Source organism: Desulfovibrio sp. JC022 (assembly GCF_010470665.1).
Lineage (GTDB): Bacteria > Desulfobacterota > Desulfovibrionia > Desulfovibrionales > Desulfovibrionaceae > Maridesulfovibrio.
Map to the genome: position 1 here is coordinate 230,686 of NZ_VOPZ01000005.1, position 115,343 is coordinate 346,028.

Sequence of the window (115,343 nt, forward strand, 5' to 3'; positions counted from 1 at the left end):
CGCAGGCTGTTCACGTATTTGGGACTATAGAATCCACTCCCTTCGTGAAGATGGATAAAGCCTTCAGCCCCGCCGATGAGAAACCGTATCGCCCGAGCAAGGCGGTCTTCGTAAAAACTGTTGTATTCCTTATCAAAACGGCGATTCAAATCGACATTTATCTGCCGGGTACGGCGTAAAATCGAAGGTTCATTAGCTCGTGGAACAATTATCAGGCTTCCCTTGCGCACCTTGCAGCGGGTCAAAAGCTGGGCGGTAAAAAAACCGGAAAGCTCATCACCCTGAATGCCTCCCTGCACCATAATCACCGGTCCCGGTTCATCACCGAAAACCCAGGTAACCCTGAGCGGGTACTGCGTGCCTTCGAAAAAGGTATAGTTCCGCACCTGCTGCGCCTTAGCCGGGAAGGCCAGGAACAGAGTGAAAAGACTAATTAAGAACGCGCGACAAAGGATATACTTCACTGAAAATCAACTCACCCTTTTTAGTAGTGATCATTAACCTGATGCCGTAAATATCTTTCAAGGATGCTCCGGCAGGTAAACCGAACCGAGTCCGCACAACCTTAAAACGCTGGATGTGGAAAGACAGATCATTGCGGTTTACTCTGATCTTAACGCCCTTGCCGTTATTCTCGATAAGCTCAATCTTGGCTAGACCACTCAGAGCTGAAGATGTCTGAAGATTATTCAAATCAAAGCTCACTGCCAGACTACTTCCAGACTTACGCACCTTAACATTCTCAACTCCGGCCCGCATCAAATTCTTATAGAAAAGCAGCTTATTCAAATCCACAACAGGGGTGGATTCAACCTTCTTTTCTTCCACCGGGACAGCGGCGAGCAGGGATTGCAACTCATTAGGATCATAAGAATCGAGGATCTTATTAACGTTCTCCAGCCGCTCCAGCTGTACAGAAGCATCATTGAGAGTCTTTTGCAGCTCAATTTTTTCCTGCTTAAGCTGTCCGTTCTCGTTCCAGAAAGTATATCCGGCCCATGCCCCGGCACCGGCACAGACAGCGAGCATGAATACAATCCAGAAAAGGACCTTCAGCCAGAAGGGGCTGAGGCGATAGCGTTTGACAGTGTCATCGTCACGCATGAAAAGAACATTGTACTTGGTATTGCCCATCAGAGCTTTCTCCATTGTTCGTCAACAATCCGCCAGCCGTTCTTTTCCGGACGGATAACCAGTTTTTTAAATCCCTTGTCACTGTAGCCGGAAGAATCAGAATACTCCTGCCTGAAAGCCGCCACCAATCCTTGCGGATGCTCCCGCAGGGTGATTTTGCCGAACTCAACAGATGAAGGTTTGCGCTCTTTCCAAATGGAAAGCTTGTTTTTCCTGATGGACTCAGATCCCCTCCGGCGTCCTTGCCGGGCACGGGAATCATACAGGGAAATATATTTATCCATATCAGCTGCAAGCCAGCTTTTCTTCCATGTATCGAGAAAACCTTCCACGCCCGCCAGCTTGGTAGCGAGATATTTATCTTTAAGTGAATGAATCGAAGGCCCGTATTCACGACCTACAATTTTCCACTTTCCATCCACCTTCTGCCAGTAGAGCCTTTTGGAAGAGGATGAGGACAGTTTACCGGAACGATAATACTGATCAAACCAGGTTACCCAGTAATCAGGACCGCGCAGGGCATGCAGATTGTACAACTCTATGTCAATCCATCCGGCACGGGAAAAGATCCTTTTCTTCCTGTTTTCAAAAGCCTTGAAGGAACGTCTCTCAGACTTTCCAAACAACTCCGGGGAATAAGCAGCAAAAAAGGAATCATCACGGGATTCCCAGTCCGCAGCCCATTTGCGGACCAGCTTTTCAAGCTCGGCGGACTCGTCGGACTGTCCGTCATTTGCGTTGTTCCAGCCGACTTTTTCCCCGATGACTACAGGGGTTCCGGGTTTTATCTTTTTATCAAGGTAATCCATATCGGGATTGACCAATGCCACGCACCCTTTAGTATCCATGGGTACAAGTTCTTTGCCACGCCCATGAATCCAGATTCCATACCCGGTCTTACCTCTGATACGGTCCACAGGATTGGGAAAATCCAAAGGAAACGCCATTTCCCCGTAGAGTGTAAAGTCTTTCAGGCCGGTTCTTTTCCCGGTGGTGAAATAGACGCCTTCAGGAGTCTTGAGATCGCCTTCAACAATCTTATCTCCCGCAACCTGTCCGGTAGCACAAGTAAAGCTTGCATCGGCATGCAAAGGGCTTTTATGGATCAGAAGATGCAGAGTCTGGGATTTTTTCTCCACAGCGACAACATATTCAGGAACCAACGGAGTCGGATCAATAACAGGTTCCCACCCCTGAGCAAAACAAAGGGATGTAAAGCCTGACAGCAGAAAAAAGACTGCCGTAAAAATTCTCAATAAATGCATCATTCCGAACCCGATACTCCATCGCCCTGCACTACAAAATGACAATATAAAAAACATAAAAAAGAATTAAGGATATACACTAAACATTTGATTCACTAATCAACAACGGACACTGCACCAGAGCCGTATAAGACGTCTTTCCAATCAGCTTCCTTACAACACTTTTCCATTATTAAAAAGCAGCTTTTTAAGACCCTAACATGAATGTATAAGTACTGCAAAAAAGAAGACCCGGCACAGCTGAAACAACTGCGCCGGGATTAAAAATCAGTTCAAAGTATAAGTTTTCAAGCTATTCACCGAACACTCTTTTGAAAATCATCTCTTCATAACGGGTGTAATAGTCCATATCAAAAGCTTCATCCAAAGCACCGCTGTCAAGATGGGAATTGATGGTTTCATCCTTGCGGACTTCATCAGGAAAGGAAACCTTGTTTTCCCAGCAATGCATGGCCACTTTCTGAACCATCTCATAAGCTTTCTGACGCTCAAGCCCGGTTTCAACAAGAGCAATAAGCACCCGCTGAGAATAGAAAAGACCGTAGGAGGCCATGAGATTGCGATCCATGTTGTCGCCGTTGATCTTCAGCCTTTTGATAACTCCGGTCATGCGGGCGAGAATGTAGTCGGCAAGGATGGTGGAGTCAGGCATAATGACCCTTTCCACGGAAGAGTGACTGATGTCACGCTCGTGCCAGAGAGGCATGTTCTCCATAGTAACAAGCCCGTTGGTACGCAGCAGACGGGAAAGTCCGCAGAGGTTTTCTGCGGAAATGGGATTCTTCTTGTGCGGCATAGCGGAAGAACCTTTCTGACCTTTACTAAAACCTTCTTCAACTTCAAGAACCTCGGTACGCTGAAGATGTCTCAGTTCAACGCCCAGACGTTCAATTCCGCCGCCAAGCATGCCCAGTGCTGTGAAAAAGTCCGCATGGCGGTCACGCTGTACGATCTGGGTGGAGATGGGGTCCACACCGATTCCGAGAAGCTCACAGGTAATGCGCTCTACTTCGGGATCCAGCAGGGCGTAAGTTCCTACCGCACCGGAAATTTTACCCACGCTGACGCTCTTCAAGGCATCGGCGATACGCTCACGATGGCGGGAGAACTCGGCGTAGAAACCGGCCATTTTCAAACCGAAGCTGGTAGGTTCAGCGTGAATACCGTGAGTACGGCCCATGCACATGCGGCCCATGTTGGCGTGAGCCATTTCTTTAAGGGCTTCAAGAAATTCATCAAGATCGTCCAGAATCATCTTCCCGGCACGGCTGAGCATTACGCCGTTAGCGGTGTCGACAATATCTGAAGAAGTGCAGCCAAGGTGGATGAAGCGGGAAGAAGGACCGACTTTCTCTTCCACGGCGGTCAGGAAAGCGATGACGTCATGTTTGGTCTTTTCCTCAATTTCGAGGATACGGTCCAATTCGAAATCCGCTTTTTCACGGATGATCTCCATGTCTTCAGCCGGGATGCGACCAAGCTTATGCCATGCTTCACAGACAGCGACTTCAACTTCAAGCCACACTCTGAAGCGGTTCTCCAGAGTCCACAGTTCACCCATTGCGGGACGGGTATATCTTTCAATCATTTTACCAATTCCGGTTAGTTGTTGAGAAAATGAGGTAATGTTCAATACGATCAGGGCCTACCATATTATAAACAGCAGGCCGGGACAAGACACAGGGAATTTTATCGGATGAGTTTACCGCGCAAAAAAACAGACGGCCCGGAATACACCGGGCCGTCTGGCCTTATATCAGCTAACTTGATGCGCTGCCGGAACTCTTTGCGGAAGAATCCGATGAAGTGGATGCACTGGTACCGCTTCCCGCCGGACTAGAGTTACCGGTTTTCCCGGCCGCCGAGTCGGTTTTACAGTACCCTGAAGAATACCAGCCTCCGCCTTTCAGTACAAAGCTGGAATTAGACAGAACCTTAGTGGCTAAGCCACCGCAGACCGGACACTCCAGTTCCTTGTCTTTAAAACTTGTCTGCCATTCTTCAAATATCTGCTGACATTCATGACATTGGTATTCATAAATCGGCATAATACCCTCCAATAAAAAAGGCACGCCAGACCTCATAAAAGAGGTTGGCGGACCTGTCCCTGAATATGAGGGGGCTGAACCGGATCAGTCCCGCTTATTACCGGGCAAGGCCCGTGCGGGAACTGAAACAGATCAGTAAAATAACTTAGCTGGCTGCGGCAGCCTTAGCTTCTGCGATACGAGCCTTAATTCTTTTAGCTCTGCGGTGACGTTTACGCTGAAGTTCTTTCTTTCTTTCGATCTTTTTGTGCCTACCCATCTGGAGGACCTCCTGAATATTTTTTTCGTACTTGCTGCACGATTATATGCTGCAAAGAAGGAGTCATTACCCTAAAAAAGGATCAATTGTAAAGAACTTAAGCTAACACAATTCGCCAGACTTCACGCATTTTTTCGCAAAATATTTTTTTCACAAGCTAATACACTAAAATTTCTGAACAAATCAACAGACACCTGATTTTAACCCTTGACTATAAGCCGCATCGTGAACATATAAAACTTTCCCTGCCGGAAGCGGAGTAAAAAACTCCCCGGCAAAAAGCCTGTGAGGAGAAAACCATGAAGAAAGCCAAGACAAACAAAGCATTTGATAGAGCCGTTGAAGATATAACCGAAGTATTCATGTTCGACCATTGGACAAGATTCTACTTCATCTTTGAAGAAGGCAAAAAATTAATGGTCAAAGTTCCTGACGAGGTATCGACCCAAGTCGAAAAAGAATACCCCGGACTCAAAGGACTGCTCGACCTCATGAACAACGAGGAAATCGACCAGCAGAAATCTATGAACACCGTCTGTTCATTCATCGGCGCACGCTTTGACGGCACCAAGTACAGCGACAAAATAGTTCCCAAGGTTTTTGATTCCAAAGCTTTCAAAATGGAAATGTACCTGTTTAACCTCTGGATCAAGGGACACGAATCCTATCTTGAGTCTGAAGTAATGACTTTTGACGACTGGAAAGAACTTTATTCCGGCTGGAGAGATCAGGATGAAGTAAAAACTTACGTGGAAAGACTGGGCAATGCCGGAAGCGGAGCCCACATTCAGCCCCCGACTTGCTCCACCGTACAGTAAAGACCAATATACATTTAAGCATAAACGGGAAGTCGCACTTAGCGGCTTCCCGTTTTTTTTATTTTATGACCCTGCGCGCGCCGATGTAATATTTGCGCCAATAATTCTTCTCCATGGACTCTTCTCGTACCGTATGCCCGCTTTTGGGGCTATGAATGAAAGAATAGCCGTTCCCGGAATATATTCCGGTATGCAGGCTTTTGCCCTGCCCCGGAATTTTAAAAAGCACGATATCTCCGGCCTGAATCTCACTTCTACGTACCGCTTTGCCCGCATTCTTCTGCTGCCAGGAGACCCGCGGGATATTTATTCCGTGTCGCCGGTAAACCCACCAGACCAGACCGGAACAATCAAACCCTTCACCGGGCGACGCCCCTCCCCATTTATACGGCTTGCCAATCTGAGTCCGGGCACTATTGACCACAGAATATCTTAAAGAATGATGCACAACCGGACCGCCACCGCCTGATCCGGGCACTCCGATAATCTTCTTGCCGCACCCGGAAATCAAAATGACCAGACAGCAAAAAATCACCCGCCAGAAAATTTTATTACTCTTAGCTCCCCATTTGCTCATAACATAGTTTCTATCCCGAAAAATCGGCATTAACAATAGATTTAACCACTACTACCGCCAGTGCTGGTTCAATTTTTCACAAAATATTTTCCAATTATCAGCAATCTCTATAGGTAGATAAACCCATTTCATCTCAATTAGCTGTTGACTTTTCTTCAAATTTTGAAGACTAATTTGTACAGTTTAGGTGATTATTGTGAAACATTTTCAAGAGTTACACAAAACCTAAAAAGATAACACGGCTGAGGCGTTTTTTTTAAAATCTGGTACAACATCGCGTTACAGTGAGGTCCGTATGTTGCCCATGATGTTAGTTCTGGCCATCTTGTTGCCCTTGGTGGCTGCTGTCGGCTGCTACTTTTTGCGTGTCAGCGCGATCAGGTCTCTGATCGTTCTCTGCACAGGAGTAGTTCTTGCCGCGGTCTCCCTTGCTCTTCTCGGACAAGGGACTTTTACCTATTCTCCAGGTACAATTGTTGGAATCAGCTGGGATTCCCTTATAACCCTGGCGGATTTTGCCCTGCTTTTCGTAATGCTCTATTACGCTTTCAAACTCAAAAATCAGATGATCAAGATCTTCGTGATCTTACAGATTATCCCGCTTGCTGTGTTTGAAATGTTCTTCGTCGACCATGCGGTTGAGACTCCTGCTATCTTTGCAGACAGTCTTTCCCTGATTATGGTTGCCGTCATCTCCGTCATCGGATCGCTGATCTGTTTCTTCGCGATTCCGTACATGAAGGAGCATGAGGAGCATCTGCACTTGGTAAAATCCCGCCAGCCGCAATTCTTCTTCTTTCTCGTTCTGTTCCTCGGAGCAATGAACGGGCTGGTCCTTTCCAACAACATTCTCTGGCTCTACTTCTTCTTTGAAGTGACCACCTTCTGCTCTTTCATGCTCATCGGGCATGACCAGACCCAGATTGCGGTCAAGAATGCCACCCGCGCCCTGATGCTTAACGCACTTGGCGGTGTTGCTTTCGTCTTCGGTATGATCTGGGCCTACGCTGAAACCGGTTCCCTTGACCTTCAGGTCATCATTCAGGCCGGTCCCATGGGCGGCCTTATGCTTGCTCCTCTGGGTCTGCTCTGTCTCGCCGGATTCACCAAAGCCGCTCAGGTTCCGTTCCAGAGCTGGCTGCTTGGAGCGATGGTTGCGCCGACTCCGGTCTCCGCACTGCTTCACTCCTCCACTATGGTTAAGGCCGGTGTATACATCGTACTGAGACTTGCTCCCGCTTACGCAGGAACCTTCCTCAGTCAGGGTATAGCACTCTGTGGCGCCTTTACCTTCCTTGCCTGTGCTGCCATTGCGATCAGCCAGAGCAACGGTAAAAAGATCCTTGCCTACTCAACTATCAGTAACCTTGGATTGATCATCTGTTGTGCCGGTCTTAATACCAGTTGGGCCATCACCGCAGCAATCATCCTGATCATCTTCCACGCAGCCTCCAAGGCCCTGCTCTTTCTGTGCGTCGGCACAATTGAGCATGGTATCGGCAGCCGCGACATCGAAGATATGCACGGCCTGTACCTCAAGATGCCCCGCACTGCGGTTATCACCATCGTGGGCGTCATGACCATGCTGCTGCCTCCCTTCGGCGTTCTGCTCGGTAAGTGGATGGCCATTGAATCCGCATCCGGTGACATGTTCGTCATCACCATGCTTGCACTTGGTAGTGCGCTTTCTCTGGTATTCTGGGCCAGATGGGCAGGTATCCTGCTCACAGCTCCCCTGCGCGACAAAGTTCCCGCAGAATCCCAGTCCGCGCTGACAAGACTCACCCTTACCGCTCTTGCCGGTATCGCTGTGGTGCTGTCTTTCTTCTCGCCTGTGATCTACACCAAGCTCATCGAGCCTATGGTCGGCAAGTCCTTTGAAATTACTGCTGGCGTATTCACATCACCCATGGGTGTTTTTGCTGTATACCCCATCTTTATCATCCTTGCTGCCGCGTTCATCTACTCATGGATTGAGACCAAGAAGTCTGCAAGCGATAAGACTTCCCAGACTTACATGTGTGGTGCCAACGTTCCTGAAGCCGGTGTTCAGTCCTTTATCGGACCCATGAACGGCCCGGTAGAACTCAAGGCAAGTAACTACTACATGAAAGAGTTCTTCGGTGAAGAAAAACTCACCCTCTGGGTCAACTTCGTTGCTCTTGCTCTCATCGTTCTTATGCTGGGAGGGGCTCTGTAATGAAAACAATCATTCTTATAATACTCGGCATCGTTATTGCGCCTGTTCTGGGCGGCCTTATTGCCGGACTTGACAGACGGGTTACTGCCCGTCTGCAATCCCGCTTCGGTCCTCCGCTCTTGCAGCCTTTTTATGATGTTGCCAAACTGTTCGGTAAAGACAAAGTCGTCAGTAACTTCTGGCAGGTATTCTGCTCATGGGTTTACCTCATTGCAGCTGCCCTGTCTGTCGGTCTTCTCTTTGCCGGAAGCGACCTGCTCCTGATCTTCTTTGTTCAGGCAATCGGTGCTGTCTTCCTGGTAATGGGCGGTCTTTCTACTCCGTCCCCTTACAGTCAGGTAGGTTCCCAGCGCGAACTGATTCAGGTCCTGACTTATGAACCTCTGCTCATCCTTGTTTTCGCATCCATTTTTATGGTTACCGGAAGCTTCAGGATCGATGAGATTCTGGCCTACGAACAGCCGCTGCTGATCCAGCTGCCGCTCATGTTTGTAGTCCTTGGTTATGCTCTGACCATCAAGCTGAGAAAATCACCTTTTGACTTCTCCACTTCCCACCACGGGCACCAGGAGCTGGTCAAAGGTATGCTTACCGAGTTCTCCGGTCCCTACCTTGGCATTATTGAAATAGGCCACTGGTACGAGACCATCTTCATCCTCGGTATTTGTGCCCTCTTCTGGCACACCAGCCTGGTAGGTTGCGTACTCTTGATCGCCTCCACCTACTTTGCAGAGCTGATCATTGATAACACAATGGCGCGCATGACCTGGCGCTGGATGCTCAAATACGTTTGGAGCATCGGTCTGGCCATGTCTTTCGTCAACCTCATCTGGCTGTACGCAGGTTAAGCTTATGTTCAAGAAATTCATTGAAAATTCACGCGCCAAGTCTCCGTGGATCATGCATTTTGACTGCGGAAGCTGCAACGGCTGCGATATCGAAGTTCTGGCATGCCTGACACCGCTGTACGACGTTGAACGTTTCGGTGTTGTCAACGTGGGTAACCCCAAACATGCCGACGTCCTTCTGGTGACCGGAACCGTCAACCACAGAAACGCAAAGGTACTGCGTAACATCTACGATCAGATGCCTGATCCTAAAGGTGTTATCGCCATCGGTGCCTGCGGTCTGTCCGGCGGTATTTTCCGCGAGTGCTACAACGTTCTTGGCGGGATCGACAAGGTTATCCCGGTTGATGTTTACGTCCCCGGTTGCCCTGCGAAACCCGAAGCCATCATCGACGGCGTGGTCACAGCCCTTGCCAAGTTTGAAGGCCTCAAAGGCTAAACATTACGAGGGATAAGATCATGATTGAAAATCAGATAGATATAACTCTGGAAAGCCTGGTAGGCGAAGTCTCCAAGATGAAGAGTGACGGACAGCGCATGGTCACCTTCTCCTGCACCGACATCGGTGACGGACAGGCTGATATCATCTACCACTTTGATAAAAACGAAGTACTCACCAACTTGCGCCTGACCGTGGACATGGATAAACCCGTGCCCTCCATCAGCGGCGTGTACTTCGCAGCACTGCTCATCGAAAACGAATTACAGGACCAGTTCGACATCAAGTTCGACGGCCTTGTGCTCGATTTCGGCCGCAAGCTGTACCTTGACGACGAAGTGACCATCATCCCCATGTGTAACAACACTAAGGCGATGAAACCTAAAAAATAACTCGTCTTCCCGGATGAACCCAAGACGAAAACAACTATAGGGTAAATTATGGCACGTACCATCATACCTTTCGGTCCGCAGCATCCGGTTCTCCCGGAGCCGCTGCATGTGAAGCTTGTCGTGGAAGACGAGATCGTACTGGAGGCCATTCCCGCACTCGGATACGTTCACAGGGGTCTGGAAAAACTCGCTGAAATCCGCGATTACCACCAGATGATCCAGGTCGTTGAACGCGTCTGCGGTATCTGCTCCAACATCCACTCAATGTGCTATTGTCAAGGCATTGAGGAGATCATGGGAATTGAGGTTCCCAGAAGAGCCGAATACCTCCGCACCATATGGTCCGAACTTCACCGTATGCACAGCCACCTGCTCTGGCTGGGTCTCTTTGCCGATGCTTTCGGTTTTGAAGCCCTGTTCATGCAGTTCTGGCGCATCCGTGAACGCATCATGGACATCAACGAAGCAACCACAGGCAGCCGTGTAATCACATCTGTCAATATTGTGGGTGGTGTCCGTCAGGACCTGACTCCCGAGATGTGCTCCTGGATTCTTTCCGAAGTTGATACTGCGGTTAAAGAAATCAAAGAAATCCAGAACACCATTCTCAACGACTACACAGTCTGTGCCCGTACCAAGGGTGTTGGCGTTCTTACCAAAGAACAGGCCTACGACCTCGGTGCAGCAGGCCCGACCCTGCGTGGTAGCGGCGTTGCTTCTGATATGCGCCTGCTCAAATACGCAGCATTTGATAAACTCGACTTCGAACCTATCGTCGAACAGGACGGAGACTGCTATGCTCGTTCCACCGTCCGTTTCCGCGAAACCCTGCAGTCCGCTGAGCTTGTAAAACAGGCCATTGCAGGACTCCCGCAAGGTGACCTTGCAGCTCCCTGCAAAGGTAACCCCGAAGGCGAAATCATAACCCGCGTGGAACAGCCCCGCGGTGAATGCCTCTACTACATGAAAGGTAGCGGCAAGAAGTTCCTTGACAGGGTCCGCATCAGAACACCCACGTTCGCCAACGTACCGCCTCTCCTGGCGATGCTTCCGAACTGCGAACTGGCTGATGTTCCGGTTATCATTCTGTCAATCGACCCGTGCATCAGCTGCACGGAACGCTAGGAGGCCGAGACATGCTTAACATGACTCCCACTGTACTGAAGAACCTCCTTCAAAAAAGCTCCACTCGCATGTACCCCATCGAGAAACGCGAGCCTTTTGAACGCTACAGAGGTGAACTGTTCAATAACATTGACGAGTGCATTTTCTGCAAAAAATGCCAGATTAAATGCCCTTCACAGTGCATTACCGTCACCAAAGATAAAGAAAGCGGCACCGGAACATGGATCTGCGATCCTTTCGCATGTGTCTACTGCTCAATCTGCGTTGATGCCTGCCCGACACAGAGCCTGTACATGAAACCTGTACACCGCGCCCCGTCCGCAGAACGCGACATGATGGAACAGACCGGTAAAATCAAGCTGCCCAAGAAAAAAGCCAAGAAGTAATTCTAAGCTTAGTTCGAACTATAAAAACCCCCGCGATTTTAGAATTGCGGGGGTTTTTGCTATTGTCTGCAAAAAAGACTGTTTATCGTGCCGGAAATTCCACGCACAACAGATGAAAAGTCCTCGGTCCACTGAAAAAACGTATCGAAATAAGAATTGTTGATTCTTCATAAAACGGAGAATACATGGGTGGAGTCACAAAATTATCATACCCAAGCAAAAGGTGCATAAAATAATCATGTAGCGAATGGTCGCTCCCTTTGGTCAATATTGCCCGGTGCTGCGCAGGATCGTCCTTCGAAACATCTCGGGCAAATCTCTGTGTTGCCTGCTCCCCATGCTCATCGAGCACAAAAACAGAAACCACGTCATCATACTTTTCCAGCACGCGTTTTAAAAGCACCCCAAACTGTTCTTCAGACGCATTCGAAAAAAGACTGGCGATCTTATTAACATTGGATTTAATTTTCTGGAAATGCTCTTTCCGGGATTTGATCCGCTCAGAATGAAGTTTCTTGAATTTTGCATAAATACGCTCGACTGTTTCAAGAAAGCCAGCCACGGAATCTCCGTTTTCCGCACCAGCTCCAGGACTTTTGGTATAGAAAAAACCTTGGTGGCAGAAAATATTGGCCTGCAACAGATAGAGAACCTCATCTTCACTCTCCACACCCATTGCTATGGGCATACAGCCCACATGAGCACAACTTTTTACAATATGCTCAATGTTGGCAACATTAAATGTCGGGTCAGACGGATCGCTCCAGACGGAACGCTGCAATTTGATATAATCCGGCTTTCCTTTCAGCAGAATAGCAAGCAACCCTGAATCATGTTCCACCTTATCAAAACAAATTTGAAACCCTTTGTTGCGGCAGAATTCAATAAATTTTAAGCCGTTTTCTTCATTAAGACACTCTGAAGAAATTTCAACAACAATATTTCGAACCGGGACATCTACGTCACTTACAATATCAACAAAAAAATGCTTATCGCAGCAGGCCTTGCTCAGAGCCCTGGCATCAAGATTTATAAAAAGACAAAAATCAGATCGTTGTTTCAAAAATTTGCTGAATCTTTGCAATGCCTGCGAACAACAAATTTTGTCCAGTTCATACAATTGAGCAGGATCAACTTCACTATCAAAGAGATCAACAAGCGAAGAGTCCCCGCCTTCCTCCTTACCACGGGAAAAAGCCTCAAAACCAACCACCTGCTTTGTATTTATCGCTACAACAGGCTGAAAAAGAGTTCGCACTTCATGTGAAGCTAGCAGTGACTCTAATTGTCGGGTATCTGGCACGGAAAGCTGTCTCATATCTACCCCAAAAATTATTTCAGCTAATACGAAACTCCATTCTATGCGATTTACACCCTTATGTCTTTCAAAAGATCACTTATACGATTGCTTAACCATTTCAGGAAATATCATACACAACAACATCACTCATGCCGCAAGGCATCAATGGGATTCATTCTGGCGGCGCGGCGAGCGGGAAAATAGCCGAACACAATACCGACCAGTCCGGAAAAAGCAAAACTTATCAGGATAATGCGCATATCAATGACAAAAGGAATCTTCATGTAACTGGTAACGACCATGGGAATAAGTAAGCCAAGGGATATCCCCAGTAAACCGCCGAACAGGGAAAGTACGACAGCTTCCACAAGAAACTGAATCAAAATATCGTTTTCCTGTGCGCCCACTGCCATACGGATGCCGATTTCACGGGTTCTTTCAGTTACGGAGACAAGCATGATATTCATGATTCCTATCCCCCCCACCAGCAGACTGATGGCGGCAATGGCACTGATAAAAGTTGTGAAGGTCCCGGTCTGTTTCTTTACCGTCTTGATAATTTCCTTCATATCCTCAATGGCAAAATTATTCCCGTGTCCGGGGGGAACCGGACGCCGTTCAATCATGACCTGCTTAAGCTGCCGCTTGAGGGTGGTTGAATCCTGACCGGGACCGCAACCAACCAGAATCATATCGACATCCTTGGTTCCTGAAATCCTGCGCTGCAAAACCTTAAGCGGCACAAGGACTACATCATCCTGCTCCTTGCCGACCATGGAGCCACCCTTGGACTTAAGCACGCCGATCACCTGATAGGCAAAACGGTCGATACGGATGGAAAAACCGATGGGGTTCATTCCCTTAAAAAGATTTTTACTGACCTTTTCTCCAATAATGCAGACGGATTTCCCCACCCTTTCCTCACTGGAACTAAAAATCCTGCCGGATTTAATCTTCCAATTTCTGATGGAAAAATAGCTGCTTTCAGTCCCGGTTACCGAAGTCCGGCAATTATTACTCCCGAAAACCGCCACTGCCCCGGATTCAGCAACAGGCGCAACCCCGCCACAATCAGGAAACTCCCGCTTAATGGCCTCTACATCGGAATTTTTGAATGGAATAAGATTCGATGTTTCCCCGGCGAATCCGACCCCGTTTTCCTCATCAGGATAAATCATGATCATTTTGCTGCCGAGGCTGGAAATTTCACTGGTCAATTTCCGGCTGGCCCCCTGCCCGATAACCACAACGGCAATTACCGACCCCACGCCGATGACAATACCAAGCACAGTCAGGCAGGAACGGAGTTTGTTACGCCGCAGGGTCCGGAAAGAGAGCAGCACAGCTTGTAGAAACATCAGTGACCTTCCTTGATTATCTTGCCGTCCCGGAATTCTATGGTCCGGGATGCCCAAAGAGCCATCTCCGGTTCATGGGTAACCATGACCACGGTTATGCCGTGCTCAGCCTGCAATGAAGTCAGCAATTGCATGATCTCGGTACTGCGCGCAGAGTCAAGGTTACCAGTAGGTTCGTCAGCGAGAAGCAGAAATGGATTACAGACGATGGCACGGGCAATAGCCACCCGCTGCTGCTGACCGCCGGACATTTCCGTGGTGGTATGCATGGCCCGGTCAGCAAGGCCGACTTTATCCAGAGCGTTATAAGCCATCCTGCGCCGTTCCTTCTTGGCAAGGCCCCGGTACACAAGAGGTAATTCAACATTTTCAAGGGCGGTTGTCCGGCTGAGCAGATTGAAGCCCTGAAAGACGAACCCGAGATATCTCCTGCGCAACCGGGCTTTCTGACTTCTATCCAGCGAGGTAACATCAAGCCCCTCAAAGAGATAACTGCCGGAGGAGGGGGCATCCAGACAACCGAGAATATTCATTGTTGTGGACTTACCTGAACCGGAACTGCCCATGACCGCCACGAATTCACCATTCTCAATGGTCATGTCTATGCCGTCCAAAGCCCGAACTTCAGCTCCACCGGTATTGTAGACACGGGTTATATTTTTAAGCTCAATCATTTCCTGCCCGCCTATTCAAATGTGAATGCCATGCTGTTCTCAGCAACTTTTTCCACACGGGATAGAATGATCTCATCTCCTGTGGAGAGCTGTCCTTCAACAATCGCGGTGAACCGACCATTGGTACTGCCTTTGCGTACAGCCATCTTATGCGGAGCACCGTCCCTGAGAACCCAGATAAGGGCATTTTCTGAGGAAGGAGTGTATCGAGGATTCTCAGGAACGATATCCGCAGGAGAAAAACGTAACGCACCGTTGGGAATGATTAATTTGTTCCGAACCTGTTCAATTTCAATCTTTGCAGCAGCGGTCATTCCCGGACGCAAGAGCAGATCTCCGTTGTTCACAGAAAAAATACCCACGTAAGTTACTACACCCTGAACCCGCTGCGGAGCATAACGCAGCTTGATAAGCTTGGCAGGAAACTTTTTCCCGGCATAGGCATCAACTGTAAATACGGCTGTTTGCCCGGCTCTGATCTTGCCCACGTCGGCCTCATCTATATTGAGCTCAAGACGCATATCCTTGAGGCTGGTCGCCAGCGTATAGAGTTGCGGGGTATTCATGCCTGACGAAACGGCCTGCCCGGCCTCCACATGGCGGGTCAGCACAAGGCCGTCAATGGGCGAAGTAATGGAGGCTTTTTTCAAATTAGCGGCGGCTTCATTAAGGTTGGCTTCCGCCCGGCGGACCATGGCTTTGGCTTCTGCCAGATGAGCGTCAGCCATATCGCGGGCGGTCACAGCACTATCAAACTTTTTCTGGGAGACCGCATTTTTATTACGCAGCTTGCCCATGCGCAGGCATTCATTCTTTTTATCTTTCAGATCGACCTGAGATTTACGAACATTTGCGCGGGAAGATTCAAGAGCAGCGCGAAGCTGATTCACGCGGGCCTGCAACTCATCAGTACGCATGCGAGCCAGCAGTTCACCCTTAACAACTTTATCGTTGTAGTCTTTGTAAATTTTATCAATTGTCCCTGAAATTTCACAACCCACGATAACTTTATTGCGCGGCTGCAAGGTCCCGCTGGCAGCAACATCAACAGTGAAATTGCCGAACCGCGCAACAGCGGTCTTATATTCGACCACATCCTCACTGCCATCAAGAAAAGTCACAAAAACTCCCCCTGCAAGCACCAACAATCCCAAAAGAATGAACAATCTTTTCCATCGTCCTTTCTTGTTTTCTGTAAGGGAAGCTACATCAATTTCTCTTTTTTCAGGATGATCAGACATATATATTCCTTCCCGAAACCCGGGAATAAAATGGCAGAACCGGGGGAGGCCGGTTCTGCCGCAGGACGAGCCAACCATAACCCGGCCCGAATAAGGGGAGTCCTTAAATATTTACGTTTCCTTCTTCATCCCGGAACTCAAGAATATCACCGGGCTGACACTCCAAAAACTTGCAGATAGCATCAAGAGTGCTGAACCTGATAGCCTTGGCCTTCCCGGTCTTGAGCACGGACAAATTCTGAGGAGTAATCCCTACAGCCTCAGCCAGATCTTTAGATGAGACCTTCCGCTTTGCCAACATTACGTCGAGGTTAATAAGTATCGCCATATCAACCCCTTAAATTGTAAGTTCCGCTTCGTCCTGAAGCTTGCGTCCTTCATCCATAACCCACGAAATAGCCAGAATCACGCAAGCCACCACAATGTTTCCTATATTGGCATCATCAAAAGTAACTGAAATCAACCGCTCCCCTACGGCATTATTCATGGTCGCAATGTACGAAACAGCAGTCTCAGTAACCGGGAACACAATCTCACCAATCAACAAGGCCCAAGCAGCTCTCCTGTAGCAGGCAGAGTTATCCGCAGTGAAGATCAACCCCTGCGAGTATAGCTCAAAAAGTCTGGCCAATTGCCAGCAGCAATACATTCCAAGGCCAGCGTAAGGAGCTGAGACCAACAGGCCCAGAGCTTTCTGGGTGTCAGTCAGGGGACCTAAATATTCAGGATCGAAGCTCAGCAAAAATTCTGAAACAAAATATGCTTCCGGATCGCCGTCGAACAGAATCCATCCTCCAAATTCAAAAGCAGGAATTGCCAGCAGCATCAGCAAAAAGGCGTATTTCAAAAAAATGCTCATTCTCTTAATCTTGTCCATTTGTCTCTCCGTGCAAAAGTCTTAACCCGTTTTCTGATTCACGACTTACGGCAATGAATTATCGTTTGTCAATAACTTTTCATCTCAAAACATGAACACAAGTTTTCATAAGGCACAAAAAAAGACAGCTGAACCAAGTTCAACTGTCTCAATTTACAAAAATATTTTCCTGATTTTCTTAAACGCGATCAGCTAAAAAAATGATCTAAAATGTCAGGTTGTCTTTGCCAGTCCGCGGGACAGGAAGCCGTAAACCAGGGAGTTTCAATGCGCAAACAATGGAGTTTCATTTTCCCTTTTCTACCACCGTACTTAGCATCCCCTACTATCGGAAAACCGCGCGAGGAAAGCTGCACCCTGATCTGATGGGTACGGCCTGTATGAAGCCTTACGATAAGCAACGATGTTTTCTCGCTCACCTTTACAGGACAAACAGAACTGACGGCCTCTTTACCCGTGCCGACCACAACTTTTTCCTGCCCTTTGGGACCGCGCTTTTCCATTTTGTCACGCAGCTCGGTCCAGCCTTCTTGATCCCAGCCACCTTGCACCTGCGCGAGGTAATATTTCCCACCTTCACCGTGTTCTGCGAAAAAACCGGACAGAGTCTTCTGCCCCTGATGGGATTTCCCAGCCAGAATAACGCCGGAAGTATCACGGTCCAGCCGATGGGCCGGGGCAGGCTTATAAGGAGCATCCGCAAACATGGAAAGAAGGCGGTCAGCAACCGAATCATCATACCCGGTTCCACCCTGCGTAGGCAGTCCTGCTGGCTTGCACACGGCCAGATAATTCTCATCCTCGTAAATGATGGAAAGTGCGGGGAGCTTTTTCTGCTGCGCTTCATCCGCCTTATATGGTGGGATACGCACGATCTGACCTTCACGCACCAGATCGAAAGGTTTGCAGCGGCCTTTATCCACCCGCACATTACCTTTGCGAATCCAACGCATAATGGCCGAACGCGGCACGTCGCTGCCCACCCGTCTCTCAAGAAAACGGACCAGCTTCTGACCTGCTTCAGCTTTAGTAACTTTTACAAATTCTGCGGACATTAAAGTAAACTAGGCAAAAAAGTAACAGTTGCCGGAAAGGCGAGCATCAGCGCGACCAGTGCAACGTAGGCGATCAAGAAATAACTCACGCCCAGAAAAACCCGATCAATGGACACATCCTCAGCCATGGAAGCAACGATAAACGTAGTTACCCCCACTGGCGGGGTGATGGCCCCCAGAGTGGTCACAATGGTAATCAAAACACCGAACCAGACCGGATCGTAACCCATGGCACTGACAATGGGGAAAAAGATGGGGATGGTTATCAGCAGCAGAGCCAACGCATCCATTACCATGCCGCCGATGACGTAGATCACACAGATAAGCAGAATGATAACCGTAGGCGGAATCGGCAATGCTGCCACGAAATTAGCGGCCTCAAACGGGATACGGGTAACAGCCAGAAAACGCCCGAAGATCACAGCCCCAAGCATTACCGTCATGATCATGCAGGAAACTTTTAGGGTATCGCTGACAGCGGCAGTAAATCGTTTAAAAGTCATCTCGCGGGAAACAATGCTGATCAAAAGAGCAAATGCCGCCCCTGCGGCTCCAGCCTCGGTAGGAGTAAACCAACCTGCAAAAAGCCCGCCCATGACCAGCACAAAAAGGATAATCATCTCAATTGAACCGGGCAGAGAGGCCAGCTTTTCCTTGAAGGAAACTTCCGGACCCGCCGGCCCCCAATCCGGGTGGGCAACACACATCATGTATACGGTGAACAGAAAAAGAGCGCAAAGCAGAATTCCGGGAATTACCCCGCCCAGAAACAATCTACTGATGGATTCCCCGGTCTGAAGGCCGATGATGATCAGCACTACACTGGGAGGAATGACCACACCAAGAGTCGCCCCGGCAGCCACAGAGCCGGTGGAAAGAATGGGATTGTACTTGAATTTCTTCATTTCCGGCAGAGCCACGGTGGACATGGTGGCGGCGGTGGCGGTGTTGGACCCGCAGATAGCTGCAAACCCGGCACAGGCCATGACCGTTGCCATGGCAATTCCGCCTCGAATATGCCCCATCCATGCATAGGCGGACTTGTAAAGCCGCTCATTGACCCCGGAATAAAAACAGATCTGGCCCATGAGAATAAACAGGGGGATGACTGTCAGCCCGTAAGATGAAAAAACATTCCAGATTTCAGTCCCCAGCATTCCGTAAGCGGCTTTGAGATTCAAAACCTTGGCAAAGCCGATAAACCCGATAATGCCCATGGCAAAGCCCACGGGTACACGCAGCACAAGAATAACCAGCAGCAGACAGAGAACGCCTACAATTCCAATAGTAATCGGTTCCATAATATTATGCGGGTTTAAGCGGTTCCTTGCCGCGCAGGATACGAAGAATATCAAGCATGATTACAAAAGCCATAGCCAGACAGCCAAAAGCCACGGCAAACACAAAGGGATAAAAATGGATGCCCAAGGTCTCTGAAACCTCTTCAAGGTCATAAAGAAACATGCCCCATTTAAAAGTCTCATTGGCGCAAAAAAAGAAGAACACACAAGAAACCGCACTGGACAATGCATCAAGCACAACCTGTACCGGTCCGGGAAAATGGCGGAATAAAAGTCCCACCGCAATATGGCTGCGATGCAGCTGTGAAAAGCCCAAAGAAAACCCGGCTGTCACCGCACCCAGAAATCCCATCAGCTCAAAGGTCCCCTTGACCGGAACCCAGACAGCACGCGAAACCATGTTCGCGCAGGCCAGCAGAATCATCAGCGTCAGTGCAGTTCCGGCAATTACCGCCAGAGCGCGGCAAATCCAGATGGCAATTTTTTCAAGATAATCAATCATAATATTTATCAAAATCTCCCCGCCAGTATTGGCGGGGAGTTCACAAACCTATTTTTCATATTTAATGCGGGAAACTTCGATATCGGACAAGACAGCTGCACCGTCAATGCCCTTTTCGGCAGCTTTCTTCTTCCAGTCATCAATCAGCGGCAGGGTCTTATCCTTGATGGCTTTCATGTCAGCGTCAGACAACTTGATCATCTCAATGGAATATTTGTCCTTAGCCCATGCAAGAGAACGGGTCACGTGCTCATCCATGTACTTTCCGGTCCATTCAGCCTGCTCACGACCGAGATCGTTGAGAACTTTCTTGACGTCTTCAGGCAGGGAATTCCATGAATTCTTGTTCATGATGATGGCAAAAGGATACACCGCTGTGTTGGTTTCGGTTTCATAACGGCAAATCTCGGCAAAATTCAAGTCCTTAAGCACCTCAAAAGAGGAAAAAAGACCTTTGACCACACCTTTCTGCAAGGCTTCGGGAGTCGCGGACATAGGCATGGAAACCGGGGTCGCACCAAGCGATTCAAGAATTTTGGACAGAATACCGGAAGCACGCACTTCCAGACCTTTCAGGTCGGCAAGAGTACGAACAGGAACCTTGGTCATAATATTGGAAGGTGCGGAAGCGAACATGGTCAGCACCTTGAACTTCTTAAATTCCTTGGGCTGGTATTTGGTATAAAGATCCCAAAGGGCAAGGCTGGCGGAAGTTGAAGTGGTAAATCCAAGCGGAAGCTCAAAGACGGAACTGAGCGGAAATACACCCGGATGATAAGCAAGGCTCACACACCCGATATCGGCCTGCCCCTGCATGACACCGCGCAGGGTATTTTTTGCACCCAGCAGGGTTGATCCGGGATAGGTCTGAACCTGAACTTTACCACCGGTTCTTTTTTCCACTTCCTGTTTCCAGCGTTCCATCTGTACACAGGGAAAAGTTTTAGCAGGTGGAAAGTTTGCATAACTAAGGCTGACTTCCGCCGCAGAAACAACAGAAACAGAACTTAAAAGGACAGCACACAACATGAACACAGCAAGCATCCCGGCTTTTTTTCCGGTTCTCATCACACTTCCTCCATTGTAAGGACTTACTTTTTTGATTGGGCAGCGAAGCAGGGCAAGGCAGCTCCGACTGAAAGAATGGCAGATTATATCATAAAAAAGGCCTCCCGCAAAGAAGCGGGAGGCCCGGTCAAACTGACTTATTGGCCCATATTGAGTTCGTAGGCCATGATGAGAGTTTTGCGGTACTTAACTCCCAGCGATCCGGGATAAGTATTCAGGATGCAATAAAGTTCGTCTGCTCCGTCATTATCAATGTCGGCTACTCCGTAGCTGGTCACTGTTCCTTTGATCCGACGGGTCTTCCAGGCAAGGTTAAGGCCGACTCCATCCCAGTACTCGGCATGAATTTCCCCCTGCGAGAAGTTCTTGTAGTTGGAGAAGACCTGTCCGGCCACAGAAAGGTCTTTATTCAACAAGACTTCTTTTTTATTGGGATCGGAAATAGAAGCAACAGCAATGGGCATGGGAATAAAGTAATTATGCTCCATGCGTTCCTTCTTGTTTTCCTCGTTAAATCCGCGTGACTTTGAAACAGTATCAATAGCTACTGCCGCAGAGTTATAAGTATTGGCACTCTCATAAGTAGGTTCAAGTTTATCATCAAAAAGATTGATCCGCCCATACTTGTTTAAAACAATGATTTTGTAATCGCCACCTTTGATCGGCAGATAAGTCAGGTTAAAAACATTGGTGTTGGCGGGAACTTTCAACTTACGAACCGGAATCAAATCACCGTTGGAATATGTGTATTCAACAAGATCTTTGGAATAAAAAGTTCTGTGCGGGTCAAAACGCTGTCCCACCAGAGCTTCAGTAAAGTTCGGGGGGGTTCTGATAACAGAAAGAAAGTTCTTGCTACGGTCGAGCAGGACCTTGGGAGTCTTACCCTTAAATGAAATGATATATGAGTAAGGCTTCCTGCTCATTTCTGTACACAGGACAACTTCGTAAACTCCGTCCCTGTCCAGATCAATACCGCTTATACGCAATCCGGAAGCACGCTTACCGTAGCTATAGGTAGCGATTTCCTTCAGGTGCTGCCCGTCGATAGCCATAACCTTCACGTCGGTTTCAGACAAAACAACCAGATCTTTTTTGCCGTCACCGGTCACATCCTGCACAAATCCGCCACGGTTAACGAATTTCATGGTCTGGCTGCGCCAGCGTCCGGGAGTTTCTGTTCCGCCCTGATACCTGAACTGGGGGTTAATCTTACTTTCCATAACCTTTCCAGCTCCAGCCGCAGTGACGAACTCAGGGTTCAAGGGGCTGTCCGGACGGGATTCCTCACGTTGTTTCTCTTCTTCGCTGGCTTTTTGGCTACCCGGTTTCTTGAAAAGCTCACCCTTAATATCCTTAGCTATGCCATCAATTGCAGGAATCAGCTCGGAAATTGTAGTCTGGGCACTTTTAGTCCATGAATGCCCATCAGCATTGATCATGCGTACATCCACGGAAGCCTGTTTTCCAACAATCACCACAGAGCCAATAGCAATATAATCAACTTCTAGGGATTGAACTTTCTTGACTTCATCCACTTGATTTTTAGGTGTGTCAGCTTCCTTCAAATCGGCAGAACCGGCCATGGGCTCGAAATGCCCGGTCCAGTTCAAACGTGAAGTCAGCATGGTTTGGACACCACGGCTCAGATACTTGTATTGGGACGGCCCATTAATCTCAAAAGGGTAAACCGCATAGGTACGGGCATCTTTTGCAAAAGCTGCACTGGCAGCCAGCATGGTAACGGCGACAATGAAAAAAATCATCAAACGTCGAAACGACATTGTTAATCCTCCAGACTAAATTTACAGTCAATATATGTTATGATTACAGCATGGTATCCAACAAAAAAATCCTACCGGCAAAGCAAACTGGCGGCAGCCGGCTCTGCCTATTTATTAAAAACGGGTAAAAAGCTTGTAGCAGCTAATGCAGTAGGACGCAAAGTCAAAGAAATGTGCAGACAAACGATTCCCTTGTCAAACAGGCATTGCTGTTTTATCTCTCTGGCTCCTGTTTACAAGGGATTTGAGACTTTTTTATATCCCGGCCTGTCTTTCTTAAGTTATATCAGGCCAGAATTTTACATTATTTTACTTTTTTGCGGCTTCCTGCTCCATTAGCACCCCTCAACCGAAAACTCTTCGACCGCATCACTATATATATGAACACAGATTTAAGAACATTCAGGCTGATCTGCGGACCAAAGGACGTGGAAACAGTGGAAGAGCTGCTCCGCGCGCAGGGTTTTGAATTCAGACCGGAACCATTCTATTCCATGGCCCGCATTCTGGAAAAGGAACCTTTCCCGCTGGGCGAATCCGTAGCCGCCAGATTCGGACGCATTTACATACAGGACCGTTCATCCATGCTGCCGCCGCTCATGCTGGGCCCGGACGAAGGCGATGTGGTGCTGGACATGTGCGCCGCCCCCGGCAGCAAAACCGGACTGTTGGCCCGTCTGGTAGGCCGTGACGGATTCGTGCTGGCCAGCGAACCTTCCAGTGACCGTCTGGCCCTGCTGCGCCAGAATCTGCGCAAAGTGCAGGCTGTGAACACCGCAACGGTTCATTATGAATCCCAAAAACTGCCTCTTCCCCCATCAAGTTGGAAAATCATCCAGCTCGACCCGCCATGCAGCGGCTGGGGCACTCTGAATAAAAACCCAAAGGCTATGGAAGTCTGGAAGGGTGAAAAAACTATCCCGCTGGTCAAGCTGCAACGCAAGCTGCTGAGCAAGGCATACGAACTGCTCGCCCCCGGAGGACGGCTAGTCTACTCCACCTGCACCACCAACGTGCAGGAAAATGAAGAGCAAACCCGTTTCGCCACTGAAGAACTGGGCTTTGAGCTTTTCGATCTCCCGCACCCCGAGGGATTCACCATTGCCGATCCGCTTCTGCCAAACATGGATGGAGTGCTGCGCGTGGATGGTTCCGGCGGAGGACAGGGATTTTATCTTTGCGGGCTGCGCAAGCCGGGTAACGAAGAAAAACAAATCCCGGATACCTGCAATCCTCCGGGTAAAAAAATTAATTTCAAGAGAACCGAAATCCCCGATTCAGTAGATCTCACAGCTCTTCCCGAAGGGGAAATATATGAATTCAAGGGCAAAGCTATGTTTCTGAACAAACATGCCCTAGAAATCCTGCCCAAGGAACTGCGCTGGCAGGGATTCCACATCGGAAAACTGAACCGGGACAAATTCAAGCCAGACCCTTTCGGACGCTGTTTGCTGCCGGAAAAGCCGGACAGTTCGGCACTGGTGATCGAAAATCCGCAGGACATTACCAACCTGCTGGCGGGGCAGAGTCTCTCCGCCCCTGCCAAGGGCAAAGGCCCGGTAGGACTCTATTATAAAGATATGCTGCTCGGATTTACCGGAAAAAAAGGACCCCGGTACATCTGGACGGACAAATAAGAATATAAGGACCAATAAGATAATGAACGGAACAAACCGCCGCCTGCAAAGGCTTTTTGACAAGGAAAGCGGAAACACGCTGATTCTGGCCCTCGACCACGGAGCCAACGAAGGCATGATTGAGGGACTCGGCTCCATCCAGTCCATCCTCGAATCCCTGCCTGCATCCGGAGTTCAAGGTGTCATCCTTAACAAAGGACTGGCCAGACACTACGGGCACCTCGTGCCCACTGATGTAAATCTCATCATCCAGCTCAATGCCGGAACAAGGCACGGCTCCCCTTCCTACAATAAAAACATCGTCTGCTCCATTTCAGAAGCCCTGCGCCTCGGTGCGGACGCGGTCTCCATGCACGTTAACATCGGTAACGAACTGGAAGACCGCATGCTGGTGGACCTCGGCGAAATCACTGATGAAGCTCACCAGTTTGGAATCCCGGTACTGGCAACCGTCCTCGCAAGAGGCGGTCAGATTGTAAATGAGCACGATTCCAGCCTTGTTGCCCACTGCATTCGCATCGGCGCAGAACTGGGACCGGATATCGTAGCCGTACCCTACCCCAACAACGGGGACACTTTCATGAAAGCAGTTGCCGCCAGCCCGATTCCGGTACTGGTCACTGGAGGACCGCTGGGACAGAACTTGGAAGGAGCCCTGAACAACACCGCAGAAGGTTTAAAATCGGGCTGCAAGGGTTGCTGCATCGGGCGGAACATTTTTCAGACCGAAGCCCCCATGGAGAGCATGGAAAAATTCGCGGAAATTGCACACAAAAAACAAGTAATTTCAAGTGATTAAAACTTATTTTAAATATATTTAAAAAATCGTTTGACAAAACAGGCCGACATCGGCAGTATCCCTCTTCGTGGCAGTGAGCAACACCGAATGGAGACAGACATTCAAGGGGCTTACGTTAAACCACACTGACGTGGGCGGATAGCTCAGTTGGGAGAGCATCGGCCTTACAAGCCGAGGGTCACAGGTTCGAGCCCTGTTCCGCCTACCATCGTCAACAAGCGCTGCTTAACGCGCTTTATAAATATATGCGGAGCCGTAGTTAAGCTGGTTATAACGCCGGCCTGTCACGCCGGAGGCCGCGAGTTCGAGTCTCGTCGGCTCCGCCACTTTTCGCGGAGAAGCCATCAATCGTAAGATTGGTGGCTTTTTCTATTTTTAGCATTCCATCAAACGTTTAGAAATCAACCCCGATCCATCACGCCCTCTCAACTAAATAAAACCACTTTATTTCTACCCTTTTCCTTGGCTTCATAAAGAGCGGTATCAGCTTTTTCAACAAGCATCCCAAACTCATCTCCTGCTTTCGGGATTGCAGTAGAAACTCCAAGACTTGCTGAGACAACATCCTCACTATCGGAACTCACATGTTCAATGCCCAAGGATAAAATCTTCTGCCTGACGCTTTCTGCGACTGCCATAGCTCCTGAAGAATCTGTAGAAGGAAGGATAATGGCAAACTCTTCACCCCCATACCGGGCCACCAGATCGGAAGGCCGGCTGACAATCTCAGAAGCTGCCTTGGCAACAGCCGCCAGACAACTGTCCCCTTGCTGATGACCATAGCTGTCATTGTACTTTTTGAAGTAGTCTATATCCATCAGGATGAGTGAAATTGGTTTGTTTTCCCTGATCATCTTTTTCCACTCAGTTTGTATTACCGCATCAAAATGTCTACGGTTTGCTATCCCCGTCAATGCATCCTGTATAGAGAGCAATGCCAGCCTGCGATTGGCTTTTTCCAATTCGGCGGTTCGCTGGGCCACGGTGTCTTCCAAGGTCTGGGAATATTTCTTAAGTTCCTCGTAAAGCCGGACATTTTCAAGCGAAACAACAGCCTGCCCCGCCAAAATTTCCAAAACATCCAACCTCTCCCTGCTGAAGAGGCCTGTTACAACTCCATGTTCAAGGTAAATCACAGCGGCAAGCTCACCCTTGTTCAAAACCGGATAGGCCATCACTGATAAAGGTCTGTTTTCAGCAAAATACGGTTCCTTGCCATAAGTGCCATGCAGGTGCGGCTCCTCAATGATAAGCGGAGCTTTTTCGCGAGCCGCACTTAAAATAAGACCACGGGGAATACTTTCATATTCAGTAAGCTGAACCGGAAACTCAGTTCCAATCACTCTATTAGTGAATGCATCAATCTGCACCATTAATTGGTCATTGTTTGTTTCGACCATAGCGACCCTTTCAGCGCCCATATTTTCCATGATCACAGTCATTATCATTTCCAACAGTTTTGAATAATCCATTTCTGTGGAAAGGGCTTTTACCGACTTGAACAGGCTCCCAACATCCAATGTCTGTATACTGCTCCCGGTAACGGACAGGCTGTGGGCATGCACAGTTGAAAATTTGCTATGCATTTCCTGTGCGGATGATTCCCGGTTGCTCAGCAGATTATGGGCTAGACCATGAGCTTCCCATTTCCTGCAATCAGATATCGCTTCTTCAAAATAGAATCCGGATAATTTGGGATGACCAGCTGATTCGTAAAAACGGCTTGCATTTAAACAGGCAATAATCCGATCGTTTATAAAATCATGCTCTTTTGCAAGGTCAATGGCGGCATCGTAAACTTCACGGGCCAACGCCGAATCACCACGGACTTGAGCCAATTCTGCTTCAAGTAACCTGATCCGGTGAAAATGGTTAACTGGAGAAGCTTCTGCCATTGGTCGCAAAATATCCAGACACTGTTCTGCTACGGCAATGGATTCCGCCTGTTTACTTTTTTCAACTTCATTGAAATTTCGTAGAAAGATTAGTCCCTTGAACTGATAATGCAGAGGGACAAGAAAAAGACCGGTAACACTCTGGATATACTTTTCCGCCAACAGAATATCTTCACGAGCTTCTGCAAGGTGGTCAAACAAATATCCGAGAACAGCCCGGTTAAAATAGAACACAAAAAGTCCGGTATGGTTTCCTGTCGCCTGAAGCTCCTCAAGGACCGGCTCTTCATCCATGATACTGCCGGACAGCTTCCATGGTGAATCCGTTATCTCAAAAAGATTCTCCATATGCTGTCCATAGCACCCGAGAAATACCTGTTGCGGCTTTTGATGGATGGCACGCATGGCTGCCATTGTTTCATTGAGACTGCTATGCAATTCCTTGAGCGGGTAGCCGACTAAAAACTCGAGAAACCATGCACAATGAAGTGAAGATGCCGCAAATGTATGATCCCCTTTTTTCAAGCCCCAGAAATAAGAATCGCGCAGGGGGGCTATGCAGTCACGGATATCCTCTTTCCAATGATATACACCGTTATAAACTCCTGAGAGGGTAATACTTCGGTATTCATCAGCTTCTAAGCGGTCCAGCAGTTTCAGGGAAAGAAGCCCCAGCCGGAAGCCTGTATCCACCTGACCGCAGGAACACAGGATAAGCCCCATAAAAGAGAATGCGACACAAGACTCCTTGCAAACACCGAACTCAATGGAAAGCCGTGTCTGTTCCATTATCATCAGGGGCATGAGCATTGGTGCCGCAATGTACAATGCGTCAAGCACCTGAGTAATAACCTTCATTTCATCCAACATGTCCCTGTCCGTTGCTTCAGGAAGATTCGCAAGGGATTCAATGCCCTGACGATCAATTCTTTTAAGCAAAGCGGTCATGGCCTGCTGGATATGGTCCGGACTGGGATTCTTGGGAAATGTAAGCCCGTAGTCAGCGAGAATAGTTCGGGCCAGCTCTACAGCCTGAACAGAATTGCCCCCGGCATGCATGGTATAAATTTCTTCAAGCCGGATATCAAAAGTATCCCTGAAGTCATGGGCGTGTTCAAGCACAAGGCCGCCGAAGTGGTCAAATTTTGAAAAATTCCCGGACAGACTGGCTGCCTTGGCTGTTTGCGTAAAAAGAGACAAGGCTGTCTCATATTCCAGATTCCAGATGTCCCTCGAAGCAAGTTTGATGGCAATCTCATAAAATTCAAGTGCCTTATCATAAGCAGAAGATGCAACCGCCCTGCGCCCGGCATTTATGTTGAGGGCCATAAGCTGCTTTTTTTCCTCAGCATTCATGATGTCCTGACAGAAGTTGAGATGATGCGCTGCATAAAACACTTTTTCAGCAGAACTGGTTGCTCCCAAATCTTTGGCTATTTCCGTGCCTGCCAACTTGTGAAGGGTCAGGCGGTCCTGCTCGGCAAGGGATGAATACAAGGCTTCCTGAATACGGTCATGTGCAAAACCCAGAACTGTTTCCCCCAAGGGAATGACTATGCCTTCTGAAAAAGCCGGCTTGAGTATTGCCTCAATATCCTGTTGGTCCTGCCCGGTAATTAAAGACAGAATCCCCGTGTCAAATCTATACCCAAGGCAAGAAGCTGTGCTCAACAACTTATAGATGGAGCCTGAAAGTTGAGTCAGGCGGTATTGCATGAATTCCACCATATTCTCAGTTACGTTTTCAGATTGAATCTTTTCGAGGTCCCATACCCAACCTCCTGTGGCAGGCACAAACTCAAGGTACTTATCGGCGTAAATTCCCAGCAGAAACTGCATACTGAAAAACGGATTCCCTCCGGTCTTGGCGTGGATGACATCAGCAAGGGGATCAGTTCCGGCACTATTGGGGAGTACATCCCGCACCAATGCCCGCACATCTTGTCCATCAAGCCCCTCAAGAGGTATCTCGGTCAGCACAGGAAGCTGTTTGAGCTGGCTGTAAACGTGCCTGAAAGGTATATCTCCCTGCAATTCAAGATCACGGAAGGCACAAATCAGCAAAAGATTGGGACATGCGTCACTATCGGCAAGGAGGGTAAAAATATCTTTTGAACCAATATCCATCCATTGGCAGTCGTCGATAAAAATGACCAACGGATGAATATGCTTTTCAACAGCCTCAATAAATTTGCGAATACCGAAAAGGAATCTGTTGCGAGCCTCTTCGCCGACCATTTCCGGGGAAGCTGGCTGCGGACCAATGATATGCTCCAGCTCCGGCAAAGCCTCAACCAGAGCATCGCCGACCCCACCCAAAGCTTCTACCAAATGCTCTTGCCATTGTTTCAGAGAGTCTTCATCTTCAGCCAAAATCCACTTAATGATTTTTCCAAAAGCCTCCATAAAGGCCTGATACGGTCGATCACTCTGGTATTGGTCAAACTTCCCAGCACAAAAAAGACCTTTACTCCGGGTTATCGAATCAAACAATTCACCCACAAGAGCAGTTTTACCTGTACCGGACAAACCGGACACCGTGACAATCTGCTTTTCCCCTGACTCTACAATCTTATAAGCCTGAATCAGCTTTTCCTTTTCTTTTTTCCTGCCGTAGAGTGAACGAGGAGCATGCAGCACGGCGGAAAAATCCGTCCGCCCTAAGAGAAAAGAATGAATATCTGCATGCTGAACCCATTCTTGCCTGCAAATACTGAGATCATCCAGAAGGCCTTTGGCGGTCTGGTACCGATCATCAGGATTTTTAGCCATAAGCTTCTCAATGATGTCTGAAATTGCCCGGGGGATGTCTCTTCTGTATTCTGCGACCGAAGCAGGCTCTTTTGCAATATGGGCATGGACCAATGCCAGTGCATCCTTACCTTGAAATGGCCGGTGCCCCGTAAGTAACTCGTAAAAGGTCACACCGAGAGCATAAAAATCGGCCCGGTTGTCAAGGGCAAGATTCAACCGTCCGGTCTGTTCCGGGGCGATATAATAGAGACTTCCTTCCAGTGTATTGTAGTGGCTGAAAAACTGTCCTCCTCCCAGCCCGAAAGGAACGGATAGCCCGAAGTCAATAATCCGGACGGACACTCCGTCCTCCAGCACAATAATATTTGATGGATTGATATCTTTATGGACATATCCGGCAGCATGGATGTCCCCCAGACATCCGGTCACATTGATGGCTAAATCAAGAAATTTAGCTATGCCCACACTGCCGAAATCGCAGCTCTGGTTAAGGGCCGTTGCACCATTGTCCTCCATGACTATAACAGGATCATGACCAGACGAATCCAGAGCGATTGCCTTGGGCACACTTTGTTCCGGCAGACTGGAAAGAATACTGAATTCGCGGGATAACCTATGAGATTGCTTTGGAATGGCAATAGTATTGCCAAGAGACTTAAGAACAACGGGAAGTCCTTCCGCGGAAACTGCCCGAGCAATGCGAGTGCTTACACTTTCGTAAAAACATTCCTCATTATGGTAGGTTTGCTCGTATCCCATATATAAACTCTCCCGCACATTATCTAATCAATGCATTCAGCCATTTAACAATAAAGCTGTGATCTTAAGACGTTGAAGACATACTATGCTATCATATTACACACGGTGGTACAATATATAGGACAAATTATACGGCAGCCTGCAATGCGAAAAGAGCCCTCATCCACTAAGTAACTTTACCTCTTCCCGTCCTCCCCACACTGGACAATTGACCTCCTGTATAATAGATCTTTTTTATAGGGGAGGAATATTTATGTATGGTTTAGTGAATCAAGGAATACGGAAAATGGTCACCCAGAGCTTTGGAGAGGAAACTTGGGAAGCCATTTGTGACAAGTCCGGGGTTGAAGATGTTTTTGTTGCCATGGAACCTTATCCGGACGAAGTAACACTCAGTCTGGTGGTTGCCGCCAGTGAAGTTCTGGGTTTACCGCCGGAACAAGTTCTGCATGCATTCGGTAAATGGTGGATCGGCAACGCAGCCCGTGAATACAAAGGAATTTTCAATATGACCGGGGATTCTTTTCAGGAATTCCTCGGGAATTTAAACAGCATTCACAGCAGGGTATCGCATATGCTGCCCAAGCTGACGCCGCCATCGTTTAAAATCACAGACCAGACAGATTCATCTCTTGTTGTTCACTATTATTCACAACGACAGGGCTTATCCCCCATGGTCGAAGGAATGATCGAAGGGATCAGCGAATGGTTCAACACTCCTGTAAAAATTGAGCTCATTGATTCTGCGGAGTCAGCTGATCATGCGATTTTCCACGTTTCCTTCGGTTAGTGGACAAAGAGAAAACTGAGCATGATATCCAGAAAACAAATCTTCGAGTCAGCTTTTCCGTTCCATATACTACTTGATCATGACTTGAAAATTACAAGCATAGGCAAGTCACTGCTCAAACTCGGATATGAATTTGAAAATACGACCGTTTTGAATGATCTTTTTCAAATCAAGACTCCGCCGACTGAATTGAATTTCGAAAAAATAGTGGAACAATCATCCACAACTTTCATCCTTGAAGCCCACGATGGAAATCTTATGCTCAAGGGACAGGTGCTCGAAGTAGGCTATCACGGTAAAACCGAGTTGCTTTTTTCGGATCACCTATCTTACGGGATTTAAGCGAAATAGAAAAACTGGGCTTAAAGTTGAACGACTTTGCCCAGCACGACAACACGCTGGACTATCTAGTTCTCATGCAGGTTCAGGAAAGCATCCACAACGATACTCAAAGACTTGCCGATAAACTCCTTGAAGAGACCAAAGCCCGGCGCAAGACTCAGGAGATCCTCGAACAAACCAATCTATCCCTTGAGGACAAGGTTCAGGAAAGGACAAAAGAACTATCCAAAGCAAATAACAGGCTGGAACATTTTGTAGAACGCCTGCGTGCCTCCAACAATGATTTGCGTATTTTGAATGAGACAGGGGAAGAACTCCACCGCTGCCAGACAATATCCGAAGCACTCCCAACTGTCGTCAGAGCGGTTCAAACCCTATTCCCTGACAGCTTCGGCCGTATATCATGTTTTGATGAAGAACTTGGATATTTCAAGATCAGTGCCGAATGGGGCGGACAAAATCATCGCCTTGGAAAAACATTCACACACGAAGACTGTCCGGCAATCGTAGGAAAAACTTCATTTTCCGGACACGGTCCCCATATGGAAAGTGGGTGCCCGGAATTGGAAAACATGGGCGATGAATATTACTTTTGCCGCCCTCTGAGATTTGGCGAAAAGACGTTGGGGCTGATCCATTTTCACTATGGCATGGAAACTTCGTATGAAGACCAAGAAGAATGGCTGCAAAGCAAACAGACCCTTGCTGCAACCCTCGCAGAACATATCGCCCTTGCCCTCTCAAACATCAGGCTGCGTCAGCGTCTTGAGGAAAAATCCATTCGCGACCCGCTTACCCGCTTATTCAATAGACGCTACATGGAACACGTTCTTGAGCAGGAGCTGGCAAAGGCTAAAAGAGACGCCAGTGACACCTTCGGGATTATATTACTTGATGTGGACCACTTCAAAATTTTCAATGATACGCACGGACATCAGGCCGGCGATCAGGCCTTAATCCAGCTATCCGCCATGCTCTCAACACAGGTACGAAAAAGCGATGTTGTATGCCGCTATGGAGGAGAAGAGTTTCTGCTTATACTTGCTAAATCGTCGTCTGAAAACACAGTCAAACGAGCTGAAAATATTCGCGTTGCCGCAAATAAACTTTGTATCGAGTATGAAGGAAAGAGCCTGGGTCCTATAACGGTCTCAGCCGGGGTGACTGGATTCAGCAAAGATGATCAAAAGTTTGAAAACATAATCCGCCGGGCAGATGACGCTCTTTACAAAGCCAAAGAACAAGGACGCAATAAGGTGATCCGCAATTATCCAGATGAGCAATAAAACTCCTGCCAGCACTTGCAACCCAAAAGCTATCAACCTTAGCTTAACCAGTCAGCTGGCTTTTTTTAACTACGCGCGCGATATCGAAATTGTAGATTAAGTTCACTATTTGCAGTATAGGGGCAATCTGCAATGACAAAATCCAATTCAAGCAATTAGTGCGAGCAACAGTAATCATGCTAGGGGCTGGCCGGAATGCCGGCTATTTCTTCATTGCAAAACAGTAATACTATTGCCTACGACTTGATTGATTCGTCATGCTGCTTTTGAATTCCATCAAATAAAATATACAGATAAGAGGTCTCAACATGCTGGATATGAATAACGAAGAGAAACATATTGCCAACTATCTCAAAGGCAAATACCCCAACAAGGTCAAATCCCTCTTCAATGCCATTTTAAAAAATGAAAAAACCAAAACCCTTGAAGTTGGTTGCGGTTTCGGATCTTCAGCCGTATTTTTCGCCCTGAAAGGGAAGAAAGTGACAGCCACCGACCTGTCGGAAACCAACGTCAGCCAGACCAAAGCCCTCTCAGACAGGCACAATGCCGGGGTCCGCAGCCTTCCTCTTGATGCAACCAAGCCGCTGAATGAAAAATTCGATATCGTATATTCATTCGATATGTATGAGCACCTGCCCTACGATTTGCAGGAAGCCCACCTCAAGGCAGTATATGAAATGCTGGAAAGCGGCGGAACATTTTACGTTCGCGCTCCTCATCTTCACAACATCCGCCAGCATATTCCGGAACACATTGGCCTGCCCACCTACTCCAGCATTTCCGAGCTGGGATCTAAAGTCGGATTCAAGGTAGCACCCTTTTTCGGGCATACCAGATTCACCACCTCAATGGTTCCTTATGTCGCCGTTGAAAAAGCCATTGAAAAAATCAGCACCCCGGAAACAAGGTACCAGATGCTGAAAAAAGTCGGCATGGCCAACGTGGTTGTGAAACTATCCAAAGGATAAAAAACAAGCTTTTATTGCGTTGCAAACCATTGTTATCGCTGATGGTTAACAATAATTTGAAGCAAGAATAGACGATTATAATTATTTTTATCTTTATAATTGCGAGCGAATGCAGTTTTGCATAGAAACTTCTTCACACAACGCAATCAAGTGCTGCTTAACGCCTTGATTCTGTATGCGGAGCCGTAGTTAAGCTGGTTATAACGCCGGCCTGTCACGCCGGAGGCCGCGAGTTCGAGTCTCGTCGGCTCCGCCACTTTTCGCGGAGAAGCCATCAATCGTAAGATTGGTGGCTTTTTCTGTTTTGATGTATCGAACACAAAAGATCAGGGCCTGCTCTTGGACACAAGTTTGATAAAACATAACGACTAAGGAAGAACCATGTCGAGCAACATAGAAATTAAAGCCCATGTTAGTGCCCCAGAAAACTTAATGCAAAAAGTAAAGCAGCTATGCGGTCATCACGATGATCTGCTATTACAAAAAGACATCTTTTACAGACTACAATCTTATCGCATTAAGCTTAGAAATGTTAACGGAACCTCCGAACTGATCATATACAAGAGAGACAATTCAACAGAGCCAAAACAATCCAGCTATCTACGTATCCCAATAGCTTTTCCCGAATATACACACAAAATACTAAACGCTATCTTGGGGACAAGAGGAATCATCGAAAAGAAAAGAACCCTTTTCTTTTACGAAAACACAAGAATACATGTGGATGAAGTCCAAAAGCTTGGGAATTTTTTAGAATTCGAAGTAGTCTTGAATAACAACGAAACAGCGTCAGAAGGTATTGCGATTGCTAACGAGTTAATGAGGTGCCTCGAAATAAAACACGAAGACCTCGTTGCAGAGTCCTACATAGACCTTTTGGAAAGCATTTCTTGAAAAGCAGCGTAATCGCTGTACACATTTATATTGCCTCCGCCTCCTCTCTACGATACTTTTACCCCCGGTCAGCAGTTCACCAAGGCGCCGTCGCCCCATTCGGGGAGCTAAACCTGCTACTCATTTATCCCGTTCGACACTTATCCCGTGCCGAGTCGGAAGGACGGCCACTGACAATCCCTTTTTCATGCGATGGGCACGAAAGTAAGGATAAACCATGTCTCGAACACAACTCCCCCTTGTCATCAATGATGTGTCCGCATTGTCGCGCAACCTCCGCAGACAGCTGGAAAATGCAGAGCGCATACCCAGCCATGTGGAGATGCTCAATCTGCTGGCAAAAGCCGGAGGTTACAAAAACTTCCAGCACCTCAAAGCCGAGCAGGAAACACCTCAAAAAAATGATACTGTCACAATCGACCTTAAACGGGTTCAGAAGGCAACCCGTTACTTTGACCTGAACGGACAACTCTCCCGCTGGCCCAAAAAGTACAATCAGCGCGTTCTCTGCCTATGGGTTCTCTGGTCCCGGTTGCCGGCTCGCCAAACTATGACGGAGCTTGAAATTGACGAACAGTTGATTCTGGCGCACTCATTTTGCGATCATGCCATGCTCCGACGTTGGCTGGTGGATGAAAATCTGGTTTCGCGCACTGCTGACGGATGCGAATATAAACGGTTTGAATCCCGCCCCCCGCTTGAAGCTGTGGAGCTGATCAAACAGATCAACCAATAAAAAAAGGGTGCCGACTTAAGTCCGGCACCCTTTCTTTATTTGAAGCAGAGATAATGACTGTTGAAACCATCTTCGGGGATATCATTCACCTCAACCCTGCTGAATCCGGCATCATAGCACATGGAGACCGCCTTTTCCCGTCCCCACATCATGCCCAAACCGGTGCCGCCGCCCATCAGCCCCACAGGCATGCAGTGCATCAGGCTTACCGTATAAAGGAACGATCCCATAGGGTGCTCAATATTTTCGCTGACTGAAGAACCGGCCTTGATATCGATCATGGAAAAGACTCCACCGGACCTTAGCATCTTGTGTATATTTCGTAGAGCCTCAAAAGGACGGGTCTGGTCATGGATGGAATCAAAGGCGGTGATGTAGTCGAACTGCTGTGGCTCAACCTTATCCCCGGCAGCATCCTGAAGCTGGAAAGAAAGATTATTCAGTCCCAGTTCAGCAACCCGCTTGCGAGCATTATTCAGGGATTCTTCAGAAATATCTGTGCCCGTAAATTGTGAATTAGGGAAAGCCTGCGCCATGACCTCAAGAGCCACACCTTCAGCGCAACCTATGTCGCAGACAGAAATTCCTTCTTCCAAACGACGGACCATCTCACCGTCCATGACTGAGGGCAGGAAAGTCTGCACCAGCACATCACGATGCTTGGCATCTGCCAGTTGCTCCATGAAAGAATAAAATTTTGGGTAGCGTTCATAAGAAATTCCTGCACCGCTCTGCATACCCTCAAGCACACCTTCCCTTGCACAATCAGTAAGCAGGGGTATTTCCTGCGTGTATACGCCAAGATTTGAATTACCTCCCGAACGGCAGAGAAAGGAAACATACTCTCCGGGTAATTCAAAAAGCTCCTGCCCCTGCTTATCAACGCGGACCTCTACAATTTCCCCACAGACCATGACTCCCAGCCATTCACGCAGATAACGTTCACTGACTCCGGCCTCAGCGGCAATATCCGCACAGCAGGCAGGGGCACCCATACCTGACAAAGCCTCGAAAAGACCTGACTCATAGCCAATTCCCATGGCCAGATTTAGGGCACCGTAATTCAGGATATCGCACATTTTTTTACTAAAAATTTCAGTTTTATTACTCATATGGAATTCTCCGCAGGAATTTATAATTGTATTTTTTTTATGATCTTTGGAATAAAAAACAACTTCTTGCAACAGCGTTCACCCAACAGGAATTACCTCCACTCGCGGCGAGGGTTCTTGTTTGCATATTATGCAAAATAAGTTACTAATATAGATTGAACCCTAATATACGAAAAAATTGTTTAACGAGGTCATGAATGAACATGCCTACAGATTTTGCCCCTGCCGAAAGAGCTCCATTGTCGGAGATTCGTGAACTGGCAGAAAATATACAAAAAAATCCCATAATCGCAGCCTTCCATGCCCTGCCGACCCCGCTTCTTGTGATCAACTCATGCCGTCAGGCTGTATTCTGCAACTCTGTATTCCAATCAATGGCCAAAAGCGAAAATGCACACGAGACCGTAGGTCTCCGTCCGGGAGAAGCACTGGGCTGCATTCACGCCCACACCAATGACGGAGGCTGCGGAACAAGCAAATTCTGTAGGGATTGCGGAGCTGCTGCCGCCATAATTAAATCTCTTGAAGGAACAGCACACACAGAAGAATGCCGTATATTAGTACATACTCCGGATTTTAATGAGTCACTGGATCTTCAGGTCTTCACCTCGCCTTTTAAATACGAGGATAATGATCTTGTAATCTTTACGGTACTGGATATCAGCCACGAAAAAAGAAGAAAGAACCTTGAACACTTGTTCTTCCATGATGTCTTGAATCTTGCCACTGGGCTGCGTTACGCCTCGCAAATGCTTTGCCGAAGCTCAACGTCAGACTACATCCACAAGCAATGTGTCAAAATGGATAACACCATCTCCCAACTGACGGAAGAGATCCAAGCCCAAAGAGACGTTACCAGAGCAGAAGAAGGCAGCTTGAAAATTTCCCTTAAACCCACATCAAGCAAAGGGACGCTGAGAAAAGTATGGGGAATGTACAGCAGCCATCCACTCTGTGTTGACCGCCAGATATCCATATCTGAAGATTTTGATGACTTCTATTTTAATACGGATTCAACCATTCTGGTCAGAACTTTGGGTAATATGGTCAAAAATGCCCTTGAAGCCTCGGAACCTGGAGAAACGATTACTATCGGCTGTCAGAAACAGGATGATTATGTTCGGTTCTGGGGCCATAACATTCTTTTCATTCCAGAAAAAAACCAAAGACAAATTTTCAAACGTTCCTTTTCTACAAAAGGAGACGGAAGAGGTCTGGGAACCTACAGCATGAAACTGCTGGTGGAAAAATATCTCAAGGGAAAAGTATGGTTTGAATCCACGCCGGAAACAGGCACCATTTTTTCCATCTCACTTCCTGATAATCAGGAACAAAAATCGGAGCAGCCATGATTGAAATTTTGGAAATTGCACCCAAGGTACTGGCCCTTAAAATCAACGGCAAAATCCACGAAGAAGACATGCAGCGGATGATTGCAGTATGCGAGAAAAAAATGGAGAGCGAGGAAAGGATCGCCGTCTATGTAGAAGTAGTTGAAATGGGGGGAATTTCTTTCAATGCCCTTGTGGAGGACCTCAAATTCGCCCTGCCAAACCTGAAACGATTCTCCAAAAAAGCAGTCGTATCGGAAAGCAAGTGGCATGAACCGCTGATCAAGATCGGAGACAAGCTGTTTCCCTCAATCGAAGTCCGTCATTATACCCCAAAACAAAAAGAAGAAGCGATCGAATGGGTAAAAGAATAACTTTTTGCAACTTTTTTTAAAAATTTTGTTGACAACTGAACCGAGTCTCTTTAGTACTGTTCTCTCACTGAGGGCGGATAGCTCAGTTGGGAGAGCATCGGCCTTACAAGCCGAGGGTCACAGGTTCGAGCCCTGTTCCGCCTACCACCTCAGATATTTAAACGTTGCTTAACACGTTTAATATATAGCGGAGCCGTAGTTAAGCTGGTTATAACGCCGGCCTGTCACGCCGGAGGCCGCGAGTTCGAGTCTCGTCGGCTCCGCCACTTTTCGCGGAGAAGCCATCAATCGTAAGATTGGTGGCTTTTTCTTTTTTTGACAACTTGAAAAATAAACCAATAATAGCTACTCATCCCCTGAAACGATTAATCATAATGCTGGCAACATGCCTGCATCAAAGAAAACGCCCTGCTTAAAGGGAATAAAAAAGAGTTGAAAAACAATGGAAACATTACCAAATTGCCCGCAGTGTAATTCTGAATACGTATACTCCGACGGCACTTCCCTTATCTGTCCGGAATGCAGTCATGAATTTCAGCCTGAAGATGTTGCGGAAAAAGTTTATAAAGACTCAAACGGCAACGTCCTTGTTGACGGCGACACCGTCATCGTTATTCAGGACCTGAAAGTTAAAGGATCATCTTCTTCCATCAAGAAAGGAACCAAGGTCAAAAACATCAGATTAGTGGAACCTGAAGACGGAGTGCATGACATCTCCTGCAAGATTCCCGGATTCGGTGCAATGATGCTCAAAACATCAATTGTAAAAAAAGGCTGATCAGCAGTCTTAAGTATACTGTTTCATACCCCACGACTTTTCTGCAAAGGCTGTATCATTTGATGCAGCCTTTTTTCGTCTCCCTGAACACATATTCAATCCCTATTTGTCACTTTCCCTTTACATCACCATCAAGTTTATTGTTATATAATCCGATAGATAACTAACATAGGTTGTCGCACTGCAACTTATAATTATTCTATGTCGTTTTTGAATTTTATTCTGTCATCATCAGCACGGGAGGACTTCCATATGAACTTCAGAGACTGGAGCCTGAAAAACAAAATTATCATACCCACTTTCTGTGTGGTGGCCTTGATTCTTGCCACCAGTACGTGGATCATGACCGATCAGGCCAGAAGCCTTGCTGTTGAGCAGGCAAGTAAAGCCGCAGACACAGAAGCCAAAGGATATGGTAATGAAATTTCAGAAACACTTGGTAAAGCCCTGACTGTTACCAGAACCCTTGCCTCTATGTTTGAAGAGGGAGCTAACTACAAGATTATCCCTGACCGCGAATTCCTTGATTCCGTACTCATTCATACCCTGAAAAAGCATCCCGGACTTTCCGGGGCGTGGTGCACCTTTCCCGGCAAAAGCAGCTATGATGACCGGGAACAGGAATATATGGACAAATACAAAGGTGCATACCGCAACTGGTATTACCGGGACGGTGGGTCCATAGCTGCATCCTATGTCGGTGATGAAGACCTTTCCGGACAGGCATGGTTTGAGAAACCTATGTCCGGCAATGTGGAAACCCTCTCTGAACCTTATCCCTGGGAAGTGGACGGCAAAACATTCTGGCTCTGCTCCACCGGATATCCGGTAAAGAAAAAAGGACGCAACATCGGTATCGTTGGTGTTGATTTCTACCTTAATGATCTGCTGGAAACGGTCCTCCAAATCAAACCCTTCGAAACCGGTTACGCATACCTTGTCACCAACAAAGGAACCATCGTTGCCCATCCAGATTCCGAACTGCAAACCAAAAACATTCTTGAAAGGGTAAATAATAAACATAAGAACAACGTTGAGAATGCCATTACTAACGGCAGAGCATATTCTTACGTAGCTGAATCTGCCGCTGGCAACATGGAATACATAACCTATGCCCCCATCAAAGTAGGCAAGACATCCTTCCCATGGTCCATCGCACTGGTTATTCCCATGGATAAGGTAGAAGCACAGGCTAACGCCATTGCCCATAACAGCCTCATCGTCAGCGTGGTTGCAATTCTCATCCTGTTGGGAATTCTCTTCATTCTGGCCGGAGTAATCAGCAAGCCAATTCTTAAGACTGCCGACTACACTACCCATGTAGCTGAAGGAAATTTGGATGCCCCCCTGGATATCAACCAGAAAGATGAAATTGGACGCATGGCTGATTCTTTGCGGGATATGGTCGGAGAGCTCAAAAAGACCATTCTCAAGGCCGAAGATGAAACCCGCAAGGCGGAAGATGAATCTGCAAAGGCCCGCGAAGCAACAGCCGAGGCTGAAAAGGCCCGCGCCAAAGCGGACATGGCCAGAAGCGAAGGGCTGCACCACGCCGCAGATCGAGTCGAGCAGGTTCTGGAACGGGTTGTTTCTGCATCTGAACAGATGTCAGTACAATCCAATGAAATGCTGCAAGGCTCTGAAATCCAGAGTGACCGTATCGCTTCCACTGCAACAGCCATGGAAGAAATGAATGCCACCGTGCTGGAAATCGCCCGTAACGCCAGTGACGCAGCAGAAGCAAGCACTGAAGCGCAGGACAAAGCCAAAGACGGGGCATCTGTAGTTGATAAATCAAAAACTTCCCTGAACCAAACTGTAGCCGAGGTCAACAGCCTCAAAAACAACATGGAAGAACTGGGCAAGCAGGCTAAGGGCACTGAAACCATTGTCGGTGTAATTACCGATATTGCTGACCAGACCAACCTGCTGGCCCTTAACGCAGCTATTGAAGCTGCCCGTGCAGGCGAGGCAGGACGAGGTTTTGCGGTTGTTGCGGATGAAGTGCGCAAGCTGGCTGAAAAAACCATGACCGCCACCGGAGAGGTTTCCAATTCTATCAATGCCATTCAACGTGTTGCCGGAGAAAACATTCGCTCCATGGAAACGGTATACAAACGTATTGAAGAAGCAAATGAATTCTCAGAAAGCTCAGGTGGAGTGTTGAAGGAAATTGTAGGAGGAGCCGAGGAAAGCGCGATCCAGATTCAAAGCATTGCCACCGCTGCCGAGGAACAATCCGCGACTTCCGAGGAGATCAACAACTCTGTTGAGGAAATCAGCCGCATCACTGCTGAGACAGCCAATGGAGCACGTGAATTTGCTTTAGCCCTTGAGTCCCTTGCCGAACAGGTCTCTGAAATGAAAAATATTGTGGATGACCTTAAAGACGAATAAATAATAGCTGACATAAACAGACTAAAGGGCCGCATCGAATGATGCGGCCCTTTTTTTTAATTTTTATCCCTCCTCCCCTTTACTTTTCCATCAAGATTGACGAAGGGAGTTAAGCACTCTCTAAACAACTGTAATACCAAACAAAAACACGACAAACATGTCCGAAGTGCGCCTATTTTGTCGCAGCCAAAAGGGGATTTTATGAATTTCAAAAATTGGAGCTTAAAGACAAAAATTATACTACCCACTTTTTGTATTGTGGCCCTGATTCTGTCCGCAAGTACGTGGGTAATGACCAATCAAGCCAAAGAACTGGCCGTCAAGCAAGCCAGCAAAGCTGCCGACCATGTTGCCAGAGGATACGGTAATGAAATTGCCGAAACCATGAGTAAAGCCCTGACTGTTACCAGAACACTGGGCATCATGTTTGACGAAGGTGCCAACTATGAAGTTATACCGGACCGTGAGTACCTTGATTCAGTTCTGGTAGGAGTTCTCGACCGCCATCCCGGCCTTGCTGGATCTTGGTGCGCTTTTCCTCCCGACATTTATGACGGACGGGAAGATCAATACATGGACAAATACAACGGGGCTTACCGCAACTGGTATCACCGAGATGGCGGTCGCGTTGCCGAAGTTTTTGTAGGTGATAAAGACGTCTCCAATGTGGGCTGGTTCAAAAATCCCATGTCCGGAAATGTAGAAACAATTACCGAACCCTACCCATGGAAAATTGAAGGTAAAACATTCTGGCTCTGCTCTACCGGGATTCCGGTCAAAAAAAAGGGCAGAAACATCGGAGTTGTTGGAGTAGACTTTTACCTGAATGATCTTCAGGATACCGTCCTTGAAATCCGGCCCTTTGAGACCGGATATGCCTATCTGGTAACCAACAAAGGCAACATAGTGGCCCATCCGGATTCCGAGTTACAAGCAAAAAACCTCAGTGATATAATTGAAGGCAAAAACAGGCGCGAAATCGTGAATGCCATTGAAAACGGCAGGAATTATTCATACGTGTCTGAATCAGAAGCAGGGGAAAGACAATACATAACCTACGCCCCCATCAAAGTCGGGAAGACTTCTTATCCGTGGTCCATCGCACTGGTGATTCCCATGGACAAAGTGGAAGCACAGGCCAATGCCATTGCCCAAAACAGCCTGATCGTCAGCGGGATTTCCATTGTCATTCTGCTGGTAATCCTCTTTGTGCTGGCCGGACTGATCAGCAACCCCATCCTCAAGACCGCCGCCTACACCGGCAAAGTTGCCGAAGGTGAACTCGATGCCCCCCTCGACATCAGCCAGAAAGATGAAATCGGGCACATGGCCGATTCCCTGCGGGCCATGGTCGGGGAACTCAAAAAGACCATCCACAAAGCCGAAGATGAAACGCGCAAGGCCGAGGAAGAATCCGCAAAAGCACGCAAGGCAACTGCCGGAGCTGAAAAAGCCCGCGCCAAAGCGGACATGGCCAGAAGCGAAGGGTTGCACCACGCTGCTGACCGGGTAGAAATGGTCCTTGAAAAGGTTGTGTCCGCCTCTGAGCAGATGTCCGTGCAATCAAATGAACTGCTGGGAGGGGCTGAAATCCAGAGCGACCGTATCACTTCCACTGCTACTGCCATGGAAGAAATGAATGCCACCGTGTTGGAAATTGCCCGCAACGCAGCAGATGCAGCAGCAGAAAGTACCGAAGCTCAGGATCAAGCCAAAGACGGAGCCGAGGTTGTAGATAAATCTAAAAACGCATTGGACCAGACAGTATCCGAAGTCAACAACCTCAAGGGCAATATGGAAGAACTGGGTAAGCAGGCCAAAGGAACCGAAGCCATTGTCGGGGTAATCACCGACATTGCCGACCAGACCAACCTGCTGGCCCTAAACGCCGCCATTGAAGCTGCCCGCGCAGGTGAAGCCGGACGCGGATTCGCAGTTGTTGCGGACGAAGTGCGCAAGCTGGCTGAAAAAACCATGACCGCCACCGGGGAAGTCTCTAATTCCATCGGTGCCATCCAGCGCGTTGCCGGAGAAAATATCCGCTCCATGGAAACGGTTTACAAACATATTGAAGAAGCCAACAATTTCTCAGAAAACTCCGGTACTGTGTTACAGGAAATCGTAACCGGGGCTGAAGAAAGCGCGGTCCAGATTCAAAGCATTGCCACTGCCGCCGAAGAACAATCAGCCACTTCCGAAGAGATTAACAGTTCAATCGAAGAAATAAGCCGCATTACTTCAGAAACAACTAACAGTGCCCGTGAATTCGCCCTCGCACTGGAGTCTCTCGCCGAGCAGGTATCAGAAATGCAGAGCATTGTGGAAGACCTGAAAGCGGAATAAACAAATAAATACAATTATTAAACAAAACACCCGGAACAATTCTGTTCCGGGTGTTTTGTTTAATCCGATCAGGGAGTTCAAAGGAAATTATCCCCAGCAAATCAGCGCGCCTAATACTCTTCGTAATAAGCGGGATGCTGATCTTTGCGCCTGCCGTCCGGTCTATCCAGCCCGTTGAGGACGTCCATTTCCTCAGCAGTCAATTCAAAATCAAAGACGCTGATATTTTCCAGCTGCCGCGCCGGGGAGGTTGCCTTGGGAATGGGAACCGCTCCCAATTGTACGTGCCAACGCAGGATGACCTGAGCCACGCTTTTTCCGTGACTCTCGGCAATAGCCTTGATTACCGGTTCCTGCATGGCGGAATTATCTCGGCCCAGTGGACTCCATGACTGAGTGATAATCCCATGTTCATCATGCCAAGCGCGCTGCTCCTGCTGCGTAAAATATGGATGCAGCTCAATTTGATTCACTGCCGGAGCCACCCCGGTTTCATCAATTAACCGCTGCATGTGCTCAGGCAGGAAATTACTGCACCCGATGGAACGGACCAATCCCCTTTTACGGGCTTCGATCAAGGCCTGCCAAGCTTCCACATAAAGATCCTGACTGGGATTAGGCCAATGAACCAAATAGAAATCATAATAATCCAGCCCGGCCCGATAGAGCGACTCTTCCACGGAATAAAGGGCTTCGTTGTAGCGATGGCGCAATCCGGGAACCTTGGAGGTAACCAGCAGCTTTTCCCGGTCCACTCCGCTACGGCGGACAGCCTCCCCCATCGCTCCTTCGTTCTCATATTTAAAAGCGGAATCCAACAGACGGTATCCGGCCTGTATGGCATTAACCATGGTCTCAACGCCGGAGGAACCGTTCAGCTTGTAAGTTCCGAATCCCAAGGCGGGAATGCTCTTCCCGTCATTCATTTTCAGTTCGGGTATGGATATATCACTCATGGAATTCTCCCTCTATTATTCATTCAGACAAATTACGGACTCGGGCATCCAAAGGTAAATTTCAAGATCAATCCGCTTATCAAGACCGAAATCAACCCCTTCGCGCTCAAGCAGTTCACGCTGCCTTTCATACCCCTGTCCGGGTTTGAGGGAAATCAGCCCCTCACGATTGACCACCCGGTGCCATGGCAATCCTTCTTTTTGTGAGCAGGTATGCAGAATTCGCACAACCTGCCGCGCCGCACGGGAATTCCCTGCCAGAGCAGCGACCTTGCCGTAAGAGCAGACCTTACCTTTTGGAATGGCCCTGATGACTTCGATCACCTTTTCAGTAAAAATATGCTTACCCATTTTACCAGTTACCAGCCTTTTGAGATCAACGATCCATCCAATTAAAAACAAAATTTCTTTCTACGCAAGTTGTCATGTTATTATTTTCAGCTGAAATTTTTAAGAAAATCAAACAGCAATGAATAGCAATTTTTTACAAGACCGCCGGAAACAGGCAGGCTAACTTGTCTTTCACTTATGTTTATGCAACTCTTCCGGTCAAGCGGTACTACTTATGAATAAAGGGATAATCAGATACCTGCGCCCCGAAGCCATCGAGGGCCTTGAAATTCAGGAAGTCATCAATTCCAATCATTCCTTCCCGAACCATACCCACGGATTTCATTCCGTAGGGGTCATGGAGGCGGGCGGCTGTTATTGCCGTCAGCCCGGATCGGGCAGCTCCTTTGTGCGCGGCGGAGAAATAGCATTATTTAATCCCGGCCTTGTCCACTCCGGGGTAATTACGGACTCCGACACCCGCCTCACCTACCGAGTCTTCAGCTTTGAAAATACCTTATTTAAAAAGGCCCTGCGTGATTTAAACGAAACGGAAAATCTGCCGGAATTCAGCTCAGTGGTAACCGAAGACAAGCTGACTACCGGAACACTGACGGAACTCAATTATGCCGCGTCATCCATTAAAAGCAGATTGTCCATTGATACGGCCCTTGCCCGTGCAGCAGCGGCTCTTTTGACCCGTCACTGCGAAACACAATCCAGAGTCCCGCGCACCGAAGAACCCACAGCAGTAAAAAAAGCCCGCGAATACCTCAACGAAAACCTCTCTGAAAAGGTATCCCTTGATGAACTTTCGCAGGCCACCGGACTCTCACGTTATCATTTACTGCGGGTATTTCGAAAAGCAACCGGACTTCCACCGCACAGCTATCATCTGCAATTGCGCATTGAACACGCCAAAAAACTGCTTCGCTCCGGCATGCCCTTTGCCGAGACCGCCCTGCAAAGCGGATTCTCAGACCAGAGCCACTTCAGCAACACCTTCCGACGCTACACCGGGGCCACTCCTTCACAATATACCTGTATTTAATTACTGCTGATGTAATCCATATATTTCTGATCACTGTTAAGAATATGACCCACAAGCCAGTTATTCAAATATTCCAGCATATCCTGAAAGGGCACATAGGTATTATAAACAGCTTCCGCATAATCCTCGACCTGACCGATAAACCCCTCATGCTCTTTGATATGATCAGCAAGGCCGGGATAGCCATTATCGCGCATAAATTTTTCCTCATCCCGAAAATGTTCCTGCGCGTATTTTAACATCCGGCTCAGGCAGGTATAAGCGGCACCTTCTTTTTCTCCCGGTCCTGCTTCTGCTAATTCATTAAGCATAACAAAGAGAGACTTGTGCTGTTCATCAATCAACTCGTTCCCAATACTGTATTCATCTTTCCATTCTACTAACGCCATAAGGAACCTCCTCTTTATATAAAGATAAACATCTATAGGCAAAAAAGTACTGCTTTCCCGAAATTTCCACCAATTAAACAAAAAGCAATATTCTCCAAGACCGTAATTAAACAAGCAGTTACCTTTCTATTTAAGGAGAGAACGTATGAACGCTACCAGATCGAATAAAAACATAATTCCCGTAATTGCCATACTGGGCGCGGTACTGCTCTGGGGCAGTTCCTTTGCAGCCATGAAACATCTTGTGGGCAGCATGAATCCATGGGCGGTAATGTGGATACGCACAGGCATAGCCACTCTTGTGCTCACCCCTTTCACCTCACGGCTGGCCGGTCCGATCAAAAAAGGGAAGGACAAATTCGCGCTGGCCCTGATGGCCCTGTTCATGCCCTGCCTCTACTTCCTTTCCGAATCCTATGCTCTGACCTTCACCACCGCCACACAGGCCGGACTCATATCCGCTTCCCTGCCGCTGATGGTCTCGGCTGGAGCCGGATTTTTTTTCAAAGAAAAAACAACTCCCGCCGGATGGATCGGACTGGCTCTTTCCATGCTCGGAGTGACCGTGCTGACCTTGAGCGGCACCCCTTCGAGTAACGGCTCAAACCCTGCTCTGGGTAATATACTGGAACTTCTCGCCATGATCTGCGCCGCCGGATACATGCTGCTGGTCAAAAGGCTTTCAGCCCACTACGGCCCATGGACATTGACTGCTGTGCAGAACTGTGCCGGTTGCATTTTCTTCCTGCCCGGACTGTACCTGCTCCTGCGGGACGGACTTGGTTCCGATCCGCTGCATGTTCTTATGATAGCCGGATATCTGGGGGCTTTTGTCACCCTCGGAGCCTTCGGACTGTATAACGTAGGAATGAGTTGTCTTCCCGCAGGCAAGGCTTCGGCATTCATCAATCTTGTTCCGGCCATTGCCGCCTTCTTCGGCTGGCTCCTGCTGGATGAAACCTTGAATTTCACCCAGCTCATGGCCTCGGCTATCATTTTTGCCGGAGTGGGGCTGGCCCAGAGCGGAGGTAAGCTCAGCTGGAAACCATCCCCCCTTTCACCACGCAAAAACATATTGAAGCAATAAAACTGATTTTTCCTCGAAATACCCCCTGCAATCCCGGCAAAAGATTCATTTTGCCGGGATTTTTTGCTGAAAAGACACACCCAAACGTACGCAAAACAACCTTTTATAAATTAGACTTTTATAGTAAGTTACACAGTATAGGCGATACATGGATCAGCATAGACCTTTATTGAAGGAACAAGCTTTGCTTCCCTGCACAGATTTCATTAATCCGGGGTAATTATGAAAAGGATATTTGCCGCAGTTTTATTTTTATTTTTCGCAATGGGAACCGCATGGGCGGACCAACCAGTTGTAGGTTTTGTTACCGGAGTATCAGGACTGGGCGATCTGTCTTATAATGACATGTCCTATGGCGGAATCCGTAAAGCCCAGCAGGAATTCAATTTCAAACTGATTATTCTGGAACCGGAAGCAGACGGCAAATCAACAGAGCAAGCCTTTGTAAAGCTTATCCAACAGTCTGACATTCTTATCCTTGTAGGCGCCCAGCATGCGGATATGGTCAAAAAAATCGCACCGAAATTCCCGGACAAAAAATTCATTCTCAGCGAAGTTCCCGTGGGCGGAATGAAGAACACTTCCTCGGTCTTTTTCGCACAGGGCGAAGGCTCTTTTCTGGCCGGTGCATTGGCGGCAATGACCAGCAAAACCGGCAAGATAGGTTTTATCGGGGGAACCCCGGTGCCGCAGGTTCGGCAGTTTGAACAAGGCTATGTAGACGGGGCCAGATATGCTGTACCGGAAATAAAAGTAGAGATAGCCTACGTTACCCCGCTGGGAGATTTTTCAGGCTTCAATGCTCCTGCCAAAGGATACAATATGGCTATGGGGCAATACAAGGATGGAGTGGATGTTGTATTCACCGTAGCCGGGCTTACCGGAAACGGAGTAATTGAGGCAGCGCGACGCAGCGACAAATATGCCATCGGGGTTGATTCGGATCAGGACTCACTGGCTAAAGGCTTTGTGCTGACCAGCATGATCAAAAAACTGGATGTGGCAGCTTATAATGAACTGAAAGCCGTCATGCAGGGTAATTTTAAAGCAGGCCCCACCAGCTACGGTTTAAAGCAGGACGGGGTGGGCCTTAGTGAAATGAAATATACCCGTGACAAAATACCCGCTGCTGCGCTTAAAAAAATTGATGAAATCAGAAACAAAATAATAAACGGTGAAATCAAGGTTCAGTTCAGGGATGATTCAAAATAAAAGAACCCGGATCAGCCTTTAATAAATATGGTTATCGTACTGGAATGAAAGACAGCTTAAGATTTAAAATATCCATAGGCACAGGCCTCATCTTGTTGCTGTTCTTTTTTCTGCTGGGCTACTACATTGTAGATTCCCAGAAAAGACAGCTTGAGGACAGCCTCTATGAACATGGCAACCGCATTGCCTCTCTGACAGCCCGTTCTTGCGCGGAATACCTGCCAAGATTCAGTTTTTTTCTGGTGGAAGACCTTGCTTTATCCATTGAACAGTCTCCACAGGTGGCCTTCTGCGAAATATTCAACCGCGAAGGCAACGCCATCCTGCAATCAGGCAATATTGTCTCTAAATCCCATACCTCCAAAAACAAACCTTCCTACGGAGCCGATGTACTGATTGTCTCCAAACCGATTATCAGCGGAAACGAGAATATTGGAAGAGTCGAAATCGGCATGAAGCTGGATCAGGTCAGGAATAAAATTAATGAAAACACGATCAGCCTGATTGTCTTGTTCAGTGCCTGCATGCTCTGCACCATTATTGCGCTGGATGCTTTTTTCCAACGCATACTGATATCCCCGCTGCGCATGCTGGCCAACAACACCAGAAAAATTGCCCGCCGCAAATTCGTTACCGTGGATGTCGGTTCACGTATGGATGAAATCGGGATTCTAGCCCTAAATTTCAACCACATGAGTCGCAATCTGGAAAGCCTCTATAAAAATCTTGAGGTTAATGTACAGGAGCGGACCCATGAGCTGGAATCCGCAAACCGCAAGCTGGTTAAAGCCATTGCCAAATCAGAGGCCATGGCTGTTGAAGCGGCCAAAGGAACCCGCGCCAAATCACAATTTCTGGCCGCCATGAGCCACGAAATACGCACCCCCATGAACGCCATTCTCGGCATGGCTGAAATCCTTGCTGATTCACATCTGGACGACGGACAAAAAAGGTTTGTGGAGATTCTACAGGAATCCGGTGAATCTCTGCTCCACCTGATCAATGAAATTCTCGACCTGAGTAAAATTGAGGCCGGGGAAATAGCCTTTGAGAAAAAGAACCTCAACCTTGACCGCATCATCGGCAAGGCCTTCAAGGTCACCGCCCACGCCGGGCACGGAAAAGGTCTGGAACTTGCCTACAACATAAAACGCGATGTGCCGGAACAACTTCTGGGTGACCCCTCAAGGCTGCAGCAAATTTTCGTCAACCTTATCGGCAATGCCATCAAGTTTACGGAGCGGGGCTATGTTGTTGTGGAAGCATCCCTTGCCCAGAACCATATGAGCGATGCTGCCAGCTCTCTGGCAATTCATTTGGAAGTCAAAGACAGCGGGATAGGCATTGAAGAAGATAAACTGGAATCTATTTTCGACCGATTCACGCAGGCCGACTCCTCCACTACCCGCAAGTATGGCGGAACCGGGCTCGGACTTTCCATTTGCAAATCCTTGTGCGAAGCCATGGGCGGCAGAATCTGGCTTGAAAGCCGCAAAGGATTCGGCACCACCATCCATCTGGAAATGCCTTTTGAAAAGGACCCGCGCATTTCCATTGAAAACTCCCCTCTGCGCGGAAAATCCATCCTGATTATAAATGATCAGGACTATTCCCGTCAGGCTCTTGCCATACGCATGAGCACAAGGACAAAAAGAATAAGCAAAGCCCTGAACATGGAGGAAGGACGCAGTTACATTGAAAACAGCCTGAAATCGAACTCCCCCTATGATCTGGTTATTGTCCGGGGAGGCATCCACGGCTGGAAACGCCAGCGGACTTTGGATGAATTAAGGAGTATGGAGGTAGATGAAAATAAGATTATCATGAGCTCCACCGTAGGGCAGGATGACATTGAGGATTTCACCGGCAGTGTCCTGCTGGCTCCTCTCGATATGTATTCCCTTGAGAAGGCAGCCCAAAAAGCTCTGAGCGAAAAGCCGGAACTTCACCCTATTGCAACCCAGTCGCAGGGCAAAATGCGCCCTCTGGATATCCTTCTGATAGAGGACAATAAGGCGAACTGTATGCTGATCCAGCTTTTTTTCAAAGATTTGCCCCATAACCTTAGAATAGCCCATAATGGAGAAGAAGGATTCGGAGAGGCCAGTGCGCACTCATTCGACCTGATTTTTATGGATATTGAAATGCCCATTATGGACGGTTACGAGTGCACCAAAAGAATCAGGGATTGGGAGATTCGTGCAGAAAGGAAGCCGAGCATAATTGTTGCGCTTACCGCCCATGCCCTGACCGAGGCTAAAGAAAGAATTCTCAGAGCCGGGTGCGATTCATTTTTGACCAAACCCATATCCAAAGACAAAATCATCAGCACCATCAACGAATTCTGCAACCCGTATTTCAGTTAAGACTGAGTCCATTGTATACATAAGCCTACTTCGCATATTTTCTATAAAAGTCTTTTTTAAAATTAACCTTATGAACAATATGCTCATTATATAGTTGTCGAAAATCATCGTACAGAAACTGCATTTGTTCATTATTTCCTTCCAGTAAAACAAAAGCCTCTTTCGCCATGCCTAAAGCGTAATAAACAACCCCTGTAAAAAGTGTGATGAACAACAAAAACATCAAACTATGCTGCCCCATTTCATAATTTGGATTAAACCCAGAAAAGACTAAAAACAAAAAAGCAGACATAGCATTAAAAGAAGAAAACAATAATGCCTTCTTGTATATTGACATAGCCTCAGAAAGCATAATCTCATAATCTCTTCTGCACATATTAATCTCATTAACAACTTCATCGATGACTTCTTCAATTTCAATATCTAGCCTAGTAATACTATCTACTAGATCGTCAGACATATTACAAAGCTTCACATGATTATTTGACATGACTTGTTTTTCACTTATTAACACCGCATAAACAAAATTAACTGCGAATAACACTTCAAAAATACTATTAAAATCAGAAATAGTTGTTGTCATAGTTCCTCGTTATAAACATGCATTCCACACGAAGTACAATTCTTCCCGTACCGAGTGACTCTAACACCAATAATTATGAGACACAAAATTAAGGCCCCGGAACCAGTATTAATATTGGTTCCGGGGCCTTAAAAACAGAAAGGCCGCGTCCTCGGACGCGGCTTTGAAAACTGCTGACAATTCAGATTCAAGAGAGTCGGATTAGCGACCTTTCTGGTTCGGAATAATTATTCCTGTGAGGTCCGTTTAGTTGATAACGGATATTTTCTGGGCTTCGATTCCGGCGAAGACGAGGTCCTGCTCGACCCTGCCTTCAATCTCTACCTCAGCGGTGCTATCAATGGGGAGGGATCCCGCCTTGGGGCTGAGGTCGATGATGATTTCACCGGTCTTGTCCTGAAATACATATTTATTGTCATTGATCTTTCTGACGATATGTCCTTTTACAACAGCTTTGGTATCTGCACCGGACACACGCGCTTCAGCAACAGTGGTTACGTCTTTGGATTTGAAATCCAGAGTTTCGGAAGTTGCTGCCGCTGCCACGATCACCAGAAGTAAAAGAAAAAGTACGCTCATTTTTTTCATCTCTTATTACCCGTCCCACCTTCGAGGTGGAAGTTAAAGATTTGAAACCTTATTTATGAAAATTTTTATTTATCCTTTCTGAAAACGTCCAAACTTTTGTCGGCCATTTTTTCTAAGAGGACCTGTTGTTGATCCGTTGATCAAGTAATAGACCCCTCTTTTTGATTATGCAATCAAAAAAATAAGGATATTGTGAAATTTTGTACAAAACACCCCTTAACCCCTCATATTGCTTATAGATATTTTTTTCACAACCGCGTTTTTGACGCATGCATAACATTTACCATTTCGTGCTACCTCATATTGCGTCTCAAACAGCACTGAATCCGGGTTCAATAGCCGCCATTTCATACTTCAATGGTATAGTTAATGATTATTTTCCGCCCCAAACCATATAAACATGACATTTATTGGTCTTTTTCCGAATAATCAGCCAAATAAATCTTAAATACCCACAATTTTAAAGCTACAATACTGAAACATTAAATTTAAGCACCGCTTTAGACAATCAGCATCCTTAAACCGCATCAATCCTACTTATCACAAAAACTGATAGTTGATTTTTTGCTCTAAAAAACTGATTAAGAGCCATGAGCAACTCAGAACTTCTCGATATTGTCTATGCAGATAGAAAAATAGTTGTGGTCAACAAACCCAGCGGCCTGCTCTCCGTCCCCGGACGCGGCCCGGAAAATCAGGATTGTGTTGTCACTCGGGTCCAGAAGATGTTTCCTGAATGCCGTAAGTTCCCCACCGTACACAGGCTGGACATGGATACTTCCGGCCTGCTGGTGTTGGGCTTGACTGCACGGGCAGTGCGCGAACTGGTGGAGCAGTTTCAGAAAAGGCAGGTAAAGAAACGCTACATCGCCCTGCTGGACGGCATAGTAAAGGAAGATAGCGGTGTAATAGAAATGGCTTTCCGCCTAGATCCATACAACCGCCCCTATCAGGTCTACGACCCGATCCATGGCAAACTGGGCATAACCCACTGGCGCAAGCTCGGCATTGAAGACGGCAAGACCCGCGTGGAATTCACCCCGCACACCGGACGTACCCATCAATTAAGGGTCCATTCCGCCCATCCGCAAGGTCTGGGCTGTCCCATAGTAGGTGACCGCCTCTATGGTTCCGGCACAGCACCGGGACAACTCAAGCTGCACGCCGGCTATCTCTGCTTTGAACATCCCAAGACCAAAGAAAAAATGGAATTCGAAATCGAACCATTATTTTAGACAGTTTATGCTGTTAAGAAAGTGCCAGATGCTAGGCGCAAACAAAAAGGCTGGAACGACGCGTATCAACATACGCGAGTTTCAGCCTTTTTTGCAGCAACAATGCAGATGGTGCTTTATCAACAGCATAAAAGCCCTGCTGAATCACTTCAGCAGGGCTTTCATCTTAGAATCCATACAGGATCACCGGACCGCCCGGATCTCCATTCTTTAAGACTTTATATTAACCCATGGGGCTGTTCTCTACGAGATTCCAGATACCGCAGGGGCATACATTGGCGCAGAAACCGCAACCAATACATTTTTCAGCATCGCAAGCCATTTCGAAATCCTTGCCTTCAAGACCCTTGCGGGAAATCGCAGCCTGCGGACAGACTGTTTCGCACAGACCGCAATCACGACAGGAACCGCAGGAAGAACATTCCTGAGCACATTCCTGAAAATCCTTGAATTCGGTCAGACGCGGGTCGAAGTACTCGAGAGTCATGCGTTTGTAATCAATGACGTCTTTGGGTTCAGCGTGAGGACGCTTGCCGGTGAAGACTTCATCAAGAGTCTCGGCAGTCTCGCGACCATGCCCGATGGCGTGGGTCAGCAGACCGGGACGCACAGCATCACCGATGGCGTAAACACCGGGTTCGGTGGTCTGGTAATCTTCGTTAACCACGATATGACCGCGATCAAGAGCTATGGTATCGGGCAGGAACTCGATATCCGGGGTATCACCGATGGACATGATCACAGTGTCAGCCGGGAGAACTTCCCCGGACTTGAGCACCACGCCTTCCTCGGTAACTTCCTGAGTAAAGCAGGGATAGCGGAATTTTGCCCCGACTTCTTCTGCTTCGTCGCGCTCTTTACCAAAAGCGGCAGGTTTCTGAATATCAATGAGCAGAATATCTTTAGCACCGAGACGGGAACATTCAGTAGCAACGTCACAACCAACGTTACCGGCACCGATGATAACCACTTTTTCGCCCACTTCAGCCTTACCCTTCATGGCAGACTTGAGGAAATCAAGAGCCGGGGTAATGCGCTCATGTCCGGGAATGGGGATGATACGCGGCTTCTGGGCACCGATGGCGAGAACTACGGCGTCGCTGTTCTGGCGCAGTTCGGCAAAATCGTCAGCAGTAAGTTTTTTCTGCATGTGCACGTGGGGAATGACCTTGGCTACGCGCTCAAGCTCGGAATCCAGCACTTCCTTGGGAATGCGGCTGGAAGGAATGGCGGAAGTGATCTTGCCACCGAGTTTGTCAGACATGTCGTAAACAACTGCTTCATGTCCCTTGCGGCGAATCTGCCAAGCGACAGAAATACCGGCGGGACCGCCGCCTATAACCGCAACCTTTTTACCGGAAAGGGGCGGCAGCTCAGGTGCGGGGCTGTTCACGCCCTCGCGGCCCAGCTTGGTAATATCCACGGAAAGCAGGTCTTTCACGCCGCGGGTACAACCTTCCATACAGAGGTTGGGGCAGAGGTAACCGCAAACAGTTGCGGGAAAAGGAGTATATGCAAGGGCAAGGTCCACGGCTTCGTCAACAAGGCCGTCACGGACCAGCTGCCAGCGTCTCTGGACCGGCATTCCGGTAGGGCAGGATGACTGACAGGGAGCCTGATATTTGCGGTTTTCCCAGACCGGAACAAAACGGCGCAGTTCGCCGGAAGTGATCAGCGGCACAGGAGAACGGTCCAGATCGGTAAGATCGCCGATAAGCCCGCCCTGTCCAAGTTCGCCGTCCCATACCTGGGAACGGAACTCAGACATGGAGCGACGCTTGCGCCCGGTCTTCTCAAAAGGAGACTTGGCGCGGATGAGCTGCCATTCCTTGCGTTCGGTCAGGGAGTCGTAAACGTCTTCGCGACCGATTTTAGCGAGATTTTCCTTGAGATTATCGCAGAGCCATTCCCAATCCGCATCGGTGATGGGCTCGAGAATAGCGTCGGCAGTGGAGAATTCTCCGTGGGGTCCGCGTACGAAAATACGACCGCCAACCATTCCGACACAGGGACGGAAAGCGAGTACATTTTCAGCGTTCTGAGGCTCAAAGCCACAGACGACCGCGGTACCGCCGGCCATGAATTCTGCGAAATAGTCACCAACTCCGCCGAGTACCCAGAGTTCGGGCGGATCAAAGCGGGGGTTGGTCTTGGTCATGGTCATGCCGCGGGCACCGATGTCACCGTTAACAATGACTTTACCCTGCGCCATGGCGTTACATGCGCCGTTGGAACCATTGCCGTGGACGATAATTTCAGCACCGGCGTTAAGCCAACCCACATCATCGGAAACCGAACCGTGAACGTTGATTACAGTACCGGGAAAGCCCTTGGAACCGAGACGCTGACCGGATGTACCGATAACGTCAATCTCAATGGGTTCTTCCTTGGAAATCCAGAGTCGTCCGCCAATGCCGTGCTGGCCCATGGCGTCTATTTCGAGCTTGCGGGCTCCGTCGGCAACCGCTTTTTGAATCCGTTCCTCAAGGATGCGGGATTCAATACGGGCGCCTTCTTCAAGACCGCTGATGCATATTTGTTCTGTTGCCATTTTAAATCTCCGTAAATCGTGAGCTGAGAGTTAAACCACGTACTTGATGCCGAGTCTGTCAGCAGCATCACGGTCACTGATACCAAGCGCATCCGCCATGCCGATGGGCAATGAAGTGGAGCGCCCCAGAGGGGCGATAATCTTTTTGATTTCAGTGTCAAAGCTCAGATAGAAGTCAACAACCCTTTCGGCGACCTTTTCAGGATCGAGACGACGGTAAAGTCTGGGATCCTGAGAGGTGATACCCTTGGGACATACGCCGATGTTACAAACGTTGCAGCGGTCTTTTTCAGAACCGAGACAGCCTGCACCGGCCTGCATGACGTATTTACCGACCTGAACGGCGCTTGCGCCGAGCATGATCAGTGCAGCTGCGTTAGCCGCGAGGTTACCGGATTTACCGATACCGCCACCCGCGATGAGGGGCAGTTCGTTCTGCTTACCGGTAACAACCAATGCGTTGTAACAATCACGCAGGTTACTGGCGATGGGGTGTCCCATGTGGTTCATGGAAACGTTGTATGCCGCCCCGGTACCACCGTCTTCACCATCAATGGCCAGACCTGCGGCGTAGGGGTTACGGGTCAGGTTGTTGAGAACCGCCAGCGATGTGGAGGAAGCGGAAATCTTGGGATAAACCGGGACCCTGAATCCCCAGGCCATACTCATGGACTGGATCATCTTTGCAACAGATTCCTCAATGGAATACTGAGTCTGGTGGGTCGGAGGACTGGGCAGGCTTACTCCCTCGGGAACACCGCGAATTGCGGCGATGAGTTTGTTAACCTTGTACCACATGAGCAGTCCGCCATCACCGGGTTTTGCGCCCTGACCGTACTTGATCTCGATGGCGCAGGGGTCGACCTTCATTTCCGGAATGGCGTGGATGATTTCATCCCAGCCGAAATAACCGGACGCGATCTGAAGAATTACGTATTTAAGGAAACGGGAACGGAGCAGTCTGGGAGGACAGCCACCCTCACCTGTGGAAATACGCACAGGCATGTTCAGTTCTTCGTTCAGGTAAGCCACACCCATCTGGAGACCTTCCCACATGTTGGGAGACATGGCCCCGAAGGACATACCGCCGATAACCAGCGGGTAGATTTCACGAACCGGGGGTTTCCAGCCGTGTTCCTGATAAGTTTTGAGGCTCTCTTCCGGAGACTGCACGCGACCGAGCAGGGTGTTCAAACGGAACTCATGGCGACCGGCATCAAGCGCGGGGTCGGTGAGCATGGAGATACGCATGAACTTGATCTGGTCCAGCAGGGATTCACCGGAATTGCGGCGTCCACCACGGGTACGGGGGTTACCGCCGCGGTCGTTGTGGAATTTCTGAGTGGTGGAACCTTCTTCACGCTTGGGACCGATGGCGTTGTTGGGGCAGACCATGTTGCACATGGAACAGCCGATACAAGCGTATGCCGGATCGGTCTTCTGGCGGATGCCGTAAAAAATTGAATATTCATTCTCGGCTTTTTTCATCAGGCTGGCGGGAGTCTTGATCTCACGCTTGCGATGAACACCGAGTTCAATGGCGTTAACCGGACAGACGGAAGTGCAGCGACCGCACTGGGTACAGAGATCCTTGTCCCACTCGATCTGCCAGTTCAGGTCTTTAACGCCTAAAGTTGACGGGGTAATTGGTCTTTCTGTGAGCATGTTTCTATCTCCTTGCAGTCGGGTCCGACGATTACTGTATCGAGGTGCATGGGCTGGAAGTCCTTGGACTTGTCACGGTCGGGAATGACAGCGTCGATTCCGCAGACTTCGGAAGAGAAGGCGTAAATGCCGTCTTTACCGCCCACAATGCCGGGACGAAGTTTCTTGCGATCCTGAACCATGAACATGGAACCGTCATCAAGGGTTCCGATAACACAGTTGGGACCGTCAATAATCATCTTGCGACAGGAACGCTTAAGAGTCGCCAGAAACTCTCGGTCCGGGTGATCGGCCATTTCATGATCCATGAGCGGGGTAATGACATGTTTGTAGGCACGGATATCAAGCCCCAGACGCTTGGTAGTGTAATGGGCAATATGAGTGAACACCTCGGAGTCGGACTGGTAGCCGGAATATCCGGTAACATTTCTGGACTGCAAATATTCCTTAATGGGGATGAATGCGGTGTTCTCGCCGTTGGTCATGGAGGCGACGCCTTCTATAAAGAATGGGTGACAGGCGTAAAGGTTGATGGCGTAGTTGGTGTTCTGCCTGCCCTGCGCAAGAATGTGACGCGCATAGAGGTTGCGGTTGGCACCGAGCTGAAGCCATTCACCGATCTCAAGGGGATCACCGACTTCTTTTACAATGATAGTATCGGGCCAGAAAGAAAAGACCATTATGTCGCCGTCTTCCTCACCCATCTTGCGAAGTTCAAGGCGCATTTCAACAAGCTTCTGACCCTGCTGTGCAGGAGTAAGCTCTTTCCAGCCTCTTGGAACTTTGTATGCGATGGCAGCATATGTACCACGAACAGGAGTACCTTCCGGCGGTTCAGTTTCCGGGGTGTAAAGAATGCTGTACTGGGACTTGAAACCGTGGTCCATGGTATACTGTTCCAGTCTGCGCAGACCGGCTTCGGTAAAAATACCGGAAAGGATGGGACAGCCCTGCAATTCTTCTTCAAAACGACCGCCCAGTCCCCTGAGACAGAGACCTACGCCGGAGCCGTCATGACCTTCTTTCATTGTATTAAGGGCATTGATGGCCAGCATGGGTGAAATAGGATCGCGACTTGTAAGCGCAAATAAACGGCACATATTGTCAGATCACTCCATGATTATAAGGTTCAACAGGTGCAGCGTCCCGGCAGGCAGTCAGGGAAACGGACGGTTCCGAAACTCTGGGAGGTTTCCGGCAGGCAGCTGACTTGTTTTAATGAAAAATGTATCAGCCAATGCGACTCTAATCTGGATATATTTCGAATTAAATAATGTGCGCCGGTTCTTCATTGACATTTTGAGTTTTTCCACCTCTCAAAATTGGCACAACTGTTTTTCAGGGATCTGAAATTGAATCGAAATCAGGATAAAAGATCATTTTTTGAAGATTAGAGCGATTCAGGAATTTGACAATGTCAGAAAAAAACAATTTTGGCAAACAAAAATACGAAATTGAAGTTTTCAAATCCAAAAACAGTCCATCCCGACACCCAAGCCGTTCACCTCAAGAACGAAAACATAGCTAAAACCCCACAAATTCACGGCGCAGACAATACCCATAAGATATTAAATTAATTAATCATCACAACACTGACAAGCATTTACACCCACCAATTGCACCAAACTGAAAATCACCCAAGACCCACTCTTCACCTTTTGGCAAATAGTGATAATCAACAAGCCACAGCCCTGTGCAAACATATTGATTGCGTAATTATACGGCCACAAATCATGCATGTTTATGGTAGTACCAAAAGGGCAATGAGCCAAAGCGATTTCATCACCTTCACCACAATCGCAAAATTTACATTTTTGACAAAAACAAAGACGAGGGCTCAGCGTAATCTACAAATATGTAATAGAACACAGTAAAAAACACTTTCGACTCAAAACATGGGCTGAATATTTTAAAGCATCCGACTTGCCCAATTTCCGACAAAAAAGTTATGCTCAAAACGTACTCAATATATAAAGGGAGAGCACAGATGGATCGTGCACAGATCAAAAGGATATTTAAAGCGTACTTCGAAAAATATAAAAAAACGGAAGGAGACCGCACAGCCTGGTCGGCGGTCTGGCTGGAAAGCACAAGGGCCGGAGTTCTGGAACTGAACATGACCCAATGCCCTAAAGGCACCACATTCAAAATATTCGTCAATAAGAAAAAAGAAATGCAGGTTCTGGGCTGGGATGCGTATTTCGAAGCCATGGATGAAATTTCAGCCAGACATCCAGACCTCTATGATGAAGACAAGCTCTTCTCTGAAATGGAATTTGTTATTTAATTGAAATCAGGATCAGGAACCGAGCAGATACCCCTCAAGCATCATGACCATCTGGGAGACAAGCCGATCTTCGCCTACATCGGAATCAAAAATGACCGCCTGATGTGAAACCTCTTCCACCACCAGACGGGTAAGCTCGGCGGCAGCTTCAAGATCACTAACCTTCAAACTCTTTTTCTGCGAACTTAAAAAAGCAAACAAATGCCCGCGAATCCGCCTATCACGTTCCCTGCCAATGGCCGAAATATCCTTATCTGTAGCTTCAAGAGCCATAACTTCACGAAAAAACATACGGTTACTGCGGTGAGATTCAACCGAATAAACACCGAGCATACGCAAAGCCTCGCGCAGAGGCTTGCCTTCATCAAGCATGGACTGGGCTTTGGCAAAAATATCAAAACTCATCCGCCACTGAAGCATATTGATAACTTCAATGAAAATTACCTTTTTATTCTTAAAGTAGCGGTAGACCGATCCGGTTGCGACACCGGCTGCGGCAGCAATATTTTTGGTATTAGCCCCCGCGTATCCCTTTTCAGAAAAAACATCCAAGGCCGCTTCCAGAATATCATTTCTGGTCACGTCAGCCCGGTCCTGTACTATCTCAAAATTACCATGCCTGCGTATCATCTCGTCCTTTCTTTTTTACTTAAATTATCCTTTCTCTTGAAAAGATGAACTTAAGTTCAATTTAAATCAAGAAAAAACCGGAATCAGATAATTCTGATTCCGGCTAATTAAATTCGGTGTGGAATCAGTTTTAGACCAGAAAACGGGAAAGCTGCTGCATATCGACGCCCAGAGATTTCGGATCGGGCTGGCGCATGACCTGAACCTTCTTTCCACCTCTTTCATAAGAGGCAAGGTCGATGCATTCAGATACTACCGGCTGCATTTTATCATTAAACAAAATCTTCACCTTGGGCTGACGGGGCTTGGTCTCGTTAGTCTCAAGCACAATGGCAAAACGCAAATCATCAAGCTGAACCATAGTTCCCGGAGGGTAGATTCCCATAACCCGAACAAAACGGTTCAAATAGGCAGGGTCAAAATCAGTCCCCTTCCATTTATACATCTGGCTCAGGGTTTTGGCCGGAGTGATGGCTTTCTTATATACTCTTACACTGGTCAAAGCGTCATACACATCGCTAATGGCAATAATCCGTCCAAAAGGATGGATATCTTCTCCCTTTATTCCGCTGGGATAACCGTTTCCGTCATACCGCTCATGATGCTCGACCACTCCACGCAGGACGGCCCCATCAAGCCCTTCAACATCTCCCAGAACTTCAAGCCCTTTCCGGGAATGACTCTTCATGACTTCATATTCAGAATCAGTAAGCTTTCCTGGTTTATTGAGGACCTTGTTGGGAACGCGCCCCTTGCCCACATCATGAAATAAAGCCGCAATACCGAGTGATTCCAATTCAGAACGGTTCAAACCAAGAGCCTTACCCAGCAACAAAGAATAAAGATTAACATTGATGCTGTGGGTGTAGGTGTATTCGTCATATCGCTTCAAAAAAGCAAGAGTAAGAGCAGCAGGCTCATTAGTGGTCAGGCTGTCGATGACCTCGCCGACAATAGGGGCTGCCTCTTCAACTTCAACAGTCTTTCCCTTGCGTACATCGTCTATAAACTTATGAGCATAATTCAGGGCTTCTTCATGAACCCTGCGCGCTTCAGGCAGGGCCTCAGCCATATTACGGGCGGCATCCTCAGCAGTAAGAGCCCCTTTATCGCAGGCAAACCCCATATTTGGAAGAACCTTTCCGGTCAGAATCTCAACCTTCTCAGTATCATCAGGCAAGTACTTAGCTATATCTGAAGACGACTCAATAAACCTATCAACTTCCACGACAGGGTCTTTAAAAGTACCCAAGCCATACCGCTGGACATACATCCCCGGCTTAACATCCTTCTTTTTAATAATTTTGATCTCTTCCGCCACCGCAACACCCTCTCAAACAAAATATATAAATATTATCTACAACGGACCATTAATCTATCCGTTAAAATCAATTAAAAAAAGCTCGTTTTTCCCATAAAAAAATTACAATAAAACCAATTTATTACTGCTACAATTATAATTTATGAAACCCTACAGCAGCATTAAATAAAAACTGCAAAAACATTATTCTACGCGATAACATACTCGCAACATTAAAAAAATGGTCAAACCAGCCATCTAATGTCAAAAGCGACTTGACCTACACCCAAGGATGTTCTACCCAGAACTTTCAGCAACTGACTGGTTGCCCCGAATCATGTACCCAACGCAGCTTCACTTCCGCAAAAGACCTTTTCGGCAGTGGCTGCATTTTTATTGACAACGACGGAATTATTTGAGGTTTATGAAGTGAGCAATATACCCATTTCGCAAGAAGGATTTGCTAAAATCAAGAAAGAGCTTGCTGCTCTTAAGAAAGAACGCCCTGAGATCATTAAAGCCATTGCGGAAGCCCGCGAAGAAGGCGACCTCAAGGAAAACGGCGGTTATCACGCAGCCCGCGAGAGACAGGGAATGCTTGAGGCGAAGATCAACTATATTGAATCCCGCATCCCCCAGTTCAATGTTGTAGACATGAAAACTCTTGGCGGCCCGAAAGTAACTTTCGGCGCGACTGTCGAGCTTGAAGACATCGATACCGGCGAAGAAAAGACTTACACCATCATGGGCCCGGACGAGAGTGATTTCAAAAAAGGCATCATCTCCGTTGAATCCCCGGTCGGTAAAGCCCTGCTCGGTAAAGAGGAAGGAGACGAAGTCATAGTCAACGCCCCCCGTGGCAGAATTGAATACGGCATTGTTTCTGTAGTCTTTAACGGACCTGCTTCCCAATAATACAGTTATTCCGTCAGCCAGTAACAGGGCCGCAGGTTCTGAATTAATGCAATTAAACGGGGGTGTGCCAAGGCGCATCCCCGTTTTTATAATCATCAGCGGGCGTTCACATGCACGGCACGGAAATATTAACAGACAACATATCCTGCTCCGGGTTCTGCTCCCGGTGCGAAACCATCCATACCATCGGACCGGGAAAGGCTATCCAGCTCTGCCTTGATTTGATGGAAAAATTAGACTCAGCCGGACGTGCGGACTTTGATCTGCCGCCTGAACAGGCCGAACCGGATTTCAGCACCGACTATCTTTTCGGCAAAGCACGCGGCCAGATGTTCGGGATTATGAGCTATCTTGACCACGCAGGTCAGGAACACTCAGCCAAGGCTTTTTCAGGACAGTACAACGGTCATTGGGAAATAGCGGGCTGGGTAAGCCCCATAATCAACCCGCGCGACTTCCAGACCCTGACCCAATCCACTGAAAAAGAAATTAAGAGAATCGGTCAGGAAATGGAAAAACTGACACCCAAAACAGCTGAACACACTACCCTTTCCACCCGGCGCAAAAAACTTTCCCAAGGCTTAATGCGCGAAATCCATTCCATATACCAAGTCCACAACTTTCGCGGCGAAACCCGGTCCATGCCGGAAATAATCCTCGGTCAAAAGGGCATTCCCACCGGAACCGGGGACTGTTGCGCTCCGAAACTGCTCAACTTCGCAGCAAAAAACGGCTATACTCCCCTGTCCATTGCCGAATTCTATTATGGCAAAGAGAACCGCTCCCGCACAAAATCCCATAAGCAATTCTATCCATCCTGCACAGACAAGTGCGGACTTATCCTCGGCTATATGCTTTGCGGACTATAAAAATATCTTCAGTTATTTCTTGAATTTTTCCTATCAAAAAGGGTTACATATGAGTACAATGGCCCGAACGGAGGAATTCTTTAATGAAAATGACCAAACTGAAAAAACACACCCTGCTGGCTTTGGCTGTTTTTGCTGTTCTTTTTGCAGCAGGCTGCGCCCCCAAGCAGACCTATTATCCTGCGTATGAAAATCCTACTGACACCAAGTGGATTGCAGAAGATATTGACGGCAAGTCCATAGGAGGCTTCGCCCATATCTGGATGCGTCTTGACAGCAATGGTAAGATCTACGGCTCCGGCGGCTGCAACAGCTTTCGCGGCGACTATTCATACGTGAACGGAATTTTCAGAACCGGACCGCTGGCCATGACCCGCAAAACCTGCTCCAAGAACATGAATTTACAGGAATTCAAATTCATGCAGGCTCTGGACCGGGTTAATTCCATGCAGGAAAGGGACGGCATGCTTTACATGGAAGGGGAAGATAACTCCCTGCTTTTTTATAAAGGTCATTAACCAAATAGTGACCTGCGAGGGACTTGATGAGCGACGACGTATACAACCAGAAATCTTCACTTGAAAGCTACGATCCCTGTACTCGGGAAGTTCTGGATCAACATGAAAGGATAAGGAAAGAATTTGCCGCGGAACTTATCAATTCCGTGCCTAATCCATCATTTATTCTCAACAACGCCCGAAAAATTGTCCTCTACAATGAGACTCTTGCAGCTGCCGTGGGCGAACAACGTGAAAATATGATTCTGGGACGCCGGCCCGGAGAACTGCTACGCTGCTGTAACTCACAAAAAAGCTGGTGCGGAGAGGCTGTCCCCTGCGTCCAATGCGGTGCTTTACGGGCTATCCAGACCGCCATGACCGGAGGCAGGGCGGAAGAAGAATGTATGTTGCTGGCCAGTATCGACGGCAAAGTCAAATCATATACCTTCAAAGTAAATGCATCTCCCATCGTAATCAGGGATGAACAATATTTTATAATCCATTTGGCTGATATATCAGACAGCAAACATAAGGAAATGATGGAACGGGTGTTCCTTCACGACCTGCTCAATGCCGTAAACGGTATAGTCAACGCCGGAACCCTGATCAGGGAAGATGCCATAAAGAGTGAGCACCGCGATCTGGCCGGAATGATTGTTGACCGGGCCAATTTTATGGCAAATGAAATTGATGCTCACAGACTCTTCATTTCCGCTGAGAGCAAGCAACTCGAAATCCACAATGAACCCGTTGCAGTAAAACAGATTCTGGAATCCGTCAGTACTTTCTATTCCGGCAGCCAGTTGGCAAAGGATAAAAACATTTTTATCAACTCTGAAATTGCAGAGTTCGGCCTGCTCACAGACAAGAGAATCCTTTACCGCATAATTGAAAATCTGGTCAAAAACGCAATCGAAGCATCCCCGGCTAATGGAAAAGTTGAAATCAAGGCCAGTAGTAATGAAAATCTTGCCCTGTTCACAATTTCCAATGAAGGGGCTATTCCCATGACTGTCGCCCACCAGATTTTCAGGAAATCATTTTCCACCAAAGGAAAGGGGAGAGGCCTTGGAACATATAGCGTGAAATTGTTTACTGAAAACTACCTCCGGGGAAAAGTCTGGTTTGATTCATCACAGGAAGACGGAACCAATTTCTATGTAGAACTGCCCCTCTCCCCTTCAGCAGAACAGCTGGTGACAGATCCCTGTCAGCGCGGACTGTAAGGAGATCCTATGGGCGGTAATCCCAAACGGTTGTCTCTATACACCGCCGCGGGGGCACTTGCGACCCTGCTGCTGGTAATTATTTTTTACCAATACCTTGATCTGCCCATTGCCAAAGCCGCCCATACATTGAAAGGAACTTTTGCGGTAACCGTCGGCAAACTCCTCAGCAAACTGGCCTCCAAACATGTCATTCAGACAATTTCCTTTCTGGCCCTGATCGGTGGCAGTATGGACGCAGTACTAAACGGTATCCAAAACAGGTCGCGGGCTTTATTGTTGGTGGCATTTTCAACCATGACCGCCATGCTTATCGGCGATGAATTAAAATGGTTTTTCGGACGTTGCCGTCCGCCTCTTTTTTTTGAAGACGGTTCATACGGCTTCACCTGGTTTTCCGGAAAATATTTGCAGAACTCCTTCCCTTCAGGGCACACCCTGCGCATCTTCTCACTGACCACAGCCGCAGCACTGCTTTTAGCACACAAGAAATACATTCCGATTATTCTAGCGGTATTGGTGGGACTAAGCCGGGTCATAGTAGGCAAGCATTACCCCGCAGATGTAATCTTAGGCTGCTTTATCGGCATGACTTCCGCAATCTGGACGCATTACTTCCTGTATCGAAACTGCACCAACCGGGAATAGAACTCGCTACCCAAAAAAAAGACCCCGCCGGAATATTCCGGCGGGGTCTTTTTTTTGAACTTAAATTAACAGCTATTCATCAGTCGAGTCAGGCTTCTCGGCAGCTTTCTTCCTGTTCTGTATCTTGACCAGCGTCACATAGAACAGCGGCACAAAGAGCACACCAAGCACGGTAGCCGCGATCATCCCTGAAAAGACCGAAGTACCGAGTGCATGACGGCTGGCCGATCCCGCTCCCTGTGCAATTACCAGCGGCACAACGCCGAGGATGAATGCAAAGGAAGTCATCAGGATAGGACGGAAACGGAGTTGTGCGGCCTGCACAGCGGCATCAACCAGCGAGGCTCCCTTCTCATACTTGGCCTTGGCAAATTCCACGATGAGAATTGCGTTCTTAGCTGCAAGACCGATCAGCATGATCAAACCGATCTGGGCATAGACATTGTTATCCAGCCCGCGCAGGAATTGCCCGGAAATAGCCCCGAACACACCCAGCGGAACCGCAAAAACAATCGCCAGCGGAATAATCCAGCTTTCGTACTGCGCTGCAAGTACGAGGAAAACCATGAGAACCGCCAATGCGAAAATAACAATGACTTCCCCGCCGGATTTCTTTTCCTGATAGGCAATGTTGGTCCAGTCAAAACCATACCCTCTGGGCAGAGTGTCACGGGCTATTTTTTCCATGACCGCCATGGCCTGCCCGGTACTGTATCCCGGAGCGTTGGAAGCCGTGATCTCAATGGCCCGGAAAAGATTGTAACGCTGGATATATTCCGGTCCGAAAATCTTCTCCTGATTAAGCAGAGTGGAAAGAGGAATCATCTTCCCGGTATCTCCGCGCACGTAAAATTTGGAAACATCTTCAGGGCTGGTCCTGAATTGGGAATCAGCCTGGGCCATTACCCGATAGGTCCTGCCGTACTTGTTGAAATCATTAATGTAGTACCCGCCAAGAAAAGTCTGCATGGCGGTGAACACCTCATTGAGAGGAATTCCCAGCTTGCGGACCTTGTCACGGTCAACATCAACAAAAAGTTGCGGCACATTGGCACTGAAGGTGGAAAAGATACCGGTAAGTTCAGGATGTTTGCGAAGCTCTGCCATGTAATCCTGAGCAGTCTGAGCAAGCTCCTCCACGCTGCCGCCGGAACGGTCCTGCAATTCAAACTGCAAACCGCCCGTGGACCCGATACCGTTAATGGGCGGCGGGTTGAAGCAGATAATCATCGCCTCCTGAATACCGAACAGCTTCCCCTGCACCTTTTGCAGGATGGAATTCACATGCAACTGCGGATCGGTTCGTTCGTCCCACGGTTCAAGGATGGCAAAAAGAGTTGAGGTATAGGAAGAATAAGCTGCGGTGATCAGGTTGAATCCGCCAAGAGCGAAAAAGTCTTTCACTCCGGGTTCATTTTTCAGGATTTCCTCAACCTGCTTCACCACTGCATCCGAACGCTCAAGAGATGCACCTTCGGGCAGCTGTACGTTGATCATGAAATATCCCTGATCCTCGTTAGGCACGAAGCCGGTGGGTACAGTCTGAAACAAGGAGTAGGTTCCGAACATGAGAACCCCGAAAATACCCAGCGCGACAAATGACTTACGCAATATAACACGCACACCGGATGTATAACCGGAAGTTACTTTACCAAAATATTTATTGAACTGCTTGAAAAACCAGCCCAAAGGACCGCGCATTTCCTTTTGCGGCCGCAAAAGCAAAGCGGACATAGCCGGAGAAAAAGTAAGTGCATTAACAGACGAAATGGCAACTGATACCGCAAGGGTCAATGCAAACTGTTTGTAAAGCTGCCCGGAAATACCACCCATGAAGGCAACAGGCACAAACACGGCAATAAGAACCGCAGTGGTCGCAACAATAGGCCCGGAAACCTCTTTCATAGCTTCCTTGGTTGCCGTCTTGGCATCCAGCCCTTCCTCGTCAATCTTGGATTGCACCGCTTCGACTACGACGATAGCGTCATCAACAACAATACCGATTGCCAAAACCATTCCGAAAAGAGTCAGGGTATTGATGGAGAATCCCAAAACCTGAAAAAATGCAAAAGTACCAACCAGTGAAACCGGTACCGCAATCATGGGCACGATGGTCGCCCGCAGGTTCTGCAAAAAGATGAATACCACGATAAAGACGAGAGCCATGGCCTCGTAAAGTGTATCCATAACTTCATCAATGGAAGCGGTTACGAACAGGGTGGTGTCGTAAGGAATGTCGTATTTCATTCCAGTGGGAAAATCCTGGGAAAGATCCTTCATGGTAGAACGGACGTGCTCTACAATATCCAGCGCATTTGCTCCGGGCAGCTGATAAACCAGCAGCATGGCGGAATCAATTTCACCCTGCCTGCCGAAAGCGGAATAGGACTTGGACCCCATTTCCACACGGGCCACATCCCGGATATGCACGGTACTGCCGTCCGGATTAGCTTTGACGATAATACTGCCGAACTCCTCGGGTTCACTGAGGCGTCCCTTAACCCTGACAGTCAGCTGGAACTGCTGTCCTGAAGCAGCCGGCGGCTGTCCAACCTGCCCTGCGGGGGCTTGCAGGTTCTGCTCCTGCACAGCGGCGATAATATCGTCAGCGGTAATCGCCAGCCGGGCCATCTTATCCGGGTCCAGCCAGATGCGCATGCCGTAATCCTGATCACCGAAAAGGGACACACTGCCCACTCCGGGAATACGGGAAACAGCATCAAAGAGATTAATCTTAGCGTAGTTATTCAGAAAAAGTGAATCATATGTTCCTTCCGGGGAAAGCAGGCTGATCACACAGATCATACTTGAAGACTGCTTTTTAACACTGACCCCGGACTTGGTTACTTCAGAAGGAAGCTGGGGGGTGGCAAGGCTGACCCTGTTCTGCACATCTACAGTGGCCAGTTCCAGATCACGGCCCAGATCAAAGGTAACATTGAGCACCATGCGTCCGTCGTTGGAGCTGATGGAATTCATGTAAAGCATATCCTGCGCGCCGTTGACCTGCTCCTCAATGGGGGCCGCAACAGTCTGTTCCACAACGTCCGCACTGGCTCCGGTATATTGGGCCGCAATCTGAACTGTGGGCGGTGCGATCTCAGGATACTGGGCAATGGGCAGGGTAAAAATACTCAGCAAGCCCACCATTGTAATAATGATGGAAATAACGGACGAGAAAATGGGTCTGTCGATAAAGAAATTGACCATAGCTTCTTCCTGCGAAAAATTATCTCCCCGCATTTGCGGGGAGATTTAAGGTATTAAATTGAACTACTGCTTCTCTGCTTGGGACTGGTCCTGAACGACCTGGGGACTGACCGGGGTTCCGGGGCGAATTTTGTTCACCCCATCTGCAATAATCATGGTCCCGGACTCAATTCCGGTTTTGATCACGGTATTGCGGTCATCGGTGTAATCAATGGTTACCGCTTTTTCCACCACAGTTCCGTTGACAACGGCCAGCAGTGATTTACGTCCCTGCACATCAAGCAATGCCCGTGTGGGAACCACTAATGCATTAGGGTAATTTTTGAGCTGGGCCACAACTTTGGCATACTGTCCGTCGCGCAAAATCCTGTCCGGGTTAGGAAATTCAGCCCTGATGCCCAGTGTTCCGGTTGTGGAATCCACGGCGCGGTCAGCCATGTTAAAAGTACCGTTGTGGTCATAGTAACCGCCATCTGCCAGAATAATCTGGAGACTGGAATCCCTGTCAGGCTTTCCTGCTTTTTTGTTGGCTTCTATTTCACGGATGGCTACAAGATATTCTTTTTCGGGGATGCTGAAATTTACATAAACCGGGTCCACGGCAGAAACAGTTGCCAACACTGTTGCTTCAGCGGCAACCAGAGTGCCCGGCTCTACCTGGGTACGCCCGATAATGCCGTCCATGGGAGATTTAATCTGGGTAAAACCCATATCCAGATTAGCCTGCTCAACCTGAGCTTTGGCGTTGCTCACATTGGCCTCAAGCACCTGTTTGTCGGTAATCTTGGAATCAAATTCCTCGCGACTCACAGCACCCTGATCAAAAAGAGCCTTAAATCTTTTGTAATCCTTGCTGGCCTTGGCAAGGGTAGCCTTGGTGCTGGCCAGTTCCGCCTCGGCTTTTTTCAGGGCCTCGTTATAGGGACGGGGATCGATAATAAAAAGGAGCTGCCCTTCTTTCACAGCCTGCCCTTCAGTGAACAACCGCTCTTTGATATGCCCCTGAACACGGGCCTTGATATCAACAGTTTTCAAAGCTTCAATCTGGGCCACATACTCGCCCATAACAGGAAACGGATGTTCAGTAATCTTGACGACTTTTACAGGCATGGCCTGAGCAGAACTCTGCTCTTCCTTTCCATCATCAAAACAGCCGCCCAGCGCAAAAGACAGAGTCAACAAGGCAAAAAGAAAAATTGCGATTGCCTTCTTTTCAGCAGCCGCACGAAAAAATGATTTCACAAATTCCCCCTGAGTAATATTTCAAAGAAAAAGATTACCCTTGAAACAGTAATCCGTTCCCAATCCCATTTATAATGATAAGTGATGAGACACTAACCGATTACCATTTCAAAAAAAAGTAAATTATTATGCATCAGACTTAAAAAAACTAATGATGCAACCTGCCCCTGATCCGCTCTATGGCCTGCGGAATTTCAGTCGCAGCCAGTATCCTCAAATTTTCATATTCAGCTTTGAACTCCGCACTGGGATAAGTTCGGTCGACAATGCTGGAAGAGTAAAGACTCGGAATATTATTCAAAACCACGCAAGCAATATCAAACAAACACTTATCGCATTGGCAGAATTCAATCTCCTCTCTGCTGATAAGTTTCCGCAATTCTTCATATACAGCCTCTTCGGCAAGGTTCACGATTTCACCGGTCTTAAAGAAATCCTTCAATGACAACATAATCTCCCCCTTTGCTTGGGCCATAACGGCTTCAACCTATATTATACAAAGTATAGCGCATAAAAACAGGTATTCAAAGTCAATTTTAAAACCGTTCAAACAAAAAAACCGGCACAAAAAATGTACCGGAGAATACAAAAGTAAGCAGACATCCTGCTACCAATCACAAAGGACTTTATTCCTGCCGGACCCTTTGGCCTCATAAAGCTTGTCATCCGCCCGGCTGATCATTGCGGTGAGCGATTCATCCATATTGGCTGTAGCCCCGATAGAGACGGTAATAGTTATAACCTGACCTTTAAATTCCACAGAAAATCCCTCCACCAGCACTCTGAACTCTTCCAAAAAATCAATCAATTCATCAGCCGGAACGCCATCAAGAACAATGGTAAACTCTTCCCCGCCAAATCTGGAAACCAACCCGGCATCCCCCACATAGTCCGCCAGCAATGCTGAAAATTCCTTTAAAACCTCATCCCCGGCATCATGACCGTAAGTATCGTTAACCTTCTTAAAATGATCAATATCCAGAATGACCACACAAAGCTCACGCCCTCCAAGGATAAGCTGCTCGTAAAGCGGTTCTCCGTATTCGAAAAAATATCTCCTGTTCCACAATCCGGTCAGGAAATCCTTGTTGGCCCGGTCGCGGGAAGCTTGGATCAACTCAAGAAACTCCAAGTTGGAATTTACCCGGCAAAGAATCTCTTCAATAGAGGCGGTTTTCTGAATAAAATCATTGGCTCCCTGTTTCAGAAAAAGCGGAGCGGTACGGGATTTAGTATCTGAAGAAAGAACAATTATACTCAGTTCATCCATAGAGCGTATGGAACGCAAATGCGCAGTGAGCCTCAGCCCGTCCATTTCCGGCATATTATAATCAGTCAGCACCAGCTTGATATCACTGTTCGTATAAAAAACCTTTGTGGCATCAACTCCGTCTTCGGCCTGAAGAACAGTCAAACCCTGCCTCTTAAGAATCCTGGTAACCCAATCCCGCACTGAAGCGGAATCATCAACAATAAGAACCTTGACTCCCTGATTCTTATAAACCCGACTGACAATGCGGGCAATATACTCAGCCTGATCCGGCTTCTTGAGCACGTAGTCCACAATATTTTTATTTGAGAGGGCCCTTAACACATGATCGTCAAGTGAGGCAGTAACAGCAATAGCGGGAATCCTATGCTCAAGCAGCAGATCGATGCCCATGCCGTAATCCACCCCGTCAAGCACCATACTGCTCAAACCAACAAAATAGTCATTGGCGGCAATCAACTCCTGTGCACCTTCATATGTACTGGCATGATCACAATCAAACCCGGCCTTCTGTAAAGTAATCTGGATAAACAAAGCCGTAGCCTTGCTTGGCTCCAATATAAGAACTTGACTCACAAAACCACCCAAACCCTGTTATACAACTAAAAAAGGTTAAGCTTAAGCCTAACCTTATAAATAGCAAACAATCAGCTTTTTTCTATTATTATTTTGTAAAACCATACCCTTATTCCCTGACACAAGTGTCGCACCCGCACACTGCATACTTGGAATTGGCCCTTTGCTGACCGAACAACAGTTTTATCTTCTTACGCAACTCTTCCAACATTACAGGATCAATTTCCGAGACAGGGCACTCCACGCCCATTTTGGTCAAACAGAAAGTGTGCACAGGCTCAATTCCCATCTTACTCAACATAATCTGCGAACACCCTTTTTCACAACCATCAATAACAATGAGATCCCGGACCTTGCCTGCCTCCTCTACACACTCGTCCAAGCCGGCCCCGATCCCGGCAAGGCAGACCATCTTGGCAAAACCGCTCCTGTTCAGCTCCACAGCCAAACTGTTAGCCGCCTGACCGGAACCGGACCCACCGGAACAGCTGACCACCATAAAACCGGTTTCATATTCTTCACTCATTCTGACGCACCTCCCGAAAGATTGTTCCGCTTTTACAGTATCACAATACCTGCTTGAAAAAAAAGGCAAAAAAACAACCGCACCGCCCAATGGGCAATGCGGTTGAATAAATGCGATTCTCAAGGGAAGTTAAATTATCATATTAAACAGATACCCCACAATAAGGATACCGCAGGCGACTACTCCGACAAACACAGCGATCAGCTTCGGCTTGAGTACCTTACGCAGGATGACCATTTCAGGAAAAGACAAGGCAATTACGCTCATCATGAAGGCCAGTACGGTTCCAAGAGCAGCCCCTTTGCCCAGCAGGGCATCAACAATTGGAATAACCCCGGCGGCATTGGTGTACATGGGAATTCCCAGCAGTACAGAAACGGGAACCGCCCACCAGACACCCTTACCCATAATGGAAGCCATCATTTCTTCAGGAACATAACCGTGGATGGCTGCCCCGGCTCCGATACCGAGTACAACATAAAACCAGACCTTACCCACAATATCCTTAACTGAATCAATACCGAAAGCCACCCGGTCCTCAACACTCATATCAGACTGCGGACCGTTGTTCTCGGTACTGGCCAGTTTGACCCAGCCTTCCACGTGCTTCTCCATCCCCAGCCGGCCGATAACCCATCCGGCCACGATGGCAATGGCAATTCCGGTAACAAAATACAGGGTTGCGACCTTCCAGCCCATAAGCCCGTAAAGCAGTACCAGTGCCACCTCGTTAACCATGGGTGCCGAGATAAGGAAAGAAAACGTAACGCCCAGCGGAACCCCGCCGGCCACAAAACCGATGAATAGAGGCACAGCGGAACAGGAGCAGAACGGAGTAACGACCCCAAGAAGGGCAGCCAGCACGTTCCCGACAGATTCCCGCTTCCCGGCCAAAACCTTGCGGGTCCATTCCACTGTCACATAAGAACGAATAATCCCGATACCAAAGACCACCAGCACCAACAGCATTAGGACCTTGGGGGTATCGTAAATGAAAAACTGTATTGCCTCTCCAAGGTGACTGCCCGGAGCAAGACCAAGCAGCTCAAAGGCCGCATACCGGGAAAAAGACAGCAACTGAGAATAGAGCGCGTACCAAAGCAGCAGTCCACCGCCCATTGCGGCCCACAACATATTCCCACTCAATGGCAGGGTGGATTTTTTTTGTTCTTCCGCCGGAGTTTCCGGCTCAGGACTCATACCTAGAGGTTCCATCTTCTTAGGTTCAGATGAACAGGCACAGGGTTTAATATTCAGTTCTTCCATTATTCTTTCTCCAGTATTTATATTTTGCCAAATACGAAAATCTCTATCCAAAAAAGAACAGCTACAACAAAGTCGCAGCTGTTCCTACTTACAATTTTTTTATGGAACTTGCGGCATAGGCCTTGGCCTGCTCCTCAAACTTGGCAGCAAAAAAATTCTCAAGGCAATTCAGGAATCCCGGAACACAATCCATGTCCAGACTGTAATACACGTTGGTCCCGCGTTTGTTATCCTTAAGTACCCCCGCATCCTTAAGCAATGAAAGATGCTTGGACACAGTAGAGATATCCCGTCCCACAATGGGAACAATATCGCAGACACAAAGCTCTCCATCACAAAGGGCTTCCACAATTGCAAGCCTGCTGGGATGTCCCAATGCCTTGAACACTTTTGATTTGGTCTCGATATTTGCTGTCATGTTTGTTTCTCCCAAACTTTCCTGTTTGGCAAAATATAAAAATTATTCCAATCCTGTCAAGCCGCACCAATCAAATAAATTTACGGCAAGAAGGGACAAAGACGATAACCACTTAATATTCCAAATAAAGAAAACTAAGCTGAATGTCTACCGGATTCCATTTTCCATTCACGGACAGTTTCACGGACTTCTTCGTACTGAACACTCTCTTTATTGTAATGCTCGGCAAAAACATGCAGCCCGGTTCCGCCACGGGGAGAAAAAATCCCCTTTACCCTCATCCACAGAGGAGAAAGGCGGCCCACAAAATGATCAAGGATGTTGTTGGTGATAGTTTCCATGAAGGATTGATGGTTGCGGTAGGCCCCCATGTAAAGCTTGAAACTTTTGGATTCCACACAAAGTTCATCGGGAATGTATTCCACAATGATGGTTGCGAAATCAGGCTGTCCGGTTACCGGACAAAGGGAGGTATATTCCGGGAATTCAATGCTGATTATATAAGGTCTGCCCGGAAAGTTATTCGGGAAGGTTTCAAGGATTTCCGGTCCGGGGGTATCAAAATTATACTTTGTGGCCCCGGCCTGACCAAGGGAGACAAGAGCTTCAGTCTTGTCCTGACTTTTTGTTGTTTTCATAATGATCTTCTCCATAGATAAACAGTCTAATCTGAAAAGTGCCTTAATCGAGTCCCGGCTGTTAGCAGCTTGCCCGCTAAAAGAAAACCTTCACGGTCCATATTTCCATTTTGACTTTTTATCCAAATGCTGGCAACCCTGCACCCTGTACATTTGCCCCGAAACGGAACAGTCGAGGCGCGGGACTTTCTCCCTTTTGCTCGTGTCGGGCGGTTTCCGTTTCAAAACAAGAACATTCAACACAAGGGAATCCAATGCTCTCTTCAACATTTGAACGCAAAGCGTTCACTCTTCTCACGAGCCTTTTCATCGGCTCGCTGGTCATGGCCGCGGTTGTATCAACCAAGATCATCAACATCTTCGGTTTTTACGCTCCCGCCGGAGTACTCGCCTACTCCGTGACCTTTATCGTCTCTGATATTATCAGTGAAATCTGGGGAAAGGAACGGGCAAACGAAGTAATCCATTGCGGATTTATCGCTCTGCTCACCGCCATTGTCCTTTCATGGGCCGCCCTACACTGGACACCTGCGCCCTTCTGGCATGGTCAGGAAGGCTTTGCCAGTGTGCTCGGCAACACCCCGCGCATAGTACTGGCCTCCCTACTGGCCTATCTGGTCAGCCAGACCAATGATGTATGGCTCTTCCATCTGCTGCGCAGTATGACCAACGGTAAACACCTCTGGTTGCGCAACAACCTCTCGACCATCATTTCCCAGTTAATTGATTCAACCATCTTTGTCAGCGTGGCCTTCTACGGAGTCATGCCTGTAACCGACATCATCATCGGCCAATGGGTTGCCAAAGTCTGCATAGCCTTTCTGGATACCCCACTGGTCTATGCCGGGGTAAACCTGCTCAGGCAGCGTACTCCACTGGCTGCGACCACCTGACCACGATGAGATAAAGATCTCCGAGAAATGAGTTCCCGGAGTTACATTTGCCTGCCATTCTGATATACTGTCTCCATATTTCCATGTACCAATGAAATATGGAGACAGTAATGAATTTCAAACAACTCCTCATATTAATAACAATCTTATGCTCTCTACTTCCCGCTATACCGCTCGAAGCAGGAGAGTATTACACTCTCGAAGAATACATAATATTGCATCCCGGAGAAAAACTTCTTGAAGAGAGTTTCAATAAACTGGTCAAAAAAAACATCGTTGAACGACTGGACAAACAATTCAGCCCCAAAATTGCTGTTGTATGTCCTGGCAAACAAATATCCGACTACTGGCGCAGAAGCTGTAGATCTTTAGAAAGCAGAATTAAACAATACGGCATCATCCCGCGCATCCATAGATTTTTCATCAAACCGACCGCCCCACTCGGCAAGCAGTCCGCAGTTTTTCATAAAGCTCTGGAAACCAATCCAGACTATCTTATTTTCACCCTTGATGCTTCACGCCATCAACGGATGATCGAATCGATCCTCGTCGCCGGAAAGCCGAAAGTTATACTCCAGAACATCACCACCCCGCTTAAGATTTGGGAAGGCAAGCAGCCCTTCATGTATGTGGGATTCGACCATGCACAGGGTACACAAATGCTCGCAAAGTACTTTGCCCGCAAAACCGGTGGGCACGGCAAATATGCTGTATTCCTCCCGGACCCCGGACATTTGAACAAGGAAAGGGGGGGCACTTTTATCTCATACATGGACAAATACACATCCCTGAAATTAGCCGCTGTTTTCCGCACCGGTATCGACAAAGAAAAAGCCCGGCTGGCTGCATTGAAAATTGCTGAACACCACCCGGATATAAAATTTATTTACGCCTGTTCAACAGACATTGCCCTCGGAGCAATTGAAGGGTTGCGAGAAAAAGGGCTACTGAACCGCATCATGGTCAATGGCTGGGGCGGTGGGTCACCTGAAATTGACGCAATTAAAAAAGGGGAGCTAGAAGTTACAGTAATGCGCATCAACGATGACAACGGGGTTGCCATGGCTGATGCCATCATTCTTGATATGCTTGGAAAAAATTCACAGATCCCCCTTGTTTTTTCCGGCAGGTTTGAAATACTGGATAAAAGAGTAAATGCGAAACGGCTGCAACGATTGCAACAGGAGAGCTTCCGTTACTCGGGAAACTAAAAGGAATCGTCAATGAAGCTTTTTTTCAAAAAAGCACCCGGACTGACAATACAACTACTGACACCGATGCTGGCTCTGGTAGTTGTCATGGGAATATTTATATTCTCATGGTCTTTTTACCTGTCCAAAACCACCCTTGAAAACGAACTCTCCATTGACATTGAAAAAACTGAAAGCATTGTTTCACTTTCTTTGAACAATACCCTTGAAGACATCAAAGACGACCTTATTGAAATGACTCTTAATGCAGACTTCAGGGGTGCAATCATTACCGGGGACAGTGAAACTCTTGACCAGAATCTATACGAATTCATGAACTCACGACAAGGCTATCTGCTGGATGTCCTGACCATATACCGGGACGGGCGTAATTGGGTTGAAGCCGGGGTCATTGAATTGCCCATCGTACAGTTACGCAACAAATTCAAAAACACCATGAGTTCCTCCCCGGCATGGGGCTATCTTTCCTTCAGATCGCTGAACAGCATCCGGACCATGCTGGTTTGCGCAGTTCCGGTTTTCAATGAACACACCGGGGAAGTTTCCGGTGTTCTGTACGGCGGAATCGACCTGAACTCCAATGTATCTTTTATTGACCGGCTTAAAAAAGTCTCCACTGCAATCGATGCAGTTCTTATCAGCAGACACAGATTGATCATCAGCACCTCCAATCCGTCCAAGCCTGAAATGAAAAAACTCATTGACTGGACTCTGGATATCAAGCCGGGGGAATTCAAAATTGATGAGGAAGTAATCTACTCCACCATCCAACTGCTCCCGCAACAGGCGGACAGCCCTCTGCTGTTCAGTTTTTCAAGAAAAAACCCGTCCTTCCAGTCCTTGAAAAAAAACTACATGCTGAATTTGGGAATACTTCTCTCACTGGCAACAGCTCTGGCCGTTTTCACTGCCTGGGGATTACAAAAGAGGATTCTGAAAGCACTTAAATTACTAACAAACTACGCTCAAAACGTTGCTTCGGGAGACCGGGACACCAATTTTACAGCCGGACAGGTCAGAGAGTTCAACCAATTAGGACTCTTACTGGAGAATATGGTTTCAAAACTGGATGAAAACAGTGCCTACATTTCCAAGCTGTTTTCATCTGCAAAAGCACCGATCATAAACTGCAACACATCCGGAACTATTCTGGATATGAACCCGGCAGCAGCTAACCTTGCGGGACTTAATAATAATCAAGTCCGCAACAAATCACTGGACGCTTTTTTCTCCAGTGATTTTCATGAAACAATTAGTCAGGCTTTGCATCAAGCAGTACAAGGTGAATTTACCCCGGTTCTGGAATTACCGGTCCGTTCCAACGGCAGAGAAGAAAAATATTTTATCTGGACCTTTTCCCCGGTCCGCATGGACCCCACTGGTGAGGCTGATTTTATTCTCCTACAGGGGCTGGATGTCACCGAGAGCAAGAAGGCAGCCAAAAAAGCGCAAGAAAGCGAATCAAGATTACGCCAGATCATCGACCTGCTGCCGCAAGAAATTTTTGCCAACGACCTTGACGGAAAATTTTTATTGGTCAACAGCATCAAGGCTGAAAAAATGGGAGTTCCTGCTGAAAATATTACTGGAAAATTCCTGCCTGAGATCATTTTGGACCCGGTGGAAGTAGCCCGCATTCTGGAAGACGACCGCATGGTTATTGAAAGAAACGAAAAGCTGCTCACTGAAGAAAGTTTCCGGGATGAAAAGCGAATCACCCATTGGATTGAGACAACCCGGGTGCCTTATATTTCTGCGGAAAACAACACCCCTGCCATCCTGACCATATCCTCGGATATATCCCGTATCAAGGAAGTTGAGCAGGAACTCAAATCCCTGAACAAAGAGTTGGTGGAAAGGGTTGCAATGCGAACCACGGAACTGGAGAATGCCAACACAGCCCTGCTGAAATCCATGGATGAACTGCGCCAGACTCAGGACAAGCTGGTCGAAACGGAAAAAATGGCTTCCCTTGGGGAACTGGTTGCCGGGGTCGCCCATGAAATCAACACTCCCCTTGGGATCAGCGTAACCAGTGCTTCTTTCATTAAGGAAATGACTGAAACCCTGCAACACAGCTTCGAATCCGGCACGATGAAAAGATCGGACCTTGAAAAGTTCCTGAATACAGGCAGCGAAGCATTAGATAACATCATGAAAAATCTGGAACGCTCGGCAGCGTTGATCAGTAACTTCAAGCAATTGGCAGTAGATCAGGAATCAGACGATGTCAGGCAGGTCAACCTGCACGAATACATTCAAGGCATTCTGCTGTCCTTAAAGCCTAAATTCAAAGAATATAAACACGAACTTACTGTTAATTGCCCCAAAGGAATGGAAATCAATATCTCGCCTGGTTCACTCATGCAGGTCATAACCAATATTATAACCAACTCCCTGATTCATGCTTTTCCAGACACGGAAACAGGCAAAATATCCATTACCGCCGAGCGTAGCGGTAAAGGCGTAAAGCTGAGCTTTGCCGACAACGGCATCGGCATGAGTGCGGAACAGACACTGAAAGTATTTGAACCTTTTTACACCACAGCCAGAAGTTCTGGTAATACCGGACTGGGAATGCATCTGGTATACAACCTTGTAACCAGAGCATTAAGCGGCACAATTGAATGCAAAAGTTCCCTAGGTGAAGGAACCTCATATGAAATATGGTTCCCGGAAGGGGAATAAATCAGGTCAGGTCGGTCCAAAGAACCATATTTCTGCCTCTGCGCTTGGCTTCGTAAAGCATGGAATCGGCTCCCACCGTCAAATCCTGCGCTTTTGAAAAAGAAGACGGCACCACAGTCACCCCACCGAGACTGACCGTCAGCACATTACTAACTGAAGAATGTTCGTGTTTGATACCCAGTTCTGAAATCAACACCCTGATCTTTTCCGCAATATATCTGCCGCCGCCAGAATCAGTTTCCGGCAGCAGGAGCACAAACTCCTCCCCGCCGTAACGGGCCGCAACATCCGCAGGGCGTTGAACCTCTGCTTGCAGGAGATCAGCTACCTTTTTCAAGACCTCATCCCCGGCAGTATGCCCGTAATTGTCGTTGTATTGCTTGAAACAGTCCACATCGAGCATGGCCAGCGACATTTTGTCACCGGAACGGCTGCAACGACGCCACTCCCGCTCCAAAGCAAGTTCAAAACTCCTGCGGTTAGGCATCTCGGTAAGACCGTCCAGATTGGCAAGCCCTTCCAGAAGCTTACGCTGCCTTGCAATGGTCAGGTGATTCTTGACCCTTGCCTTAACTATAGGAGGATGAAAAGGCTTGCGGATATAATCAACAGCCCCCATTTCAAGACCTCTGGCCTCGTCATGTTCGGAATCAAGGGCAGTGATAAAAATGACCGGAATCCCTTTAGTTTCATCGGAAGACTTGATCTTGCGCAGCACTTCGTATCCATCCAGTTCAGGCATAATCACATCCAGAAGGACCAAATCCGGCTGATTATCCGAATTAATCCGGTCAAGAGCCTGATTGCCGTTTTTGGCAAGCACTACTTTGTAATCCTGCCGCAGCAGATCCGAAAGAACATTGAGATTCAGACGCTCATCATCAACAATAAGAATTTTAGCTCTATCTTCCATTACTCCTACCCTTTATCCAAGGTGATATTCAATTCATCCGCAATACGCTCAAGTATAGCCCGGCCGTCTTCAAAATCAAAATTCTCTATATATCTTGTGAGTTCAGCAAGCTGCTCTTCAAAACGCTCCAGATTAAAATGACTACGCAATTCATCCAGAACATCACCGGACTCGGCATCGCCTTCACTAAGCATTATATACAGCTTGTTAATCAGATTAAAACTTTTTTCTTCATCATAAACAGACTCACGCAAATCATGATTGCTAACAATATTTATATCTTCCAACCCGGAAAGAACCAGCTCAAGTTCAGCAACAAAAAGTTTAAAAGCACCTTCGTAATCATTTTTATCCTTATCACGGAGATCAGATTCAAGAGTACGGCAGAGTTCATAAAGCTGCACAGCCCCGATATTCCCGGCAACCCCTTTCAATGAATGAATATTCAGCAAAGCCTGCTCCACCCCGGATTCGGCAAGGACAAATTCCAATTCCCCGGCAAAACCGGCATATCGCGCCCTGAATCCCTGCAAGACTTTTAAATAACTGTCTTTCCTGCCTCCAATGCTGCGCAATCCCTTTGCGCAATCTATACCGGGCAGGTCATGCATAGCGTCTTCCATTCCCGACCTATCACTGGAATCAGGCACATAAATCTTTCCTTCAGTATCGAGATATCTGAACAAGGCCTTCTTCAATTCATCCGGATCAATAGGTTTGGTCAAATGTTCATTCATGCCCGCTTCAAGGCTTTTTTCCCTGTCCCCCGGCATGGCGTGGGCAGTCATAGCCAAAATAGGCAGGTTCCTGTAGCGTTCATCCGAGCGAATAATCTTCGCAGCGGTGAGACCGTCCATTTCCGGCATCTGAATATCCATAATTATCAAATTATATGACTCTACAGCCAAAGCATCCAGAGCCTTACGGCCATTTCCGGCCACATCCACCGCAAAACCCATACCCTCAAGCATCCGGCTTGCCACCTGCTGGTTGAGTTCATTATCTTCAACAAGTAAAATTTTGGACCTGTTTTCGCCTAAATCAAATTCAAACTCTGCTCGTCCTTCATCGACCTGAAGGACTTCCTGCTCGCCCTCGCTGAATTCCCCAAGCAAGGCCGCATGCAAGGAGATACGGGTGACCGGCCGGGACACAAAACCGTCAACCCCCATAAGGGCGGCCTCCCTACGAAAGGAGTCATCAATATCTACAGGAGTCATCAATACAACCGGCACATCGCCCAACTCCGGAATTAGCCTGATGCTTTCCACCACTTTGAGCACCTGCATATCCAGTAGCTTCCCGGACAGAAGGATCAAGCCGAGCCCATCCCTGCCCGCATGCTTTGCAAGCCTTTCAAGGGCACGGCCAGCAGAACTATCCACCGCAACTTTAAAACCGACTCCCTCCAATGTGGTACGTATAAACTCTCGGGCCAATCTGTTGCTCTCAATAACAAGGGCTTTCAAACCCTCTTTTTCGGCAGGCAGGACCAAGACACTGTCTTTATCAACAGCAGTCAGCTGCACGGTAAAATAAAAAGAACTGCCTACTTCGGGCTGACTCTCCACACTGACCGTTCCGCCCATCAATTCCACAAGCGACCGGGCAATAGCCAACCCTAAGCCGGTTCCACCGTATTTGCGGGTGGTGGATGCATCTGCCTGAGTGAAAGAATTAAACAGCAGAGAAATTTCTTCATTGCTCAACCCGATACCGCTATCCCGGACAATAAATTTTATCCGGGCTTCACCTGTACAATTTTCCTCACAGGAAACAATCAGGTTCACCTCTCCCTTATCGGTAAACTTAACCGCATTATTCACTAGATTTGTCAGCACTTGCTCAAGACGCAACGGGTCACCGCGTAAAGTAAAAGGGACTTCCGGGGCAATGGAAACAACAAAATCAATACCTTTGTGTTCCGCCTTGACCTCAACCATGTTGCAAATTTTTTCAAGCACACGATCCAGCTTGAATTCAACATTCTCCAATACGAATTTACCGGCCTCAATCTTTGAAAAGTCGAGTATGTCGCCGATAATGGAGAGCAGGGAATCAGCCGAGGACATCATTTTATCCAGATACCCGCGATGCGCCGGGGCAAGGTCGGCACTCTGCATCAAATGCCCGAAGCCGATAATACTGTTCATGGGAGTTCGGATCTCATGACTCATGTTGGCAAGAAATTCTGACTTAGCGCGGGTAGCGGCCTCTGCGGCAAGCCTTGCACGGTTAAGTTCCTTTTCCACCCGCCTGCGCTCTGTCACATTACGCATACACTCAACAGCACCGACAATCTTCCCGGAATGATCACGCAACGGCCCGGCAACACCCCAAAAATACGCCCCCTGCCCGCCAAAAACCCGAGGAGTATAAACTTCCCCGTAAAGCATGCCTGAATGCCGCTCCAAAGACTCATACCTGTCAGTCAACGGTTTGAGGTCATCCCTGAGCGCGAAATCAATAAGAATAGGCCTGCGTTCACCATAAAACGGCAGGGCATACTCGTAATCGCCCCTGCCGATCATATCTTCCTTGCTGACCCCGCTAACCTCTTCAACGGCCTTATTCCAGGCCAGCACAATCCCGTTACTATCAATAACAATGGTCGGGTCAGGCAAAAATTCAATAATATCATTCAATCGTTGATAGGAATCCTGCAATTCCTTTTCACTCAACCGTTTGCGGGTCACATCACGAAAACTCCAGACCCTGCCGACCACATCAGATCCGACACGCTGGGGATTTGAATATTTCTCAATGATCCTGCCGTCCTTAAGGATAAGCTCCTCAATCTGATCGGACTCGGATTCAAGAGAATAATCCCACAACCCGACAACGGCACTATCTTCCCTCATCTGATCCGCAATATATCCGAACACGTCCGAGACCACCCCGGACCGGAGTACATGTTCTGAAATATTCCACATGGTTGCAAAACGGGTATTCCAGGCTACAACCTGCCCGTAACCGTCCACAGCAAGAATCCCGTCCGCAGAGGATTCAATGGTTGCGGTTAAAAGCGAAACCGACCGCTCGATTTCTTCCTTGGAGCGACGCTTATCAGTCACATCGCTCAAAGTAGCCTGAAGCAGGGGCGTCCCGCTAATAATCATCTTGCGGGCACGGACGCTGGCAGAAAACTCTTCCCCGTCCAAGCGGCGGCAGACAACATCAAAATCCAGCCCTCCCGCATCTACGGTAGCCCTGACCCATTCATTGAGCATCACATCGGACGGAACCCCTGCAACCTGATTTGGGGAAATAAGAGTCTCCGGTCGATGGGAAAGCAATTCTTTCTCGGACCCGCAACGGAACATGGACACTGCTTCAGGATTGGCACTTATAAAATTATAGTTCAAATCCATCAGCAGAATCGCATCACTGGCATTATCAAAAATTGCCCGGTACTTGATTTCCCTTTCCTTCAGGGCCTCATTCTGCTCCCGCCTCTGCTCCGTAAGATAAAGGCGTTCGAGGGCAAAGCCCACATAAGTGGAAAGAAACAACAAGACTTCAAAATCTCTTTCATCAAGGGGTTCATTATCGCTGTAACTCTGGACAGCCATAACCCCGACGACATTCCCCTGAAGCTTCAAAGGAACTCCAAGCCAGATGCTACATTCCGGTCCGATAAGACCATACTCGCCCTCCCCGCGAAGTTGCATACGGGTTGCGAAATCGCCGAACAGGGGGGCCCCGGTCCTGACAACATAGTCTGTCAACCCTACTCCTATCTTCCGGGGAGCCGGAACAGAATCTTTTTCATCAGAAAAATATGGAAAACTTATCATCTCAGTTTCCCGGTCATAGGCAGCAATATAAAAATTCCGGGCAGACATCAGCTTGTTAACCTGACCCTGCACAATGGAATAAAACTCATCAATACCCGAGACCCGGCTTACAGACAGTGCTATCTCGTAAAGAATACTATGTGCCTTTTCCATGCGGCGACGCTGGGCAACTTCTTTGTTCAGGGATTCATTGAGCCGGAACAACTTGCGGTTCCAGAAGATGATGGTGGCAAGCACAAGAACCAGAAATGCGAAAAGCAATAAAATTTCACTATAATCAACGTTTTGCTCATAACGCACATCAATCCATTTTTTGCGGATTTCACGATGGGAATCTTCACTGATGGCAGCAAGGGCCTTATTTATAATTGAAAGGGCTTGCGGATAATCCGAGGATACACCAATGCGGTGCTCAAAATTATACTTGGTTGTGCCGGCAATTTTAAGATTCTCCATTCCCAGCCTGTTCATATTATCAACCACCACTGCAAGGTGGCCCACAAAGGCGTCAACCTGCCCTTTGGTCAGAAGCAACAGACCGTCCTCCACATCGGAAGTGCCAACCAGTTCAATTTCCGGAAAATTATCCTCTATATAATGATAGCTGGTATATGATTGTCCGGCAGCCACCCTTCTGCCATTCAACTGCGAAAGCTCACGGACCGTGTTGTAATTATCCCGGGTAACTATGACCAAAGGAAATGAAACATAAACATCTGTAAAAAGGACCTTCCTACCGACCATTTCCTCACGGCTCAAGGCTGGAATAATATCCAATTCCCTTTTGGTATATCTCTGAAGCACATCAGCCCACGAAGAGCTGTGAACAAACTCAAACTTCAAACCGGAAATATCAGAGATCATACTCATGTAATCGGCGATAATCCCTTTGAATTGCCCGTCCTCGTCTATTATGGATAATGGCTCCCAATCAACTTCGCTTATGCGAAGCGGTACTTCGCTGCGGATAAAAGCCTTTTCCTCCGGGGTAAGCTTTAAGCTCAGCAGAAAGGAATCCGAACCACCGGACTCAAGACTCACATCCTCGGGATTAGCGCAATGTGCAGGATGAACAAGTATGAAAATAAAAAAAAGGACGCCAAAAAAAGATAAACGGCTGAACACTTCTCTGCCCGGAATATGAAGACTCAATTTCACTATCCCCTCGTACGAAACGGTTTGCAATATATTGGGAAAGTAGCACCACTGGGACCAATGGACAAGGAAGGTCTTATTTTCTTACAAAGAGAGACATTAAAGACTCTAAAGGAGAAATGGAAACATAACACATCACTGGAAACAAAAAATAACACAAACATAACTCATCATTAAAAAGACTTAGAATATTATGGTTCAAAAAGTTACCAACAATCTCTTTTCTTTCCACGTACAAACAGATACGGTCACATAAAAAGGTCCGGCATACCGCAGAGGAATATGCCGCAACAACCTATTTTTACAAGGCTTTACGTATGAATACCAAAACAGACTTCTTCTAGATCCCCGGCCCTATTGGTATAATATTTGTACTAAATTACAACAAGATAACTGCCGTCAATTTACGGCCCCAACCCCAGCCAAGCAGGGAAGTCATATGGTTGAAAACAAAAAGTATAAACTTCTGTTTAAGGACCGCATCGGGATTGTCTTCGACATCACCAGACTCATGATGGCGCACAAGCTGAACATAATCAGCATGGAAGTTGAACAAAAAGAAGGCTTTGCCCAGATTTCAGTTGAAATTGAAGGAGGACATTCTCTTGATACTGAAGAAATGCTGGCTCTGTTTTCAACCCTGCCCGCCATTGACAGCCAGACGGAACTCAAACGACTTCCGCAGGAAAAAAGGGAGAAATGGTTCCGCACCCTTTTTGACGGCATGAGTGAAGGCATTGTTTCCGTTAATTCCAAAGGTATGATCAACACAGCCAACAGCGTGGCCTGCCGCATTCTGAACACGCCTTACGAGAATCTGGTCAACACCTATGTCGGTGAAATAACGCCGAAAAACAATCTGCTTATGGAATGCATGCAAAAACGTATTCCTGTAAACAGGCGGAAATCAGCAGTTACCAGCACTGGGCGGGTTGATTTTTACGGCTCGGCAAAACCTATCCATGATTCACAGGGAGGCTTTGTCGGCGCGGTCCTGCTCATGAAAGATTTGCAGGAAGTAAAAGCCATGGTTGATGCGGTGATGACCCCCATTGATTTTAAATTCGATGACTTTATCGGTGAAAGCCCGGCCATCAAGAACCTGATAACTTTTGCCAAACGCATCGCCGAACTGGATACCATTGTCTCCATCACCGGAGAAAGCGGCACAGGCAAGGAGCTTTTCGCACGGGCTATCCATTTTGAAAGCGGCAGACCCGGTCCCTTCATTCCCATCAACTGTGCGGCCCTGCCGGAACAGCTCATAGAAAGCGAACTTTTCGGATATATTGACGGAGCCTTTACCGGAGCAAAAAAGAAAGGCAAACCCGGCCTTTTCGAAGCCGCCCAGAACGGAACCATCTTCCTTGACGAGATCGGTGACATGCCCCCCGGACCGCAGGCAAAAATCCTGCGAGTATTGCAGGAAGGGTGCGTACGCCGCATCGGCGGGGTCGAGGAGATTCCTGTCAATGCCAGAGTTATTACCGCCACCAACAAGAACCTGAATGATATGGTTGCCGCCGGTGACTTCCGCGAAGACCTATTTTATCGCATCAACGTGCTGACCATCCAGATCCCCCCATTGCGGGAAAGAGAGCTCGACATAACACTCATGGCAGGAAAATTCCTCAACCGCTTCAACCGGAAACTGGAAAAAAAAGAACAGACCATCGACACTTCCGGACTTGAAAAGCTGCTCAGCTACAGCTGGCCGGGCAATGTACGCGAACTACAAAACGTAATTGAACGCGCTTCCATCTTCAGCAACTCCAATGAAATTTCTGCGGACTCCATCCACCTTAATTCCAAACAATCCAATTGCGGACAACCGTGCAAGGCAATTCCCGCCACTGTAAGCACAGGATCTTCTCTTAAAGAAATGGTCGGCAAATATGAAATGAGAATCCTTCTTGAGGCCTTAAATTCTACCCCAAGCATACGTAAGGCCGCAAAAAAGCTAAGCATCTCACACACAGCTCTGCTCAAAAAAATTGAAAAGCATCAACTGCGCAATGAAAGCAAGGTCCTTCCATGGGAGTCTGGAGCACCGCTCAACTAATTCGGTCCAAACAAACTGACCGGTCTGTCTAACATCAATGACCGACTAAAGAATACTAATTGCGTCCCTGCAACTCTTGCTAATGAGTGCGAGGACTTTCTCTTTGGTATCTTTAGTTACCACTTATTTTCCCTTTAGTTTAAACTGATCAATCCTGATTTCAAAAAAAACACCACCGATGGAAACCTTTATTACCATCAACCAAAAACTACGCTATTTAAAGATGTTACACCAAACACTACAAAAAATCGGTAACAAACCATACCAATACTCAGTTCTAAATATTCAACTTTAAAAGCAGGTTATTTTGTGAATATTGGCACAATATTTAGTTTTTTCTCTTAAAGTTCCGTTTTCATGGATTTTTAACTTTGATTCAATCATCAATCCAACTCTCCATGCATTTTTTGGCATGCGGATTGCGATAGGGAAAAACAACCAAGAGTTCAGACTCTTTGTTTTTCAACAGCAGCCTCGTCGTGATTGCGGGGCATAAACAAATAAATCAGGAGAGTTGGAAATGAAAGTTGGTATCTTGAAAGAAATCAAATCAGAAGAAAACAGAGTTTCCATGACACCCGCAGGTGTTGAAGTCATGATCGCAAACGGTCACGAACTGTGGGTTGAAAAAGCCGCCGGTGTAGGCAGCGGTTTCAGCGATGAAGATTATATTGCAGCCGGTGCCAAGGTCATTGACACCCCTGCTGAAATTTACGCTGAATGCGAAATGGTCATGCACGTTAAAGAACCGCAGGCTTCTGAGTACGACATGGTCCGTGAAGGCCAGATCGTTTTCACCTATTTCCACTTTGCTCCTGATGAGCCCCTGACCCGCGCATTCGTTAAAAACAAATCTATTGCCATCGCCTACGAAACCGTTGAAGGCGATAAAGGCGACCTGCCCCTGCTCACCCCCATGTCTGAAGTAGCCGGACGTATGTCCGTTCAGGAAGGTGCTAAATACCTCGAACGCTACTACGGTGGACGCGGTATGCTCATGGGCGGCGTAACCGGTGTTACTCCCGCAAACGTTGTTGTTATCGGCGGCGGCGTGGTTGGTACCAACGCAGCACAGATGGCCTGCGGTCTAGGCGCCAAAGTAACTATTCTCGACATGAACCTCGAAAGACTGCGCTACCTCTCTGAAATCATGCCCAAGAACTGCTTCCCCATGATGAGCAGCCCCGCACTTCTGCGTGAACTGGTTCAGGAAGCTGACGTTGTTGTCGGTGCTGTTCTGGTTGCCGGTGCTAAAGCACCCAAACTGGTTACCCGCGAGATGCTCAAAACCATGAAAGACGGATCTGTAATCGTTGACGTTGCCATTGACCAGGGCGGTTGCTTTGAAACTTCCAAGCCCACCACCCACGGTGATCCCGTTTACGATGTTGAAGGCGTTATCCACTACTGCGTTGCCAACATGCCCGGTGCAGTGCCCATGACTTCCACCATGGCCCTGACCAACGCCACCCTGCCCTACGCACTCCAGATCGCCAACAAAGGCTGGAAACAGGCAGCTCAGGACAGCAACGCCATTAAGACCGGTCTGAACATGGTCGGCGGCAAGGTTACTTACAAGGGCGTTGCCGAGGCATTCGACCTTGAGTTCACCCCCGTTGAATCCGTTCTTTACGACAACTAAAAATCACAGAATCTGCTGACAATTCAGATCATTAAGTAACATCAGGAAGACTGTTGAGAAGGAGTTAGAGATAATTGCTTGAAATCACTGAAGCGGGGCGTAGCTGCATCTACGCCAGCTTCAGTGTTTTTCAGGACACCCCACAGGAAAAAGATTGCGGCCTGCTCGCCGGCGATCTTTACACCACAGATGGAGCTTTCTCGGCAGTCTGGGAGTAACCTGTAAAACTTACAAGGGGATGATATGGAACTTATGACTTTACTGGACGGAATCGTAGGAAAAATCGGGGCCTTTGCTTGGGGACCGCCCATGCTGGTCCTGCTTGTAGGAACCGGAATCTGGCTGACTTTTTCTCTTCGCGGATTGCAGTTCAGAAAACTGTGGTACGCCCTCTACCTTGCCCTAATCAAACGTAAAGAAGACACTGATGAACCCGGCGACATCACCCACTTTCAGGCCCTGATGACCGCCCTTTCCGCAACAGTAGGTACCGGTAACATCGCAGGTGTGGCAACCGCCATCGCCGTGGGTGGTCCCGGAGCACTGTTCTGGATGTGGATGACCGGCCTCGTGGGTATGGCCACCAAATACGCGGAAGCGGTTCTGGCAGTCAAATACCGCGTTGTCGATGAAAACGGCGAAATGAGCGGTGGTCCCATGTACTACATATCCAAGGGCCTCAACATGCCTTGGCTGGGAACCCTCTTCGCAATCTTCGCATCCATCGCCGCTTTCGGTATCGGCAACATGGTCCAGTCCAACTCCGTTGCTGACGCTGTTGAAGCAACTTACGGCGTTTCCCCCTACATTACCGGCGGACTGCTGACAGTTCTGACCGCTGCCGTTATTCTCGGCGGTATCAAAAAGATCGGTAAAGTTACCGGACTGCTCGTCCCTGTTATGATCGTTTTCTACATGTTAGGCGCATCTTACATCATTCTCATTAACATCGCTGAAGTTCCTGCTGCACTGGCATTCATTGTAGAACAGGCTTTCAACCCCACTGCCGCAGTAGGCGGTTTCGCAGGCTCCACCATCATGCTGGCCGTGCGCATGGGTGTTGCCCGCGGTGTATTCTCCAACGAATCAGGTCTCGGTAGTGCTCCTATTGCTGCAGCCGCAGCCCAGACCAAGCAGCCTGTAACTCAGGCTCTGGTTTCCATGACTCAGACCTTCATCGATACCATCATCGTCTGTACCATGACCGGCCTCGTGCTGATCCTCACCGGAACCTGGTCCAGCGGCGCCACCGGCGCGGAACTGACCACCATCGGTTTCGGAGCAGGCTTTAGCGGCGGCGAACATGTTGTAACCATCGGCCTTATCCTTTTCGCCTACTCCACCATCCTCGGCTGGTGCTACTACGGTGAAAAATCAATTGAATACCTGTTCGGTGTAAAAGCAGTACTGCCCTACCGCCTCGTATTCATCTGCTTCGTAGGTGTCGGAGCCATCGCCAAGCTCAGCTTCGTATGGAACCTTTCCGATACCTTCAACGGTCTCATGGCTATCCCCAACCTGATCGGTCTGCTCATGCTGACCCCGGTTGTTGTGGCTGAAACCAAGAAGTACTTCGCAAAAGACACAAAAACAGAACCCTCCGCTGCTACTGAAACTGAAAAATAGTTTCGTAGAAGCAAAAGAACATACGGACCCCACACAGCACCTCTTCCGGGCGAATACCACCGCCCGGAAGGGTGCTAAACAGCCTCTTAAATTCCAAATTCGAGTCTGTACAAACGACCGACTTACAGGAGCAGTGAGGTAAGCTATGAATAATCCCGCCAGCTTCGCCCCGGTCTGGGCTGAAATAGACCTGAAATCAATCAAACACAATTTCAAGGAAGTGCAACGCCTTACAAAAAAGCAGTCTAAAATAATGGCTGTGGTGAAAGCGGATGCATACGGACACGGCCTGAACAAGGTAGCAGAATGCCTGAACAATGCCGGTGCTGACTATTTTGCAGTAGCAAGACTTAATGAAGCGATCAGCATACGCAATCAGGGCATTGAAAAACCGATTCTGATCCTCGGTTACACTCCCCCGGAAGCAGCAAAAGAACTGCACAACCACAACATAACCCAAACCGTATTTTCCACTGACTATGGACTGCGGCTGAATGAACAGGCCCGGACCTGCGGAAAGATAAAAATACACATTAAAATTGATACCGGTATGGGCCGTCTGGGTCTTGTTCAAGAGACCATGAACGGCATGCTGCCGGAATCAGTGGCAGTAATACACCAGCTCCCCCATCTGGAAACAGAAGGAATTTTCACCCACTTCGCAGCCAGCGACGAAGCGGACAAAACAAGCGCGCTCAGCCAATTGAGACAATTCAAGAACATCCTTGCGGACATTGAACAAAGGGGAATCCGCATCCCCATCAAACATGCTGCCAACAGTGCGGCGATTATTGATCTCCCGGAATCATACCTGGATATGGTCCGCCCCGGTATAATGCTTTACGGCCTCTACCCGTCAAGTGGAGTGCACCAGATCAATGCCGACCTGAAGCCGGCTATGCAGATCAAAGCCCGCATCGCACAAATCAAGGATGTCCCTGCTGGATTCAGGATCAGCTACGGCCATACATACACGACTCCCACCGCTACAAAGCTGGCCACAATCCCCCTCGGTTACGCAGATGGATACAGAAGACAGCTCTCATCCGCCGGCAAAGTGCTGGTCCACGGCAAACAGGCCCAGATAGTAGGCCGGGTCTGCATGGATCAAAGCGTCATAGATGTTGGGAAAATCAAGGAAGTGCAGGCCGGGGATGAAGTGGTCATCATAGGACGGCAGGATAATGCGGAACTTTCAGCAGAAAGAATGGCCTGCGAACTGGGAACCATTAATTACGAGATTGTTTCCACCCTCATGGCCAGAGTTCCCAGAGTGTACAAGAATATTTAAAATTTTCATAAATTTCTGACCGCAGCCCGCAAAAGCGCATTCCCTCAAGCTTAAATGCGTACTGTTTCCGGCGACCACTGCCGGAAACAAAAGGCTTTGCTCAGAATACAGCTCTCCGGACTTATTGCACATTTCCAAACCGCATTATGGAAATATGCTCCCAGCCCCAAGAGAGCCATGGAAGTCCATGAAAATGGATATTGCCCGACGGCAGGAGATTCGCCTGAATTCTCTGCCGGACATGACCCAAGAGACCGCCCGAGAGACATGCAATCCCATGCATGGCAACGGGGAACGGAGGTACTTATCAAGGCAAAAAGAAATAAACCGAAACCAGAAATTTCCGGTCAGCTCCATGGCTAGACAGAGCAATGCTGCCGGAAATATGCCGTTCAACTCTGGCGGCAAACGAATTCTTAAGCTGAAAGTAAAAACAGAGTTAATGGATTCTTACCCGAACAATGTTGTTTGGGACCATGGCAAAGGTGTGCATTAGTAAAGCCCAGCCCCGGTTTACCGGGGCTGGGCTATTTTTATGGGCAATGCTTATTCTACTCTTCCCGTTTGGAAAAATACAAATTACAAAGAGCCAAAAGCGATGTGCCCACAATGAGCAGCAGCGAAACCGCATTGATCACCGGGGTGCTGCCGTCGCGAACCTGCAAATAGAGATTGATGGGCAGGGTCGGTTCAGAACCGACCAGAAAGAGGGTGGTGTTGAAGTTCTCAAAACTCATCAGGAAAGCCACTGCCCCGGCTCCGATAATGGCGGGGCGCAGGAACTTCAGGGTGATGTGCCAGATTACACCCAGCTGAGTCGCACCGAGATTCAAGGCCGCCTCTTCAAGGGAGTGGTCGAATTTGCGCAACCTTGCAGAAACCACAAGGGTCACAAAAGTAGTGATGAACGAAAACTGCCCCATTACCACCAGCCAGAAACTGGGCCGAAATACTTCAAAATCAAGTCCAAAATTATCTTCAAAATACATTCCGGCAGTATTGGAAGCCAGCAACAAAGAAATGCCGAGGATTACGCCGGGAATGACCAGAGGGGCCAGCATCAAAAAGTACAACAATCCCTTGAAACGGAACTCTTCCTTCTCAAAAAGAAAACTGGCACAGGTCCCAACGATGACGCTTAAGATGGACACAAAAAACGCAGTCTGAAAGCTGGTCACAATGGAGCGCAGGTTCTGGTCATCGTGAAAAATCCCGATCCGCTCCGGACCGCTGGAAAGGAACCAGTCCAAGGTAAATCCTTTCCACGGCAGGGATGGAAAATCGGAATTGTTGAAGGCCAGCACGCAGGTCACAACCAACGGGGCAAACAGAAATACAAAATACAAAATGATGAAACAATTGAATGACCAATTGTATGCTTTGCTGCGCGGCAGGGAACGAATCATGATGCCACCTCCCCTAATTTCTGTCGGGTAAGTTTAAGCCCGATCCAAATGATCAGTGAACTTAAAATCAGCAGCAGAAAGCCGAAAGCCGAACCCTGATTCCAGTTGAAGCTGGCAATGAACTGATTGTAAATCTGCTCTGTAAACCAGAGGGAATTCTTGCCGCCCATAAGGTTCGGGGTCAGGTAGTTGCCCAGCACAAGCATGAAGACAACAATGGAACCGGAGGTGATGCCCGGCTTGCAATGAGGAATGATGATGGTCCGCCAGATTGTCCACTGCCCGGCCCCCAGATCATGGGCAGCTTCGATAAGGCTGTCGTCAAGACTCTCCATTACTGAAACCAACGGCACAACCATAAACAGCATGGAAGTATAAACCAGCCCCATGATCATGGTCGCATCATTGTAAAGCATCTCAACGGGCTTATCGATCAGCCCGATCTTGAGCATGAAAAAGTTAAGCACCCCGGATTCACGCAGCAGGATCATCCAGCCGTAAATGCGGACCAGCTCACTGACCCAGAACGGCAGCAAAAGCATGATCATAAGCGCGCCCTGAACCCGCGTTCTGGCCAGCTTGGCAATATAAAATGAGACCGGCATGGAAAGCAGGAAAACAACAAATGTAGTGATAATGGCGTAAAGGCAGGTACGCACGAAAGTAAGCCAGTAGATGGGCTCATCAAAAAAATTAAAATAATTCTGGAAAGTCCAGATCATGTCGCCGTAATCATTCTCGCCCCTGAAGCTCATGGTCAGCAAATCACAGAGCGGCAATACTATCAGCAAAGACAGCCACATAATGACCGGAGCGAAAAAAATCCAGAAAACCATTCTTGAACGGACCATATTATTCCTCCGCCCCGAAACAGATACCTGAATCAGGATGCCACCCCACAGCGATTTCATTACCCGGTTCAATATGATCAAAACGGCGATTCTGGGGCAGGCTGACGATAAGTTCGTGGTCCTCTTTGGTTACGGTCAGCAAACGACTGTTAGCTCCGTCAAAAAGAATGCTCTTCACCGTGACCTCAAAGACATTCAAGCCACTGCGGTCCTTGGGTTCAATAAGCATGGCTTCAGGGCGCAGGAAAAGATCGGCCCGCCCGCCGCAGGAACAAGCTCCGTGAGGCTTGGTTTGAAATGAATACCCTTCGTCAGTAACAATACGGACTTTTTCATTATCGCTCTCAACGACCTTTCCGCTCCATTTGTTGTTATCACCCACAAACTGGGCCACAAACGGGGTCGCGGGCTTTCCGTAAAGTTCCTGCGGGCTGCCCACCTGCTCGAATCGACCGTTATTCATGACCGCAACCCGGTCAGACATGACCAGAGCCTCGGACTGATCGTGGGTAATGTAGATAAAGGTCGTTCCCACTTTGGCCTGCAACTTTTTAAGCTCCACCTTCATCTGCTCGCGCAGCTTCAGATCCAGAGCACCCAAAGGTTCATCAAGCAGCAGCACAGAAGGCTCCAGCACCAGACAACGCGCAATTGCCACCCGCTGTTTCTGCCCCCCGGAAAGCTGGTTAATCTGCTTTGCGCCGTAACCGGGCAGTCCGACCCTTTCGAGAATGGCCTCAGTCTTCTTTTGAATATCAACAGCTCCGACTCCGCGCCTTTTCAGCCCGAAAGCGATATTTTCAGAAACATTCATCATGGGAAACAGAGCCAGATGCTGGAAAACCAGATTAACCGGACGTTTATTTGGCGGCACACCGATCATGGAGCCGCCCCGAATTTCAATATCCCCGGAAGTAGGCTCCTCAAATCCGGCAATCATACGCAGCAAAGTGGTCTTGCCACAGCCGGAAGGCCCCAGAATAGAGAAAAATGATCCGGCAGGAACATCAAACGAGACACCATCGACAGCGGTAAAGTCACCGAATTTCTTCACCATATCAGAGACAGAAAGATCGTTAATCATGAAATATCGTCCGGGGATAAAAAATTAAACAAAGGCGGAGAGTCCGAAGACCCTCCGCCATAGATATTACTATTTCAGCAACCCTTAATTGGCAGCCTTAATTTTATCGAGGATCTTGCCTTCCATGCTTTCCAGCTTGGCAGGCACCGGGGGATACCACTTGATGTTGTCAATAACTGACTGAGGAAAGGAGCGGGCAAAGTTATCCGCAACAGCCTTATCTGTGAACTTCAGAGCATCTTTGGAGGCAGTGGCATATTTTTCCTTGGAGGAGAAGTAACCGGCGTTTTCAGGCTTCATAGCGAAGTTGATCCACTTGTAGGCAGCGTCAACATTTTTAGCTTTGACCGGGATGGCGAAAGTATCAATCCAACCAAGGGCACCTTCTTTGGGAGCCTTGAAATCAATGGCCTTATTGTCGGTGTGAAGTTTCCATCCACCTGCATCCCAAGCCATGGCAACAAAGACTTCACCGGAACGCATGGATTCAAGCAGGGAATCGCCGTTAGCCCAGTAATTTTTAACAATAGGCTTGGATTTGATCAGGGTCTCGGCAATTTTGTCGAGCATGGCTTTGTATTCTTTGGGCTTGTCATAAAGAGCAAAGGGATCATAGCCGAGGGCAAAGCCCATGGCGATGAGGGTGGGTCTCTTAAGGCGGTAGCTTACGCGACCTTTATATTTAGGATCAATGAGAGCTTTAAAAGAATCTACGCCCGGAGCCTTATCACTGTTAACGATCAGTCCGGAAGTACCCCAGCAAAAAGGAGCAGCGTAAGATTTATCCTTAACAAGGGTGTTGGCTTTAACCGCGGTGAGCATTGAAGGAATGAACAGGCTGGAATCAAGCTTGGAGTAATCCATGGCCTGATACAGCTTGTATTTTTTCTGAACAGAAGAAATACGGTCCTGAGAAGGCTGGGCAAGGTCAAAACCAGCACCGCGGGTGGCCCGCAACTTGGCGATCATTTCTTCGTTGTTGGAAAAAGTAACCTCAACCTTGATTCCGGTTTCTTTTTCAAAAGTGTCGATCAATTTCTGGGGGGCATACCCTTTCCAGGTTAACAATTTCAGAGTCTCCGCCTGAGCGGTTCCAGCCAGTGCAAACAGGGTCAACAAAGCAAATACAATAATCCTTTTCATGACAAACTCCATATTTATGTAACAAACAAGCGAATAATTCCGTTAGTTGTTACAAGCACATACAAACACGAACACCACCAACTCGTCACAAAACAGCAAAGGTCACGTTACAGCCACAAGTGAATTTAAAGCAAGTTTTTTGACAAATTCCACATATCGAAAACAATTTGTGCACTTTCGAAAACAACCGACCTATAAGAAAAGCCCTCCCGCGCAGAGCACGGAAGGGCTTCAATCAATTCTATTCAGCTATGTCTTAATTGTTCTTAAAGGCAATACGGAAACAGGCACAAGCCCCGCCCCAGGTAATGCCGAGTCCGAAGAGCATCATGATAATTGCTGAAAATTCCATACTTAGCTCCTTTTCAGGAAGTTTCTGTTGATACCGGTCACATTCACAAATCCGCCTTTACTGCGGGCGCAGGCAAGACCGAAGAGCAGGCAGATGACAAGCGTGGACCAGCCGAAGGCAACAGTGGCGGAAGTTGAGTAACCGCCGTAGTTCTCGGAAAGATCACCGATGAAGTTAGAAACCAGCATGAAACCGAGCATTGCCGGAACAACGAAGCGCAGGCTGTTAATCCAGAGTGCGCCGACCTTGATCTCGGAGGTCAGGTTCACGTGGTTGCGCAGGTCATCAAGTTTGCAGAACCATGCGATGAAGATGATTTCAATGAATCCGCCCATGAGGATACCGAAGTTGTTGATGAAGTGGTCCACGATATCGAGCAGGAGCAGTCCGCCGCCGGTGGTGAAGGCAATGCTGACCAGAAAGCCGATGGCACACATGATGGTCGCCGCCATTTTACGGGAAACGTTCATCTTATCGATCAGCGCAGCAACAACAACTTCCGCAAGGGAAATCATGGAAGACAGCCCCGCAACGGTGAGCGCGAGGAAGAACAGGGTTCCGAAGAAAGCGGGGGCAGGCATCAGGTTTACCGCTGTGGGCAGGGTGATGAAGGCAAGCCCCACACCGGAACCGGCGACTTCACTGACCGGAACGCCCTGCTGAAGGGCCATGTAGCCCAGTACGCTGAAAATCATGATCCCGGAAATGATGCTGAAACCGCAGTTGATGAATACGGTCATACAGGCATTGTTGTTGATATCGGAATCCTTGGACAGGTAACTGGAATAAGAAATCATGATCGCAAAGCCGATGGACAGGCTGTAAAAGATCTGTCCGAATGCATCGGCCCAGACCTTGCCGTCCATGAGAGCGTGAAAGTCGGGCTTGAACAGCCACTGCAGACCGTCAACAGCACCGGGAAGCATCAGCCCTCTACCGATAAAGATGAACACAAGCAGGAAAAGCAGGGGCATGAAAATTTTACTGATCCGTTCAATACCGCTTTTAACACCGGTGAACACAGCAATGAAAGTCATCAGCCATGCTGCGGCGGTGGCGGTAAGAATCTTGGTCTGAACGCCGCCCATATTCATGGGGGAATCAGTCAGGCCGAGAAATTCTCCGAAGAAAAATTCCTTGGGAGACGCACCCCAGCCCTGAGTGAAGGCCAACAGAAAATAGTTGATGGCCCAGGCCACAACCACCACGTAATATGTGGTGATGATGAAGGAAACCATGACCTGCCACCAGCCGAGCCATTCCCATTTCTTGGAAATAGAGGAAAAAACCTTGGGTGCGGACCCTTTGAATTTCTGGCCCAGACCGAATTCAAGAATCATGAAAGGCATACCTGCGGCAAGCATGGCCACAAAATATGGAATGAGGAATGCGCCACCGCCGTTTTCATAAACCATGTACGGAAAACGCCAGATGTTTCCCAGTCCGATTGCGGAACCCACTGCGGCCATAATGAAGCCGGTACGAGAGCCCCATGTTTCTCTTTTCTGCATCTTGCTGTAACTCCTTAAAAAATCCGTCTCCGCAACAGCGACGCGGAATCGGCATGAATAAAAATGAACCGGAAACACCCGGACGGGCGATCCTTCCTATTGAGGTCAGGGCTATGGGAATTTAAGACTTGCTTTTCAGCCTGTCCTCCCGGACAGAAGCACACTGCGGCACAGACGTTTCAACGTTCTCAACGGGAAAAGGAATGTTTTGGACAGGATGACGGGAGCTGATAGCCCTTGGGGGTGAATTGATAGTCCAGATGCGGTATGGGGTCAACTGAGAATCGTCCATTCTTTACAATTTGCGACATTTATCCACAATCCAGCAAAGAATAACTAAAAATATTGCCTATTTTTTCAAATTACCTAAAAAAAGTTAAATCTACTCAGAATAAAGTTCAAGGCAGTTTCGGCCTTTTTCTTTAGCCAGATAGAGAGCTTTATCTGCCTGATGAAGCAAGACATCGAATCCGTCGCCATTGTCCGGGACCATACTGGCAACTCCGATGCTGACGGTGACCACAGAATTAAGACTTTCGCAATGGTCAATTTCCAATTTTTGTATATTGGCACGTAATTTTTCGGAAATGCGCAGGCCGCCCTCGCGATCGGTATCCGGGAGCAAAGCTACAAATTCCTCACCACCGTATCGGGCCACAAAATCAGTGGATCTATGCAGGCTTCCGGCCAACTCCCTTGCCACAAGACGCAAGCATTCATCGCCCATGGCATGCCCATTTGAATCATTATACAATTTGAAAAAATCAATATCGATAAATGAAATCGTCAAAGGACTTTCATGACGCCGGGCACGCTGCCATTCTATCTTCAAACGCCCCTCAAGCTGTCTGCGGTTAGGCAAACCGGTCAGAGGATCAATCATGGAAAGCTCTTTGAGCATATCACGCTGCTTTTTCAATTCCAGCTGGGTTTTAACCCGCATTTTTACAATAGGCAGGCTGAACGGCTTGATAATATAATCCACAGCACCAATTTCAAGTCCTTTAGCCTCATCCTCAACCTGATCCCGTGAGGTGATAAAAATTACCGGAATCTCTTTTGTTTCAGGCTTGCTCTGCAATGCACGGCAGACCTCATAACCATCCATTCCGGGCATAACAATATCAAGCAGTATGAGATCCGGAGGATCGTCTGAAGCAGCAATTTCAAGTGCACCGGGACCGTCAAGAGCGACAGACACGCGGTATTCATCAGCCAGTGCCGCTCCAAGCAGCTTGATATTCGCCGGGGCATCATCAACGATTAAAATTTTATATTTCAAATGCTCTATGCTCATTTTTTATTCATCCTGAATATTTTTAACCAGCCCGCTCAATTCTTCCAATTCCACCAAAGCCCCTTTGAAATCAAAGCCATTAATAGCTTTCCTGAGCCTGTCCAGAACAGAGCAGTATTTATCTTCGTTCATCCGTACTGCTATGATCTCAAACAAACTCTCTGCTCCGAAATCATTATTCATAAGGAGCTTTCTTAATTTCTCAAGTAACTCAGCAACTTCTGCCTCGGATTCAAGACCGGGCATAGCTTCAAGTACGACTTCGCGTTCAGGCAAGCTGCGGATTGACTCCAGCACCACCTCTAATTCTTCTTCATACGAATTTAAGAGCAAGTGCACTTTTTCATAATTCCTGTTCTGAACAGCCTGCTCCAGATCATTACAAATTGAATGCAGTGAAAGTGCAGAAAAATTACCGCAAACCCCTTTTAATGCATGGGCCAGTATCGCCAGTTCATCTTCCTGCCCGCTATTAAACAATGCCCGCAAACGGTCTGCGGAGTCCGCATAATCGGCCTCAAAATCATCAAGCATGGAGTAAAACAACCCGGTCCTACCCAGCATCCTTTGCAGGGCTTCCTTAACATCAATACCCGGTAGGGAATCAGGCAATCCATTATTAATTTCGCACAACCTGCCTTCAGACGACATTCCCGTAAAAGAGCCGGAATCCTGCGCTGAAATCCACCTGCTCAGAGCTTCAAAAAGCTGGTGAGTATCAATAGGCTTGGAAACATAGTCATCCATTCCCGCATTAATGCACTTCTCCCGGTCCCCCTTCATGGCATGGGCTGTCATCGCTATGATGGGCAGTTCCTTAAATTTATCATTTTTCCTGATTTCAGCGGTTGCTTCCAGACCATCCATAACCGGCATCTGCACATCCATGAGTACCGCGTCATATGAATTCTCCTTAACCTCTACAACGGCCTCAAGGCCATTGACCACAGCCTTTACATTCATGCCCACACATTCAAGAATATCCTGAGCGACATTACGATTGATAGCATTGTCTTCCACCAGCAACACGGTTGCCCCGGACAGCCTGCGACCGAATTCCTCGGTATCGCTGCCTAAAGCGGACATTGTAGGCACTTCATCACGTTTATACTCAAAAACATTCATCACCGTGTCGAAAAGCATGGATTGCTTGATAGGCTTGATGAGGAAAGCATTGACCCCGGCCTTTTCAGCACGGACCATGACTTCCTCGCGCCCGAAGGCAGTCATCATGATAATGGGAGTCTCGCGAATAAAAGGATTCTTGCGAATGCGGGAAGTTACATCAATGCCGTCCATTCCGGGCATTTTCCAATCCAGAATAAGCAGCTTGTAAGGCTCATCCCCGGCAGCGGAAAGACGGGTCAAGGCATCCTCGCCGGAATCAACAGCAGTGACATTGAAACTAAGTGATTCAAGTGTCTCGCGCATAATTTCCCGCGCGGAATCATTATCATCCACAATAAGGACCTTAAGCCCTCGTAAATCAGGCGGAGTATGCACCAGATGGGCAGAAGGGGCGGAGCTTATACCGAATTCCACTGAAAAATAAAAAGTCGTCCCCTGACCGGGCCTGCTTTCGGCCCATATTTTACCGCCCATGGCTTCCACCAGATGTTTGGTGATGGCAAGCCCAAGCCCGGTACCACCGAACTTTCTGGTGGTGGAACCGTCTGCCTGGGTAAACGCTTCAAAAAGATCGGGCAACACTTCTTCATCAATCCCGATGCCGGAATCGCTGACCGAAAAAGTCAGCATAGTCCTGTCCTTATTGACCGGTCCCGGATTGGCACGGACCACGACTTCCCCGGCATCAGTAAATTTAATCGCGTTATTTGTCAGATTGATCAGCACCTGACCTAGGCGGAGCGGGTCACCGATAAGCCGGGGCGGAACCTTGGGAGCCACCGAGACCACCAGCTCAATCCCTTTATCAGAAGCATTGTTTGCAAAAAGATCGGAAAGATTCTCAACCACATCAGCCAGTTCAAATTCAGTCCTTTCAAGATCAAGTTTCCCGGCTTCAATCTTGGAAAAATCAAGAATATCATTGATGATGGCGAGCAAAGAGCGAGCCGAAAGCTTGATTTTATGCAAATAGTCCCGCTGCTTCGGAGTAAGGTCAGTGCGCAGGGCAAGGTCTGTCATGCCCAGCACCCCGTTCATGGGAGTCCTGATTTCATGACTCATATTGGCAAGGAATTCACTTTTGGAGCGGTTTGCCTCATCGGCAACCCTCTTGGCCTGTTCAAGTTCCAGAACTGTATCAGAAAGACGCAGGGCATGCTCTTTTTGCACATCGCGGGCTTTGCGAAGATCCTCAGCGTAACGCTCAAGGTCTTCTTCAGTTTTTTTGCGGTCAGTAATATCGGAAACAAATCCTTCCACTGCTTCCGGTATTCCGTCATCCCCGTAAACCCCCTGCCCTTTCTCCCAGACCCAGCGTTCATCACCATACTTGGTAGTAATCCGGTAGAGAAATTCAAATGTTTTACGGACAGATACAGCTGCCTGAATTTCATCGTTTACTCTGTCCCGGTCTTCCGAAATTATCAGCTCCCGGTAATTAACCCCTTGGCTGGAAATCAATTCATCTGGACGGTACCCGGTCAGCGCAAAAGTTCCTTCACTTGCAATTTCAAGACGCATTTCCCCGGAAAGACCACGGCGGTATGCCATCCCCGGAAGACTGCTCATCAGGGTACTCAGGGCGCGCTGACTCTCATGCAACTCACGGGTGCGCTCCTCAACCTTCTGCTCCAAGGTGGCCTGATAACTTTTGATCTCTTCTTCAGCCTTCCTGCGGATAACAATCTCTTCGCGCAGGGAATAGTTATATTCCTTCAACCTCTTCATAAAATTATTAAAATGGTCAGCCAGCAATCCCAGTTCATCCCTGGCTTCCCGCTCCATGCTGACCGCAAGATCCCCTTCTTCAGCCTGCGCGAATTTTTCCTGCAATTCATTAATAGGTCTGGTCAGAGCATTGCCGATAAAAATCGAAGTTACAGTCATCAGCAGCAGGGCAACTCCCATTGCAATAAGAATGACCAGCCCTATCTCATCAAGAGGTTGATAAAAATCAGACTTGTACCCGGATGAGGCAACAATCCAGCCCAGCTCAGGAATATCGTTAAAATAAACAACTTTCTTGCTGGACTCAGCATCGCCGGGATTTCTCCAGTCGTACTCCAATCTCCCATTCTTGAGTTTGATAATTTTTTCGATAACTTCTCTCTGGCCGGAGTTATCAAGTTCCTTATAAGTAACCCCTTCCAGCTCAGGATGAATCAGAAATTTACCTTCATAGTCAATAATGCTTGGATACCCGGTCTTACCAAATCCCAAACCCAGAAAATTTTCATGCAAATCATCCAGATTAACAATCTGGTTGAATTCATCACGATAGGAAGAAGCAGTTATGATCCAGTCCCAAGGCTGGAAATAAGTCATCGCCACCGCTTTGGGCCGGGCCTCTTTTTCAAGGGGTTCTTTCCAGTTATACTCAAGGTAACCGTTTTTCTGTTTAATCTGTTCCTTCACAAAAGAAAGACCGCTTAAATCCACCCCAAGCAGGCTCCGCTTCGGATGGACCACCATTATGCCTTCGCTGTTAAGGCAATAAACCCTGCCGGTCCGGCCGATCCGCTGACTGAGAAAGGCCTGCGCCGCTCGTTTCCTGGCTTCTTCTTCACTCAGTATCCCACGGCGCACCTGTCGCTGAAGCTGGTGGGCTATTTCATAATTTTTTTCTGCCACGGCCCGCATATAGTTTTTAATTGATGCGTCCGCAGTGGTTCGGACCATATTCAGGATGGTCTGGGTCGCTATTTTCAGATCCCCTTCAATGGTGTCCTGAATAATATTCTTGGCCTGCATAAAAATCAGACCACCGCCCACACCGAAAGCCAGCAGAAATGCGAATGAATAAGCTATGAACAGCTTATCACGAATGCGTATTCCACTAAAACGTTTAAACATCTACTTCTCCGGGGCCAAATTAAAAACAGGTTTGTAATCCCTTGGCCCGAAGAGTCCTTCATAAGGATAGCTACCGATATTTTCAGTTGTGACAGTGGGAATAAACGGCCCGGAACGGAAAGGAAAATCTTTACCCGGCTTGTCGCCGTCAAGAATGCGGACCATCATATCAACGGCCATACGGCCCTGAAAAACAGTAAGGTCGGAAGGAGAAGCCAGAACCCGGCCTTTTGCTATTTTATCGTACAAAGAGGGAATAATATATGTAGAGACTACACCGATCCCGGTTCTGCCCCGCTCTTCAATAATTGCAGGGGCTGCCGTTGCCGCAACAGCATTGCCTACCAGATAATCAATGCTCTCCTGCTCATCTAAAACATCACGGATAAGCCTGCTTTGGATATCATTTCCAGTATCACCCCATTTCACGGCAACAATCTCGATATTGCCCGGAAAATACTGCATAGCATCCTCAAACCCGTGCAGTGTTTCAGGAGCCCAGCCAGACCCTTCAGGACCAGGGAAAAAAGCGATCTTAAGATTATCACGCCCGAAACTCTCTGCCTGCTCGGCAAGGAATTCACCGGCGTAATACCCCATATCGTAAAATGAAACCAAAGCCTTGGCTGTTACCTGTGGAGCATGAACATCATTTACAACTTCCACAACGGGAATTTCTTTAGCAGCGGTTTCAGCGATAATCCCGTCAGTGGCCCGGTAGTGCACTGAACCGAGAATAATTCCATCTACATTTGCACGACTGAGTTCACGGAGCTGTTCAACCTGCTTATCAAGGTTATCGTAACCGCCGGCCTCAAGAAGTTTTATGCCCACTCCGAGACGTCTGGCTTCCTGAATTATGCCGTAATTCACCGCCACCCAATAAGAATCTTTCATATGGGGAAAAGAAACCCCTATGGTATACGGACGGACGGCCTTTTGCGGAGCAGTCCACTCCTCGAGCTTAGGACCTTTCAAACAATCACACGCCTGTCCCGGAACTTTTTTATCAGCGTCATAAACGCCGTAATAACTCTTGACCTGAATAGGCCACCAATTGTCCTCACCTGCAAGCACAGGAGAAGCCCCTGCAAACCAGCAGACAAGAACAGAAAATAATAAAACCCTGAAAAATCTAGACTCCAAATAAGGCAAAAACAATCTTGAACAAAATAATGACATTAGACCCTTTTCTCGCTGGCTTACAATAAGCTATTTAAAATCAATCAATTACCAAAAAAACAAGTCCAGCATGACTTCCACCTCACTTGTAAGCATAGATTAATACCGATCTTTTGTTAACAACTATGCATTATATTCATCATTATGGACCGCCGCACTCTCTGAAAGTTCATAATAATTGTTGACTCCGCAGCAATTCTCGTAAATAAAAGTCAGCTTTCGAAAGAACGGCAGGTATTAAAATAACGTAAAACCGCACGCCACACTGGCGCACTAATTGCCGTTTCACACTTCCCGCCAAGAACATAAAACATCACACTAGCAAGCTGGTCACGCGTCAGCTTTGGATATCAATATTTGCAGTAGGGACCTCCTGCGGTCTCTGCTTTTTTATTTTTAATAATTACAACCCGCTTTAAAAGGATTTTTTGTGAATTCGAACCACTCAATTGTTCCCCCCTCCAAGGGCAGTGTCAGAGCTGATATTTTTTCCGGACTTACCGTAGCCCTGGCTCTTGTCCCTGAAGCTGTAGCCTTCTCCTTTGTCGCAGGCGTTCCGCCCATGGTCGGCCTGTACGGCGCGTTCCTCATGTGCCTTATCACTTCAGTTATAGGCGGCAGGCCCGGCATGATCTCCGGTGCGACCGGGGCTATGGCTGTTGTTATGGTAGGCCTCGTCATGGAAGGCAATGCGCTGGGCGGACCCGACTCCCACGCAGGTCTCCAGTATCTCTTTGTCACACTGTTATTAGTCGGTATTTTTCAGCTGCTGGCCGGTTTTTTCCGCCTCGGTAAATTTATCCGCATGGTCCCCAGATCGGTAATGATGGGATTCGTCAACGGGCTGGCCATTGTTATTTTTCTTTCCCAGCTGAACATGTTCAAATCAGAAGGAACTTGGATGCAGAGCCAGCCGCTCTGGATCATGGCCGGTCTGGTTGCTTTAACCATGGCAATCCTCACCGTTGTTCCCAAACTATACAGCAAGGCACCGGGAGCACTCATCGCGATCATTTCAGTTTCCATCCTTGTCGCCGCCATGCAAATCGATACGCAAACTGTACTTTCATTCATCCAATCCAACGGCGGGACCGGCATTAAAGGCGGACTGCCTTCATTTGCCATTCCCCAAGTACCGCTGACATGGGATACACTGATCTTTATTACGCCCTACGCTTTAATTCTTGCCGCCATCGGCCTGATCGAATCCCTGATGACCTTGTCATTAGTGGATGAACTCACCGAAACCCGCGGAAGCGGAAACCGCGAATGCCTCGCGCAGGGAATAGCCAACTTTATTAACGGCCTGTTCGGAGGCATGGGCGGCTGTGCCATGATCGGTCAGAGTATCATCAATATATCCTCCGGCGGACGAGGAAGACTTTCCGGGATAGTTGCGGCCGGCGCACTGCTCTTTTTTATCATGTTCACTTCACAATACATTGAACAGGTGCCCATTGCCGCTCTGGTCGGAGTAATGTTTATCGTGGTCATCAAGACATTTGCATGGAGCACTTTCAACATTATTAACAAGGTCCCCAAATGGGACGTCATCGTGATTGTGCTGGTGACAGTCCTGACCGTAAAATATGATCTCGCCATCGCGGTTATCTGCGGCGTAATCATCTCTGCATTGATCTTCGCATGGGAAAACGCCCTGCGAATCCGCGCCCGCAAAATGGTGGATGACCAGGGAATCAAGCACTACCAGATTTACGGCCCGCTGTTCTTTGCTTCCACAACTCTCTTCCTGAGCAAATTCGACGTGCAGGGCGACCCGGATAAAGTGATCATTGATTTCAAGGAATCCAGAATCATGGACCAGTCCGCAATTGAAACGGTCAACAAGATCGCCTCCATGTACGAACGGGCCGGAAAAAAGGTTTATCTGGTCCATCTCAGTCAGGATTGCGTCAGTCTGATCAAACGGGCTGAAAAAATCTGTGTGGTCAATATTCTGGAAGATCCGAACTACTTCGTCGGTATAGACAACTATCATCAATATATTGAAAATCTGGAATTTGAAGCATTGTAGACATACGCTTCTTTCGGATACAAATTTAAAAAGGGTCAGCATTTTGCTGGCCCTTTTTTTGGGTAGGAAGGTAAGGTTTTTAATGTTTTATTATGAAGCATATCCCAAAACAGCTCCTTCCAAAGCCAGCTGTAGAACAATTTTTCCATTCAATTACTCGACTTTCGGAGTTGTTGATCATGCAGCAACTCTCCTTGATCTTTGACATTGCTCCCTGTTTAAGCCATAAATATAGAATGCTTGTTTGAGAACTTCTGCCATCATGACTTGGCATGCCTACTCTGCAACCTATTTGTTTTCCGGTAGATTTTCCGCAGTCAGAGTCAATATCCGTTGAAGAGACTCCAAATAATCCAAGTCGCGCATTTCTTCACAGCAGGCATGGAAAAGCAGACCGAGAGTACGTGGATCATCGTTTCGCCTTTGTTCCAAAGCGAGGAAGAGATACCGCATCAGAACGATGGTGGTGAGCGCGATAAGCGCATCGGAATCGGATAAATTCGTATCCGTGGAAAGAAGAGCGAGCCAGTCCTTTTTGTGTTTGTTGCGCACGAAAACGATACGGGCAGAGCTGCCGTTGTTCATGGCGACAACAACACTTGCGAGCACCTTGGCTCGTCCGGGCCTTTTCTTGATTTTTCGGTAGATTGCATCAACGGTCAAACGTTCCTCTCCAAAGCTGTGAAGGACTTTGGGAGTGCGTTTAATCATGCAGATTACAGGCAAAAATTCGCTTGCCTCAGCGATGATTGAAGGCATGCCGAACCAACTGTCCATGAGCAAATATTTGGCCCGAATTCCGGCAGACAAAGCTCGGCGCAGCATAGGGCCGATTAAAGTTGTGGATTTGCATATAGCTACTTGGCGACGCTTGGCTCCGCAGGTTCGACTATCAACCTGCTTGGTTACACCTTGAGTTCGATTCTTCTCATTGGGAGAAGACAACAAGACAAAATCAAGGGGAACAAGGCTGTTGCCGTCAGACCAACACAAGCTCAACAGCCGGAAACCTTTAAGAAATTTGCTTTCCGAGTGATCAAAAACACGGGCCAGCAACTCGACTTTTTTTGCACGAGGACGATGCACGGTGGAATCATCGATTATAAGCACCGATTCTCGGTCGTCCGAAGTCAGTTCTTGAAATACAGCGCAGACTTTGGCAGCCAGACGAAGCAGGAAACGCCGCCAACTGAAACGGCTTGAGCGCAGGAAATTGTAGGCTGCATCTTTTGCAAAATCCTTATCCTGTTTGGTCGCAAAGCATCGGTAAAGATTGAGACTGAGAAATGGAAGAGAAAAAATACAGGAAAGCAGAAGAGTCGGAGATACTCCCTTTGTTTTCTTGATTCCGCAGCTATGGGCAAGGGTTCCGATCCCGAAATGCTGAAAAAACGAGTCGATTCGACTTGAAATTTGATGCTCTGGGACTTGCATGGCATGGGCAGTAAAGTTACGTTGCATTCGGGGCCTTCTTTTTTATCGTTCTGGTGTGTGGTAACAACAGGATATCAAGGAAGAAAGGACCCTTCAACTAAATACTGTTTTTATTCCAACATGTTGCCTATTGTTTAAACTGTAAAACTATATCCGAAAGTCGAGTTTCGAAATATATTCCACATGGTACTGATAAGCACTCTGCTTCTTACCGCTCTCTGCTCAACAGTTCATGCGGACACAACCTTCAAATTAAACTGCCAAGACGTAAAAAGAATAAACATCTACGAAGTCGATTGAGAAACAGCACCGATAATTAATGTAAAGCCGGATGAATGCTACTATAGGGTACAGGTGACATTAAATCGAAAAGCAGTAATAAGACTTAAAAATTCTGCGCAATTCTCCAACTGTACAGAATTTTTAATCGATGGGTATGTTCATACGCACCTAATGCGCTTTGATGTGAACATCAACGATGACATTCTGAAAGGATTTGTCCCGGACCTTAGAAATACCAAAATGAACCACAACATGTACTTCTCATTTATGGAATTAACTAAAAAATATGCCATCAGAACAGCAAAAACAATATGTGCAGACTTTGAACCGGACATCTTCCCATTTTTCGAATTGAGAAGCGCATTGGGGCTAGGTGATGACTACGGTGACTGCCAAGGCATAGAAGTTCCATATGAAACAGCCAAAGAAATGATCTATGAATGTGTTAAGCGCATTAAAACTGGGTTGAGTTGTGAAGAATTCAGCCTCAATTGCAATCCTGTTTCCACAGATAAAAGAATAAGCCCCAATAAACGACCATCAGTAATATTACCTACAGAAGCAGTATCTTCTTATTTAAAGCTTAAAAAAAATCGCAATAAAAAAACGGATCATAATCATCTAAGCCCTTGGACTTCGGTTCAGGGGCTTTTTCTTGAATTGAATTAGCCGGGACAAAATGGACAGAAATCGAATTTTGTCCATATTGTCCATTTTGTCCCGTAGCTTTTATTTTGGTTTAGTACCCTCGTGCCTGAACTCGGCAGGAAGGTTTTCACGGAATTCTTCGATCACAGAATTGGCTGGTCTGACCATTTCCAGTTTCTGAATGTAATCTTTGACTATGACCTTGTCAGCGATGACTTTGTATTCTTTGTGCGGGAATTGCTTTTTCGCTGTCGGGTCAGCGACCATTTCAAGGATCATATTGGCGACGAAGAATCCTTCTTTGCGTGCGCCTTCCAGCTTCTTCTCGGACTTCGTCAATCGGGCCTTCAGGGTCCGTGCGTCTTCCAATTCTTTTTCCAGCTCTTTAACTTTTGGACTGGAAGCATAATCAACTTGGCTTAACCTTGAATATGCTTCTTCGGCCCGCAGGACTTCATCCAAATCGGAAAAACAGCTTTCATTGAAAATGAGTAGCAACCTGATCTTTGTCCGGCATGAATTGCGAATAAAAACATTTGACTATCAAAGCTCGCTCAGGATTCTTTTTTGAATTTTATGGGGAAGTCTGTTTTGGACATAAAAAAAGGGCCTTTCGCTTTTTGCGAAAAACCCTTTGATTTCAAGTGGTACCGGGAGCGAGACTCGAACTCGCAAGGGCGTGAACCCGGCGGATTTTGAGTCCAAATTTTAACTTTTTTCTGACGTCCCCTGACGTCCCTGATTGTGTAATTTCAACATGTTACGATCTTTCTATGGTCACCTGACGTCCCTTGTAAATTGCACAAAGTGGGAATATAGTGGGAACATGAAGTCAACGAAACGAGTTTGGAAAAAAGTAAAAGGAACAAAAGGCATCCGCTATTTTGAACATGAAACCAGAAAACATAAAGGCAAACCTGATCGCTATTTTACAGTCCGCTGGAGCCATGCCGGAAAAAAATTTGAAGAGGGCATTGGCTGGTCTTCCGAAGGCTGGACCGCAACTGATATTAGCGGTATTCGCCACAAGCTTCAACAGAATTACAAATCCGGGGCCGGACCAACATCTTTTACTGATCTAAAACACGAACATGAGCGCAAACTCATGGAAGCTCAAAAGAAAGAAGAAGAGGAGCAGATCAAGGAAATCTCTTTTCAGGAATTCTTTGAGCAGTATTATATTCCATGGAAACGCGACCGTAAAAAACGCAAAACATGGACCGACGATGTAAAAAGAGCCAATAAACGTATCCTTCCTTTCTTAGGCGCGTTTCCCTTGTCGGCCATTACTCCAGACCTCCTACAGGAGTTCATGGACTCCATGTATGATGAAGGTCTGGCTGATGCCTCTGTTCTCCATAACATGGCTATTATCAGGTCTGTTTTCAACCGGGCGGCCACTACGATCATCAATGATGTGGTTGTATTTCCCCACCAGACCCCGCTTGAGCATATCGACCTGCCGCAAATCGGCGACAAAAACCAGCGTCAACGGTACCTCACTAAAGAAGAAGCCAAGGCTGTGCTGCAAATGACTTTGGATAAGAGTGAAGCTGCCGCTTCCGATAACCGCCGACTGGCTTGGCAGGATCTGCATGATGCAATTGTCCTCTCTTTGCACACAGGCATGAGACTCGGAGAAATTCAGCGGGTCGAATGGCATGACGTAAACTTCTATGGCAAATCCATTACCGTGCGGACGATCAGCAACGGACAGAAACCTGGCGGTAACATCCCTCTTAACTCTGCTGTTCTTGAAATGCTCATGCGCAGAAAAGATGATTCCACTGACGCCCTTATTTTTTCCCCAATTCGCGGAGGAGAAAAGCGACACAATCTTTCACATCAATTTAAAGCCGTAGTGGACGACTTGGGTTTAAATAAATTCGCCACCGCCAAAAGCCAGAGAATTGTTTTTCACTCGTTGCGCCACACTTTCGCCTCGTGGCTGGCTATTGCGGGAGTGGACATCTACAGAATCAAGACCTTGATGCGCCACAAGACCATCAACATGACCATGCGCTATGCCCATCTCAGCCCTGATTATTCACAGGGGGCTGTGGACCTGCTGACTGTCGATTAATCACCTCTAAACTTGACAAAGCGTTGCGCGGTGCGCAACATATAAATTAGGAACAATGATCAAAACATTTAAGCACAAAGGTCTGGAAAAATTTTATCGCTCCGGTTCAACTGCCGGAATACAGGCCAAGCATTCCAAGCGGCTCAGAATCCAGCTTTCGGTCATCGATACGGCACAGGAAGTGGAAGACGTTAACCTGCCCGGATTCAGGCTGCATAAACTCAAAGGAAGCCGTGCGGACCTCTGGTCCACAACCGTTAACGGTAATTGGCGGCTGACCTTTGAATTCCGCGACGGAAATGCCTACATTTTAAACTACGAGGATTATCATTAATGACTATGTTCAATCCCCCGCATCCCGGTGAGCTTATAGGCTCCGTATATATGGAAGAATACAATCTCAGTTGCCGCAAGCTGGCAATGATGCTCGGCGTGGCTCCCTCAACTCTCGCCCGTGTCCTGAACGCCAAGAGCGCGGTATCCCCTGAGATGGCCCTGCGCCTTTCAAAAGTCCTCGGACGCACCCCGGAAAGTTGGCTGGCTATGCAGGCTAATTATGATCTAGGCAAAGTTCGCAGCCAGATTGATTTGTCTGGAGTTACTCCTGTCGGCGTTGATAGCTCGACTGCATAGACTCAAGACATCTACATTTTAAAAATTGTTTTTATAAAAATTAAGTTGCCACATTTAAGATTAAACACCCTGCTTTTCGGCGGGGAGTTTAAGTTCTCGGAGTCCAAATTGGGAGCCCAAACATAAAAAAGGTGACAACTAAATCATGCACTCTTTTTCAAGAACGCCAAATCTTCGAATGCCATACTCCACTAAATCATCTCTTCTATAAAGAACCTTGCGGCCACTTTCATAACGATGCCTCGGCCCGGTCATTCTGCTGTCGTCATTTCTCAAAGTCTTAGGCGACAGCCAGCCTCCTGTATATTTCGCCACATCTTTTCTGGCAATAATAGGGGGCAACGATTCAACCAACATATTTTTAAATGCGGCTTCGTTCTCTGTCAGGGGACGATTCCAATCAATCATATATTTGCTCCAATTTGTGTTAGCATTTCCAAGCACAAAACCTAGTGCTAAATTAGCAAAAGTCAAGCTAAAATAAAACATACATATAAGCTGCTAACATAACTCCCAAAAGAGCAATAGACCTACAAAGATCGCATTTTCTCCTGAACCCTAAAGAAAAGACTGGCTACATCAATATTTAGAACCACAGCAGCTTTAACAGCCTCAGAAACCGGCATTCCTTGCGGCTTTCCAGTCGGTGAAACTTCGCGTATTTTCCACCACTTACTTGGAGCAGTCTTGGTATCACCATACATCATCCTAGCAAACTCGGTGTGAGCTATTCCCTGAGCCTGATACGACTCCACTATCTCTGCGACCAAAGTCCTTTCAAATTCATATTCGTAATTTTTCATGAGGACACAATAAACTAAAATCCTGCAAAATCATAGACTAAATTAGCATTGACAATAAATACTAATATAGCATAGACTCGCCACAATCTTCAAAAGATGGAATAACCAACTTAAAGAAAAAAAATCTTATGAAAAAAACAAACCAAAAAACTTCAGTACCTACAAGCAAAAGGGCAAAACACGCACGGGTCCAATACAAAGTTAACCTTCAAAAAATCATAGACCTCATCAGCGAAGGATATACGAAAAAGGCCATTTATGAATTGCTTCATAAAGAAGGATTGGTTTCAATGAGCTATTCGCATTTCTGTCGTTTTAACTCTGAAGGAGACCTCGGCCCCCAAAAAAAGAAGAAAAGAAAGCGTACCAGCAAACCACTAACGAAAGATCTCAACCAAGACTTTGACCATCAAAAAATTGTCACCGACGAAGAATTTAAAAAAATGACCGGCTGAATTAAGAGCACTCTCCTTAAAGAACAGCCACTCATACAACCGTGGTCGTATCTTTCTTGTTAAAATTCATAATATATTTTTTTATTCATTTGTCTAAATATTTTAACATCTTTTGGCTGTCGCCCAAAAAGACCAAAGACATATCTGATAAAAATAAGCAATTTCGCACTTGACAATCTATAACTCGCTTTATAGTGGTTCAAATCTCTGGTGCTATTTTAGCAAAAAACCAAAGCTTCAGCGCACCACAAGAACAGACACCATTGTCAGGAGAATTGAATGGAAAACGAAATATCTAAACTGTACAGAATAGCAGCAGCTATCAACCTTCTCTCGGAAATAATTAGCGACGAGACAGGACTACTACTCTCATATCTAGGTGAAGATATACAAGAGATCACCGAGAGCATGGACAACAAAACCGACTCCACAATAACATCACAATAAGATGCCCCTCGTCAGTAACCAACTCCCCTCACAGGCTTTAAGATAAGCACTTAGACCCAGTTCAAAACTTACCATGCAGACACAAGCACCGTTTAGTCCTAGCGACTAAACGGTGCTTTTTTATTTTTCAATATTTCACGCTATTTTAATTTAACTACTCATATTTACTATACTTTACACACACTACAGGCGACTAAGTGTTTGCTAATTTAGCATTGACAGCTTTTGCTAAATTAGCTTAGACGGAAGTCATGTCAATAACCGACGAATACATAGCAAACAAACTACGCGACAAATTCGGCTCTTTTAGCAATGCCGCAAAGGCYTTGGGATATTCGAGCTATCGCCCTTTCAGAACTGCACTCTTGAGAGGGCTCCCTGAAACAAAAAGAAAATTAGCTCTCATGATTCTTTTGGAGGACCARAATGARCAAAAGTAAAGGATACGCAAGAATAGAATTCATTGCCAATTTAGATGAGATAAAGGCTCTTCATAAAAAGGGATTCAACAAAAAGATGATCTACGATCACTTGATTGAAGAGCGCAAGATAACAATGAGTTACCAATGTTTTTGTTCATATAATCTTGATGGACTGCGCAAAAAACACCTTTCCTATAATCCTGAACAACAGGGAAAAGAACAGAGCCCGCTCGCGGTCAAAGAAAAGGAAAAGACATGGCAACAATAAACATGATTCTGCAAGGCAAAGGCGGGGTAGGCAAAAGTCTTATAGCCAGCCTGCTGACCCAATATCTTTTGGAATCAGGAAAGGACGTCTCCTGCGTGGACACAGATCCCATCAATGCGACATTTGCAGGTTACAAAGAATTTGATGTCACTGCACTGAATATCATGGATAAGGAAGACATTGATCCCAGAAGATTTGACAAGCTCGTTGAACTCATGCTGGCCCTTTCCGATGACGATGAAATGGTCATTGATAACGGTGCAGCCACCTTTGTTCCTCTTGCAAGCTATCTTGCCGGAAACAAGGTTTTCGAGATGCTTGAAGAAAGTGAAATTCAAATCAATCTGCATACAGTTATCACCGGA

The 115,343-nt window shown here is 47.6% G+C and carries 102 protein-coding genes and 5 tRNA genes (2 of these 107 only partly in view); 55 read left to right on the top strand and 52 right to left on the bottom strand.

The genetic code is table 11. The annotated features are described in order from the left end of the window. From FMS18_RS09895 to FMS18_RS09915, 5 genes are all read right to left on the bottom strand, one after another. Positions 1 to 386 carry the 5' portion of a M99 family carboxypeptidase catalytic domain-containing protein gene (locus FMS18_RS09895; RefSeq protein ID WP_368854159.1) on the bottom strand. It extends 1,273 nt beyond the left edge of the window, so the window shows 386 of its 1,659 coding nt (coding positions 1-386); its start codon is at positions 384 to 386; the stop codon falls past the left edge of the window. Between the two features lie 43 nt (positions 387 to 429). Beyond that, positions 430 to 1,134 carry a hypothetical protein gene (locus FMS18_RS09900; RefSeq protein ID WP_163294000.1) on the bottom strand — a complete coding sequence of 235 codons (705 nt, stop codon included), beginning with the start codon at positions 1,132 to 1,134 and terminating at the stop codon, positions 430 to 432. After that, on the bottom strand, positions 1,134 to 2,402 hold the full coding sequence (locus FMS18_RS09905) for a L,D-transpeptidase family protein (RefSeq protein ID WP_239061002.1): 1,269 nt from the start codon (positions 2,400 to 2,402) through the stop codon (positions 1,134 to 1,136). The genes FMS18_RS09900 and FMS18_RS09905 overlap by 1 nt, the downstream gene beginning before the upstream one ends. Positions 2,403 to 2,691: 289 nt before the next feature. Then, the gene (gene purB, locus FMS18_RS09910) at positions 2,692 to 3,987 is read right to left on the bottom strand and encodes an adenylosuccinate lyase (RefSeq protein ID WP_163294011.1); all 1,296 of its coding nucleotides are present in this window, start codon (positions 3,985 to 3,987) and stop codon (positions 2,692 to 2,694) included. Between the two features lie 172 nt (positions 3,988 to 4,159). Further along, complete coding sequence (locus tag FMS18_RS09915; RefSeq protein ID WP_163294016.1) at positions 4,160 to 4,447, bottom strand: FmdB family zinc ribbon protein; 288 nt, start codon at positions 4,445 to 4,447, stop codon at positions 4,160 to 4,162. A 558-nt stretch (positions 4,448 to 5,005) separates the two neighbouring features. Here FMS18_RS09915 and FMS18_RS09920 point away from each other — a divergent pair. Next, a complete protein-coding gene (locus FMS18_RS09920) occupies positions 5,006 to 5,524 on the top strand; it encodes a hypothetical protein (RefSeq protein ID WP_163294018.1) in 519 nt (172 codons plus the stop codon). A 58-nt stretch (positions 5,525 to 5,582) separates the two neighbouring features. Here the strand turns inward: FMS18_RS09920 and FMS18_RS09925 are convergent, their stop codons facing one another. Then, positions 5,583 to 6,101: a C40 family peptidase gene (locus FMS18_RS09925; RefSeq protein WP_239061003.1), complete on the bottom strand. Its 519-nt coding sequence runs from the start codon at positions 6,099 to 6,101 to the stop codon at positions 5,583 to 5,585. A 295-nt stretch (positions 6,102 to 6,396) separates the two neighbouring features. On the opposite strand from FMS18_RS09925, the gene FMS18_RS09930 reads away from it, so the two are divergent. Genes FMS18_RS09930 through FMS18_RS09955 form a run of 6 tightly spaced genes read left to right on the top strand, consistent with a single transcriptional unit; the run spans position 6,397 to position 11,491 of the window. After that, on the top strand, positions 6,397 to 8,301 hold the full coding sequence (locus FMS18_RS09930) for an NADH-quinone oxidoreductase subunit L (protein WP_163294022.1): 1,905 nt from the start codon (positions 6,397 to 6,399) through the stop codon (positions 8,299 to 8,301). After that, positions 8,301 to 9,149, top strand: a complete 849-nt coding sequence (locus FMS18_RS09935) for a complex I subunit 1 family protein (RefSeq protein ID WP_163294024.1) — start codon at positions 8,301 to 8,303, stop codon at positions 9,147 to 9,149. Before FMS18_RS09930 ends, FMS18_RS09935 begins: the two co-directional genes overlap by 1 nt. Before the next feature lie 4 nt (positions 9,150 to 9,153). Next, complete coding sequence (locus FMS18_RS09940; RefSeq protein ID WP_163294026.1) at positions 9,154 to 9,588, top strand: NADH-quinone oxidoreductase subunit B family protein; 435 nt, start codon at positions 9,154 to 9,156, stop codon at positions 9,586 to 9,588. Positions 9,589 to 9,608: 20 nt separating this feature from the next. Next, positions 9,609 to 9,980, top strand: a complete 372-nt coding sequence (locus FMS18_RS09945; protein ID WP_163294028.1) for an NADH-quinone oxidoreductase subunit C — start codon at positions 9,609 to 9,611, stop codon at positions 9,978 to 9,980. 48 nt (positions 9,981 to 10,028) lie between these two features. Then, on the top strand, positions 10,029 to 11,105 hold the full coding sequence (locus FMS18_RS09950; protein WP_163294030.1) for a nickel-dependent hydrogenase large subunit: 1,077 nt from the start codon (positions 10,029 to 10,031) through the stop codon (positions 11,103 to 11,105). A gap of 11 nt (positions 11,106 to 11,116) precedes the next feature. After that, positions 11,117 to 11,491: a 4Fe-4S dicluster domain-containing protein gene (locus FMS18_RS09955; RefSeq protein WP_163294032.1), complete on the top strand. Its 375-nt coding sequence runs from the start codon at positions 11,117 to 11,119 to the stop codon at positions 11,489 to 11,491. Positions 11,492 to 11,573: 82 nt separating this feature from the next. Here FMS18_RS09955 and FMS18_RS09960 read toward each other — a convergent pair whose 3' ends face one another. From FMS18_RS09960 to FMS18_RS10010, 11 genes are all read right to left on the bottom strand, one after another. Beyond that, on the bottom strand, positions 11,574 to 12,809 hold the full coding sequence (locus FMS18_RS09960; RefSeq protein ID WP_163294034.1) for an EAL domain-containing protein: 1,236 nt from the start codon (positions 12,807 to 12,809) through the stop codon (positions 11,574 to 11,576). Between the two features lie 125 nt (positions 12,810 to 12,934). After that, on the bottom strand, positions 12,935 to 14,149 hold the full coding sequence (locus tag FMS18_RS09965) for an ABC transporter permease (protein WP_163294036.1): 1,215 nt from the start codon (positions 14,147 to 14,149) through the stop codon (positions 12,935 to 12,937). Beyond that, complete coding sequence (locus tag FMS18_RS09970) at positions 14,149 to 14,823, bottom strand: ABC transporter ATP-binding protein (RefSeq protein ID WP_163294038.1); 675 nt, start codon at positions 14,821 to 14,823, stop codon at positions 14,149 to 14,151. Before FMS18_RS09970 ends, FMS18_RS09965 begins: the two co-directional genes overlap by 1 nt. An 11-nt stretch (positions 14,824 to 14,834) precedes the next feature. Continuing rightward, positions 14,835 to 16,064: an efflux RND transporter periplasmic adaptor subunit gene (locus tag FMS18_RS09975; RefSeq protein ID WP_163294040.1), complete on the bottom strand. Its 1,230-nt coding sequence runs from the start codon at positions 16,062 to 16,064 to the stop codon at positions 14,835 to 14,837. Positions 16,065 to 16,167: 103 nt separating this feature from the next. Further along, positions 16,168 to 16,392, bottom strand: coding sequence for a helix-turn-helix transcriptional regulator (locus FMS18_RS09980; protein WP_163294041.1), 225 nt, complete (start codon positions 16,390 to 16,392; stop codon positions 16,168 to 16,170). 9 nt (positions 16,393 to 16,401) lie between these two features. Continuing rightward, positions 16,402 to 16,941 carry a DUF2975 domain-containing protein gene (locus FMS18_RS09985; protein WP_163294043.1) on the bottom strand — a complete coding sequence of 180 codons (540 nt, stop codon included), beginning with the start codon at positions 16,939 to 16,941 and terminating at the stop codon, positions 16,402 to 16,404. A 188-nt stretch (positions 16,942 to 17,129) separates the two neighbouring features. Further along, entirely contained in the window at positions 17,130 to 17,996 is an 867-nt protein-coding gene (locus FMS18_RS09990) for an RluA family pseudouridine synthase (RefSeq protein WP_163294045.1), read from the bottom strand. Further along, positions 17,996 to 19,297, bottom strand: coding sequence for a TRAP transporter large permease (locus tag FMS18_RS09995; RefSeq protein ID WP_163294047.1), 1,302 nt, complete (start codon positions 19,295 to 19,297; stop codon positions 17,996 to 17,998). The genes FMS18_RS09990 and FMS18_RS09995 overlap by 1 nt, the downstream gene beginning before the upstream one ends. A 4-nt stretch (positions 19,298 to 19,301) precedes the next feature. Continuing rightward, positions 19,302 to 19,799 (bottom strand): TRAP transporter small permease, encoded by a 498-nt coding sequence (locus FMS18_RS10000; protein WP_163294049.1) that lies wholly within the window; start codon positions 19,797 to 19,799, stop codon positions 19,302 to 19,304. Positions 19,800 to 19,847: 48 nt separating this feature from the next. After that, positions 19,848 to 20,867: a TRAP transporter substrate-binding protein gene (locus FMS18_RS10005; protein WP_163294051.1), complete on the bottom strand. Its 1,020-nt coding sequence runs from the start codon at positions 20,865 to 20,867 to the stop codon at positions 19,848 to 19,850. Positions 20,868 to 21,004: 137 nt separating this feature from the next. Further along, the gene (locus FMS18_RS10010) at positions 21,005 to 22,651 is read right to left on the bottom strand and encodes an FG-GAP-like repeat-containing protein (protein WP_163294053.1); all 1,647 of its coding nucleotides are present in this window, start codon (positions 22,649 to 22,651) and stop codon (positions 21,005 to 21,007) included. 39 nt (positions 22,652 to 22,690) lie between these two features. Between FMS18_RS10010 and FMS18_RS10015 the strand changes: the two genes are divergently transcribed. The 5 genes from FMS18_RS10015 (at position 22,691) to FMS18_RS10035 (ending at position 25,413) form a co-directional block, all read left to right on the top strand. Further along, positions 22,691 to 22,990, top strand: a complete 300-nt coding sequence (locus FMS18_RS10015) for a hypothetical protein (RefSeq protein WP_163294055.1) — start codon at positions 22,691 to 22,693, stop codon at positions 22,988 to 22,990. Positions 22,991 to 23,031: 41 nt separating this feature from the next. Continuing rightward, the gene (locus FMS18_RS10020) at positions 23,032 to 24,288 is read left to right on the top strand and encodes an RsmB/NOP family class I SAM-dependent RNA methyltransferase (RefSeq protein WP_163294057.1); all 1,257 of its coding nucleotides are present in this window, start codon (positions 23,032 to 23,034) and stop codon (positions 24,286 to 24,288) included. Positions 24,289 to 24,310: 22 nt separating this feature from the next. Beyond that, on the top strand, positions 24,311 to 25,087 hold the full coding sequence (locus FMS18_RS10025) for a class I fructose-bisphosphate aldolase (protein WP_163294059.1): 777 nt from the start codon (positions 24,311 to 24,313) through the stop codon (positions 25,085 to 25,087). A gap of 132 nt (positions 25,088 to 25,219) precedes the next feature. Next, a tRNA-Val gene (locus FMS18_RS10030) sits at positions 25,220 to 25,295 on the top strand. Between the two features lie 41 nt (positions 25,296 to 25,336). Continuing rightward, a tRNA-Asp gene (locus FMS18_RS10035) sits at positions 25,337 to 25,413 on the top strand. Positions 25,414 to 25,512: 99 nt separating this feature from the next. Here the strand turns inward: FMS18_RS10035 and FMS18_RS10040 are convergent. Beyond that, positions 25,513 to 30,495 (bottom strand): diguanylate cyclase, encoded by a 4,983-nt coding sequence (locus FMS18_RS10040; RefSeq protein WP_163294068.1) that lies wholly within the window; start codon positions 30,493 to 30,495, stop codon positions 25,513 to 25,515. A 253-nt stretch (positions 30,496 to 30,748) separates the two neighbouring features. Between FMS18_RS10040 and FMS18_RS10045 the strand changes: the two genes are divergently transcribed. From FMS18_RS10045 to FMS18_RS10075, 7 genes are all read left to right on the top strand, one after another. Then, entirely contained in the window at positions 30,749 to 31,285 is a 537-nt protein-coding gene (locus tag FMS18_RS10045) for a heme NO-binding domain-containing protein (RefSeq protein WP_163294070.1), read from the top strand. 21 nt (positions 31,286 to 31,306) lie between these two features. Then, a complete protein-coding gene (locus FMS18_RS10050) occupies positions 31,307 to 31,627 on the top strand; it encodes a hypothetical protein (RefSeq protein WP_163294072.1) in 321 nt (106 codons plus the stop codon). Positions 31,628 to 31,641: 14 nt separating this feature from the next. Next, positions 31,642 to 32,913, top strand: a complete 1,272-nt coding sequence (locus tag FMS18_RS10055) for a diguanylate cyclase (protein ID WP_239061010.1) — start codon at positions 31,642 to 31,644, stop codon at positions 32,911 to 32,913. Positions 32,914 to 33,221: 308 nt separating this feature from the next. Next, positions 33,222 to 33,884 carry a bifunctional 2-polyprenyl-6-hydroxyphenol methylase/3-demethylubiquinol 3-O-methyltransferase UbiG gene (locus FMS18_RS10060; protein WP_163294076.1) on the top strand — a complete coding sequence of 221 codons (663 nt, stop codon included), beginning with the start codon at positions 33,222 to 33,224 and terminating at the stop codon, positions 33,882 to 33,884. Between the two features lie 179 nt (positions 33,885 to 34,063). Continuing rightward, a tRNA-Asp gene (locus tag FMS18_RS10065) sits at positions 34,064 to 34,140 on the top strand. Between the two features lie 125 nt (positions 34,141 to 34,265). After that, positions 34,266 to 34,778: a class IV adenylate cyclase gene (locus tag FMS18_RS10070; protein WP_163294078.1), complete on the top strand. Its 513-nt coding sequence runs from the start codon at positions 34,266 to 34,268 to the stop codon at positions 34,776 to 34,778. 217 nt (positions 34,779 to 34,995) lie between these two features. Then, complete coding sequence (locus FMS18_RS10075) at positions 34,996 to 35,514, top strand: DUF2087 domain-containing protein (protein WP_163294080.1); 519 nt, start codon at positions 34,996 to 34,998, stop codon at positions 35,512 to 35,514. A 35-nt stretch (positions 35,515 to 35,549) separates the two neighbouring features. On the opposite strand, the gene FMS18_RS10080 is transcribed toward FMS18_RS10075, so the two are convergent. After that, a complete protein-coding gene (locus FMS18_RS10080; RefSeq protein WP_163294082.1) occupies positions 35,550 to 36,626 on the bottom strand; it encodes a class I SAM-dependent methyltransferase in 1,077 nt (358 codons plus the stop codon). Between the two features lie 197 nt (positions 36,627 to 36,823). On the opposite strand from FMS18_RS10080, the gene FMS18_RS10085 reads away from it, so the two are divergent. The 7 genes from FMS18_RS10085 to FMS18_RS10115 all read left to right on the top strand — a co-directional run bounded on the left by FMS18_RS10085 (position 36,824) and on the right by FMS18_RS10115 (position 43,849). After that, on the top strand, positions 36,824 to 37,978 hold the full coding sequence (locus FMS18_RS10085; protein ID WP_163294084.1) for a HAMP domain-containing sensor histidine kinase: 1,155 nt from the start codon (positions 36,824 to 36,826) through the stop codon (positions 37,976 to 37,978). Further along, positions 37,975 to 38,331 carry an STAS/SEC14 domain-containing protein gene (locus FMS18_RS10090; protein ID WP_163294086.1) on the top strand — a complete coding sequence of 119 codons (357 nt, stop codon included), beginning with the start codon at positions 37,975 to 37,977 and terminating at the stop codon, positions 38,329 to 38,331. The genes FMS18_RS10085 and FMS18_RS10090 overlap by 4 nt, the downstream gene beginning before the upstream one ends. A 71-nt stretch (positions 38,332 to 38,402) precedes the next feature. Next, positions 38,403 to 38,478 (top strand) — tRNA-Val (locus FMS18_RS10095). Between the two features lie 42 nt (positions 38,479 to 38,520). Continuing rightward, positions 38,521 to 38,597: transfer RNA gene (locus FMS18_RS10100), tRNA-Asp, on the top strand. Positions 38,598 to 38,773: 176 nt separating this feature from the next. Next, complete coding sequence (locus FMS18_RS10105; protein ID WP_163294088.1) at positions 38,774 to 39,109, top strand: zinc ribbon domain-containing protein YjdM; 336 nt, start codon at positions 38,774 to 38,776, stop codon at positions 39,107 to 39,109. Positions 39,110 to 39,361: 252 nt separating this feature from the next. Beyond that, positions 39,362 to 41,506, top strand: a complete 2,145-nt coding sequence (locus FMS18_RS10110; protein WP_163294090.1) for a methyl-accepting chemotaxis protein — start codon at positions 39,362 to 39,364, stop codon at positions 41,504 to 41,506. A gap of 201 nt (positions 41,507 to 41,707) precedes the next feature. Further along, positions 41,708 to 43,849 (top strand): methyl-accepting chemotaxis protein, encoded by a 2,142-nt coding sequence (locus tag FMS18_RS10115; RefSeq protein WP_163294092.1) that lies wholly within the window; start codon positions 41,708 to 41,710, stop codon positions 43,847 to 43,849. A gap of 110 nt (positions 43,850 to 43,959) precedes the next feature. Here FMS18_RS10115 and FMS18_RS10120 read toward each other — a convergent pair whose 3' ends face one another. Together FMS18_RS10120 and FMS18_RS10125 are read right to left on the bottom strand one after the other, a co-directional pair. Beyond that, positions 43,960 to 44,805, bottom strand: a complete 846-nt coding sequence (locus FMS18_RS10120) for an aldo/keto reductase (protein ID WP_163294094.1) — start codon at positions 44,803 to 44,805, stop codon at positions 43,960 to 43,962. A gap of 15 nt (positions 44,806 to 44,820) precedes the next feature. Continuing rightward, on the bottom strand, positions 44,821 to 45,207 hold the full coding sequence (locus FMS18_RS10125) for an MGMT family protein (RefSeq protein ID WP_239061005.1): 387 nt from the start codon (positions 45,205 to 45,207) through the stop codon (positions 44,821 to 44,823). 163 nt (positions 45,208 to 45,370) lie between these two features. Between FMS18_RS10125 and FMS18_RS10130 the strand changes: the two genes are divergently transcribed. Then, positions 45,371 to 46,186, top strand: a complete 816-nt coding sequence (locus tag FMS18_RS10130) for an AraC family transcriptional regulator (RefSeq protein ID WP_163294096.1) — start codon at positions 45,371 to 45,373, stop codon at positions 46,184 to 46,186. Here FMS18_RS10130 and FMS18_RS10135 read toward each other — a convergent pair. Then, a complete protein-coding gene (locus tag FMS18_RS10135) occupies positions 46,183 to 46,575 on the bottom strand; it encodes a bacteriohemerythrin (protein ID WP_163294098.1) in 393 nt (130 codons plus the stop codon). The two genes, FMS18_RS10130 and FMS18_RS10135, sit on opposite strands and share 4 nt — an antisense overlap. A 145-nt stretch (positions 46,576 to 46,720) precedes the next feature. Here FMS18_RS10135 and FMS18_RS10140 point away from each other — a divergent pair, with 145 nt between their 5' ends. From FMS18_RS10140 to FMS18_RS10150, 3 genes are all read left to right on the top strand, one after another. Next, positions 46,721 to 47,662, top strand: a complete 942-nt coding sequence (locus FMS18_RS10140; RefSeq protein ID WP_163294100.1) for a DMT family transporter — start codon at positions 46,721 to 46,723, stop codon at positions 47,660 to 47,662. Positions 47,663 to 47,884: 222 nt separating this feature from the next. After that, complete coding sequence (locus tag FMS18_RS10145; RefSeq protein ID WP_163294102.1) at positions 47,885 to 48,874, top strand: BMP family protein; 990 nt, start codon at positions 47,885 to 47,887, stop codon at positions 48,872 to 48,874. 44 nt (positions 48,875 to 48,918) lie between these two features. After that, positions 48,919 to 51,240, top strand: coding sequence for an ATP-binding protein (locus FMS18_RS10150; RefSeq protein ID WP_163294104.1), 2,322 nt, complete (start codon positions 48,919 to 48,921; stop codon positions 51,238 to 51,240). Positions 51,241 to 51,265: 25 nt separating this feature from the next. Here the strand turns inward: FMS18_RS10150 and FMS18_RS10155 are convergent, their stop codons facing one another. Then, positions 51,266 to 51,823, bottom strand: a complete 558-nt coding sequence (locus FMS18_RS10155; protein WP_163294107.1) for a hypothetical protein — start codon at positions 51,821 to 51,823, stop codon at positions 51,266 to 51,268. Between the two features lie 246 nt (positions 51,824 to 52,069). After that, positions 52,070 to 52,402 carry a NirD/YgiW/YdeI family stress tolerance protein gene (locus tag FMS18_RS10160; protein WP_163294109.1) on the bottom strand — a complete coding sequence of 111 codons (333 nt, stop codon included), beginning with the start codon at positions 52,400 to 52,402 and terminating at the stop codon, positions 52,070 to 52,072. 599 nt (positions 52,403 to 53,001) lie between these two features. On the opposite strand from FMS18_RS10160, the gene FMS18_RS10165 reads away from it, so the two are divergent. Then, positions 53,002 to 53,646: an RluA family pseudouridine synthase gene (locus FMS18_RS10165; RefSeq protein ID WP_163294111.1), complete on the top strand. Its 645-nt coding sequence runs from the start codon at positions 53,002 to 53,004 to the stop codon at positions 53,644 to 53,646. Positions 53,647 to 53,869: 223 nt separating this feature from the next. Here FMS18_RS10165 and FMS18_RS10170 read toward each other — a convergent pair whose 3' ends face one another. The 3 genes from FMS18_RS10170 to FMS18_RS10180 are packed head-to-tail and all read right to left on the bottom strand — an operon-like array spanning position 53,870 to position 58,962. Continuing rightward, positions 53,870 to 56,197, bottom strand: a complete 2,328-nt coding sequence (locus tag FMS18_RS10170) for an FAD-dependent oxidoreductase (RefSeq protein ID WP_163294113.1) — start codon at positions 56,195 to 56,197, stop codon at positions 53,870 to 53,872. A 30-nt stretch (positions 56,198 to 56,227) separates the two neighbouring features. Next, positions 56,228 to 57,862, bottom strand: a complete 1,635-nt coding sequence (locus FMS18_RS10175) for a glutamate synthase-related protein (RefSeq protein WP_163294115.1) — start codon at positions 57,860 to 57,862, stop codon at positions 56,228 to 56,230. Beyond that, entirely contained in the window at positions 57,826 to 58,962 is a 1,137-nt protein-coding gene (locus tag FMS18_RS10180) for a glutamate synthase (RefSeq protein ID WP_163294117.1), read from the bottom strand. Before FMS18_RS10180 ends, FMS18_RS10175 begins: the two co-directional genes overlap by 37 nt. Positions 58,963 to 59,849: 887 nt before the next feature. On the opposite strand from FMS18_RS10180, the gene FMS18_RS10185 reads away from it, so the two are divergent. Continuing rightward, positions 59,850 to 60,149 carry a hypothetical protein gene (locus FMS18_RS10185; RefSeq protein WP_163294119.1) on the top strand — a complete coding sequence of 100 codons (300 nt, stop codon included), beginning with the start codon at positions 59,850 to 59,852 and terminating at the stop codon, positions 60,147 to 60,149. A gap of 12 nt (positions 60,150 to 60,161) precedes the next feature. Here FMS18_RS10185 and FMS18_RS10190 read toward each other — a convergent pair whose 3' ends face one another. Further along, positions 60,162 to 60,779: a TetR/AcrR family transcriptional regulator gene (locus FMS18_RS10190; RefSeq protein WP_163294121.1), complete on the bottom strand. Its 618-nt coding sequence runs from the start codon at positions 60,777 to 60,779 to the stop codon at positions 60,162 to 60,164. Between the two features lie 130 nt (positions 60,780 to 60,909). Continuing rightward, the gene (locus FMS18_RS21040) at positions 60,910 to 62,100 is read right to left on the bottom strand and encodes an HD-GYP domain-containing protein (RefSeq protein WP_163294123.1); all 1,191 of its coding nucleotides are present in this window, start codon (positions 62,098 to 62,100) and stop codon (positions 60,910 to 60,912) included. Between the two features lie 408 nt (positions 62,101 to 62,508). Here FMS18_RS21040 and greA point away from each other — a divergent pair, with 408 nt between their 5' ends. The 5 genes from greA (at position 62,509) to FMS18_RS10220 (ending at position 66,237) form a co-directional block, all read left to right on the top strand. After that, positions 62,509 to 62,994, top strand: coding sequence for a transcription elongation factor GreA (gene greA / locus FMS18_RS10200; protein ID WP_163294125.1), 486 nt, complete (start codon positions 62,509 to 62,511; stop codon positions 62,992 to 62,994). Positions 62,995 to 63,104: 110 nt separating this feature from the next. After that, a complete protein-coding gene (locus FMS18_RS10205; protein WP_163294127.1) occupies positions 63,105 to 63,863 on the top strand; it encodes a hypothetical protein in 759 nt (252 codons plus the stop codon). 83 nt (positions 63,864 to 63,946) lie between these two features. Beyond that, positions 63,947 to 64,381: an META domain-containing protein gene (locus FMS18_RS10210; protein ID WP_163294129.1), complete on the top strand. Its 435-nt coding sequence runs from the start codon at positions 63,947 to 63,949 to the stop codon at positions 64,379 to 64,381. Between the two features lie 26 nt (positions 64,382 to 64,407). Then, positions 64,408 to 65,589: a sensor histidine kinase KdpD gene (locus FMS18_RS10215; RefSeq protein WP_163294131.1), complete on the top strand. Its 1,182-nt coding sequence runs from the start codon at positions 64,408 to 64,410 to the stop codon at positions 65,587 to 65,589. A 9-nt stretch (positions 65,590 to 65,598) separates the two neighbouring features. Beyond that, positions 65,599 to 66,237, top strand: coding sequence for a phosphatase PAP2 family protein (locus FMS18_RS10220; RefSeq protein ID WP_163294133.1), 639 nt, complete (start codon positions 65,599 to 65,601; stop codon positions 66,235 to 66,237). Between the two features lie 72 nt (positions 66,238 to 66,309). On the opposite strand, the gene FMS18_RS10225 is transcribed toward FMS18_RS10220, so the two are convergent. The 8 genes from FMS18_RS10225 to queF all read right to left on the bottom strand — a co-directional run bounded on the left by FMS18_RS10225 (position 66,310) and on the right by queF (position 75,383). Then, positions 66,310 to 69,447 carry an efflux RND transporter permease subunit gene (locus FMS18_RS10225; RefSeq protein WP_163294135.1) on the bottom strand — a complete coding sequence of 1,046 codons (3,138 nt, stop codon included), beginning with the start codon at positions 69,445 to 69,447 and terminating at the stop codon, positions 66,310 to 66,312. A 63-nt stretch (positions 69,448 to 69,510) separates the two neighbouring features. Further along, a complete protein-coding gene (locus FMS18_RS10230) occupies positions 69,511 to 70,689 on the bottom strand; it encodes an efflux RND transporter periplasmic adaptor subunit (RefSeq protein WP_163294137.1) in 1,179 nt (392 codons plus the stop codon). A gap of 148 nt (positions 70,690 to 70,837) precedes the next feature. After that, a complete protein-coding gene (locus FMS18_RS10235) occupies positions 70,838 to 71,140 on the bottom strand; it encodes a late competence development ComFB family protein (protein WP_163294139.1) in 303 nt (100 codons plus the stop codon). A 156-nt stretch (positions 71,141 to 71,296) separates the two neighbouring features. Then, positions 71,297 to 72,535 carry a diguanylate cyclase gene (locus FMS18_RS10240; RefSeq protein ID WP_163294141.1) on the bottom strand — a complete coding sequence of 413 codons (1,239 nt, stop codon included), beginning with the start codon at positions 72,533 to 72,535 and terminating at the stop codon, positions 71,297 to 71,299. Between the two features lie 109 nt (positions 72,536 to 72,644). Continuing rightward, a complete protein-coding gene (locus FMS18_RS10245; protein WP_163294143.1) occupies positions 72,645 to 73,061 on the bottom strand; it encodes a putative zinc-binding protein in 417 nt (138 codons plus the stop codon). A 129-nt stretch (positions 73,062 to 73,190) separates the two neighbouring features. Further along, a complete protein-coding gene (locus tag FMS18_RS10250) occupies positions 73,191 to 74,327 on the bottom strand; it encodes a permease (protein WP_203544595.1) in 1,137 nt (378 codons plus the stop codon). A gap of 88 nt (positions 74,328 to 74,415) precedes the next feature. Next, positions 74,416 to 74,745, bottom strand: coding sequence for a helix-turn-helix transcriptional regulator (locus FMS18_RS10255; protein ID WP_163294145.1), 330 nt, complete (start codon positions 74,743 to 74,745; stop codon positions 74,416 to 74,418). Positions 74,746 to 74,879: 134 nt separating this feature from the next. Further along, positions 74,880 to 75,383 (bottom strand): preQ(1) synthase, encoded by a 504-nt coding sequence (gene queF / locus FMS18_RS10260; RefSeq protein WP_163294147.1) that lies wholly within the window; start codon positions 75,381 to 75,383, stop codon positions 74,880 to 74,882. A 254-nt stretch (positions 75,384 to 75,637) separates the two neighbouring features. Here queF and FMS18_RS10265 point away from each other — a divergent pair, with 254 nt between their 5' ends. The 3 genes from FMS18_RS10265 to FMS18_RS10275 all read left to right on the top strand — a co-directional run bounded on the left by FMS18_RS10265 (position 75,638) and on the right by FMS18_RS10275 (position 80,175). Continuing rightward, on the top strand, positions 75,638 to 76,276 hold the full coding sequence (locus FMS18_RS10265) for a queuosine precursor transporter (RefSeq protein WP_163294150.1): 639 nt from the start codon (positions 75,638 to 75,640) through the stop codon (positions 76,274 to 76,276). A 110-nt stretch (positions 76,277 to 76,386) separates the two neighbouring features. Beyond that, entirely contained in the window at positions 76,387 to 77,487 is a 1,101-nt protein-coding gene (locus FMS18_RS10270; protein WP_239061006.1) for a substrate-binding domain-containing protein, read from the top strand. 12 nt (positions 77,488 to 77,499) lie between these two features. Continuing rightward, positions 77,500 to 80,175 (top strand): PAS domain-containing protein, encoded by a 2,676-nt coding sequence (locus FMS18_RS10275; protein ID WP_163294154.1) that lies wholly within the window; start codon positions 77,500 to 77,502, stop codon positions 80,173 to 80,175. 1 nt (position 80,176) lies between these two features. On the opposite strand, the gene FMS18_RS10280 is transcribed toward FMS18_RS10275, so the two are convergent. Both FMS18_RS10280 and FMS18_RS10285 read right to left on the bottom strand, forming a co-directional pair. Beyond that, positions 80,177 to 81,088 carry a diguanylate cyclase gene (locus FMS18_RS10280; protein ID WP_163294156.1) on the bottom strand — a complete coding sequence of 304 codons (912 nt, stop codon included), beginning with the start codon at positions 81,086 to 81,088 and terminating at the stop codon, positions 80,177 to 80,179. 5 nt (positions 81,089 to 81,093) lie between these two features. Next, positions 81,094 to 86,037: a response regulator gene (locus tag FMS18_RS10285; protein ID WP_163294158.1), complete on the bottom strand. Its 4,944-nt coding sequence runs from the start codon at positions 86,035 to 86,037 to the stop codon at positions 81,094 to 81,096. A 442-nt stretch (positions 86,038 to 86,479) separates the two neighbouring features. Here FMS18_RS10285 and FMS18_RS10290 point away from each other — a divergent pair, with 442 nt between their 5' ends. The 6 genes from FMS18_RS10290 to FMS18_RS10315 all read left to right on the top strand — a co-directional run bounded on the left by FMS18_RS10290 (position 86,480) and on the right by FMS18_RS10315 (position 93,157). Beyond that, on the top strand, positions 86,480 to 88,102 hold the full coding sequence (locus FMS18_RS10290; RefSeq protein WP_163294160.1) for a sigma 54-interacting transcriptional regulator: 1,623 nt from the start codon (positions 86,480 to 86,482) through the stop codon (positions 88,100 to 88,102). Positions 88,103 to 88,622: 520 nt separating this feature from the next. Continuing rightward, the gene (gene ald, locus FMS18_RS10295) at positions 88,623 to 89,744 is read left to right on the top strand and encodes an alanine dehydrogenase (RefSeq protein ID WP_163294162.1); all 1,122 of its coding nucleotides are present in this window, start codon (positions 88,623 to 88,625) and stop codon (positions 89,742 to 89,744) included. Positions 89,745 to 89,818: 74 nt separating this feature from the next. After that, positions 89,819 to 89,962 carry a hypothetical protein gene (locus FMS18_RS10300; protein ID WP_163294164.1) on the top strand — a complete coding sequence of 48 codons (144 nt, stop codon included), beginning with the start codon at positions 89,819 to 89,821 and terminating at the stop codon, positions 89,960 to 89,962. Between the two features lie 25 nt (positions 89,963 to 89,987). Further along, positions 89,988 to 91,370, top strand: a complete 1,383-nt coding sequence (locus FMS18_RS10305; protein WP_163294166.1) for a sodium:alanine symporter family protein — start codon at positions 89,988 to 89,990, stop codon at positions 91,368 to 91,370. Between the two features lie 145 nt (positions 91,371 to 91,515). Then, complete coding sequence (gene alr, locus FMS18_RS10310) at positions 91,516 to 92,661, top strand: alanine racemase (RefSeq protein WP_163294168.1); 1,146 nt, start codon at positions 91,516 to 91,518, stop codon at positions 92,659 to 92,661. 187 nt (positions 92,662 to 92,848) lie between these two features. Further along, on the top strand, positions 92,849 to 93,157 hold the full coding sequence (locus FMS18_RS10315; RefSeq protein WP_163294170.1) for a hypothetical protein: 309 nt from the start codon (positions 92,849 to 92,851) through the stop codon (positions 93,155 to 93,157). Positions 93,158 to 93,212: 55 nt separating this feature from the next. On the opposite strand, the gene FMS18_RS10320 is transcribed toward FMS18_RS10315, so the two are convergent. The 9 genes from FMS18_RS10320 to torT all read right to left on the bottom strand — a co-directional run bounded on the left by FMS18_RS10320 (position 93,213) and on the right by torT (position 105,363). Next, on the bottom strand, positions 93,213 to 94,067 hold the full coding sequence (locus FMS18_RS10320; protein ID WP_163294172.1) for an ABC transporter permease: 855 nt from the start codon (positions 94,065 to 94,067) through the stop codon (positions 93,213 to 93,215). Beyond that, positions 94,064 to 94,918, bottom strand: a complete 855-nt coding sequence (locus tag FMS18_RS10325; RefSeq protein ID WP_163294174.1) for an ABC transporter permease — start codon at positions 94,916 to 94,918, stop codon at positions 94,064 to 94,066. The genes FMS18_RS10320 and FMS18_RS10325 overlap by 4 nt, the downstream gene beginning before the upstream one ends. A 1-nt stretch (position 94,919) precedes the next feature. Further along, positions 94,920 to 96,002 (bottom strand): ABC transporter ATP-binding protein, encoded by a 1,083-nt coding sequence (locus tag FMS18_RS10330; protein WP_163294176.1) that lies wholly within the window; start codon positions 96,000 to 96,002, stop codon positions 94,920 to 94,922. An 84-nt stretch (positions 96,003 to 96,086) separates the two neighbouring features. Continuing rightward, positions 96,087 to 97,145, bottom strand: a complete 1,059-nt coding sequence (locus FMS18_RS10335; RefSeq protein WP_163294178.1) for an extracellular solute-binding protein — start codon at positions 97,143 to 97,145, stop codon at positions 96,087 to 96,089. Positions 97,146 to 97,401: 256 nt separating this feature from the next. Continuing rightward, positions 97,402 to 97,497, bottom strand: a complete 96-nt coding sequence (locus tag FMS18_RS10340) for a MetS family NSS transporter small subunit (protein WP_163294180.1) — start codon at positions 97,495 to 97,497, stop codon at positions 97,402 to 97,404. 2 nt (positions 97,498 to 97,499) lie between these two features. Then, positions 97,500 to 99,008: a sodium-dependent transporter gene (locus FMS18_RS10345; RefSeq protein WP_163294182.1), complete on the bottom strand. Its 1,509-nt coding sequence runs from the start codon at positions 99,006 to 99,008 to the stop codon at positions 97,500 to 97,502. A gap of 382 nt (positions 99,009 to 99,390) precedes the next feature. Continuing rightward, positions 99,391 to 100,305, bottom strand: a complete 915-nt coding sequence (locus FMS18_RS10350; RefSeq protein ID WP_163294184.1) for a diguanylate cyclase — start codon at positions 100,303 to 100,305, stop codon at positions 99,391 to 99,393. A gap of 3 nt (positions 100,306 to 100,308) precedes the next feature. Beyond that, positions 100,309 to 104,286, bottom strand: coding sequence for a response regulator (locus tag FMS18_RS10355; protein ID WP_163294186.1), 3,978 nt, complete (start codon positions 104,284 to 104,286; stop codon positions 100,309 to 100,311). Further along, positions 104,287 to 105,363 (bottom strand): TMAO reductase system periplasmic protein TorT, encoded by a 1,077-nt coding sequence (gene torT, locus FMS18_RS10360; protein ID WP_368854161.1) that lies wholly within the window; start codon positions 105,361 to 105,363, stop codon positions 104,287 to 104,289. Positions 105,364 to 105,898: 535 nt separating this feature from the next. Here torT and FMS18_RS10365 point away from each other — a divergent pair. Continuing rightward, positions 105,899 to 107,503: a SulP family inorganic anion transporter gene (locus FMS18_RS10365; RefSeq protein WP_163294190.1), complete on the top strand. Its 1,605-nt coding sequence runs from the start codon at positions 105,899 to 105,901 to the stop codon at positions 107,501 to 107,503. A gap of 288 nt (positions 107,504 to 107,791) precedes the next feature. Here FMS18_RS10365 and FMS18_RS10370 read toward each other — a convergent pair whose 3' ends face one another. After that, on the bottom strand, positions 107,792 to 108,964 hold the full coding sequence (locus FMS18_RS10370) for a transposase (RefSeq protein WP_163294192.1): 1,173 nt from the start codon (positions 108,962 to 108,964) through the stop codon (positions 107,792 to 107,794). Positions 108,965 to 109,291: 327 nt separating this feature from the next. Between FMS18_RS10370 and FMS18_RS10375 the strand changes: the two genes are divergently transcribed. After that, positions 109,292 to 109,888, top strand: a complete 597-nt coding sequence (locus tag FMS18_RS10375) for a hypothetical protein (RefSeq protein WP_163294194.1) — start codon at positions 109,292 to 109,294, stop codon at positions 109,886 to 109,888. Between the two features lie 60 nt (positions 109,889 to 109,948). Here FMS18_RS10375 and FMS18_RS10380 read toward each other — a convergent pair whose 3' ends face one another. Then, a complete protein-coding gene (locus FMS18_RS10380) occupies positions 109,949 to 110,365 on the bottom strand; it encodes a hypothetical protein (RefSeq protein WP_203544596.1) in 417 nt (138 codons plus the stop codon). Between the two features lie 328 nt (positions 110,366 to 110,693). Between FMS18_RS10380 and FMS18_RS10385 the strand changes: the two genes are divergently transcribed. Genes FMS18_RS10385 through FMS18_RS10395 form a run of 3 tightly spaced genes read left to right on the top strand, consistent with a single transcriptional unit; the run spans position 110,694 to position 112,583 of the window. Then, on the top strand, positions 110,694 to 111,950 hold the full coding sequence (locus FMS18_RS10385; protein ID WP_163294198.1) for a site-specific integrase: 1,257 nt from the start codon (positions 110,694 to 110,696) through the stop codon (positions 111,948 to 111,950). Positions 111,951 to 112,005: 55 nt separating this feature from the next. Then, on the top strand, positions 112,006 to 112,284 hold the full coding sequence (locus FMS18_RS10390; RefSeq protein ID WP_163294200.1) for a type II toxin-antitoxin system RelE/ParE family toxin: 279 nt from the start codon (positions 112,006 to 112,008) through the stop codon (positions 112,282 to 112,284). After that, a complete protein-coding gene (locus tag FMS18_RS10395; protein ID WP_163294202.1) occupies positions 112,284 to 112,583 on the top strand; it encodes a HigA family addiction module antitoxin in 300 nt (99 codons plus the stop codon). Before FMS18_RS10390 ends, FMS18_RS10395 begins: the two co-directional genes overlap by 1 nt. 138 nt (positions 112,584 to 112,721) lie before the next feature. Here FMS18_RS10395 and FMS18_RS10400 read toward each other — a convergent pair whose 3' ends face one another. Continuing rightward, a complete protein-coding gene (locus tag FMS18_RS10400) occupies positions 112,722 to 112,991 on the bottom strand; it encodes a hypothetical protein (protein WP_163294204.1) in 270 nt (89 codons plus the stop codon). A 122-nt stretch (positions 112,992 to 113,113) separates the two neighbouring features. Next, on the bottom strand, positions 113,114 to 113,386 hold the full coding sequence (locus FMS18_RS10405) for a hypothetical protein (protein WP_163294206.1): 273 nt from the start codon (positions 113,384 to 113,386) through the stop codon (positions 113,114 to 113,116). A gap of 128 nt (positions 113,387 to 113,514) precedes the next feature. Between FMS18_RS10405 and FMS18_RS10410 the strand changes: the two genes are divergently transcribed. From FMS18_RS10410 to FMS18_RS10425, 4 genes are all read left to right on the top strand, one after another. Further along, positions 113,515 to 113,841 carry a TraK family protein gene (locus tag FMS18_RS10410; RefSeq protein ID WP_163294208.1) on the top strand — a complete coding sequence of 109 codons (327 nt, stop codon included), beginning with the start codon at positions 113,515 to 113,517 and terminating at the stop codon, positions 113,839 to 113,841. A gap of 279 nt (positions 113,842 to 114,120) precedes the next feature. Then, positions 114,121 to 114,288 (top strand): hypothetical protein, encoded by a 168-nt coding sequence (locus FMS18_RS10415; protein ID WP_163294210.1) that lies wholly within the window; start codon positions 114,121 to 114,123, stop codon positions 114,286 to 114,288. Positions 114,289 to 114,714: 426 nt separating this feature from the next. Further along, complete coding sequence (locus FMS18_RS10420; protein ID WP_163294212.1) at positions 114,715 to 114,978, top strand: TraK family protein; 264 nt, start codon at positions 114,715 to 114,717, stop codon at positions 114,976 to 114,978. Continuing rightward, on the top strand, positions 114,966 to 115,343 hold the 5' portion of the coding sequence (locus FMS18_RS10425) for a conjugal transfer protein TraL (protein WP_163294214.1). Its footprint extends 342 nt past the window's final position; 378 of the gene's 720 nt are visible here — the first part of the coding sequence; its start codon is at positions 114,966 to 114,968; the stop codon falls past the right edge of the window. The genes FMS18_RS10420 and FMS18_RS10425 overlap by 13 nt, the downstream gene beginning before the upstream one ends.

Excerpts from the sequence above, each read along its gene's own strand:
- FMS18_RS09900 (WP_163294000.1), bottom strand. The coding sequence starts at position 1,134 with ATGGGCAATACCAAGTACAATGTTCTTTTCATGCGTGACGATGACACT.
- FMS18_RS09905 (WP_239061002.1), bottom strand. The coding sequence starts at position 2,402 with ATGATGCATTTATTGAGAATTTTTACGGCAGTCTTTTTTCTGCTGTCA.
- purB (WP_163294011.1), bottom strand. The coding sequence starts at position 3,987 with ATGATTGAAAGATATACCCGTCCCGCAATGGGTGAACTGTGGACTCTG.
- FMS18_RS09915 (WP_163294016.1), bottom strand. The coding sequence starts at position 4,447 with ATGCCGATTTATGAATACCAATGTCATGAATGTCAGCAGATATTTGAA.
- FMS18_RS09920 (WP_163294018.1), top strand. The coding sequence starts at position 5,006 with ATGAAGAAAGCCAAGACAAACAAAGCATTTGATAGAGCCGTTGAAGAT.
- FMS18_RS09925 (WP_239061003.1), bottom strand. The coding sequence starts at position 6,101 with ATGAGCAAATGGGGAGCTAAGAGTAATAAAATTTTCTGGCGGGTGATT.
- FMS18_RS09930 (WP_163294022.1), top strand. The coding sequence starts at position 6,397 with ATGTTGCCCATGATGTTAGTTCTGGCCATCTTGTTGCCCTTGGTGGCT.
- FMS18_RS09935 (WP_163294024.1), top strand. The coding sequence starts at position 8,301 with ATGAAAACAATCATTCTTATAATACTCGGCATCGTTATTGCGCCTGTT.
- FMS18_RS09940 (WP_163294026.1), top strand. The coding sequence starts at position 9,154 with ATGTTCAAGAAATTCATTGAAAATTCACGCGCCAAGTCTCCGTGGATC.
- FMS18_RS09945 (WP_163294028.1), top strand. The coding sequence starts at position 9,609 with ATGATTGAAAATCAGATAGATATAACTCTGGAAAGCCTGGTAGGCGAA.
- FMS18_RS09950 (WP_163294030.1), top strand. The coding sequence starts at position 10,029 with ATGGCACGTACCATCATACCTTTCGGTCCGCAGCATCCGGTTCTCCCG.
- FMS18_RS09955 (WP_163294032.1), top strand. The coding sequence starts at position 11,117 with ATGCTTAACATGACTCCCACTGTACTGAAGAACCTCCTTCAAAAAAGC.
- FMS18_RS09960 (WP_163294034.1), bottom strand. The coding sequence starts at position 12,809 with ATGAGACAGCTTTCCGTGCCAGATACCCGACAATTAGAGTCACTGCTA.
- FMS18_RS09965 (WP_163294036.1), bottom strand. The coding sequence starts at position 14,149 with ATGTTTCTACAAGCTGTGCTGCTCTCTTTCCGGACCCTGCGGCGTAAC.
- FMS18_RS09970 (WP_163294038.1), bottom strand. The coding sequence starts at position 14,823 with ATGATTGAGCTTAAAAATATAACCCGTGTCTACAATACCGGTGGAGCT.
- FMS18_RS09975 (WP_163294040.1), bottom strand. The coding sequence starts at position 16,064 with ATGTCTGATCATCCTGAAAAAAGAGAAATTGATGTAGCTTCCCTTACA.
- FMS18_RS09980 (WP_163294041.1), bottom strand. The coding sequence starts at position 16,392 with ATGGCGATACTTATTAACCTCGACGTAATGTTGGCAAAGCGGAAGGTC.
- FMS18_RS09985 (WP_163294043.1), bottom strand. The coding sequence starts at position 16,941 with ATGGACAAGATTAAGAGAATGAGCATTTTTTTGAAATACGCCTTTTTG.
- FMS18_RS09990 (WP_163294045.1), bottom strand. The coding sequence starts at position 17,996 with ATGTCCGCAGAATTTGTAAAAGTTACTAAAGCTGAAGCAGGTCAGAAG.
- FMS18_RS09995 (WP_163294047.1), bottom strand. The coding sequence starts at position 19,297 with ATGGAACCGATTACTATTGGAATTGTAGGCGTTCTCTGTCTGCTGCTG.
- FMS18_RS10000 (WP_163294049.1), bottom strand. The coding sequence starts at position 19,799 with ATGATTGATTATCTTGAAAAAATTGCCATCTGGATTTGCCGCGCTCTG.
- FMS18_RS10005 (WP_163294051.1), bottom strand. The coding sequence starts at position 20,867 with ATGAGAACCGGAAAAAAAGCCGGGATGCTTGCTGTGTTCATGTTGTGT.
- FMS18_RS10010 (WP_163294053.1), bottom strand. The coding sequence starts at position 22,651 with ATGTCGTTTCGACGTTTGATGATTTTTTTCATTGTCGCCGTTACCATG.
- FMS18_RS10015 (WP_163294055.1), top strand. The coding sequence starts at position 22,691 with ATGATTACAGCATGGTATCCAACAAAAAAATCCTACCGGCAAAGCAAA.
- FMS18_RS10020 (WP_163294057.1), top strand. The coding sequence starts at position 23,032 with ATGAACACAGATTTAAGAACATTCAGGCTGATCTGCGGACCAAAGGAC.
- FMS18_RS10025 (WP_163294059.1), top strand. The coding sequence starts at position 24,311 with ATGAACGGAACAAACCGCCGCCTGCAAAGGCTTTTTGACAAGGAAAGC.
- FMS18_RS10040 (WP_163294068.1), bottom strand. The coding sequence starts at position 30,495 with ATGGGATACGAGCAAACCTACCATAATGAGGAATGTTTTTACGAAAGT.
- FMS18_RS10045 (WP_163294070.1), top strand. The coding sequence starts at position 30,749 with ATGTATGGTTTAGTGAATCAAGGAATACGGAAAATGGTCACCCAGAGC.
- FMS18_RS10050 (WP_163294072.1), top strand. The coding sequence starts at position 31,307 with ATGATATCCAGAAAACAAATCTTCGAGTCAGCTTTTCCGTTCCATATA.
- FMS18_RS10060 (WP_163294076.1), top strand. The coding sequence starts at position 33,222 with ATGCTGGATATGAATAACGAAGAGAAACATATTGCCAACTATCTCAAA.
- FMS18_RS10070 (WP_163294078.1), top strand. The coding sequence starts at position 34,266 with ATGTCGAGCAACATAGAAATTAAAGCCCATGTTAGTGCCCCAGAAAAC.
- FMS18_RS10075 (WP_163294080.1), top strand. The coding sequence starts at position 34,996 with ATGTCTCGAACACAACTCCCCCTTGTCATCAATGATGTGTCCGCATTG.
- FMS18_RS10080 (WP_163294082.1), bottom strand. The coding sequence starts at position 36,626 with ATGAGTAATAAAACTGAAATTTTTAGTAAAAAAATGTGCGATATCCTG.
- FMS18_RS10085 (WP_163294084.1), top strand. The coding sequence starts at position 36,824 with ATGAACATGCCTACAGATTTTGCCCCTGCCGAAAGAGCTCCATTGTCG.
- FMS18_RS10090 (WP_163294086.1), top strand. The coding sequence starts at position 37,975 with ATGATTGAAATTTTGGAAATTGCACCCAAGGTACTGGCCCTTAAAATC.
- FMS18_RS10105 (WP_163294088.1), top strand. The coding sequence starts at position 38,774 with ATGGAAACATTACCAAATTGCCCGCAGTGTAATTCTGAATACGTATAC.
- FMS18_RS10110 (WP_163294090.1), top strand. The coding sequence starts at position 39,362 with ATGAACTTCAGAGACTGGAGCCTGAAAAACAAAATTATCATACCCACT.
- FMS18_RS10115 (WP_163294092.1), top strand. The coding sequence starts at position 41,708 with ATGAATTTCAAAAATTGGAGCTTAAAGACAAAAATTATACTACCCACT.
- FMS18_RS10120 (WP_163294094.1), bottom strand. The coding sequence starts at position 44,805 with ATGAGTGATATATCCATACCCGAACTGAAAATGAATGACGGGAAGAGC.
- FMS18_RS10130 (WP_163294096.1), top strand. The coding sequence starts at position 45,371 with ATGAATAAAGGGATAATCAGATACCTGCGCCCCGAAGCCATCGAGGGC.
- FMS18_RS10135 (WP_163294098.1), bottom strand. The coding sequence starts at position 46,575 with ATGGCGTTAGTAGAATGGAAAGATGAATACAGTATTGGGAACGAGTTG.
- FMS18_RS10140 (WP_163294100.1), top strand. The coding sequence starts at position 46,721 with ATGAACGCTACCAGATCGAATAAAAACATAATTCCCGTAATTGCCATA.
- FMS18_RS10145 (WP_163294102.1), top strand. The coding sequence starts at position 47,885 with ATGAAAAGGATATTTGCCGCAGTTTTATTTTTATTTTTCGCAATGGGA.
- FMS18_RS10150 (WP_163294104.1), top strand. The coding sequence starts at position 48,919 with ATGAAAGACAGCTTAAGATTTAAAATATCCATAGGCACAGGCCTCATC.
- FMS18_RS10155 (WP_163294107.1), bottom strand. The coding sequence starts at position 51,823 with ATGACAACAACTATTTCTGATTTTAATAGTATTTTTGAAGTGTTATTC.
- FMS18_RS10160 (WP_163294109.1), bottom strand. The coding sequence starts at position 52,402 with ATGAGCGTACTTTTTCTTTTACTTCTGGTGATCGTGGCAGCGGCAGCA.
- FMS18_RS10165 (WP_163294111.1), top strand. The coding sequence starts at position 53,002 with ATGAGCAACTCAGAACTTCTCGATATTGTCTATGCAGATAGAAAAATA.
- FMS18_RS10170 (WP_163294113.1), bottom strand. The coding sequence starts at position 56,197 with ATGGCAACAGAACAAATATGCATCAGCGGTCTTGAAGAAGGCGCCCGT.
- FMS18_RS10175 (WP_163294115.1), bottom strand. The coding sequence starts at position 57,862 with ATGCTCACAGAAAGACCAATTACCCCGTCAACTTTAGGCGTTAAAGAC.
- FMS18_RS10180 (WP_163294117.1), bottom strand. The coding sequence starts at position 58,962 with ATGTGCCGTTTATTTGCGCTTACAAGTCGCGATCCTATTTCACCCATG.
- FMS18_RS10185 (WP_163294119.1), top strand. The coding sequence starts at position 59,850 with ATGGATCGTGCACAGATCAAAAGGATATTTAAAGCGTACTTCGAAAAA.
- FMS18_RS10190 (WP_163294121.1), bottom strand. The coding sequence starts at position 60,779 with ATGATACGCAGGCATGGTAATTTTGAGATAGTACAGGACCGGGCTGAC.
- FMS18_RS10205 (WP_163294127.1), top strand. The coding sequence starts at position 63,105 with ATGCACGGCACGGAAATATTAACAGACAACATATCCTGCTCCGGGTTC.
- FMS18_RS10210 (WP_163294129.1), top strand. The coding sequence starts at position 63,947 with ATGAAAATGACCAAACTGAAAAAACACACCCTGCTGGCTTTGGCTGTT.
- FMS18_RS10215 (WP_163294131.1), top strand. The coding sequence starts at position 64,408 with ATGAGCGACGACGTATACAACCAGAAATCTTCACTTGAAAGCTACGAT.
- FMS18_RS10220 (WP_163294133.1), top strand. The coding sequence starts at position 65,599 with ATGGGCGGTAATCCCAAACGGTTGTCTCTATACACCGCCGCGGGGGCA.
- FMS18_RS10225 (WP_163294135.1), bottom strand. The coding sequence starts at position 69,447 with ATGGTCAATTTCTTTATCGACAGACCCATTTTCTCGTCCGTTATTTCC.
- FMS18_RS10235 (WP_163294139.1), bottom strand. The coding sequence starts at position 71,140 with ATGTTGTCATTGAAGGATTTCTTTAAGACCGGTGAAATCGTGAACCTT.
- FMS18_RS10245 (WP_163294143.1), bottom strand. The coding sequence starts at position 73,061 with ATGAGTGAAGAATATGAAACCGGTTTTATGGTGGTCAGCTGTTCCGGT.
- FMS18_RS10250 (WP_203544595.1), bottom strand. The coding sequence starts at position 74,327 with ATGGAAGAACTGAATATTAAACCCTGTGCCTGTTCATCTGAACCTAAG.
- FMS18_RS10255 (WP_163294145.1), bottom strand. The coding sequence starts at position 74,745 with ATGACAGCAAATATCGAGACCAAATCAAAAGTGTTCAAGGCATTGGGA.
- queF (WP_163294147.1), bottom strand. The coding sequence starts at position 75,383 with ATGAAAACAACAAAAAGTCAGGACAAGACTGAAGCTCTTGTCTCCCTT.
- FMS18_RS10265 (WP_163294150.1), top strand. The coding sequence starts at position 75,638 with ATGCTCTCTTCAACATTTGAACGCAAAGCGTTCACTCTTCTCACGAGC.
- FMS18_RS10270 (WP_239061006.1), top strand. The coding sequence starts at position 76,387 with ATGAATTTCAAACAACTCCTCATATTAATAACAATCTTATGCTCTCTA.
- FMS18_RS10275 (WP_163294154.1), top strand. The coding sequence starts at position 77,500 with ATGAAGCTTTTTTTCAAAAAAGCACCCGGACTGACAATACAACTACTG.
- FMS18_RS10280 (WP_163294156.1), bottom strand. The coding sequence starts at position 81,088 with ATGGAAGATAGAGCTAAAATTCTTATTGTTGATGATGAGCGTCTGAAT.
- FMS18_RS10290 (WP_163294160.1), top strand. The coding sequence starts at position 86,480 with ATGGTTGAAAACAAAAAGTATAAACTTCTGTTTAAGGACCGCATCGGG.
- ald (WP_163294162.1), top strand. The coding sequence starts at position 88,623 with ATGAAAGTTGGTATCTTGAAAGAAATCAAATCAGAAGAAAACAGAGTT.
- FMS18_RS10305 (WP_163294166.1), top strand. The coding sequence starts at position 89,988 with ATGGAACTTATGACTTTACTGGACGGAATCGTAGGAAAAATCGGGGCC.
- alr (WP_163294168.1), top strand. The coding sequence starts at position 91,516 with ATGAATAATCCCGCCAGCTTCGCCCCGGTCTGGGCTGAAATAGACCTG.
- FMS18_RS10315 (WP_163294170.1), top strand. The coding sequence starts at position 92,849 with ATGAAAATGGATATTGCCCGACGGCAGGAGATTCGCCTGAATTCTCTG.
- FMS18_RS10320 (WP_163294172.1), bottom strand. The coding sequence starts at position 94,067 with ATGATTCGTTCCCTGCCGCGCAGCAAAGCATACAATTGGTCATTCAAT.
- FMS18_RS10325 (WP_163294174.1), bottom strand. The coding sequence starts at position 94,918 with ATGGTCCGTTCAAGAATGGTTTTCTGGATTTTTTTCGCTCCGGTCATT.
- FMS18_RS10330 (WP_163294176.1), bottom strand. The coding sequence starts at position 96,002 with ATGATTAACGATCTTTCTGTCTCTGATATGGTGAAGAAATTCGGTGAC.
- FMS18_RS10335 (WP_163294178.1), bottom strand. The coding sequence starts at position 97,145 with ATGAAAAGGATTATTGTATTTGCTTTGTTGACCCTGTTTGCACTGGCT.
- FMS18_RS10340 (WP_163294180.1), bottom strand. The coding sequence starts at position 97,497 with ATGGAATTTTCAGCAATTATCATGATGCTCTTCGGACTCGGCATTACC.
- FMS18_RS10345 (WP_163294182.1), bottom strand. The coding sequence starts at position 99,008 with ATGCAGAAAAGAGAAACATGGGGCTCTCGTACCGGCTTCATTATGGCC.
- FMS18_RS10350 (WP_163294184.1), bottom strand. The coding sequence starts at position 100,305 with ATGAGCATAGAGCATTTGAAATATAAAATTTTAATCGTTGATGATGCC.
- FMS18_RS10355 (WP_163294186.1), bottom strand. The coding sequence starts at position 104,286 with ATGTTTAAACGTTTTAGTGGAATACGCATTCGTGATAAGCTGTTCATA.
- FMS18_RS10370 (WP_163294192.1), bottom strand. The coding sequence starts at position 108,964 with ATGCAACGTAACTTTACTGCCCATGCCATGCAAGTCCCAGAGCATCAA.
- FMS18_RS10385 (WP_163294198.1), top strand. The coding sequence starts at position 110,694 with ATGAAGTCAACGAAACGAGTTTGGAAAAAAGTAAAAGGAACAAAAGGC.
- FMS18_RS10390 (WP_163294200.1), top strand. The coding sequence starts at position 112,006 with ATGATCAAAACATTTAAGCACAAAGGTCTGGAAAAATTTTATCGCTCC.
- FMS18_RS10395 (WP_163294202.1), top strand. The coding sequence starts at position 112,284 with ATGACTATGTTCAATCCCCCGCATCCCGGTGAGCTTATAGGCTCCGTA.
- FMS18_RS10400 (WP_163294204.1), bottom strand. The coding sequence starts at position 112,991 with ATGATTGATTGGAATCGTCCCCTGACAGAGAACGAAGCCGCATTTAAA.
- FMS18_RS10405 (WP_163294206.1), bottom strand. The coding sequence starts at position 113,386 with ATGAAAAATTACGAATATGAATTTGAAAGGACTTTGGTCGCAGAGATA.
- FMS18_RS10410 (WP_163294208.1), top strand. The coding sequence starts at position 113,515 with ATGAAAAAAACAAACCAAAAAACTTCAGTACCTACAAGCAAAAGGGCA.
- FMS18_RS10415 (WP_163294210.1), top strand. The coding sequence starts at position 114,121 with ATGGAAAACGAAATATCTAAACTGTACAGAATAGCAGCAGCTATCAAC.